General features: G+C 33.8%; 102 protein-coding genes and 2 tRNA genes (1 of these 104 running past the window's edge). 83 read left to right on the top strand and 21 right to left on the bottom strand.

Annotated features, from left to right (window positions below; genetic code table 11):
• The 4 genes from T335_RS0113410 to T335_RS21705 form a co-directional block, all read left to right on the top strand.
• On the top strand, nt 1-890 hold the 3' portion of the coding sequence (locus tag T335_RS0113410; protein ID WP_026478005.1) for an HlyC/CorC family transporter. Its footprint begins 358 nt before the window's first position; 890 of the gene's 1,248 nt are visible here — the last part of the coding sequence; its start codon lies off the left edge, out of view; the stop codon is at nt 888-890.
• 210 nt (nt 891-1,100) lie between these two features.
• A tRNA-Thr gene (locus T335_RS0113405) sits at nt 1,101-1,177 on the top strand.
• A 156-nt stretch (nt 1,178-1,333) separates the two neighbouring features.
• A tRNA-Thr gene (locus T335_RS0113400) sits at nt 1,334-1,410 on the top strand.
• Between the two features lie 182 nt (nt 1,411-1,592).
• Nucleotides 1,593-2,597: a polysaccharide deacetylase family protein gene (locus T335_RS21705; RefSeq protein ID WP_051569315.1), complete on the top strand. Its 1,005-nt coding sequence runs from the start codon at nt 1,593-1,595 to the stop codon at nt 2,595-2,597.
• Here T335_RS21705 and T335_RS0113385 read toward each other — a convergent pair.
• Nucleotides 2,584-2,799 (bottom strand): hypothetical protein, encoded by a 216-nt coding sequence (locus T335_RS0113385; protein WP_026478004.1) that lies wholly within the window; start codon nt 2,797-2,799, stop codon nt 2,584-2,586. The genes T335_RS21705 and T335_RS0113385 overlap by 14 nt on opposite strands.
• Before the next feature lie 113 nt (nt 2,800-2,912).
• A complete protein-coding gene (locus tag T335_RS22515) occupies nt 2,913-3,056 on the bottom strand; it encodes a hypothetical protein (RefSeq protein ID WP_169735936.1) in 144 nt (47 codons plus the stop codon).
• 291 nt (nt 3,057-3,347) lie between these two features.
• Between T335_RS22515 and T335_RS0113375 the strand changes: the two genes are divergently transcribed.
• Nucleotides 3,348-3,554, top strand: a complete 207-nt coding sequence (locus T335_RS0113375) for a DUF1657 domain-containing protein (protein ID WP_026478003.1) — start codon at nt 3,348-3,350, stop codon at nt 3,552-3,554.
• Nucleotides 3,555-3,572: 18 nt separating this feature from the next.
• On the top strand, nt 3,573-4,433 hold the full coding sequence (locus tag T335_RS0113370; RefSeq protein WP_026478002.1) for a DUF421 domain-containing protein: 861 nt from the start codon (nt 3,573-3,575) through the stop codon (nt 4,431-4,433).
• A gap of 159 nt (nt 4,434-4,592) precedes the next feature.
• Here the strand turns inward: T335_RS0113370 and T335_RS0113365 are convergent, their stop codons facing one another.
• From T335_RS0113365 to spoVAC (T335_RS0113350), 4 genes are read right to left on the bottom strand one after another with little or no spacing between them, the layout of a single operon-like run.
• Nucleotides 4,593-4,799 (bottom strand): DUF1657 domain-containing protein, encoded by a 207-nt coding sequence (locus T335_RS0113365; protein WP_026478001.1) that lies wholly within the window; start codon nt 4,797-4,799, stop codon nt 4,593-4,595.
• 47 nt (nt 4,800-4,846) lie between these two features.
• Complete coding sequence (spoVAE, locus tag T335_RS0113360) at nt 4,847-5,200, bottom strand: stage V sporulation protein AE (RefSeq protein ID WP_026478000.1); 354 nt, start codon at nt 5,198-5,200, stop codon at nt 4,847-4,849.
• Nucleotides 5,201-5,212: 12 nt separating this feature from the next.
• Complete coding sequence (gene spoVAD / locus T335_RS0113355) at nt 5,213-6,214, bottom strand: stage V sporulation protein AD (RefSeq protein WP_026477999.1); 1,002 nt, start codon at nt 6,212-6,214, stop codon at nt 5,213-5,215.
• Nucleotides 6,215-6,225: 11 nt separating this feature from the next.
• A complete protein-coding gene (gene spoVAC / locus T335_RS0113350; RefSeq protein WP_026477998.1) occupies nt 6,226-6,693 on the bottom strand; it encodes a stage V sporulation protein AC in 468 nt (155 codons plus the stop codon).
• 161 nt (nt 6,694-6,854) lie between these two features.
• On the opposite strand from spoVAC (T335_RS0113350), the gene T335_RS20750 reads away from it, so the two are divergent.
• A complete protein-coding gene (locus T335_RS20750) occupies nt 6,855-7,667 on the top strand; it encodes an N-acetylmuramoyl-L-alanine amidase (protein WP_051569314.1) in 813 nt (270 codons plus the stop codon).
• 14 nt (nt 7,668-7,681) lie between these two features.
• Here the strand turns inward: T335_RS20750 and T335_RS0113340 are convergent, their stop codons facing one another.
• Nucleotides 7,682-8,182, bottom strand: coding sequence for a MogA/MoaB family molybdenum cofactor biosynthesis protein (locus tag T335_RS0113340; RefSeq protein WP_026477997.1), 501 nt, complete (start codon nt 8,180-8,182; stop codon nt 7,682-7,684).
• A gap of 290 nt (nt 8,183-8,472) precedes the next feature.
• On the opposite strand from T335_RS0113340, the gene T335_RS0113335 reads away from it, so the two are divergent.
• Nucleotides 8,473-8,820, top strand: a complete 348-nt coding sequence (locus T335_RS0113335) for a phage holin family protein (protein ID WP_026477996.1) — start codon at nt 8,473-8,475, stop codon at nt 8,818-8,820.
• Between the two features lie 51 nt (nt 8,821-8,871).
• Here T335_RS0113335 and pflA read toward each other — a convergent pair whose 3' ends face one another.
• The 3 genes from pflA to T335_RS0113320 form a co-directional block, all read right to left on the bottom strand.
• Nucleotides 8,872-9,618, bottom strand: coding sequence for a pyruvate formate-lyase-activating protein (pflA, locus tag T335_RS0113330; RefSeq protein WP_034328495.1), 747 nt, complete (start codon nt 9,616-9,618; stop codon nt 8,872-8,874).
• A 30-nt stretch (nt 9,619-9,648) separates the two neighbouring features.
• Nucleotides 9,649-11,877 carry a formate C-acetyltransferase gene (gene pflB / locus T335_RS0113325; RefSeq protein WP_026477994.1) on the bottom strand — a complete coding sequence of 743 codons (2,229 nt, stop codon included), beginning with the start codon at nt 11,875-11,877 and terminating at the stop codon, nt 9,649-9,651.
• Nucleotides 11,878-12,413: 536 nt separating this feature from the next.
• Complete coding sequence (locus T335_RS0113320) at nt 12,414-13,010, bottom strand: hypothetical protein (RefSeq protein ID WP_026477993.1); 597 nt, start codon at nt 13,008-13,010, stop codon at nt 12,414-12,416.
• Nucleotides 13,011-13,486: 476 nt separating this feature from the next.
• Here T335_RS0113320 and spoIIAA point away from each other — a divergent pair, with 476 nt between their 5' ends.
• The 11 genes from spoIIAA (at nt 13,487) to T335_RS0113260 (ending at nt 18,984) form a co-directional block, all read left to right on the top strand.
• Nucleotides 13,487-13,822 carry an anti-sigma F factor antagonist gene (gene spoIIAA, locus T335_RS0113310; RefSeq protein WP_026477991.1) on the top strand — a complete coding sequence of 112 codons (336 nt, stop codon included), beginning with the start codon at nt 13,487-13,489 and terminating at the stop codon, nt 13,820-13,822.
• A 15-nt stretch (nt 13,823-13,837) separates the two neighbouring features.
• On the top strand, nt 13,838-14,275 hold the full coding sequence (spoIIAB, locus tag T335_RS0113305; RefSeq protein WP_026477990.1) for an anti-sigma F factor: 438 nt from the start codon (nt 13,838-13,840) through the stop codon (nt 14,273-14,275).
• A 12-nt stretch (nt 14,276-14,287) separates the two neighbouring features.
• Nucleotides 14,288-15,058, top strand: coding sequence for an RNA polymerase sporulation sigma factor SigF (gene sigF, locus T335_RS0113300; RefSeq protein WP_026477989.1), 771 nt, complete (start codon nt 14,288-14,290; stop codon nt 15,056-15,058).
• 75 nt (nt 15,059-15,133) lie between these two features.
• Nucleotides 15,134-15,283 (top strand): hypothetical protein, encoded by a 150-nt coding sequence (locus T335_RS22320; RefSeq protein WP_156943691.1) that lies wholly within the window; start codon nt 15,134-15,136, stop codon nt 15,281-15,283.
• A gap of 11 nt (nt 15,284-15,294) precedes the next feature.
• Complete coding sequence (locus T335_RS22850; protein WP_026477988.1) at nt 15,295-15,930, top strand: stage V sporulation protein AA; 636 nt, start codon at nt 15,295-15,297, stop codon at nt 15,928-15,930.
• A complete protein-coding gene (locus T335_RS0113285; protein ID WP_026477987.1) occupies nt 15,927-16,337 on the top strand; it encodes a stage V sporulation protein AB in 411 nt (136 codons plus the stop codon). The genes T335_RS22850 and T335_RS0113285 overlap by 4 nt, the downstream gene beginning before the upstream one ends.
• A gap of 14 nt (nt 16,338-16,351) precedes the next feature.
• Nucleotides 16,352-16,510 carry a hypothetical protein gene (locus T335_RS22315; RefSeq protein WP_156943690.1) on the top strand — a complete coding sequence of 53 codons (159 nt, stop codon included), beginning with the start codon at nt 16,352-16,354 and terminating at the stop codon, nt 16,508-16,510.
• A 12-nt stretch (nt 16,511-16,522) separates the two neighbouring features.
• Entirely contained in the window at nt 16,523-16,978 is a 456-nt protein-coding gene (gene spoVAC / locus T335_RS0113275) for a stage V sporulation protein AC (protein WP_026477986.1), read from the top strand.
• 16 nt (nt 16,979-16,994) lie between these two features.
• Complete coding sequence (gene spoVAD, locus T335_RS0113270) at nt 16,995-18,017, top strand: stage V sporulation protein AD (protein ID WP_026477985.1); 1,023 nt, start codon at nt 16,995-16,997, stop codon at nt 18,015-18,017.
• 11 nt (nt 18,018-18,028) lie between these two features.
• Nucleotides 18,029-18,388: a stage V sporulation protein AE gene (gene spoVAE / locus T335_RS0113265; protein ID WP_026477984.1), complete on the top strand. Its 360-nt coding sequence runs from the start codon at nt 18,029-18,031 to the stop codon at nt 18,386-18,388.
• 17 nt (nt 18,389-18,405) lie between these two features.
• Nucleotides 18,406-18,984: a stage V sporulation protein AE gene (locus T335_RS0113260; protein WP_026477983.1), complete on the top strand. Its 579-nt coding sequence runs from the start codon at nt 18,406-18,408 to the stop codon at nt 18,982-18,984.
• A 221-nt stretch (nt 18,985-19,205) separates the two neighbouring features.
• Here T335_RS0113260 and T335_RS20745 read toward each other — a convergent pair whose 3' ends face one another.
• The gene (locus T335_RS20745; protein WP_051569313.1) at nt 19,206-21,821 is read right to left on the bottom strand and encodes a transglycosylase domain-containing protein; all 2,616 of its coding nucleotides are present in this window, start codon (nt 21,819-21,821) and stop codon (nt 19,206-19,208) included.
• A gap of 291 nt (nt 21,822-22,112) precedes the next feature.
• Between T335_RS20745 and yunB the strand changes: the two genes are divergently transcribed.
• The 4 genes from yunB to T335_RS0113235 all read left to right on the top strand — a co-directional run bounded on the left by yunB (nt 22,113) and on the right by T335_RS0113235 (nt 25,731).
• Complete coding sequence (gene yunB, locus T335_RS0113250) at nt 22,113-22,787, top strand: sporulation protein YunB (protein ID WP_034328491.1); 675 nt, start codon at nt 22,113-22,115, stop codon at nt 22,785-22,787.
• A gap of 488 nt (nt 22,788-23,275) precedes the next feature.
• Nucleotides 23,276-23,560: a helix-turn-helix transcriptional regulator gene (locus T335_RS20740; RefSeq protein ID WP_051569312.1), complete on the top strand. Its 285-nt coding sequence runs from the start codon at nt 23,276-23,278 to the stop codon at nt 23,558-23,560.
• 152 nt (nt 23,561-23,712) lie between these two features.
• On the top strand, nt 23,713-24,993 hold the full coding sequence (hflX, locus tag T335_RS0113240; protein WP_408605166.1) for a GTPase HflX: 1,281 nt from the start codon (nt 23,713-23,715) through the stop codon (nt 24,991-24,993).
• 18 nt (nt 24,994-25,011) lie between these two features.
• Nucleotides 25,012-25,731 (top strand): HEAT repeat domain-containing protein, encoded by a 720-nt coding sequence (locus T335_RS0113235; protein ID WP_026477980.1) that lies wholly within the window; start codon nt 25,012-25,014, stop codon nt 25,729-25,731.
• A 13-nt stretch (nt 25,732-25,744) separates the two neighbouring features.
• On the opposite strand, the gene T335_RS0113230 is transcribed toward T335_RS0113235, so the two are convergent.
• Entirely contained in the window at nt 25,745-26,209 is a 465-nt protein-coding gene (locus tag T335_RS0113230; protein ID WP_026477979.1) for a DUF3189 family protein, read from the bottom strand.
• Between the two features lie 248 nt (nt 26,210-26,457).
• On the opposite strand from T335_RS0113230, the gene T335_RS0113225 reads away from it, so the two are divergent.
• The 3 genes from T335_RS0113225 (at nt 26,458) to T335_RS0113215 (ending at nt 28,093) form a co-directional block, all read left to right on the top strand.
• The gene (locus T335_RS0113225) at nt 26,458-26,889 is read left to right on the top strand and encodes an NUDIX domain-containing protein (RefSeq protein ID WP_026477978.1); all 432 of its coding nucleotides are present in this window, start codon (nt 26,458-26,460) and stop codon (nt 26,887-26,889) included.
• 118 nt (nt 26,890-27,007) lie between these two features.
• Nucleotides 27,008-27,652 carry a YigZ family protein gene (locus T335_RS0113220; RefSeq protein ID WP_278246900.1) on the top strand — a complete coding sequence of 215 codons (645 nt, stop codon included), beginning with the start codon at nt 27,008-27,010 and terminating at the stop codon, nt 27,650-27,652.
• A 42-nt stretch (nt 27,653-27,694) separates the two neighbouring features.
• On the top strand, nt 27,695-28,093 hold the full coding sequence (locus T335_RS0113215) for a CoA-binding protein (RefSeq protein WP_026477976.1): 399 nt from the start codon (nt 27,695-27,697) through the stop codon (nt 28,091-28,093).
• 139 nt (nt 28,094-28,232) lie between these two features.
• On the opposite strand, the gene T335_RS0113210 is transcribed toward T335_RS0113215, so the two are convergent.
• Both T335_RS0113210 and T335_RS0113205 read right to left on the bottom strand, forming a co-directional pair.
• Entirely contained in the window at nt 28,233-28,592 is a 360-nt protein-coding gene (locus T335_RS0113210; RefSeq protein ID WP_026477975.1) for a sulfite exporter TauE/SafE family protein, read from the bottom strand.
• On the bottom strand, nt 28,589-28,954 hold the full coding sequence (locus tag T335_RS0113205) for a sulfite exporter TauE/SafE family protein (RefSeq protein WP_026477974.1): 366 nt from the start codon (nt 28,952-28,954) through the stop codon (nt 28,589-28,591). Before T335_RS0113205 ends, T335_RS0113210 begins: the two co-directional genes overlap by 4 nt.
• A gap of 147 nt (nt 28,955-29,101) precedes the next feature.
• Here T335_RS0113205 and cysK point away from each other — a divergent pair, with 147 nt between their 5' ends.
• From cysK to T335_RS0113170, 6 genes are all read left to right on the top strand, one after another.
• Entirely contained in the window at nt 29,102-30,028 is a 927-nt protein-coding gene (gene cysK / locus T335_RS0113200) for a cysteine synthase A (RefSeq protein ID WP_026477973.1), read from the top strand.
• Nucleotides 30,029-30,390: 362 nt separating this feature from the next.
• Complete coding sequence (locus T335_RS0113190; protein ID WP_026477972.1) at nt 30,391-30,693, top strand: hypothetical protein; 303 nt, start codon at nt 30,391-30,393, stop codon at nt 30,691-30,693.
• A gap of 366 nt (nt 30,694-31,059) precedes the next feature.
• Complete coding sequence (locus tag T335_RS0113185; RefSeq protein ID WP_026477971.1) at nt 31,060-31,533, top strand: hypothetical protein; 474 nt, start codon at nt 31,060-31,062, stop codon at nt 31,531-31,533.
• A 218-nt stretch (nt 31,534-31,751) separates the two neighbouring features.
• Nucleotides 31,752-32,495: an NAD(+) synthase gene (gene nadE, locus T335_RS0113180; RefSeq protein WP_408605165.1), complete on the top strand. Its 744-nt coding sequence runs from the start codon at nt 31,752-31,754 to the stop codon at nt 32,493-32,495.
• Between the two features lie 127 nt (nt 32,496-32,622).
• Nucleotides 32,623-33,342, top strand: coding sequence for a YebC/PmpR family DNA-binding transcriptional regulator (locus tag T335_RS0113175; protein ID WP_026477969.1), 720 nt, complete (start codon nt 32,623-32,625; stop codon nt 33,340-33,342).
• 274 nt (nt 33,343-33,616) lie between these two features.
• On the top strand, nt 33,617-34,363 hold the full coding sequence (locus tag T335_RS0113170; RefSeq protein ID WP_026477968.1) for a stalk domain-containing protein: 747 nt from the start codon (nt 33,617-33,619) through the stop codon (nt 34,361-34,363).
• 257 nt (nt 34,364-34,620) lie between these two features.
• On the opposite strand, the gene T335_RS0113165 is transcribed toward T335_RS0113170, so the two are convergent.
• Entirely contained in the window at nt 34,621-34,875 is a 255-nt protein-coding gene (locus T335_RS0113165) for a hypothetical protein (RefSeq protein WP_156943688.1), read from the bottom strand.
• Between the two features lie 393 nt (nt 34,876-35,268).
• Between T335_RS0113165 and T335_RS20735 the strand changes: the two genes are divergently transcribed.
• The 20 genes from T335_RS20735 to T335_RS0113065 all read left to right on the top strand — a co-directional run bounded on the left by T335_RS20735 (nt 35,269) and on the right by T335_RS0113065 (nt 77,604).
• Complete coding sequence (locus tag T335_RS20735; RefSeq protein WP_034328533.1) at nt 35,269-35,865, top strand: 3'-5' exonuclease; 597 nt, start codon at nt 35,269-35,271, stop codon at nt 35,863-35,865.
• Nucleotides 35,866-35,970: 105 nt separating this feature from the next.
• Entirely contained in the window at nt 35,971-36,264 is a 294-nt protein-coding gene (locus tag T335_RS0113155; RefSeq protein ID WP_026477966.1) for a hypothetical protein, read from the top strand.
• Nucleotides 36,265-36,449: 185 nt separating this feature from the next.
• On the top strand, nt 36,450-37,172 hold the full coding sequence (locus T335_RS21700) for a class I SAM-dependent methyltransferase (RefSeq protein ID WP_051569311.1): 723 nt from the start codon (nt 36,450-36,452) through the stop codon (nt 37,170-37,172).
• Nucleotides 37,173-37,238: 66 nt separating this feature from the next.
• On the top strand, nt 37,239-37,979 hold the full coding sequence (locus tag T335_RS0113145; RefSeq protein WP_026477965.1) for an aminoglycoside phosphotransferase family protein: 741 nt from the start codon (nt 37,239-37,241) through the stop codon (nt 37,977-37,979).
• A 198-nt stretch (nt 37,980-38,177) separates the two neighbouring features.
• Nucleotides 38,178-38,576 carry a hypothetical protein gene (locus T335_RS0113140; RefSeq protein ID WP_034328487.1) on the top strand — a complete coding sequence of 133 codons (399 nt, stop codon included), beginning with the start codon at nt 38,178-38,180 and terminating at the stop codon, nt 38,574-38,576.
• Nucleotides 38,577-38,738: 162 nt separating this feature from the next.
• Nucleotides 38,739-39,383, top strand: a complete 645-nt coding sequence (locus T335_RS0113135; protein ID WP_026477963.1) for a hypothetical protein — start codon at nt 38,739-38,741, stop codon at nt 39,381-39,383.
• Nucleotides 39,384-39,468: 85 nt separating this feature from the next.
• Nucleotides 39,469-40,005: an RNA polymerase sigma factor gene (locus tag T335_RS0113130; RefSeq protein WP_026477962.1), complete on the top strand. Its 537-nt coding sequence runs from the start codon at nt 39,469-39,471 to the stop codon at nt 40,003-40,005.
• Nucleotides 39,992-40,336: a hypothetical protein gene (locus T335_RS0113125; protein WP_026477961.1), complete on the top strand. Its 345-nt coding sequence runs from the start codon at nt 39,992-39,994 to the stop codon at nt 40,334-40,336. Before T335_RS0113130 ends, T335_RS0113125 begins: the two co-directional genes overlap by 14 nt.
• The gene (locus T335_RS0113120; RefSeq protein ID WP_026477960.1) at nt 40,336-41,019 is read left to right on the top strand and encodes a hypothetical protein; all 684 of its coding nucleotides are present in this window, start codon (nt 40,336-40,338) and stop codon (nt 41,017-41,019) included. The genes T335_RS0113125 and T335_RS0113120 overlap by 1 nt, the downstream gene beginning before the upstream one ends.
• 373 nt (nt 41,020-41,392) lie before the next feature.
• A complete protein-coding gene (gene sbnA, locus T335_RS0113115; protein ID WP_026477959.1) occupies nt 41,393-42,367 on the top strand; it encodes a 2,3-diaminopropionate biosynthesis protein SbnA in 975 nt (324 codons plus the stop codon).
• 1 nt (nt 42,368) lies between these two features.
• Complete coding sequence (locus tag T335_RS0113110; protein WP_026477958.1) at nt 42,369-43,343, top strand: ornithine cyclodeaminase; 975 nt, start codon at nt 42,369-42,371, stop codon at nt 43,341-43,343.
• 105 nt (nt 43,344-43,448) lie between these two features.
• Entirely contained in the window at nt 43,449-44,054 is a 606-nt protein-coding gene (locus T335_RS20725) for a GNAT family N-acetyltransferase (RefSeq protein WP_051569310.1), read from the top strand.
• A gap of 186 nt (nt 44,055-44,240) precedes the next feature.
• Nucleotides 44,241-44,927, top strand: coding sequence for a deoxynucleoside kinase (locus T335_RS0113100; RefSeq protein ID WP_051569309.1), 687 nt, complete (start codon nt 44,241-44,243; stop codon nt 44,925-44,927).
• Nucleotides 44,927-45,622, top strand: coding sequence for a deoxynucleoside kinase (locus T335_RS0113095; protein WP_084281323.1), 696 nt, complete (start codon nt 44,927-44,929; stop codon nt 45,620-45,622). The genes T335_RS0113100 and T335_RS0113095 overlap by 1 nt, the downstream gene beginning before the upstream one ends.
• A gap of 185 nt (nt 45,623-45,807) precedes the next feature.
• Nucleotides 45,808-46,512, top strand: coding sequence for a thioesterase II family protein (locus T335_RS0113090; protein WP_242837304.1), 705 nt, complete (start codon nt 45,808-45,810; stop codon nt 46,510-46,512).
• 243 nt (nt 46,513-46,755) lie between these two features.
• Nucleotides 46,756-53,229 carry a non-ribosomal peptide synthetase gene (locus T335_RS0113085; RefSeq protein ID WP_051569308.1) on the top strand — a complete coding sequence of 2,158 codons (6,474 nt, stop codon included), beginning with the start codon at nt 46,756-46,758 and terminating at the stop codon, nt 53,227-53,229.
• Between the two features lie 132 nt (nt 53,230-53,361).
• The gene (locus tag T335_RS0113080) at nt 53,362-54,687 is read left to right on the top strand and encodes an MFS transporter (RefSeq protein WP_026477953.1); all 1,326 of its coding nucleotides are present in this window, start codon (nt 53,362-53,364) and stop codon (nt 54,685-54,687) included.
• Between the two features lie 27 nt (nt 54,688-54,714).
• Complete coding sequence (locus tag T335_RS20720) at nt 54,715-56,220, top strand: serine hydrolase domain-containing protein (protein ID WP_051569307.1); 1,506 nt, start codon at nt 54,715-54,717, stop codon at nt 56,218-56,220.
• A 224-nt stretch (nt 56,221-56,444) separates the two neighbouring features.
• Nucleotides 56,445-57,308 (top strand): SDR family oxidoreductase, encoded by an 864-nt coding sequence (locus T335_RS0113070; RefSeq protein WP_026477952.1) that lies wholly within the window; start codon nt 56,445-56,447, stop codon nt 57,306-57,308.
• Between the two features lie 679 nt (nt 57,309-57,987).
• A complete protein-coding gene (locus tag T335_RS0113065) occupies nt 57,988-77,604 on the top strand; it encodes a non-ribosomal peptide synthase/polyketide synthase (protein WP_034328484.1) in 19,617 nt (6,538 codons plus the stop codon).
• 271 nt (nt 77,605-77,875) lie between these two features.
• Here T335_RS0113065 and speB read toward each other — a convergent pair whose 3' ends face one another.
• From speB to T335_RS0113050, 3 genes are all read right to left on the bottom strand, one after another.
• Nucleotides 77,876-78,724 (bottom strand): agmatinase, encoded by an 849-nt coding sequence (gene speB, locus T335_RS0113060; protein WP_026477950.1) that lies wholly within the window; start codon nt 78,722-78,724, stop codon nt 77,876-77,878.
• The gene (gene speE / locus T335_RS0113055; protein ID WP_026477949.1) at nt 78,711-79,565 is read right to left on the bottom strand and encodes a polyamine aminopropyltransferase; all 855 of its coding nucleotides are present in this window, start codon (nt 79,563-79,565) and stop codon (nt 78,711-78,713) included. The genes speB and speE overlap by 14 nt, the downstream gene beginning before the upstream one ends.
• Before the next feature lie 123 nt (nt 79,566-79,688).
• Complete coding sequence (locus T335_RS0113050) at nt 79,689-80,228, bottom strand: helix-turn-helix domain-containing protein (protein ID WP_026477948.1); 540 nt, start codon at nt 80,226-80,228, stop codon at nt 79,689-79,691.
• A gap of 893 nt (nt 80,229-81,121) precedes the next feature.
• Here T335_RS0113050 and T335_RS0113045 point away from each other — a divergent pair.
• From T335_RS0113045 to T335_RS0112965, 17 genes are all read left to right on the top strand, one after another.
• Complete coding sequence (locus tag T335_RS0113045) at nt 81,122-82,687, top strand: sigma 54-interacting transcriptional regulator (protein WP_026477947.1); 1,566 nt, start codon at nt 81,122-81,124, stop codon at nt 82,685-82,687.
• 218 nt (nt 82,688-82,905) lie between these two features.
• Nucleotides 82,906-84,105: a methionine gamma-lyase gene (gene megL, locus T335_RS0113040; RefSeq protein WP_026477946.1), complete on the top strand. Its 1,200-nt coding sequence runs from the start codon at nt 82,906-82,908 to the stop codon at nt 84,103-84,105.
• 293 nt (nt 84,106-84,398) lie between these two features.
• Nucleotides 84,399-85,040, top strand: a complete 642-nt coding sequence (locus T335_RS0113035; RefSeq protein ID WP_026477945.1) for a DUF2953 domain-containing protein — start codon at nt 84,399-84,401, stop codon at nt 85,038-85,040.
• Nucleotides 85,041-85,044: 4 nt separating this feature from the next.
• Entirely contained in the window at nt 85,045-85,530 is a 486-nt protein-coding gene (gene ytfJ, locus T335_RS0113030) for a GerW family sporulation protein (RefSeq protein ID WP_026477944.1), read from the top strand.
• A gap of 131 nt (nt 85,531-85,661) precedes the next feature.
• Entirely contained in the window at nt 85,662-86,063 is a 402-nt protein-coding gene (locus T335_RS0113025) for a MazG nucleotide pyrophosphohydrolase domain-containing protein (RefSeq protein WP_026477943.1), read from the top strand.
• A 32-nt stretch (nt 86,064-86,095) separates the two neighbouring features.
• Complete coding sequence (locus T335_RS0113020) at nt 86,096-87,067, top strand: sugar-binding transcriptional regulator (protein ID WP_051569306.1); 972 nt, start codon at nt 86,096-86,098, stop codon at nt 87,065-87,067.
• A 377-nt stretch (nt 87,068-87,444) separates the two neighbouring features.
• Complete coding sequence (locus T335_RS0113015) at nt 87,445-88,779, top strand: pyrimidine-nucleoside phosphorylase (RefSeq protein WP_026477941.1); 1,335 nt, start codon at nt 87,445-87,447, stop codon at nt 88,777-88,779.
• Between the two features lie 23 nt (nt 88,780-88,802).
• Complete coding sequence (gene deoC, locus T335_RS0113010) at nt 88,803-89,471, top strand: deoxyribose-phosphate aldolase (protein ID WP_034328481.1); 669 nt, start codon at nt 88,803-88,805, stop codon at nt 89,469-89,471.
• A 121-nt stretch (nt 89,472-89,592) separates the two neighbouring features.
• On the top strand, nt 89,593-90,708 hold the full coding sequence (locus T335_RS0113005; RefSeq protein WP_026477939.1) for a BMP family lipoprotein: 1,116 nt from the start codon (nt 89,593-89,595) through the stop codon (nt 90,706-90,708).
• 70 nt (nt 90,709-90,778) lie between these two features.
• A complete protein-coding gene (locus tag T335_RS0113000; RefSeq protein ID WP_026477938.1) occupies nt 90,779-92,287 on the top strand; it encodes an ABC transporter ATP-binding protein in 1,509 nt (502 codons plus the stop codon).
• Nucleotides 92,288-92,318: 31 nt separating this feature from the next.
• Entirely contained in the window at nt 92,319-93,389 is a 1,071-nt protein-coding gene (locus tag T335_RS0112995) for an ABC transporter permease (RefSeq protein WP_026477937.1), read from the top strand.
• Nucleotides 93,390-94,271, top strand: coding sequence for an ABC transporter permease (locus T335_RS0112990; protein ID WP_026477936.1), 882 nt, complete (start codon nt 93,390-93,392; stop codon nt 94,269-94,271).
• Between the two features lie 334 nt (nt 94,272-94,605).
• Complete coding sequence (locus T335_RS0112985; protein WP_026477935.1) at nt 94,606-95,133, top strand: GrpB family protein; 528 nt, start codon at nt 94,606-94,608, stop codon at nt 95,131-95,133.
• A 42-nt stretch (nt 95,134-95,175) separates the two neighbouring features.
• Nucleotides 95,176-95,835 (top strand): HAD family hydrolase, encoded by a 660-nt coding sequence (locus T335_RS0112980; RefSeq protein ID WP_026477934.1) that lies wholly within the window; start codon nt 95,176-95,178, stop codon nt 95,833-95,835.
• 162 nt (nt 95,836-95,997) lie between these two features.
• A complete protein-coding gene (locus T335_RS0112975) occupies nt 95,998-96,462 on the top strand; it encodes a hypothetical protein (RefSeq protein WP_026477933.1) in 465 nt (154 codons plus the stop codon).
• Between the two features lie 98 nt (nt 96,463-96,560).
• Nucleotides 96,561-97,673 carry a D-alanyl-D-alanine carboxypeptidase family protein gene (locus T335_RS0112970; protein ID WP_026477932.1) on the top strand — a complete coding sequence of 371 codons (1,113 nt, stop codon included), beginning with the start codon at nt 96,561-96,563 and terminating at the stop codon, nt 97,671-97,673.
• Nucleotides 97,674-98,149: 476 nt separating this feature from the next.
• Nucleotides 98,150-99,106 carry a dipeptidase gene (locus T335_RS0112965; RefSeq protein WP_026477931.1) on the top strand — a complete coding sequence of 319 codons (957 nt, stop codon included), beginning with the start codon at nt 98,150-98,152 and terminating at the stop codon, nt 99,104-99,106.
• A 370-nt stretch (nt 99,107-99,476) separates the two neighbouring features.
• On the opposite strand, the gene T335_RS20715 is transcribed toward T335_RS0112965, so the two are convergent.
• Both T335_RS20715 and T335_RS22585 read right to left on the bottom strand, forming a co-directional pair.
• A complete protein-coding gene (locus tag T335_RS20715; RefSeq protein WP_051569305.1) occupies nt 99,477-100,169 on the bottom strand; it encodes a YkgJ family cysteine cluster protein in 693 nt (230 codons plus the stop codon).
• 127 nt (nt 100,170-100,296) lie between these two features.
• Nucleotides 100,297-101,577 (bottom strand): LysM peptidoglycan-binding domain-containing protein, encoded by a 1,281-nt coding sequence (locus T335_RS22585; protein ID WP_207640679.1) that lies wholly within the window; start codon nt 101,575-101,577, stop codon nt 100,297-100,299.
• Nucleotides 101,578-101,891: 314 nt separating this feature from the next.
• Between T335_RS22585 and T335_RS0112945 the strand changes: the two genes are divergently transcribed.
• The gene (locus tag T335_RS0112945) at nt 101,892-102,830 is read left to right on the top strand and encodes a sulfide/dihydroorotate dehydrogenase-like FAD/NAD-binding protein (RefSeq protein WP_026477930.1); all 939 of its coding nucleotides are present in this window, start codon (nt 101,892-101,894) and stop codon (nt 102,828-102,830) included.
• A gap of 13 nt (nt 102,831-102,843) precedes the next feature.
• A complete protein-coding gene (locus T335_RS20700) occupies nt 102,844-103,767 on the top strand; it encodes an FAD-dependent oxidoreductase (protein ID WP_084281310.1) in 924 nt (307 codons plus the stop codon).
• Here the strand turns inward: T335_RS20700 and T335_RS20695 are convergent.
• Nucleotides 103,751-105,334: a recombinase family protein gene (locus tag T335_RS20695; protein ID WP_051569304.1), complete on the bottom strand. Its 1,584-nt coding sequence runs from the start codon at nt 105,332-105,334 to the stop codon at nt 103,751-103,753. The genes T335_RS20700 and T335_RS20695 overlap by 17 nt on opposite strands.
• Nucleotides 105,335-105,470: 136 nt before the next feature.
• Here T335_RS20695 and T335_RS0112930 point away from each other — a divergent pair, with 136 nt between their 5' ends.
• The 12 genes from T335_RS0112930 to T335_RS0112880 form a co-directional block, all read left to right on the top strand.
• The gene (locus tag T335_RS0112930) at nt 105,471-107,417 is read left to right on the top strand and encodes an ABC-F family ATP-binding cassette domain-containing protein (RefSeq protein ID WP_026477929.1); all 1,947 of its coding nucleotides are present in this window, start codon (nt 105,471-105,473) and stop codon (nt 107,415-107,417) included.
• A gap of 246 nt (nt 107,418-107,663) precedes the next feature.
• Nucleotides 107,664-108,917: a dicarboxylate/amino acid:cation symporter gene (locus T335_RS0112925; RefSeq protein WP_026477928.1), complete on the top strand. Its 1,254-nt coding sequence runs from the start codon at nt 107,664-107,666 to the stop codon at nt 108,915-108,917.
• Between the two features lie 220 nt (nt 108,918-109,137).
• The gene (locus T335_RS0112920; protein ID WP_026477927.1) at nt 109,138-109,431 is read left to right on the top strand and encodes a hypothetical protein; all 294 of its coding nucleotides are present in this window, start codon (nt 109,138-109,140) and stop codon (nt 109,429-109,431) included.
• 284 nt (nt 109,432-109,715) lie between these two features.
• On the top strand, nt 109,716-109,940 hold the full coding sequence (locus tag T335_RS0112915) for a DUF6199 family natural product biosynthesis protein (protein WP_026477926.1): 225 nt from the start codon (nt 109,716-109,718) through the stop codon (nt 109,938-109,940).
• A gap of 339 nt (nt 109,941-110,279) precedes the next feature.
• Nucleotides 110,280-110,744 carry a hypothetical protein gene (locus tag T335_RS0112910; protein ID WP_026477925.1) on the top strand — a complete coding sequence of 155 codons (465 nt, stop codon included), beginning with the start codon at nt 110,280-110,282 and terminating at the stop codon, nt 110,742-110,744.
• Between the two features lie 240 nt (nt 110,745-110,984).
• Nucleotides 110,985-111,653 carry a hypothetical protein gene (locus T335_RS20690; RefSeq protein ID WP_051569303.1) on the top strand — a complete coding sequence of 223 codons (669 nt, stop codon included), beginning with the start codon at nt 110,985-110,987 and terminating at the stop codon, nt 111,651-111,653.
• A gap of 119 nt (nt 111,654-111,772) precedes the next feature.
• Nucleotides 111,773-112,156, top strand: a complete 384-nt coding sequence (locus tag T335_RS20685) for a hypothetical protein (RefSeq protein WP_034328477.1) — start codon at nt 111,773-111,775, stop codon at nt 112,154-112,156.
• A gap of 241 nt (nt 112,157-112,397) precedes the next feature.
• Nucleotides 112,398-113,663 (top strand): DNA polymerase Y family protein, encoded by a 1,266-nt coding sequence (locus T335_RS0112895; RefSeq protein ID WP_034328475.1) that lies wholly within the window; start codon nt 112,398-112,400, stop codon nt 113,661-113,663.
• 11 nt (nt 113,664-113,674) lie between these two features.
• A complete protein-coding gene (locus tag T335_RS0112890; protein ID WP_026477923.1) occupies nt 113,675-113,938 on the top strand; it encodes a hypothetical protein in 264 nt (87 codons plus the stop codon).
• A gap of 72 nt (nt 113,939-114,010) precedes the next feature.
• A complete protein-coding gene (locus T335_RS22715; RefSeq protein WP_242837302.1) occupies nt 114,011-114,286 on the top strand; it encodes a nucleoside recognition domain-containing protein in 276 nt (91 codons plus the stop codon).
• A gap of 37 nt (nt 114,287-114,323) precedes the next feature.
• Nucleotides 114,324-114,953, top strand: coding sequence for a hypothetical protein (locus T335_RS20680; RefSeq protein WP_242837301.1), 630 nt, complete (start codon nt 114,324-114,326; stop codon nt 114,951-114,953).
• A 110-nt stretch (nt 114,954-115,063) separates the two neighbouring features.
• The coding region (locus T335_RS0112880; RefSeq protein ID WP_026477922.1) for a helix-turn-helix domain-containing protein at nt 115,064-115,343 on the top strand (280 nt) is incomplete at its 3' end.

Here is a 115,343-nt window from a genome sequence, read left to right as displayed (position 1 = left end):
CTGAAAAAATATCATTATATGTTATTAAACCCATTGCAGTATTTGTAACTATATTAAACCCTATTGTAATCATATTTACATATATCACTAATGCTATCTTAAAGTTATTGGGACTTAAAGCCGATGGAGAAAAGCCTTTTATTACTGAAGATGAGTTAAAAACAATTGTTACCGTAAGTCACGAAGAAGGTGTACTTGAGGTTGAAGAAAAGCAGATGATCTATAATGTTTTCGAATTTGGAGATCTACATATTAGTGATGTTATGGTACAAAGAACAGATATTACTGCTTTTCATGTTGATGCTCCTTTAACAGAGATTCTAGAGACATTAAAGGAAGAGCAGTTTTCTAGATATCCTGTTTATGATGAGAGCATAGATGATATCGTAGGTATTTTGTATGTGAAAGATATGCTTTTAGTAGAAGGGATACAAGAAAATTTTGATATTCGAAAACATATGCGAAAACCCTTTTTTACTTTCGAGTTTAAAAAAATTAGTAGCTTATTTAAAGAAATGAAGAAAAATAGAACCCATATAGCGGTTGTTTTAGATGAGTATGGAGGTACAGCTGGAATTGTGACCATAGAAGATTTAATAGAAGAGATTGTGGGTGAAATACAAGATGAATATGATGAACATGAAATTGAAGAAATAAAAGTCATAAGTGAAAATGAATTTATTGTAGAAGGTAGTGCTAAAATTACTCTAGTAAATGAAATGCTGAACACAAATATTGAATCTGAAAACTTTGATTCAATTGGTGGATTCATTATTGGTGAGTTGGGTAGATTGCCAAAAATAGGAGAAGTGATCGAGTTTAATGGGTCAAAGTTTAAAGTCGAAATTTTAGATAAAAATAGGATAAAAAGTATAAGAGTACTAAAATAAAGGGAATTTCTTATTGGATAAATTCCCTTTAAATCTTTATTAGTCTGGTTATACAATGCCCTCATTATCATAAAAACATAAATACATAAAAACAAAAATACATAAAAAATGGCAGAAATATCTTTACAAATTGATAAAATCATTATATACTACTATAGCGTGTAATTTGCCCTACTATCTGTATAATCCCTATTTACAAATTAAACTCATGCTGATGTAGCTCAGTAGGTAGAGCACTTCCTTGGTAAGGAAGAGGTTCGTGGGTTCAAGTCCCATCATCAGCTCCATTGTTCTTTATCAACGGAGATTAACCTTTAGATCTTTCAAAAGAAGACTTTAATCTAAAAATGATGAAAATCATAAAAAAATGTATTTTTCTCTTTACAAAAGGCAAAAATCATTATATACTATTTAAGTGTTCTAATTAAGGGACATATCAAAGTGCTGATGTAGCTCAGTAGGTAGAGCACTTCCTTGGTAAGGAAGAGGTTCGTGGGTTCAAGTCCCATCATCAGCTCCATTAAAAAAACAGATAAGACTCACTTTTTGCAAGGTAGCAGAGGGTGGGTTTTTTATATGCTCTTCTTTCAACTTAAGTGTAAGAGCAAGGAAAAAATTACATCATTAATACTATAACTTTTATTGTTATTTACCTGTATAATATAATTAGACATTTAAAAAGGGGACAGGAGAGATTACCAGATGAAAAAAATTATGAAAGTATTTTTTGGTTTGTTGATGGTGTTATTGTTGTTGGTAAGTGTATTTTCTTTTAGGGGTATTGCCCAAGGCTTTTTAGAGGATAGAGGAGTTCTACCTATCGTTGTAGAACCTGTAGGGGAAGTGCCGAGGGATAATAGCAACGGAAATAATATAGAAGATAATGAAAACAATAAAGGAGATGGGGGAAATTCTGAAATAGAAGGAGCAGGGGGCAATAATACGTCGGAGGGCCTTACAGATTCAAATAATCAAGAGGAAGAAGATACAATAAATAAAGATAATGGGAAAAAGAAGCCTGATGTAGAAGTTGGAAATAAGAAAGTATATCTTACTTTTGATGATGGACCAACTACGCTAACGCCAAAAGTGTTAGAAGTATTGAAGGAACATCACGTAAAAGCAACTTTTTTTATGATTGGACAGTTAATGGAACGTAGTGCTAGTAAGGTGTTAGAGGTTTATGATGAGGGACATTCCATCTTGCCTCATTCCTATAGTCATAATTATTCAATCTATACAACTTTCGCTACCTTTTATGAAGATTTTTACAAGGCAGAAGAAACATTTAAAGATATTTTAGGTTATGACCCACCGCCATTTTTTAGATTCCCTGGTGGCTCATCTAATCATAGTTCTTTTCAATTTGGAGGAAGACAATTTATGCCAAGGCTTACATTAGATGTGATCAGTAAAGGGTACTATTATGTCGATTGGAATGTTGATTCGGGTGACACTAGTAAGGACGCCAATAATCCCCAGAAACTACTAGATAATGTCATTAATGGATCAAAAGGTAAGGATGTTGTGGTTGTATTATTCCACGATACAGCAAGAAATACTGCAATGTTAGAGATTTTACCAGAGGTGATTAATTATTATATAGAAAACGGGTATGAATTTTTAACTTTTGAAGATATGACTAATGAAGATATTGAAGAATTAATAAACTTAAGATTAATAAACAGGCAAATTATAAGGGATTAATAAAAGAGCCATCCTTAAAGTTTTGAATTTCTTTTTGGATGGCTCTTTTACTTTTCTTACGATTAAATTTTTTATCACCTATCACTCCACAACCACGGGAAACCTCAGGCATACTTTTGTTAAGTTTGTTGGCTGATTTTATGAATGCTTCATTACCATTAAGCTTAATGGTTTCTTTTTTAAATTTCTTACTCTTAGACAATTAAATCCTCTCCTAACTATGATTTTTTTTTAAGACTTTACTTATTTTCAGCTTATAAAGAAAGTCTTCCTTTGAAGGATTAAAGGATGACTTTGACTGAAAATATTAAAAGTTTATTCTTCTTGCTCTTCTGCAATCCTTCTCATACAGTGAACCAATGTGTTAATTTTTCGATGGTGATTTATACAAGCACAGCACTTTCCATGTCTTTCGCAGTTAGTCTTTGGACATGAACAATTATCTTTATTGCAGGTCATTTTAAGCCCCCCTTTTTTCAAACTACTTTAATTTTACCATAAAACTTTATTGTAGAGAATTAGTTTATAAAAAAGTCTTCCTTCGGAAGATTTATCGGATGACTTTCTTGAAACTCATTACGTAAAGTTCTCTTATTTTAATAATAATTAAAGTCGAACTTTCCTATTCGTTATAAAAAAAGTTTATGATTCACTATATATAGGTAATACTTGCATAAGAAAATTGATAAAGGGACTAAAAGCGGGGAATATTAAAAGGGGTATATAAGATTTTTTTAAGGAGGAAAGAGAATGACTGTTATATCTCGAGTAAAACAAACCTATGCAACATTAAAGGGAGCAGATGCAACAATTAAAAATTATGCACTTCACCATCCTGACCCCCACGTGAAGGAAGTTTTTAATGAGAGCCATCGTAAAATGAAGTCAATTGTTATGGAACTAGAAGGAAGAATAGGAGAAATAGAAAAAGAAGAACCACAGTTTAAAGGATTTTAGTTAATAGGAGGTGAATATATGGAGGCTTGGCTAAACATTGCCCTAAGAACTATTGCTTTATTTTTAGCACTGATTTTGATTTCACCAATAATGGGAAGAAAATCGGTTTCTAGCATGACTTACTTTGATGTTGTGGCTGCAATCGTTCTAGGTGTCATGGGGGCCCTTGTGGCATTGGGTGTAATTGAAAGTGTACGTTTAGGCTTTACAGGAATCGCCCTTTGGTTTTTGGCAATAGGAGCCCTACAATTTTTCATTCAAAAATCTAAATGGGCCCACGATCACTTTTATGGAAAAGAGGTTGTTGTAATTAAGGAGGGTAAGGTTCTAGAAGAAAATCTTCATTCTGCTGGTTTAACTGGAGAGGAGTTATTATCTCAACTTCGTAGAAAGAATGTATTTGCTTTAGCTGATGTAGAATTTGCTGTAATGGAGGCCAATAGAGATATCACGGTTATGCCGAAAAGGGAAAAACAACCTTTAACCCCAAAGGATATGAGAATACAGGTAAGCAGCATAAAAGAACCCCAGACGGTTATGTTAGATGGTAAAATACTTGATGAACCCCTTGCATCATTGGGGTTAAATAAAGGTTGGTTAAGGACTGAGTTAAAGAAAATTGGAGTGGCAGAAGAACAAATATTCTTAGCTCAAGTTGATTCAATGGGGGAATTATATGTGGATGTTTTTAGCGATTCCTTGTTGTTACCGCAGCCATCAACGAAAGATCTATTAATGGCTACATTAGAGAAATTAGAAGCGGATTTTATTACTTATTCTACTGATACTGAAAATCCAACTTGGCAAAGGAAGTATGTTCAATTTGCAAAGGATATAAAAGTAATTAAAAAGAAATTAGAGCCCCATTTAAAGACATGATAATAGGAACCTATTGGTTAGGTTCCTATTATCTTTTCCTTATTTTTCTTTAAATTAAGCTAAAATTAATTATCAATCTCCTAACGTAAATCTATGTAGAAGGATTTATAGATAAAGCCTATCATAATTAATAGCATGATAGGCTTTTACGTATTATTGTTATTGCTGTCTAAATTGTGGCTCTTGTTGCATCACATAGTTTTGTCTATTCTTTAATGTTTCTAATGCATTATCAAGATTTTGAGCAATTTGTTGGAATTCTTGCTTTGCAGTTTGATCTTGAGTTTCTAGAGAAAAAGTTTTCATCATAGCAGATGTGCTTTGAAGACCAGCAATTGCTTGTTGTAATTGAGTACCTACTGTCATTTAAATCACCTCCTCCCATATAGGATAAAAATACAATAGAGTATTGTCTAGCCTTTAGGTTTAAATACTAGGGAAGCAATGAAGCCAAATATGATGGCAGCCGAGATACCAGCACTAGTAACCTCGAAAATGCCTGTTAGAACACCTATAATACCATTTTTTTCAGCTTCAGCTAAAGCACCTTTAACTAGGGAATTTCCAAAACTACTAATAGGGACTGTAGCACCTGCACCAGCAAATTTAACCAGGGGTTCATATAAACCAAGGCCCCCTAATATCGCTCCTGTAACAACTAATGTACACATCGTATGGGCAGGTGTAAGTTTAAAGACATCCATAAGAATTTGTCCGATAACACATATACCACCTCCAATGATGAAGGCCCAAATAAACTTTTCCAAAAGAATCCCTCCTTACATTTCCAATGAAACGGCATGGGCGATACAAGGAATACTTTCTTTTTGTTGATAGGACATTGGCGAAAGTAAAGCCCCGGTGGCAATAACAAGTATTCTCTTTAGTTCACCTTTTTTCATACGATTGATTAAATGACCATAAGTAACAGTAGCTGAGCAACCACAACCGCTTCCTCCCGCGAATACTGGTTGATCATCACGGTAAATAAGTAATCCACAATCAGTAAAAATTTTAGGCGGTATTTCAAGATTATGTTCTCTAAGTAGATCAGTAGCGATATGATGTCCTACTCTGCCTAAATCACCAGTAGCGATTAAATCATAGTGGGAAGGTTTTATATTTAATTCATGAAAGTGACGCTGAATTGTATCCACAGCTGCTGGTGCCATTGCGGAACCCATATTAAAGGGGTCAGATAAACCCATATCTATAACCCGACCAATGGTAGCAGATGTAATTCTCGGCCCATCACCTTCCTTTGCAACAAGGCCAGCCCCAGCACCTGTAACTGTCCATTGGGCAGTTGGAGGTTTTTGTGCTCCATATTCTGTTGGATATCGAAATTGTTTTTCTGCTGCTGCATTGTGGCTAGAAGCTGCAGCTAAAGCGTTCTCTGCAAAACCACTATCAACTAGTAAAGAAGCTAGCGCTAACCCTTCCATAGCACTGGAGCAAGCACCGAATAACCCCAAAAATGGTGCTCCCACGGTTCTAGCAGTAAAACTACTTGTAATAATTTGATTCATTAAATCTCCGCTAAGAAAAAATTGAATATCTTCCTTTTTCATTCCAACTTTTCGAATGGCGATCTCGCAGGCCTCTTCCATTAATCTTTTTTCAGCCTTTTCAAAACTATCCTGACCTAACCAGATATCTTCATGGAGTAGGTCGAAATCTTCTGCTAGGGGGCCTTGTCCTTCGAAGGGACCTCCAACAGCTCCAGAAGAAATTAGAACCGGTTTGTTCTCAAACACCCAAGTTTGATGTCCTTTTAACATGGCTGATCACCTTACCCTTTAACAATAATTTTAATTAATGCTACGACAAATGCAGAAAATACACCGTAGGCAATAACCGAACCAGCTAACTTAAACATATTACCTCCAACACCCAAAACATATCCTTCGCTTCGATGTTCGATGGCAGCAGATGCAACACTGTTGGCAAAACCAGTAACAGGTACAGCTGAACCAGCACCGGCCCATTGAGCAAGATGATCGTACATACCAAAACCTGTAAGTAGTACTGAAATGATGATTAGGGTAGCAACAGTAGGGTTTCCAGCTGTAACCTCGTCAAAGTTAAAATAGGTCATATACATCCATTGAAGACCTTGTCCAAATACGCAGATGGTTCCGCCAACAAAAAAGGCTCTGATAGAATTTAAAAAAACAGGGCGTTGAGGTTCCCGAGCCTTTGCAAATGCCTGATACTTTTGTTGGGTAGCAGTAAGATTTTTCTTTTTTTGACTAGACAATATATTCACCTTCTTGGGAAATGTAATTTTGTAGTACTACAATATTATTACCAGCTTCAATCTCGATATGCAGGTTGATGAAATTCTACAGGATGTAAAAAAATTGAAAAATGAACACCAATCTAATTATTAAGAATAGAATATTTTTAGGAGGTGGGAGTATGAAAATAGTTATAGATCCTGGTCATGGAGGACAAGATAGAAGTAATAGAGGACCGACTGGATATATTGAAGCTGATGGCGTTTTAGATATAGGAATAAAGTTGAGGGAGTTGTTAACTAAAGAAGGATATATTGTTAAGATGACAAGGGAAACAGACACAACAGTTAGTTTAAGTGAAAGGTCTAGAATAGCAAATGATTGGCAAGGTAATTTGTTTATAAGTCTTCATACAAATGCTGCTGCCAACCCTTCTGCTAATGGAATAGAAACCTTCCATAGCTATAATGGAATAGATGGAGACCGGTATAGAAAAGAAGCTAAGGGGGTAGCAGAGATTCTTCAAAAAAGGCTAGTTGCAGAAACTGGCTTAAGGGATCGAGGCGTAAAAACTAGATTGGTAACAGCGGCAGGATCATCTTTATATGGCAGGGATTATTATGCAGTTATACGAGCCACCAGGATGCCTTCATTAATTGTTGAGATGGGATTTCATTCAAATCCTGAAGAAGAAGCTTTGTTAAAAACCAATAGCTTTAGACAAAAATTAGCCGAGGGGATTTTAAAAGCCATAAAAGAGGCTTATCCACTTAATAGTAACGGTGGAAATGCTAATAATGATAATGTAGGTAGTGGCAGTGATGGGAAATTGACTTCAACATCAATGAGGGTAACAGTTGATGGAACCGGGGCAGTAGTAGAAGGATTTATGTTAGATGGCAGGTTTTATGTTCCTATAAGATTTTTAGAAGTCTATAATTATAATGTTAACTACAATGGAACAACTAAATCAATCATAATAAATAAAAAATAAGCCTTAAAATAGGCTTATTTTTTATGATGACCACCACATTCACCTTCTAAGCCTTTAAGAATCCCCACACCGTGGGAAAGGGCAGGAAGGATTATTTCTAAGCTTTCTTTAACCCCTTTAGGACTACCTGGAAGATTGATAATAAGGGTTTGTTTTCTGATTCCTGCAACTGCTCTAGAAAGCATAGCCTTTGGTGTAATAGAAAGGCTCTTCATTCGAATAGCCTCTGGAATACCAGGCACTAGTCTTTCAATTATATCTAGCGTAGCTTCGGGGGTAATATCCCTTGGAGAAAAGCCAGTACCGCCTGTGGTAAATACTAAATCTAACTTTAGTTCATCACACATATATCTCATCTTTTCTGAGAGTTGATCTCTTTCATCGGGAACAATTGCGTATTCTTTAACCACAGCTCCCATGTCCTTTAAAATTTCTTCAATTAGTGGCCCGCTGGTGTCAACTCTTTCTCCTCTAGAACCTTTATCACTAGCAGTAATGATACCTATTGTAACCATATAAACCATCCTTTCTAAAAATAATTCCATTAATGGGAAATTTGTCTTTACAGAATCATATAATTAGTATAGCATAGTATTTGGATATTAAATTATAAAATTTTTATAAGGAATTTTAAAGTTCTTCTATAATTATTTTTATATAAAGAACTTTATGTAATGAGTTTCAACATAAGCAGATAGCCAATTTAATTGGATTAAATTGTGTAAGTGCTTTGCTTCTTCATCTAAAGTCATCCTTTAAATCTTTATAAAGAAGACTTTTTTTCTAGGGGAATGGAGGTATGGGAATGAAATTTATCATCCGATGGTTTGTAAGTGCTGTATCAATCTATTCTATTGCCTATTTAATGGAGGGAATTAGTGTCAGTAGCTTCGAAGCAACTTTAATTGCTGCTGTCATTATAGGGTTAGTTAATACTTTTGTAAGACCAATTATTGTTTTTTTTACACTGCCGATTACAATTATGACATTAGGACTCTTTACCTTTGTCATTAATGCTGTTGTTCTAATGGCTACTGCCCATGTAGTGGATGGTTTGGTTGTAAGGGGATTTATTGATGCATTAATAGGTTCTATTTTAATTAGTATTGCTAACGTTATATTAAGCAGTATATTAGGAGTGAAGAAAAAATAAAGAAACCAGTAGGCCTATCACTAATGATAGTAGCCTACTGGTTTCTGTTATTTATGCAACAACGCTACCAATAACTTTAACACCTTTTTGATCCATTAACTTTGCCACCCTTAAAAGATCTTGGTCGGTTGCGTCCTTAATATCTTCTAAAGGATAAAGTTGATGGAGCTTTTTCCATTTAATTTTCCCCATAGAATGATAGGGGAGAAGCTCTACTTTTTTAACACTTTTTAAAGTGTTAATGAAGGCAGCCAATTCTTTGACATCCTCTGGAGAATCGGTTATCGTTGGTACGACAACGTGGCGAATCCACATATCTTTGTTAATTTCTGCTAGATACTTTGCAAATTCTAAGGTCTTTTTATTTTCCACACCTGTAAGCATAAGATGCTTTTCAGAATCAATATGCTTAATGTCTAATAAAACAAGGTCAACATATTCTAACAAGCCTTTTACACCGTCTAAATGAACAAAACCAGATGTATCTAAGCAAGTATGGATCCCTAAATTTTTTAGTTCCTTTAATAGGGCTGTCAGAAATTCTAACTGAAGGGTAGGCTCACCTCCACTTATGGTTACACCACCATTAGAGGACTTCATAAAGGGAATATATTTTTTTATATCATTGATTAATTCATCAACAGTTACTTCTTTACCATCTTTAAGGTTCCATGTATCACGGTTGTGACAATATTGGCACCTTAAAGGGCAACCTTGAAAGAATACAATATATCTGATTCCAGGGCCATCGACGGTACCAAAGGTTTCAACTGAATGAATCATTCCTTTTATTGACATCAGGTTCACCTACCTTTCTATATTTTAATTCTATACTTCTCCGTGGAAGGTTCTATTAATTACGTCTATTTGCTGCTCTTTAGTTAATTTAATAAAGTTAACGGCATATCCTGAAACCCTTACAGTTAATTGTGGGTATTTTTCTGGGTGTTCCATAGCATCTATTAAAGTTTCTTTTTCAAATACATTAATGTTAATGTGATGGCCACCTTGACCAAAATATCCGTCTAATAGAGAAGATAACACTTGAACTCTATTTTCCATTGTTTTTCCTAGGGCTTTAGGAATAATAGAGAAGGTATAGGAAATACCATCTAAAGCATGTTGGTAAGGTAACTTAGCTACGGAAGCAAGGGAAGCTAATGCACCTTTTTCATCTCTACCATGCATCGGGTTAGCACCAGGAGCAAAGGGTTCACCAGCTTTTCTGCCATCTGGTGTACTACCTGTTTTCTTACCATATACAACATTAGAAGTAATCGTAAGAACAGATTGAGTAGGGATCGAATCTCTATAGGTTTTATTTTTCTTAATGGCAGTCATAAAGTCTTCAACTAGCTCTTCAGCAATTCTGTCTACAACATCATCGTTATTACCGTACTTAGGGAAGTCTCCTTCAATCTCGTAGTCTACAGCAAGACCAGCTTCGTTTCTAATTACTTTAACTTTTGCATGTTTGATGGCACTAAAGGCATCAGCGCAAACAGATAAGCCTGCAATCCCGCATGCCATTGTTCTAACAATATCTCGATCATGTAGGGCCATCTGAATTCTTTCATAAGCATACTTGTCATGCATGTAATGAATCACATTCAATGTATTTACATATAGTTTTGCTAACCAATTTACGAAGGTATCGAACTTTTCTTTTACTTCTTCATAATTTAAAACATCAGCTTTGATAGGCTCAAATTTTGGACCAACTTGAATGCCAGTTTGCTCGTCTTTACCACCGTTAATAGCATAAAGTAGGGCTTTAGCTAGGTTGCATCGAGCGCCAAAGAACTGCATTTGCTTTCCAATTTTCATGGCAGATACGCAGCAGGCAATACCGTAATCGTCTCCCCAATACTCCCTCATTAAGTCATCATTTTCATACTGTAGAGAACTGGTATCTATTGAAACCTTAGAGCAGAAGGCTTTAAAGTTTTCAGGAAGACTAGTAGACCATAACACTGTTAAATTTGGCTCTGGGGCTGCCCCTAAATTATATAAAGTATTTAAAATACGGAAGGAAGTCTTTGTAACTAAAGTTCTCCCATCTAAGCCCATACCACCGATACATTCTGTTACCCATGTAGGGTCTCCGCTAAATAGCTCATTATAATCAGGTGTTCTTAAAAATCTTACCATTCTTAGTTTCATAACAAAGTGGTCGATCATTTCTTGAGCATCTACTTCTGATAGTTTTCCTTCAGCGATATCTTTTTCAATATAGATATCAAGGAAGGTAGATATACGCCCAATACTCATGGCAGCACCATTTTGTTCTTTTACAGCTGCTAAATAAGCAAAATATAACCATTGAATTGCTTCAAAAGCATTGGCAGCAGGCTTAGAAATGTCAAATCCATAAGCTAATGCCATTTCTTTTAGTTCATTTAGAGCTTTAATTTGTTCAGCTATTTCTTCTCTTAGTCTAATAATATCTTCCACCATCTGATCTACTTCTAGTGTAGATAATTGTTTTCTTTTATCTTCGATCAGATGGTCCACTCCATAAAGGGCAACTCTTCTGTAATCGCCAATAATTCTTCCTCTACCATAGGCATCAGGTAGTCCTGTAATGATACCAGCTTTTCTTGCAGCATACATTTCAGGCGTATAGGCATCGAATACACCGTCATTGTGGGTTTTACGATACTTGTTAAAGATTTCTGAAATTTGAGGGTTAAGTTGAAACCCGTAAGCCTCGCAAGATTTTTCCACCATACGAATACCTCCGTAGGGTAGAACTGCTCGTTTAAGGGGAGCATCTGTTTGAAGACCATATATTTTTTCAATCTTTTTATCAATATAACCTGGTTTATGGGAGATAATGCTTGAAATCGTATCAGCGTCAACATCTAAAGTGCCATTGTTTTTACGTTCCTCTTCCATTAAATGAGATACTTTTTTCCATAAGTCTTTTGTTTCTTCCGTGGGCCCCATAAGGAAAGAATCATCTCCATTATAGGGAGTATAATTTAGTTGAATAAAGTTTCTAACATCAATTTCTTTGGACCATTTACCTGTTTGAAAAATGTCAAATACCTTCATGAGATCACTCCTTTGTTTATATTAAATAGTTAATGAGTAAGTAGTAGAGAATAATTCTTAATTACTATCTAACCTTATTGTACCATAAAGATCCTGTATAGTGTATACAATATTCAATTTATTAAGGGATTTTAATGAATCTGAAAAATCAAAAAAATGTTATTTAATTAACAATAAGTATTTTAAAGGGATATAGGATAAAAAGAGGGTGAATTTTATTGTGAAAAACTATTGATTGTGATAAGAAAATTATACCCAAAGAGGAAGAAAAGTAATCTTTTGATATAATTCTAACAATTATAAAAGGTGCAATTATGTTATAAAGTATATTGAGAGGCCAGAGGCCAAAGAGCGTTGGATGGCAGACAGCTTTTCTTATGAGGGAAATAAAGATAATAAATTATGGCAAGAAAAAAAGTCACCCTATATCAAAGTGACTATTAAAATGAATTTATAAAGTAGATTAAATTAAATAAGTTAATTAGACTACTGAAATTAAAAAGAATACTGAATATAAAATGATTGTTAGCCCTTATTTAAGATAATGGTTTCACCTTATTTAATAAAAATGTTGTGAAGGCCTTTGCATCATCTTCTGTAAAATAATCACTTAAATGAAAGATTATATTATATCCACCTTGTTCTAGGTCTATTTTAGTATATATTTTATTTTGTTCTGGCGATATAAATACATAAGGGATATCATTATAACCATTAATACTCCAGAAATGATCCCCATCCATTTCACCACCTTTTACAGGTGAATATGTCAATTGGGCAATGATGGCTCCCTCGTAAAGGCCATATAAATTTTTCCCCACTCCCTCTTCATGACTTTTAATAAAATCGGGATCTTCGAAAGTTTCAATTAAATCCCCTTTATTTACGCCATAATAGATCACCATATCCGGTGGAAATGTTAAAAATGATAGGGCGTTGATTAAATGAACACGAAGTATCTCATATTCCGGATGAATAGGAATATTATAATCACCGTCATATTCATCCTTTAGCTCATTTTCAATGGTTTTTATATAGGAAAACCCTTCCTCATGGATAGTACCTTCATTAGACTGAGGGGTACAACCAACTGATAATAGTAGTACTAAAATAACGATACAAATTTTTCTCATATATTTCCCCCTTTCATGGATGAGTAAGTTATCTGCAATAATAAGTTATGTTTCTTTTAATTACTCAATTGAATTAGCTAACCTATAAATAGTTTTTTTATCTATAGATAGAGTCGCTTAATGATTTCCATTAATTATATAATATGACAAAATTAACAATGAAACAATAGTTAATTCAACGTATAAATAAAAAAAGGTTAAAGGTAATTTTGAAAAACAGAGTAACTAAATAATGATGGATATTTTCTTTTGTACCATTGAAAAGTTAGTAAAGAAACCAATTCCTTTTGGGAATACAACCAAACCCCCTTCCCACCCAAAAACAATCTTCCTAACCAGAAGTGTGTTTTTTTCATATTCGCAAAAACCTCCAAAACAAGACAAAACTAGTGTTTTTTCTATGAAGGAGATATTAAAAGAAAAAGAGAACTATATGCAAGTGAATATGAAATTATTACAGAAGAGGAGGGAACAAGTTGTTATTAAATTATGAAGTAATAGACAACAAATTAATTATCAAATTTGACGGTGAACTAGATCATCATGTGGCAGAAAATATCCGAGTAGAATTAGACGAAATGATTGAAAAAAAGAGGACTAAGCACCTTATCTTTAACCTAGCTGACTTAAGGTTTATGGATAGCTCGGGAATAGGGGTAATTATGGGTAGATATAAAAATATCTCTAAAATGGGTGGTAAAGTAGCAATTATAGAAGTACCAGAAAAGATTGATAAGATCTTTTCACTTTCGGGGTTATATCGAATTGTTGAGAAGTATGAAAATCTTACAGAAGCCCTCAATCGCTTGTAAAGGAGTGTTAAAATAATGGAATATAAAAACTATATGAAATTAGAATTTGACAGCAAATCACAGAATGAATCTTTTGCGAGGGTGGTAGTAGCTTCTTTTGCAGCTCAATTAGACCCTACATTAGAAGAAATCTCAGATATTAAGACTGCTGTTTCGGAAGCTGTAACAAATGCCATTATTCATGGTTATGAAGACAAAATGGGTGTAGTAACCCTAACTTGTAAAATACATAACAATGAATTAGAAATACTTGTAGAAGACAACGGTAGAGGAATTAACGATATTCCTCAAGCTATGGAGCCATTATTCACATCGAAACCTGAATTAGAACGTTCTGGGATGGGATTTACAGTGATGGAAACATTTATGGATCAAGTTTATGTATATTCTGAACCTGGAAAGGGAACTAGTATAAGGATGGTAAAAAAATTTAAAAGCCTCGTTGCAGAGTAAGGGGTAGATATTATGAATATTGCAGCGGTATCAGGGGAACAACTGGAAATATTAGAGCATGATGAAACTATGGAATTAGTTCATCGGGCACAACAGGGAGATGTGAAGGCTCAAGAATTGCTAGTGAGTCATAATTTAGGATTAGTAAGAAGTGTAATCAAGCGTTTTGCCAATAGGGGATATGAAAAGGAAGACTTATTTCAACTGGGGTGCATTGGTTTGATTAAAGCCATTAAAAAGTTTGATACAAGTTTTGATGTAAGATTTTCTACATATGCAGTTCCAATGATCGTAGGAGAAATTAAAAGATTTTTAAGGGATGATGGAATCATTAAAGTTTCTCGATCTTTAAAACAAACGGCTTCTAAAATTAAGTACTCTAAAGAGCGTTTAACGAGGGAATTGGGAAGGGAAGTTACATTACAAGAAATTTCTGATGATCTTAATATATCGAAGGAAGAATTGGTTATGGCACTAGATTCAAGTTCTCACCCAGAATATTTATATGATGTCATTCATCATGATGATGGTGCACCGATTCATTTAATGGATAAAATAAGTGAAACAGATTCACCTGATGATTCTGACGTGATTGATAAAATTCTTTTAAAAGACGTTATCGCAAAACTTGAACCTAGGGAAAGGCAGATCATTGTTTTAAGGTATTTTAAAGATAAGACTCAAACAGAAATAGCAGAGGTATTGGGAATATCCCAGGTTCAAGTATCTAGAATTGAAAAGAAAATATTAAAATCTATGAAGGATTTAATGAAGATGGCGTAGTCTATAGCCATCTTTTTTCTTTTAGGAATTAAATTGATAATTTCGCAAATAATACTCTTAAGGAAGGTGAAGAAAATGATTAAATATATTAACAAAAATAAGTGGACAATTCTTATTTTGGTGGCTTTTATTGCAGTTGGATCGTGGTACTTCTTAAATAGCAGAAAGATGTATGAAGAACCTGAAAAGGCAGATCTAGTGCTAATGGAGACCAACATTAGATAAGGAGGGACTCTATGGATAACAAAGGACAAATCTATATTCAGTCTAAAGAAAAAATTGTTATCGAAGCTACGCAAGATCTTCAACTTAAGGATTTAATAGAAATATTTGCTGAGGAAACTGAAAAAAAGAAAATTGAAGAAATAAACTTTGCTATTAATCATAGAAAAAAAGGTAATAGCTATATTGTTCCTATTATTTCATTGGTACAGTTGATCAAAAAAGAGTTTCCTGAACATATCATTCTAACCATTGGTACACCAGAGATTATTATTAATTTAAAGGATGATCAGACAGAAGTAGATAAGTATAAGTATTTTAGGCTGGCTCTAGTCTGCTTCTTATTGTTTATTGGCTCTATAACGGCTATTATCAATTTCCATGCAGATGTCGATATGCCCCAGGCTCATAAAACTATATATCGTATTGTTACAGGAATCGAAACAGAGTCACCTTTAATACTTCAAATACCCTATAGTTTGGGTATAGGGGCCGGAATGTCGGTTTTTTTTAATCACATTTTTAAAAAGAGAATCAATAATGAACCTAGCCCCCTTGAAGTGGAAATGTATTTGTACCAGCAAAATATGGATGCTTATTTAAAGGATCATGATCAAAATATAACACCAGAAGAGAAGGGATCAAAATGAGAAATCTTCTTGTGATTTTTTTAGGCTTTTCTAACGGAATAATTGTAGGGAGTGGGATTGTAGCGTTGTTAACATTGCTGGACATTATTCCAAGATTAGCCCAATTAACAAAAACCTACCACTATATTACCTTATATGAGAATGTGATTATTTTGGGAGCAACCTTAGCTGCTTTTTCTTCCCTTACTGGCGTAAGTATCAACTTTAATGTATACTTCATTATCATTATCGGTTTTTTTATGGGCACTTTTGTAGGGATGCTGGCTTCAGCCCTTGCTGAGGTAATGAATGTTATTCCTGTAATTATCAGAAGATTTAAGTTAGATGGATTTGTTATCTATATTCTATATTCTCTGGTTTTTGGAAAAGTATTAGGATCTTTAATACACTGGGTGATTATTCATTAAAGGAGTTGCTTAACATGAAAAATCTGAATCTATATCAAGACATTCCTAAAATTAAAGCATGCTTACTAGAAAATAGAGAAGAAAGAAAGGTCATACATCAGTTTAATCATCATGGGAGAGAACTTGATTTAGAAAATCTGAAGGGAAAATATACGTTAAACGAGATTCGTTAACGGAGGTGGAAGATGGCAAAGAGAAACCAAACAACTGAAAATAAGAAGTATCAAGAATATGTTGAAAAAAATGCACCTAAACCCAACTATTTAAAAAATTGTATATGGGCTTTCCTTATTGGAGGTCTGATTAGTACTTTTGGGCAATTTGTTCATAATCAGATTGAATCAAGGATGGGATTAAGTCATTTAGATGCCACTAATGCAACAATTCTTGTGATGATTTTCTTAGGAGCCCTCTTAACAGGTTTGGGAGTATATGATTTAATTGGAAAACGGGCTGGTGCTGGTTCAATTGTTCCAATTACAGGGTTCGCAAATTCAATTGTTTCTCCTGCTATGGAATTCAAGCGGGAAGGATTTATTTTTGGGGTTGCTGGCAGAATGTTTAGCCTGGCTGGACCTGTTTTGGTTTATGGAATCACTTCTTCAGTAATTGTAGGGATTATTTATTACTTAATCGGCTAATAGGGGAGGGAGTAAAATGGCGGTAAAAAAAATCGGGAGTCAAACAGTTAAGCTATTAAACCCTCCATCTATCATTGCCACCGCTTCTTTAGTAGGGCCAAAAGAGGGTCAAGGACCTTTGGGGAATTATTTTGACAAAGTATTAGAAGATGATTTGTTCGGGGAAGATAGTTGGGAGAAGGCAGAAAGTAAAATGCTAAGGGAGGCTGTAAGCACTGTAATTAGCAGGGCAGATTTAAAAAATGTTGATATTGATTACCTATTTGGAGGAGATCTACTTAATCAATTGATGTCAACAAGTTTTGCGGCTAGAGATCTTCAAATTCCCCTTTTTGGATTATACGGAGCTTGTTCAACAATGTCAGAAGCCCTAGGTCTTTCTGCGATGGTTATAGATGGTGGTTTTGCTGACCTATGTATTGCCACAACTGCTAGTCATTTTTCCACCGCTGAAAGACAATTTAGATATCCTTTAGAACTAGGGAATCAACGACCCTTAACTTCCCAATGGACTGTGACGGGGGCAGGAGCTGCTCTCTTGGGTAAGCATAAAGAAGGGCCCTATATAACCCACTGTACTACTGGCAAAGTGATTGACTATGGGATTGTTGATGCAAATAATATGGGTGCGGCAATGGCTCCTGCAGCTGCAGATACTATTGGCAGACATTTTGATGATACGAATACATTACCTGAGGAATACGATTTAATAATTACTGGCGATTTAGGTAGATATGGACGGGATATTGCAAGTGATTTACTTAAAACAAAAGGATATCAGGTAATTAAGAACTTTACAGATTGTGGAATAGAAATCTTTGACCCTAAAAAACAAGATACCCATGCTGGAGGAAGTGGATGTGGCTGCTCAGCTGTAGTATTTTCTGGTTACTTATTTAAATTATTAAAGGAAAAGAGTCTTAATAAAATACTACTTGTTTCAACTGGTGCTTTATTTTCTCCTACAAGTGCTCAGCAGGGAGAATCAATCCCCTGTATAGCCCACGCTGTCACAATAGAAAGCAAAAAAATGAATTAGGAGGCAGTTTCATGGCTGGTTATATAAGTGCTTTTTTTATTGGGGGGGTAATTTGTGTTATTGGTCAACTTTTGATGGATGGAACGAAATTAACTCCAGCCCATGTGTTGGTGCTATTTGTAACAGCAGGAGTAGTTTTAACTGCTATAGGAGTGTATGAGCCATTAGTAAAGTTTGGTGGTGCTGGGGCTACTATTCCGTTACCTGGCTTTGGTTATTCATTGGCTAAAGGGGCCATGGAGGGAGTAAAGGAAGATGGGTTACTGGGGGCCTTTATAGGTGGGGTTCGTGCCACCTCGGGAGGAATTACGGCCGCAGTTGTTTTTGGCTATTTAATGGCAGTACTGTTTAATCCTAAAACAAAACCATAAAGTTAGGAGTTAGTATAATGGATACAAATGAGAAAAGAAAAGTAATTATTGTGACTGATGGGGATTCTTGTGCCCAGCGATCAATTGAAAAAGCAGTCTTAAATATAGGCGGCAGATGTATATCCCAGTCAGGAGGGAACCCTACACCACTAACTGGAGCAGAAATAGTAGATTTAATAAAAATAGCAAAATACGATCCAGTAGTAGTTATGACAGATGACGAGGGAAATGTTAATACTGGTATTGGTGAAAGGGCTTTAAAACAAATTATGAATCATCCAGATATAGAGGTATTGGGGGTCATTGCAGTGGCTTCCAACACTAAAGAAGTTGAAGGAGTTCATGTAGACTTCTCGATAGATGCTGATGGAAACATGATTAATAAAGCTGTTGATAAAGATGGGAATCCTGGTTTTAATAAGGTGCTTTATGGTGATACTGTTGATGTCTTAGAGAATGCAGGGAATAGACCCCTTATTATTGGTATTGGTGATGTAGGTAAAATGAATGGTAAAGACGACTTTAGAAGAGGTGCACCGATTATTACTAAAGCACTTAAAGAGATTTTAAATAGGAAGGGAAATCGACTAAATTAATCATAATTTCTTAGATATGAACTTAGTCACCTTTGATATGAACAAAGCCATCTTTGGAAGATTAAAGGATGGGCTTAGTCCCTTTTCCTCAAACCTATTACCTATTAAGTAAAATATTATATACAAAAAATTAATGTAGAATCTTCATATTGGTTTTAAAAAATTCGTTAGAAAAAGGCCTCAGCATAGCTGAAGCCTTTTTTACATAGATAAACAGTTAATTAATTCCCGTTGTCATTGCTATTATTGTTGTTATTATTACCACCGAAAATATTTCTGATAATATTTCGTACATCATTATCACTATCGTCGTCATCATCATCGTTATCGTCAGTAGGTGGATCTGTTATATCGACGTCGATATCATCTTGATCAGAATTATTGTTTCCTGGATATGGGTTAACGTCAATCCAATCAGTTAAAGGATCATAGTATTCTGTTGGTAGATCATAATTATAATCGGCTGGTTTAATTCCCTTGTTCTCTTCTGGATAATAGGGAACTGGTCTTCTTACCAGAAGTCTTGTTTCAACTTCCCATGGTGGTGTTAGATCAGTTGCTAACTTACCTGTTGGAGTATGAATTTCTGCCATAACATGAAGGTCACATTCTGTTGTAGGCTCTGTACCTTTAATAAATAGTTCAGTTCGAATCAAGTTACCACGTGGATCTAAAGCACAATAGGGTCCTGGTAATTTCCCTGAAATTCTACATACCTGAACTCTAATAATATCACTTGGTTCATCAAAATCCTTTGGACTTAAATCTTCATGAATTCTTTTCATGATTTTATTCCATAACTGTGCTGAAGCTCTACTTCCTTGACCTAAATTACTTGGCATATCGTTTCCGATCCAAACTGCTGCTGTATAATAAGGTGTATAGCCAGCAAACCAAGCATCTTCATTAGAAGTTGTTGTACCAGTTTTACCAGCAACAGGTATTCTTGAGTTACCGCCATAAAGGCTAGCGGTAGAACCTGTACCACTTGTAACTGCAGATTTAAGCAGATCAGTCATAATAAAAGAAACTTGAGGTGTTAATACTCTAGTAACTGTTGGTTTATTGTCGATCAATAGGTTTCCGTATCGATCGTAAACCTCTGTAAAAGTAATAGGATCAATTCTAACCCCACTATTTGCCAATGTGGCATAGGCGGTTGTTAGATCTAGTGGTGTTACCCCTTTAGTCATACCCCCTAAAGCTGTAGAATAGGTTTCGTCATGACTTCTACCTCGGCTAGTTACGACTGGGTCCTCACTAGTAACAATTGTAGAAATTCCCATTTTTTCCATATAGTCAAACATTATTTTGAAGGAAGAACGGTCATCGTGACCTAACATGCTGGCAATTTTAACAGGTATAACGTTGTTTGATTCTTGCACAGCTTGTCTAATGGCTGTTAGACCTTTATAACCGCTAGTTCCAAAGTTTTTAGGCCATGGCTCATCTGGTCGATTACGATCTAAATAAATTGGAACATCATCTATAACAGAAGCTGTTGTAAATCCATTATCTATTGCAGCTGTATATACTGCAATAGGCTTAATAGAAGACCCTGGTGGTCTAGGGTTTAAGGCTCTATTAAATATCTGTTGACCAGAAGAGCCCCTTCCTCCAACTAATGCTTTAATTTCACCTGTGTGTTGGTCAATAATAACCATTGCAGATTGTGGTTGAAGAAGGCCATTATCATCTTCTCTACTTGATGGAAAATTAGATGAGTTAGCGTATTCTTCCTCTACGATTCTTTGCATATTTACGTCCATTGTACTAAAGATTTTTAAGCCGCCAGAGTATAATAATGTTTGGGCTTCTTCTCTAGTATAACCCTCATTTTCTAGGGCATTTAGCACGTCTTTTTTCACTAAGTCTCCAAAATATGAAGAGATATCTTCAGCTGCTAATCGATTTGGATCTAAACTTGCAACAATATCTTCCTCTAGGGCAGCATCATATTCTGCATCAGTAATAACTCCATTTCTTCTCATAACACCTAAAACTGTTTTTTGTCTTGTAAGGGTCTCTTCATTAAAGATAATTGTATAGGTTCCATCAGAATCATCTATTACATGGTGATGTTCTTGGATTTGGTCCTTATATAAATATTTTAATGGAGAATACCTATGGGGAGAACGGGTGATTCCAGCAATTAGGGCAGACTCAGCTAGTGTAAGCTCGCCAACATCTTTAGAAAAATATGCTTGTGATGCAGCTTGCACCCCATAGTTTAAGCCTCCCAATGGGATTGTGTTTAAATAGGCTTCTAAGATTTGCTCTTTAGTTAGCTGTCTATTAAGCTGTATACCATAGTAGGCATCTTTAATTTTACGACTATAACTTCGGTCGCTTCTAGAAAGATAAATATTTCCAGCTAATTGTTGATTAATGGTACTGGCGCCCTGTCTAGAACCTGTCGTGAAGTTAGTCCAGAAGGCTCGGATGATTCCCTTAAGGTCGACACCACTGTGGGTCCAGAAACGTTCATCTTCAATGGATACAAAAGCGTCAACTAAATGTTTCGGAATTTCATCATAATCAACAATCATTCTTACATTGTTACTCTGAATCTTTTCTATTACTTGTCCATTTGAATCTAAAATAAAGGAACTAGTTTCAAGTAAATCATAAATATTAGAAGGATCGATAGGCTCGGCATCTTTAATAATACCAAAAACGATTCCTGCTACGGCACCTGCACCGATAAAACCTACAAGAATGGTTAGTACCAAAAAGATTTTTAAAGCCTTAAAGAATTTCTTCTTATTAGAACTCTTTTTATCTTTTGTAGTTCTTCGATTTTCACTGGTTGTTGTTTTTTTATTATTATCTGACATTGTTTTTACCTCCATCTAAGAAAATGCATTTGTAGAATCAGGGAAATGCATGAAATCCAAAACTATTATAACATATTTATGACCATGTGTTAAATTAAATAAATTTTGATAGATCATCATGCTATACGCTTTATTATATTATATCATAAATTCTTCTATCATAGAGTATGAGGGAATCTTTAAGTTTATATACAGAAGGTGGTAAAAGTAAGACAAAATTAGTAAAATACAATAAAAATAAACACATAACTTATCTATAATCATATACATATATATAGGGGGGTGTTGCAGGTGTATATCCATAAACGAAAAAAATATATCAAATACAAAATATTATTTATGCTATTTTTTATATTTGTCACCCTCATTACTGCCTTTATATATATAGATCGGGAAGTTATGCCCACTGTCCAAACAATAGGTGTTCTGAAGGCACAAGAATTATCGACAAGGGCAGTGAATATTGCTGTTAGTGAAGTCTTGGAAAACGGTATAGATTATAGAGATCTTGTTTATATAGAAAAGGACCATGAAGGTGTTATTACCATGATGCAGGCAAATACCATTACCATGAATAAAATTGCCTCTGATATTGGGATTAATATTCAAGACCATTTAAGGGAAATGCGGACATCATCTGAGGGAATTCCCCTTGGTAATGTTTTGGGAACCCAGTTATTTGCCCAATATGGGCCTCGAATTAAAGTGCAGATTACCCCGATGGGAATGGTGGATGTTAATTTCGGAACAGCGTTTGAGCAGTCGGGTATTAATCAAACAAGGCATAGGATATTTCTGATTGTTACATTAAATGTCAATGTAATTGTCCCTTTTAATTCCGAAGCATTAACAGTAACGACAACAGTACCATTAGCTGAAACTGTAATTGTAGGGCGAGTACCGCAAACGATGTTTCAAATGCCTAATGATAATTTCCTTAATATTTCTCCTTTATATGTCGATTAATATTATTAGCAGGTTTAGCCTGCTTTTTTTCTGTCTATAATCTAATAGGAACAGGTTAATTAAGTCATTTATAGAGGGTTAGGAAAGTAAAATAAAGTATAAAAAACAATAAATATGGCGAAAGAAGAATTTTATGAAAGAATACAGTTGGAAATTATGAAATAAAATGCATAGGAAAGTTAACATCTAAGGATTGTTAATTTTTAAACAATTGTAGCATTTTTTTGAATAATAGGTTATAATAAGGACTATAAGGATTCAGAAAATTAACATATAAAATGTTATTACATATTACATACATACATGTAAAGATTAATTTAATATTTATGCTATTTTAATGTATAAATATACGTTTTAAAGAAGCAATTTTTATAATTTATTAGATTAATAGGCATCAAAAAATGCTTCATAACACGAATATATTTTTTATACTGTACTTCATATAACAATGAAAATAAATTAAAGTAAAAAAAGAAAGGTGATTTCAAATGGAAACTGCATCAGAAAGAGCAAGAAGAGTATTAGGAAAAGGAATAAGAAAAAAGAGATTTAGAAGGCTTAAGAATTGGGAGGTTAAGAATCGATATATGTTAGGGCTTATGTTTGCAGATGATATTAAAGTAAGTGACCTGGCAGAAAGAATTGGCGTATCTCCAAGAACAGTTCAAGCGTGGATTTATGAAGGAAGGATTCCAAAGGATGAAAATATTGAAAAGGTTTGTAAGGTTTTAAAATGTCCAGAGGAAATTCTTTTTAGAGAACTTAGAAACTAATTTAAGTACTTACTTGATAACACCAATAAATCTTTTATTGGTGTTATTTTTATGGGTATGTGGTAAATGTTAGTTGTTTCTTACGACAAAAACGGGTATGATATGTTTGTAAGGACACATATAAGAGGTATGGGAGGGATATATATATGGAAATGCAAACACAAGAAGTAATACATAATCGTGCAATACTAGTAGGAATGAATCATACTGGTAGACATGAAGAAATAGACATCGAGGCTTCAATGATAGAACTTGATGAGCTGGCACAAGCAGCAGGGGTAGAAGTATTAGCTACAACAATCCAGAATCGTTCTGCTGTTAATGTGGCCCTATATATTGGTAAAGGTAAGGTTGAAGAAGTTAGAAATCTATGTGAAACTTTAGAGGCAAACCTAATCATTTTTAATGATGAACTATCTGGGTCTCAAATCAGAAATTTAGAAGAGGCTATAGGGGTAGATGTAATCGATCGAACAACTTTAATTTTAGACATATTTGCCCAAAGGGCAACTAGTAAAGAAGCTAAATTACAGGTTGAATTAGCTCAATTAAAATATCGGTTACCTCGATTAACTGGTCTCGGAAAAAAGTTATCAAGGCTTGGGGCTGGAATCGGCACGAGGGGGCCTGGTGAAACAAAGTTAGAGACAGACCGAAGACATATCTTAAGAAAAATAGACTATATTAAGGAAGAATTACAGGAAGTTAAAAAAGTAAGGGAAGTTCAGCGTTCGCAAAGAATGAAGTCAGAACTACCTATTGTAGCATTAGTGGGATATACAAATGCAGGGAAATCTACTTTAATGAATGTATTACTAAGAAATAGCCAAGAGTATGAAGTCGATAGGGAAGTTTATGCTGAAAACATGCTTTTTGCTACTTTAGAAGTTTCATTAAGAAAGATGAACTACCCAGACAACTTGAATTTTCTATTAACAGATACAGTTGGTTTTGTAAGTAAGTTGCCCCATAACTTGGTAGATGCTTTTAAAGCAACTTTAGAAGAGGTTACATATGCAGATTTACTTTTACATGTCATTGATGCATCTAATGAAAACTATCACTTACAAAAAGAGACGACCCTTAAGGTTCTTAAGGAGTTAAAGGTAGATTCAAAAAAAATAATCGATGTATATAACAAAGTTGACGCTATTGAAGACATTAGTAGTATACCTAAAGATGAGAATACTCTGGCGATTTCTGCTCTTGAAGGAATTCACCTTGATCAATTGATAGAAGTCATTCGAAGAGAAGTTGGTACCAGTATGATTGAAGCTGAGTTATTAATTCCTTATAATAAGGGAAGTGTTGCATCACAGCTTCATGAAGATGCAATTGTATTGTCCTCTGAATATCAAGAAGAAGGTATTTTTATGCAGGTTAAAGTACCAGCTACTGATTACGCTAAAATCAAAGAATATGAAAAGAAATAAATGAGTGTGGTGGAGATGATGGATGTCGTTTATTCCTCAAAAGAATATACTTGGGAGGATCTGAATAACTTCAATAATGAAGAAGCAGATTATTTAATCACCTATCTTTTATATCGTGAAGGAAAGAACATTGACTTGATTAGCAGAATTCGGAACCTACCAAAAGATATTGTTCAAGAACACATATTAAAGTTGAAGATGAATCAAAAAAAGAATGATAAGAAGTCTGATAAAAAAAATGATAAAAAGACAGATAAAATAAGTTATCACCCTAGCTTTATTAATCTCTTAGCTGCTGACAAAAATAAGAGAATCAAGATTTTAGCAGAACTAAAGCCAAAGGAAAAAGAAGGACTTGCTTTATATTTAAATAAGATTTTACCTGCCATCGATAATGCAGAGGATAAAATGATTGCCCTTTGGATTGCTGGTCAATTAAAGGACGAAAGACTGTTATCCGTAATAAGAAGTGAAATAGAACATAAACATGGTGGGGTAAGAAGAATGGTTTGTTCTGCTTTGGGACGTATTCCCCATGTTGATAATATGGAAGTCCTTCATAGGGGATTACAAGATGGAAAGCCTCAAGTACGTCAATATGCAGCTAAAGCGCTACTTGAAATTGGTGATGAAAAGACATTAAAACGTCTGAAGAATTTATTGAATAATCCTAAAGAGCTTGAGTATGTCAAAAGATCATATATCCAAACGATGGAGATTATCCAAAAAAAATTATAAAAAAAGAAGTAGGCTAATGGGGTTCCCTTAGCCTCTTTTTTGTAGCCTTCACAATTTCAACCAAATCGAAATAGGCATGTAATGATCCTCTAGCAACAATTGGTCTTCCAAATTTAACCCAATTCCATCTTCGAGAGGCCATGCCACCGATCCTCATTAAGGTATTTACGGAAGAGAGGGTAGAGACGATTAATAGGTTATCGCAGTTACCATTTAACAACTTCCACGTGTCTTCAATAACAGGGATAACTAAGTGGGGAACAAATTGCCTGCTTAAGTTGTATATACGATTACCCATTTCATCTGTTCCTCTATAGATTATTTTTCCCCGATCTCTAACTGTCATAGTATCAAAGTAGGGGATATGAAGAATATCCTCAATGCTAGGTTTATGATCCATAGGAAGTTTATTTAAATGGATGGCTGTCGCTAAAACAGAAGAATGGGCTCCACCCACACAATGGTAAATGACATGCAAAAAAATCACCTACTTTATCTTTGTTCTATAACTTAGTATGTCTTATATTGGCTAAAAAAAATTGTGAAAAGATTGCATGCTTTATAAATAAATGGTAATTATATGTTATAGGTAGGAATAGTATAAAGTAATAGAAATAGCAAGTAAAGTTACGTAAATTTTAAAAGAATTTTCAGAAAAATACGTTGTAATATTCCTAATTTTGGTGTATCTTAATAATAAGTACAATGGAAGGAGGAGGACTGTCGATGCTGTTAAGAAATTGTGCAGGCGGTGTTGTGTTCTATGCAAATCAAGTTTTTATCATGAAAAATGAAAAAAATGAGTGGGTTTTACCAAAAGGGGTAATTCGTAATGATGATCTTTCCTGGGAGGTAGCATTAAAACGCGTTAAGGTAGAAACGGGTATTGATGCTGAAATTTTAGCCAGTGCAGGAGGAACAAGTTACGAATTTTTTTCTATCTCTAGGAAACAACCAGTATGCAACGAAATAACGTGGTATATCATGTCTACAACTTCCAAACATTATAAAGTAAACCATGAGCTAGGATTCAAAGAAGGTGGTTTTTATCCAGTAGATAAAGCCATTTCAATGATCACCCATAGTCAAGACAGATCATTAGTAAGTTTATCATATAAGAAGTATAAGGAAATTAAACGTGAAAAGGTAGTTGTTTAAAAAAGTTAATGAAAAATAAAGGAAGCGGCGAGGGTTGGGCTGCTTCTTTTATTTGTATTGTAATATTGGCTTGTGTTATAATGGTGGCAAAATAGCAGTAAAGGAACGTGATATGATGATCGAAGAATATAGAACACTATTAGAATCTGGAGAAGATGAGATCATAATAGAAAGATCTAAATTTATTGGCTATGCTGCCCCCATTACTACCGAAGAAGAAGCTTTAGCTTTTATAAAGAACCTTAAAGCTAAACATTGGGATGCTAACCATAATGTCCACGCTTATGTAGTTGGCTATAACAATGAAGTACAACGATATAGTGATGATGGGGAGCCGTCGGGTACAGCGGGCATTCCTGTTTTAGAAGTGATTAAAAAGGAAAACTTAAGAAATATTGTTGTTGTGGTGACCAGGTACTTTGGTGGAATAAAATTAGGCGCAGGGGGTTTAGTTAGAGCCTATACTAAGGGTGCTAAAATAGGGCTAGAAGCAGGTAAAATGATTAGTAAAAGAATGTATAGACTAATTGAAGTAAAAGTAGATTATACCCTCTTAGGAAAGCTACAAAATGAAATTCTGCAAAAAGGATATTTTATAAAAGAAATTGTTTACGAAGACTTAGTTAATTTTAGAGTGTTAATCAAAGTAAATGAAGTAGATGGATTTAAGGAAGCTATTATAGATTGGTCAAACAACCGTTGTGAAATTATTGATGGAGTAGAAGAATATTTAACTGAACTAGATGGAAAACTTGTAGTGTAACTAGGAATAAGTTGGGTATATTGTATTTGAGGAGGGGATGACATGGATCAAATCGAACTTAATAAGAAGGAAATGATGTCTAAAAAAGTATGGGCTGTAGTTGGCGCTACCCCAGACCAACAAAAATTTGGTTATAAAATATATAAAAAACTAAAGGATCATGGTTATAAGGTATATGGGGTTAATCCTAAATATACTGAAATTGAAGGGGATTTATTATACAAGAGTATAGCAGAATTACCTGAGAAACCCCAGTGCGTTGATATGGTAGTTAACCCTACCGTTACAATGGCCACCTTAGAAGATATACATAAGTCGGGAATCGAGTATGTATGGTTTCAACCGGGTACCTTTGATGAAGAAGTGATTGACAAGGCAGAAGCCTTGGGATTAAAAATTGTTTATTATGATTGTGTTCTTGTTGAACTAGATAAAGTGTAAATGCTTATCAAAGTTTATAAAATGAGTATAAGGATATTAAGGGTAAAAAAGGCATAAAAGATAAAAAAGACGTAAAAGATAACAAAGATATAGAAAGATATAAAAAGGATAGATGAAGGGATAGACAAAATTATCATGTCTATTCCTTTTTTCTACCCTTGTAAAAAAACTCGTAGATGCCCATAGCCAATAGAAAAAAGCCGAATAGTTTTCTTAATGTATCAGATGGAATGTTTAAGGCAAGTTTTGAGCCTGCCCAGGCTCCAATTAAGCCGAATAAAACAATTGGAGCTGCCAATTTAAAAATAATATTTTTATTTTTAATATGAACATATAAAGCTACAATTGCAACGGGAATGAAGGAGATTAAATTAATGCTTTGAATGGTTTGTTGTTTGAGGCCTGTTAAAATAATTAATCCAGGTATTAAAATTGTTCCACCACCAATACCCATACCGCCTATAATTCCTGTAATTAACCCTAAAATAAAAATAATCATGTCATAATCATCCTTATAGCTGCAATAATCATTACGATACCAAAAATTTGCCTTAACCTGCTGGCAGAGAAACGAGTTAAAGACTTAGAGCCAATATAGCTACCAATTACCCCACCAAGGGCAACATTAAAGGTTATACCTAAATTTGAAAATCCATTTCTATAGTAGATAAAGCTACTGATTAATGCAAAGGGGAGGATAATCGATATAGCTGTGGCATGGGCCTTGTGTTGAGAAACGCCAAAAACAAAATATAAAGCAGGGACGATAATTGTTCCCCCACCTGCACCAAATAGTCCATTTATCACACCAGCAATAAACCCAACACTAATAATTTTAATCCATTGATATTTTATTTTCATTAGTCCACCTCAAAATTTTTAGCATTAAATTTAATTTAACCAGCTATAATAAAAGTATTCACTACAAAAAACTTGACACTACTGGTAGATAATACATATAATGTATATAAAACATATCGAAATAGTAGGAAATGGAGGGTTTTAAAAATGAAAAAAGTAAATTATATCTATGAATTAATTGGAAATACACCTTTAGTAAAGCTTAATAGGCTAGTAGAAGAGGATATGGCTGATATCTATTTAAAGTTAGAATTCTATAATCCTGGTTCTAGTGTTAAGGATCGTATCGCTTTAAATATGATAGAGCAAGCAGAAAAAGAAGGTAAATTAAAAGAGGGATCTACCATTATAGAGCCCACAAGTGGAAATACAGGCATCGGGCTTGCAATGATCGGAGCTGCTAAAGGATATCCCGTTATTTTAGTTATGCCTGAGACTATGAGTATGGAAAGAAGAAGATTACTTAAGGCATATGGGGCTCAATTAGTGTTGACTCCAGGAGAAAAGGGGATGAAGGGGGCAATTGAAAAGGCAAAAGAATTAGCTGTAGAGAATCCTGATTACTTTATGCCTCAACAATTTGAAAACTTAGCGAATCCTGAAATCCATAGAGTAACAACAGCAGAAGAAGTATGGGATATGATGGAGGGAAATATTGACGCCTTTGTTGCAGGAGTAGGTACAGGTGGTACAGTAACTGGTGTAGGTGAAATACTGAAAAAGAAAAATCCTAACATTAAAATTGTTGCAGTAGAACCAGAAAAGTCACCTGTTATTTCTGGAGGGCAACCAGGTCCCCATAAAATTCAAGGGATTGGGGCAGGATTTATTCCTGAAATTTTAAATGTTGATGTGATTGACGAAATCATTAAAATAGATGATGATGTTGCTATGGAGACTGCAAGAAAGTCTGCAGCATTAGAAGGAGTTTTAGTTGGGATTTCATCGGGTGCAGCCATAGAAGCAGCATTGCAAGTAGCTAAAAAACTTGGAAAAGGGAAGCAAGTTGTTGTGGTAATTCCTTCATCAGGTGAAAGATATTTAACAACTGCATTGTTTAATTTTGAAGACTAGGTATAAGTTATTTAGATAAAATAATATTAATATAAGAAGGGTAATGGTTGGCTAACATCTAACTATTACCCTTCTTATTTATGTTAAATACCCCTTATTGATATGAAAAATATTTAAATTATGGTATAATCTTCCTGTAGATTTTTGTAGATAATTTATATAAATTATAGATTCAGAGTAGTTTAGGTTTGTAGGAGGAATTGATAATGCCCAAAATAGTGATTAAAGTTCTCCTAATCTCAATAATAATATTGACATTAGTATTTGTAGCTATAAGAGTAGTTAGGTTTAAAATATAACAATCTGTATCATGGTTAGAGGACCAAAACATAGGCTTAATTGAATTACCAAATCATTATGCTGTGGAAAAAATTAGTGTCAACAACCGTATTATTACACATAGTGATAAAGGTATCGTTATAAAAAGGGATGTCATAGAGATTGGTTGGAATGATCGGTATCTACTATATAAAAGAGTTTTTATTGACTCTAATATTGAAGAAGTAGAAATCGGGATAATAGATACAGAGAGTGGGGAAATTCTGTATTTAGATGAAGATGAGATAAGAAGAAAATTATTAGAATTAAATGTTACTGATGAAATTAGTCTCAAAAATGTAGCAATGTTTTTTTCAGAAACAAGAGGTTTTTACAATAACAATTAAGGTATTTTTCAAAAGGTCTCTACAGGATTTTATCTTTGGAGACCTTTTTGAGTACTGGTTACAATCTGAACCCAATCAAATCCCAGCAAATGGTAGTTAAAATAACTTATAATAATACTTAAGTAAATGATTGGTGATGATGTTTTGTTAGTAGTATAAAAAGAGCGGGACAATGTTGTACAACGGTTAAGAGGGCAGATTCATAAAATTGAAAGTTGATACAACTAGGTGTGTAATGGTAAACTGTTAATATGTAGAAATGAACATGTTAAATTGAAAGGAAATGATAGCAAGTCACAAAGACTTCTATATATAAATAATAAAATAGAAACTCAATTAAATATTTGTTAGAAGGAGGAGTGTATCTTGAAGAAAAAGATTGTATACACAATATGTATTATTGTAATGACTATCCTTGCTCTAAAATTAGTTACCAACTATTGCATAGATCATGTTTATATAGGTAGTAGTGTACTGATGGAAGAAGCAACCTATCCTGAGTATGCTAACAAATATATGGGTTTTGGAGGGTATATCTATAACAATACTATTTTCCCAATAAAAGTTAAACGAATTGAACCCATTGGATATAGAGGGATGGAATACTTTACTACTGCAATCACAACATGGGGACTTTCTGAAGCAAAACGGGAGGATATCTTCGAATTGGAAAATTTAGAAAATAAAACAATCTTACCCAAGAAAAAGCATGAGATTGGCATATTCTACGAGTTTACGGGTGAATATGCTGTCAATACGTCAGCATATATACTAGACTATACCATCTTTGGAATCAAATTTAGTAAAGTAAGCCTGGTTCAAGGATTAAATGATATATAATTGAGATTTATGATTTAAGATTAATTTAATTACCTAAAGTCATCCTTTAATTCTTCCAAAGGAAAACTTCTTTTTCATTGAATAGACAAAATAAACACTTAGTAGCATAGGGTATATAAGGAATATTTTTTCATGAATATTAGTATACACTAAACAAATATTAGTTAAATATGATATAATATTTCTTAAAAAAATGATAGGAGTTGATGGACTTGTCAATAGAAATAGAAAATAAAATCCAGCAAGTGGTGGAATGGTTACGGGAAAAAGTAAAAGAGTCGGGGGCAAAGGGGCTTTTAGTGGGTATTTCTGGTGGAATCGATTCTGCAGTTGTAGCTAACTTAATTAAACGTGCTTTTCCAGACAACTCATTAGGCGTCATTTTACCTATTAATAGCAACCCAAAGGATGTGGAAGATGGCATTGCTGTAGCTGAGAAGGCTGAAATAAAGTATATGGAGATTGAATTAAGTGATGAGAAAAAGAGTATTTTAAACCATGTAACAAATGCTTTAAAAGAACAAGGTGCTTTTGATGAGGAGCGAGCTAGAATTACCGATGCTAACTTAAGGGCAAGGCTGAGAATGAGCACCCTATATGCAGTAGCTAATAACTTAAATTATTTAGTTGTAGGGACGGACAATGAAGCAGAGGTTTACACTGGCTACTTTACTAAGTATGGTGATGGTGGAGTCGATTTACTACCCATAGCTAGGCTTAAAAAATACGAAGTTTTCCAATGGGCAGAGGTATTAGGTGTTCCCAAGTCTGTATTAGAGCGAAAACCATCAGCTGGCTTATGGGAAGGACAAACCGATGAAGCGGAAATGGGTACCACCTATGCCTTTATAGATGCCTTTCTTGAAGGAAAAGAAATTCCTGAAAAGGATCGAGGAATTATTGAAAGACTTCACAGAATTTCCGAGCATAAGCGAGTAATGCCTCCTTATCCAGAGATTTAAGGAATAAATTGATACTCACTTGAAATTATGCTAAAATATATTTGTTATGGAGTAAAAGTACTAGTTTATCAAGCTAGTATCTTAAATACATATAATTGGTAGCAGATATAGACAAGGAGAGATAGAAATGGGACGGATTGGAAATATTATTGATCGTAAAAGCAAACAGGATTCTAAAAGAGCAAAAATCTATACAAAAATGGCAAGATTAATAACGGTTGCAGCTCGCCAAGGTGGCGGGGATCCAGAATATAATGCTGCGTTAAAAAACGCTATTGATAAAGCAAAGGCTGCTAATATGCCAAATGATAATATCGACAGAGCTGTTAAAAAAGGTTCTGGGGAATTGGGTGGAGATAGCTTCGAGCACATTACTTATGAAGGTTATGGTCCAAGTGGTGTTGCAGTTATTGTAGAAGTATTAACAGATAATAGAAACCGTACAGCAGGTGATGTTAGACACTATTTTGATAAAAATGGTGGGAACTTAGGAACAACAGGTTGTGTATCCTTTATGTTTGATAGAAAAGGCCAACTACTAATAGAAAAGGAAGATTCTATTGATGAAGAAACCTTAATGATGGCAGCTTTAGAAGCAGGAGCAGAAGACTTTACTGTTGAAGAGGAAGTTTATCAAGTGGTTACAACACCTGAAGATTTTGCCACAGTAAAGGATGCTTTATTAAAAGATGGCTACAGCTTCCTAAGTGCTGATGTAGTTTTCATCCCTCAAACTGAAGCAACTCTGCAGGGGGAAGATATTAAGAAAATGAGAAAACTAATTGATATGCTTGAAGATAATGATGATGTACAGGAAGTTCATCATAATTGGAATGAGGTTGAGTAGGTAGTTATTTTAACCTTTACAGGTACATCATAAATAGAGCACCTTTTTATGTGGATGTTTATTTTTAATAAATATTCGTATAGGAGGGTGTTTTTGTTAGTAGTCAATATACTCTTCTAAATTCAACTTAGAAAAAATGGAACATAAAATTAGATATATTATTATAAATTTATCCATTTGTCGAAAGTTGCGATGAATAAACAAAGGATTTTAGAAATATATATAGAATTGTTAATTTGGGGTATAAAACAATAAAAAAGAAGGAGATGATGTGATGAGAAACAAAATGAAGGGTTTTATAGCTGGTGTCCTTATTACACTAATCATTATGGCAAACCCTCTTGCATTAGCCCAAGGTTTTAACCAAACTATTAGTGTTTTATTCAACAGCTTAACAATCAAAGTTAATGGGTCAACAGTGAATGCCGATAATATTTTATATAATGGTACTACTTATGTTCCATTGAGGGCAGTTTCTGAAGCATTAGGGAGAGAGGTTTCTTTTGATGGAGCAACATCAACTGTAAATATTAATGACCCAAAAACTCCTGCTCAACAAGCATCGAGTAATAATTCTAGAACTAATCCTGCTAAGGTTGGAGAAACACTAGAACTTGATCGAGACGATTGGTTATATGGAAAGTCAAAAATTCAGGTTACATTAACAGAAGTTATTTCTGGAGATCAAGCGTGGCAAATCGTAAAAGAAGCAAATATGTTTAATAAAGAATTAGATAGTGACGAAGAATACATATTAGCAAAGTTTAAAGTTAAGGTTTTAGAAAATCAAGATAACAAGCCCTTAAGTATTAACAGAACTTTGTTTGATGTAATCAGTAAAGATGGTATACTGTATTCAAGACATGAGACGGTAGCTGGTCTAACACCAGATTTTAGAACGGATATCTACCCTGGAGGGGAACATGAAGGGTTTGTGGCATTTACGGTTAAAAAGAATGATACTCCAGTTGTTGCCATCGATCGTGGGAAAGCTAGTGAGACTTGGTTTAATTTAAGATAGGTTATACTATACTGACTATAGAGAATAAAAAAATAACAAAATCAAAATATATAAAATGAAAGTAGGAAGCATTTAATATGCTTCCTACTTTATTTTAAAACGAATGGGAATGTTCTGCATTAATTATTTTTATACAAAAGAACTTAAGTGATGAGTTTAGCGGATAACTAATTAATTTTGATTAAACTGTGTTAGTACCTTAGTTTCCTTACCTAAAATCATTCTTTTAAATCTTAAAAAGGAAGATTTGATCCAAACTATTCTTGAACAAACTCGAATTTACCTCCTGCAGATTGTATTGCTTGAGCTAAGGTGTTAAAAAGTGGTTTAGAAGAACCTGTAGTACCTAAAAAAGGAAGTCTAATAATTAAGCAAATTCCACTTGGAGAAGTTAATTCAATTATATTAAGAAGATTAATCACAGCACCTGCTGGGATAAAAATTCTGATTAAAGTCCCTGGCAATTGAGGGCAAGGACTACATGGTTTTGGTGTAGGTCTAACTTGAGACATATACATACCTCCTTTCTTTTCACTTCATAATATGTAATACTTTAGTATTTGTGTTAGCTTTGTAAAATTGTTATGCCTTGATTTACCAAAATAAAAAAGGTATACTAAATTGAGATAAGCTAAAGTGTAGATATGTGATTAATTCCTAACAAGGTCATCCCTTGGGCGGTTTTGTATATAATTATTTCTAAATTTAGGTAGGCTTAATAAGTCAGAGTATCATAATTATGTACCTTCTTTTTAGAAATAGAGAATATTTAAGCAGTATAAGGATTAAGATAATATATAGGGGAAATATGAATAATGTTTAATGTAAAATAGAATACTATTTCCTTTAGCTGTATTTATGTATATTATTTAAAGAAGTTGAAAATAAATTATAGTAGGTGACATATGAAATACATTATATTTGATCTAGAGTTTAATTCAGCCTTTAGAATTGATCGAAAAACAAAGCGACTTATGAAGGGTAACAGTAACCCTCTATGTCCACAAGAAATCATTGAAATTGGTGCAGTTAAGGTCAATCAGGACTATGAGATAGAATCTACCTTTGAAATGTATGTAAGACCTCAATTATATGAAAAATTACATCCAAAGGTTAAGCAAAAAACTAATATAAGTCCAGAAGATTTAATAACAGGAAAAACCTTAGCAGAAGCCATTGAAGCTTTTCAATTATGGATCAATGAAGAAGAGTTTACCCTATGCTCATGGGGAAGAGACGACATTAATGAATTAAAGAGAAACTGTAATTATTTTAAGATAGATACAGGTTGGATTCAGAAATACGTTGACATTCAAAAACTATGTATGGTCTTTTTAGAAGCTCCAAAAGGGAACCAGATTGGTTTAAAAAATGCTGTAGAAACTTTTAATATTGAGATAGAATACAAATTTCATAAGGCGTTAAATGATTCCATCTATACTGCTAAAATACTTAAAGTAATTAAAGAGTCTCCAAGTACAAGTATGATTAAAATAGATTAAATGTAGGCTTAAATCCTAGTATTTTGGAATTTATTTAGTCTTATATTTTTATCATGACTGGTAAAATTATATATATAGTGGAATATGATAAAGGAGCTAATGATTATGAGGATAAAGAACATCGTCGAACTAACTGAGCTTGAAGAACAAGAGGGCCTAATGGATATTGTTTTAGATGTCGATTTAGATCAAGAAGTAGCCAGTAGATGGGAATTAGTGAATCCTAAGGTATGGGCTGTATACAGAAAATATGGAGATTATCGATTAGATTATTTAGAGTTAGTCGATAATGGAATGAATGTACACGGATTTGAATTTACAGATAGAGAGAAAAAAGAAATTTTAAGCTTTATAGAAGCAGAAATATTGAGACAGAGTGGAGAAGGACATTTGAATTAGTTTAATAAATGTTAAGAAACCTTGAGGAAACATCTATCATTTGGATAGATGTTTTTTTTGCATAGATGTCGTATAAAGTCGAAGGATAGCTTTTGAAGATTAATGAAAGAAAATATATAATGATAGTATGATTGTTAATTTAAGGTTTCTCTATAAGGGATGTTAAGATAAAAAGGAGGCAGATTATGAACAATATTAGAGAATATTACTTAAGTTATGATGAAGAAAGTAGGCTTATAAAGGATAATGCCCACAAAGTTGAATTCGATACGTCTATTCACCTACTAAATAAATATATAGATGCTAACTCAAAAGTACTTGATATTGGTGCAGGAACAGGCCGTTATACATTTTATTTTGCAAAGAAGGGAGCTTCTGTACTGGCTATAGATTTTGTAGAGAGACATGTAGAAATTATAGAAAATAAGCTAACAAAAATGGAAAACTTAAAAATAAGAGTAGAGCAGGGTGATGCTTTAGATTTATCCAGATTTACAGATGAGGAATTTAACACAATATTATGTATGGGACCATTATATCATCTACCTGAGACAGAACAACAAATTAAGTGTCTAAATGAATGTAGAAGGGTATTGCAAACAGGTGGGATTCTAGCAATAGCTTATATAAATAAAAGTGTACATATGGAATATGGAGGTAATCCTTATTTTGTTGGTTTAGAACCAGACTATATGGAATCAACACTAGACCAATTAGGTTTTAAGGTTAGAGAACATATTGCTACTGATGGGGTCTCCCCCAAAATAGGTAGGTTAATAAATAAACTAAATGAAAAGCAATATAGACAATGGCTAGATTTTAATATAGAAATATGTAAATGTAAAGCTTCAATTGAAAATACATTGCATGCTTTAATCATAGCAGAAAAGATAGAGCAGCCCTGCTAGGGGATGGGTTGCTTATACTTAAGTAAATAAAATAGATTAATTAGAAATAGCTTAAGGAGACATTATATGAAATATGGAAAGATAATTGGTATTGGTAATACAGCTACTGTTTATGATCTAAAAGATGGTAAAGTACTAAAACTTTTTAATAAAGATTATCCTAGTGAAGCTGTAGTAACAGAATTCAAAAATGCGAAGGCAATAAACAATATGAACTTTCCAAAACCTAAGGTATACGAAATGATAAACTGTGAAAATGCCAAAGGCATTATATATGACAAAATTGAAGGCGAATCACTGCTAGATTGGGTTTTGAAAACAGGTGATAGTAGAAGATGTGCTCTTTATATGGCTGAACTTCATAAATTAATTCTTCATAATAAAATTAATAATGTACGAAATTACAAAGGATTTTTGGAAGAAAACATAGTAAAGGGATTAACTGATAATTCAGCTAAACAAAAAGAAATAATGTTAATATTAGATAAATTAGAGAATGGTGATGCTCTTTGTCATGGTGATTATCATCCAGGTAATATATTTATATCTAAAGGACAAGCAGTAGTCATCGATTTTATGAATGTTTGTCATGGACACTTTCTTTATGATGTTGCAAGGACTGTATATTTAATAGAATATACGCCTACACCCTTAAAAATGGAAAATAGAGAGCAGATTTTAGAGTTAAAGAAAACTCTAGCAGATCAATACCTAGAACAAATGGATGTAACCAGAGAAATGATTAAAGATTACCTATTGGTTATCGGGGCTGCTAGATTAGGGGAGTGTCCAAACGAAAACCGTTAATATACTATATTATTTAATTTAGTAAAGATAATAGGTTGAATATTAGGCTGGACTCTAGTTATGTTAGATAATAACAAGGATATTAGGACATCCGTAAGTAAAAATACAATATAAATTCCACCAGTTGTTCATATAATTAAAATAAAGTTATATAACTTCAGAGCTTGTATTAATTGTGAATTTAAAGGGGGAATTAAATTGTATTTTAAACTTTTTAGTATTATTTGGGGTGCCTTAATGATTGGAATAACATTAATCATGCATATCATACCGAAGCAATGGAATGATTTTGAATTGAATAAGATTTATACAGAAGAACGACCAAAATGGGTGTTAGCGGCTGGAGCCATAGCTATTCTAATCGTAGCTACAACGTGGTATAAAGAAATGACAACTGACATTAGCTTTTCTATCTTTTTAACCCTTTTAGTAACCATAACACTAATAAAGATTGCTCATATTATGTTTAATTATGTGAATTTTATAAATTTTGTCATTAAAGCTCTAGTGGAGGACCGAAGCATCATCAACAAAATTAATGTGACTACCACAGTATTAGGATTATTTCTGATTTTATTTGGTTTTTTTATATATTAACAGGGTTCTAGCCATACTCAAAACAATAGGTAATAGTCAATAATTAGATGCTATTAATTCGTAGTATTTGAGAGGTATCGCAGGGTAGATCTTTTTCTTGCTTTTTTATTATTAGTAAGAACATTACTTTATTAGACTTAAAAAGTAGAGGAGGAAGTGGAGATGATAAAAATTGAAGAAATTAAAGTGATGGGATACAAGCAAGAATTACATAATCAATTTATAAGAAATAAAGAAACAGCCTTAGCAATATTAATACCAGGAATCGCATATAGCAATGACATGCCTTTACTTTATTATGTGTCAGAACTTTTAATAGATAAGGGTTATGACATATTAAAAATTAATCCCCATTGGAAGGAAATAGACAGTTTTTTGACTGCAGATTCTGAAGAAAAAAGGAAATGGATCTCTACAGATGTAGTTAATTCTGTAGAAGAAATTTTAAATAAAAAAAAGTACAGTGATATTTTTTTAGTCACTAAGTCAATTGGTATGTTGGGGGCACTTGAAGTCCTAAACAAGAAAGTATTATTTAGAAACGCAAAAGTTCTATGGCTTACCCCTTTATGTCATGTTGATAACCTTGTTAGAGAGTTAATTGACATAGCAAATCAATCACTAATTATGATTGGAACAGCAGATCGATGTTATTCAATTGAAAATATCAAGGCATTAAAGAAACGAAGGAACTATAGAGTAAAAACATTTAGTGGCACAGACCATAGTTTAGAAATTATGGGAGATGTTAAAGGCTCTTTAAAGGTTTTAGAAAAGGTTTTAGAAGAAGTTGAACATTTTATATGAAAAGCCTATATAGAATTGCCACGAGGTTCATAAAAAAATGAACCTTTTTTCATTTTATAAAGATAACTATGTAGGAGGTGATATTTTGAGGGTAGATGAGATTAGTAAATTAGTTGATAGATATGGTCCTCAGATTTATGGGTTTTGCAGAAGGCTTGCTAGAACTAAAGAAAATGCCGATGACCTTTATCAGCAAACCTTTTTGCGGGCGATAGAGGTTTGTGAGAAAATTGATGAAAGAAAAAATCCAAAAGGATATTTAATGGCTATAGTCATCCGACAATGGCAAAATCAAATGAGTAAGTTAGGGCGTAGGGAAAGGATTATATCAAGCCAGGATAATCATGACGATCATATTGATAAAATAAATAATATATCCAATAATTTCAATATTGAAGAAGAGGTAGAAAAAATACTGCTTTATCAAGAAATTGAAAGCCTAATACATCGATTACCTGAAAAATTAAAAGTGATAGTAATTATGCATTACACATCAAGTATGAGCATTAAGGAAATTGCAGAAGTTTTGAGTATACCTGAAGGGACGGTCAAGAGTCGCATTTTTAAGGCTAGAAAGTTACTAAGGGAAAGATTAGAGGAGGGCGGATATGAAAAAGTTTAGCGATGAAGAATTAGAAGAGCTTTTGTTTCGAACGTTAGAATGGAAAGGGCAACCAGATGAAGCCTTAAATATTGCCCTGAAGAAACAATTATTAGAGAGGGAAAAAGGCGCTAATAGAGCTAATAAAAAAGAAAAATCAATTTGGTGGTTACCAGCTTTATCCAGTATAATGATGACATCAACAACGATTTTATGCTTAATAATACTTGCCATCAATCCGATATTAACAAGTCTTATATCATTCTTTCTAATTACTACCAATGCTAGTACAATACTTTTAACTTTAATAGGGGTAAGGAAATTTAGTTTGAAAAAGGAGGCTGTTCTATAATGGATGTTAAATTAGGCTTAATTTTTTCAATTTTAGGTTTGATGCTATTAGCATTGATTTTTCTTGGTTTATGGACATATCGAGATGCAAAATCACGGGGACTAAATGCAGGTCTTTGGGTGGTAATTGTATTGTTGGTACCAAACCTATTAGGGCTCCTTTTATATTTCTTAATAGGGAGAAAAGAGTCTCCGAGAGAATGCCCAGAATGTGGTTCTAAAATGTCCGATACTCAATATGTAAAACCCGTTGGTCATAAGTCGAATAAAGGTCTGTTGGTGGGGTTTGTAACTTGTTTATTAATTATGATTATCCTTGCACTACTATTTTTTGGTTCAATGCTAATGTCAGACTTTAGAACTTCAAGTAGTAGAAGTGTCGGTATCGGTTTGGTGCAGAATAATATAGGTAGTCAATGGAAGGTTTCCTTTAGGAGCTTATCTGGTGGACTCAACAGTAAGCTTACAATTAGAGACGGCTCACCAGAGAAGTTGAATATAAAGACTGAATTGGAAAGTGGCTCATTGACTTTAACTTTACGTCAAGGAGATAAAAGTATTACAATTCCCTTAGATCATAGTACCGAAATCCAACAAGACTTAAAGGAGTTTAAAAATGGCACCCTGCAATTAAAGATAGAAGCAAGTAATGCAAAGGGTGGGAAAGTTAATATATGGTGGTAAGTCCTTTAATGACCTTTACCTCTATATGACAAAAGTCACTTGATTAATTTCTAGTGGCTTTATATTTTGGGACTACATCACTATTGTATGGGTGTGTATGGTGACCTTAAGAAAGGGTGCAATGACTAGAAATCAGTTAAATATTATCTGAATAATAATTACTTATTAAAGAATAATTTTTTGTAAATTTCGGATAAGAAGAGTTAATAGTACCAAGATGGGTAATATGACCTAGAGTATTAGAAAAAATAAAAAAATTCTAAAGAACATACCTAAAAAAAGGATTTACATCATTTAAGTCGAAGATGTAGATATGTAAATATTTAATAAATTTGCAAAATTTAAAATTTTAAATATAGAAAGGAGGGAGTAGATGGTTTACGAGCATGTACTAAATATGGTTGGAAACACCCCAATAATTAAATTGTATCTTAAAGATGCTCAAAATGTTTCGTTATATGTAAAATTAGAGTATTTTAATCCTACTGGTAGTGTGAAAGATAGAGCTGCAAGATATGTTATTGATAGGCTTTTAGAAGAAAAAATGATAGATAAAAACACAACAATAATTGAGTCATCATCTGGAAATTTCGGAATAGCACTATCTAACTACTGTAGAAGTAAAGAATTAAAATTTATTTGTGTAATAGATCCACTAATTTCTTATACAAATGAAACAATTATAAGGAAAATGAGCACAGAAGTTGTCAAGGTAGTAGAGCCAGATATAAATGGTGGATATTTGTTAAATCGAATTAAAAAAATCAATAAACTTTTAGAAGAGATACCAAATTCATATTGGATAAATCAGTATGGAAATAAATACAATGCAGAGGCATATAACAAAACATTAGCGTTTGAAATGTGCAATGAAGTAACCAATATAGACTATGTATTTATCGGCGTTAGCTCTGGAGGAACAATAACAGGGGTTTCCTCAAAGGTAAAAAAAGTATACCCAAATGCTAAGATAATAGCTGTTGACATTGTTGGATCAGTTGTTTTTGGAGGTAAACCACAAAAAAGATTCATTCCAGGCATTGGTTCCAGTAAAGTGCCAGAAATATTAGAGTTTGCTCAAATTGATGACGTAGTTTTTGTAAGGGAGTATGATGTCATCCTTAGTTGTAATGAACTGCTAAAGACCTATAATATTTTCGCAGGTGGGTCCTCTGGTGCTGTTTTTACAGCAATTAAACAATACTTTAAAACTCAAAATATTGATAAGCAAGTTAATGTAGTAACACTGTTTGCAGATCGAGGAGATCGATATAGTGAAACAGTCTATAATGAAGAGTGGTGCATGGAACATTTTTGTGCACCTGATCAATTAAGGAGAGTGGAGTAAAATGTTATATCTTAATGAATCAGACATAAATAATTTAGGTATTACTTGGAATGAACTTGTTACAGTAATTGAAAAATCAGTAGCCTGTATGGCAGTTAATGACTTTGCCCAGCCAATTAAGCCTTATCTTAGATATAGAGACTTAAAGAACCGTATTATTGCAATGCCAGCATTTATAGGTGGAGAAATTGAAATGTCTGGAATTAAGTGGATCGCTAGTTTTCCAGATAATATTAAAAATAACTTACCAAGGGCCCATAGTGTTGTTATACTAAACAACGCAAGTACTGGTGAACCACTATCCATCATAAATACTGCCTTATTGAGTATTTTACGAACTTCTGCTGTAAGTGGTGCTTTAATCAAGGCCTATGATAATACAAGGACATTAAAGGGTATTAAAATTGGAATTGTAGGCTGGGGGCCTATTGGACAATATCATTTCAAAATGGTTAACGACTTGTTAGGGGACAAAATTGAAAAGGTATATATTTATGACATAAAACCTTTAGGAGAAAACGTCATAGATAGTAGTTTAAAAGATAAGATCGAAATTGTAGATTCATGGGAGAAAACATATATAGATGCTGATATTTTTATGACCTGTACTGTATCAAAAGAACCTTATATAGATCTTCCCCCAAAGAAGGGATCTTTACAGCTGAATGTTTCTTTAAGGGACTATAAGACCGATATACTAGATTATGTGAAAAATGCCCTTATTGTAGATGATTGGGATGAAGTTTGTAGAGAGAAGACAGACATAGAGCATATGCATATAGAGAAGGGGTTAAAGCAAGAGGATTCAAAATCCATTATTGACGTTGTTTGTAACGATTTTTTAACTACTTTAAAAGAAGAAGATGTTATTATGTTTAATCCAATGGGTATGGCAACCTTTGATATAGCGCTAGGTGGTTTTTTCTATAATAAAGCTAAGGAAATGAACATAGGAAAAGCCCTAGAGACTTTGTAAGCTAAGGGGGGATATAGTGATAGATTGTTCCTAAATATGGTATAGGGTAGAGTTTGAGCTGATGAAAAGTAATTGTTCTATTATTTATTTTGGAGGATAGCTAAAATGAATGAAAATTGTTTCGATAAAATAGAGGTATTAGAAACAGAAAGACTGATATTAAGACCTATAACTGAATTGGATGCAAAGTATATCTTTAACATTTTCAGTGATCCAGAGGTAGCTAAGTTTGACTGGTTTTATCCTATTGAGGATACTGAAATAGCACTAAAAATGATTAGAAACTATCATACCTCATTTACATCTAAAGAAGAGATTACTTGGGGCATTCAACCTAAAGGAAGCGATGAATTAATAGGTATTTGCTGCCTTGGTGATTTCGAGGTGAGATCAAGGAGAGCAGTAATCGGTTATGATCTAGCCAAAAAGGAATGGAATAAGGGATATGCTACAGAAGCAGTGAAAGTCTTAGTTGATTATGGTATTAATCGAATGGAATTAAATCGAATAGAAGCTTTTATTACTCCAGGTAACGATGCATCAGTAAGAGTATTAGAAAAACTAAATTTTACTAGAGAAGGGTTAGTAAGAGAACGAGATTTAATTAAAGGGCAACTTGTGGATGGGATTGTAATGGCTATATTAAAAAAAGACCTCCTTAGAGAAGAGAAAACTGATAATAAAAGAAAGCTTAGTAAAGAACTTCTCTAGGACTTAAAAACTAAATCAACCAATTATCTAAGAATAAGATAAAAGTAAGAAATTAAAAGTAAATTGAAGATAGAAGTCGACTTATGGCAATTTTAGAACTATATTACTTCCTATTCAATTTGTTTTCTACCATATAAAGGAGTATTATATTCTTTGCATACAAAATATAGTATGGAGGGAATTTAAATGTCTGATGCAATTCGTAGCATAACAAATAAGCTATTTATTTCTGTTGAAGGACCCATCGGTGTAGGAAAAACTACCTTGACAAAGATCCTATCAAAACAACTTAATGCCTTCTCGTTAAAGGAAATTGTAGAAGAGAACCCATATTTAAAGAACTTCTATGAAAATATAGAAGAATATGCTTTTCAAACAGAAATGTTTTTTCTATGTAATAGAATCAAACAATTAGAAGATGTTCAAACAAAGAAACTAGATCAAGGAGTATCTGTTGTTGCAGACTATAATATTATCAAAAATCTTGTATTTGCGGGTTTAACTTTAAATTTAAATCATTTTCAAAAATATAAGCAGGTTTATTCAATATTAGTTGAAAACCTAGTGCAACCTGATATTATTATTTATCTTCATGGGGATGTAGATTTCTTAATGAAACGAATTGAGATGAGAGACAGACCTTTTGAAAGAAATATGGATAGACATTACATAGAAAAATTAAGTAATGAATACCAACATTATTTTGATCCCTGTTCACTAAAACATTACTTTACTAATAAAATTCCAAAGGTGATTTCCATCAATGTAAATAATAGAGATTTTGTGAATAATCAAGAGGATGTAAACTATGTCCTTCACGAGATCAAGAAAGTTACAGAAAATGATTTAGGCTTATTGAGGGAGGTTAAGTAATGTTAACAAAATTGATTGTACATGATGAGTACACACCTAAGGAAAGAAAACCTGGGGATGGATATTTTATTACTATATCAGGAAACGTTGGAGCTGGTAAATCTACCTTTACAGAAATCATTGGTACTGCATTAGACTTTAATACAAGCTATGAAAAGGTAATTGGGAATCCATACTTAGAAGATTTTTATGCTGATCAAGAAAGATGGAGTTTCCATCTGCAGTTATATTTCTTAAGCCAAAGGTTTCAAGATCAAAAGCGAATTGGTGAAATAAACCAGAACCATATACAAGATCGAAGCATTTATGAAGATGTTGAGATTTTTGCAAAATCATTACATGATAATAAAAAAATGACAGATCGGGACTATGATACTTATTCAGAACTATTCTATTGCATGATGACCCCTTACTTAATTAAGCCAGATTTAATGATTTTCCTTGATGGAAGTATAGATACAATTTTAAATCGAATTGACAAAAGAGGTAGGGAAATGGAGAAGAAAATCTCCAAACAATATTGGATAGATCTCCATAATCGATATAAGAACTGGATTAAGGATTATAAACAATCTCCAGTATTAGTTGTAGATATCGACCAAGTTGACTTGTTAGAGAAGCCCCAACAAATAGAAATATTGACAAAGGAAATCAAAAATATCTTATATAATCATAAACAGGCAATTGTAGGTTAATAGAATTAGTTGTAAAAGAGATCAGCCACTAGACAGTTTCTAGTGGTTTTATTATTTCTATGCACATCGGAAAATTCATAAAAGTAAAAAAATAAAAGAAAATTTGAAGGGAAAGAGATGTTAAATGTGGAATATCATAAAATAAATGCATATAACAGTTACTAATTTATGTAGGAGGTTTTAACATGAGTAAATTGAAGCTATTTTGTTTTCCCTATGCTGGCGGTTCCTCAGCTATTTATGCCAAATGGAAAAAACACTTTAATGATTCGATAGAATTATGTCCTGTAGAATTAGCCGGTAGAGGAAAACGCTATAACGATAAATTTTATGATGATATTAATGAAGTAGTAGAAGATGTTTTTAAATTAATAAAAGAAGATATAGAAAAGGGAGAGTATAGCCTTTATGGCCATAGTTATGGAAGTTTAATTTCTTATGAATTAGCCCACAAAATTAATGAATTACAATTAAGAAAACCTAAACACATTTTCTATTCAGGTAACGGCTCACCCCATCTAAAGGAGTCAAAGATGTATCATACCCTACCAGATGAGGAATTCCTTAAAAAAATAATCGAGTTGGGGGGAACACCTGAAGAATTAATTAAGGAAAAAGAACTATTAGAGTTATTTCTTCCCCTCTTAAGGGCTGACTTTAAAGTGAATGAAACCTACCAATATAAAGAGAGGGAAAGTAAACTTGACTGTGATTTTACTGTGATTAATGGGAAGGAAGATCAACTAACTCTTAATCAAATTACTGGGTGGAGTAGTCATACAACTGGCAAGTGCAGGTTCTATATGATGGATGGAGGGCACTTCTTCATTAATGAAAAAATGGAGGACGTTATAACGATTATTAAACATACTTTAGATAGTGGGCAGTAGTTATTATTATCCCAAAACTTTTTTAAAAACGAATCTCAAGGCGGATTATTAATTTGAAATGATATTTTGATAATTAGTAAGGAACAATAAAATTAATGGGAATAAAATATACAATATTCAAACTATTATGAAAAAAAGTGTAGCTAAAGACAGGAAATAACTATATTGTGTTGAATAAGTTAGATATATAAATTTACATATAATAGGGTAAGGTGTGTAACCTTTTAGAGGGGATGGGGGTATATGGAGAAAATGAGTTTATATCAAAATTACAAGAATTTAATTCAGTTACTAGAAATGAACATGCACCAAGACCGAGGGATAACATTTTTTTTCAATAGTGAAGACCATTTTATGTCTTATCATAATCTGTATGAAGAAGGAAAAAAACTACTTTGGCACTTGCAAAATAAGGGGCTAAAAGCAGGTAACGAATTGATTTTTCAATTGGAGGATGAAAAGGAGTTTGTTTTAACCTTTTGGGCTTGTATTATGGGGGGGATTATTCCAGTCCCAATTACAATTGGTAATAGAGAAGCCCATCGTGAAAAACTTCTGGAAATTTGGAAAGTGTTGAAGAATCCCTATATGGTCACCAATAATGTTACTTTTGAAAAATTAGAAAAGTATACTTTTGATAAATTAAGAAAAGAAGTTTTAGAAGAAGAAATTCTATCTAAAACCCTTATTGTCGATGGGATGATGGAGGGGAATCAGGAAGGAACCCTACATTCTTCTAATCCTGATGATATCGCCTTTATTCAGTTTTCATCTGGCTCAACAGGTACACCTAAGGGGGTTGTCTTAACCCACCGAAACCTATTGGTTAATATAGCAGATATCATTACTGCTTCAGGGGCTACTCAGCAGGACTCAACCCTAAGTTGGATGCCTTTAACCCACGATATGGGGTTAATAGGATTTCATCTATGTCCCTTAGCAATAGGGATAAATCAATATATTATGCCTACCACAACCTTCATCACAAGTCCATTGAAATGGATGGAAAAGACCTCTGCTTATAAAGCCAGCCTCTTAGCATCGCCTAACTTTGGTTATAAGCACTTTTTGTCCTTCCTAAGAAATAAAACCTTTGATCACTGGGACCTATCTTGTGTACGGTTAATTTTAAACGGAGCAGAGCCAATATCGGCAGAACTAAGTGATCTTTTTTATGAAACCATGGCAAAATGGAAATTAAGAAAAGAAGCAGCTTTTCCAGTTTATGGTCTTGCAGAAGCAAGTCTTGCTGTATCCTTTCCAAAGGTGGGAGAGCCTTTTAGAAAAATCAGACTAGATCGAAATAAAATTCTAGTGGGAGAAAAAGTTGTAGAAATTAAAGGTGAAGACCAGTTGGATATTAGCTTTGTTGATCTTGGCTATCCTGTGGAAAACTGCGCTATTAGAATTTGTAATGAGAAAAATCTCGAATTACAAGAGGGCTTCATTGGTCATGTCTATATTAAAGGGGACAATGTAACCACTGGCTATTATAACAATCAAGAGGCTACAGAAAGGGCTATAACCCAAGATGGTTGGTTAAATACAGGAGACTTAGGGTTTATGCAAGAGGGGCGGCTTGTAATTACTGGTAGAGCCAAGGATATTATCTTTGTTAATGGTCAGAATTATTATCCCCATGACCTAGAAAGGGTAGTTGGAGAAATAGAAGGGGCAGAGCTTGGTCGGGTTGTGACCTGTGGTTGCTTTAATAAGGAACTTCAAAAAGAAGAAATAGTGATGTTTGTTTTGTTTAAGAAAAAAGTAGCAGACTTCATTGATTTAGCCCTCTGCCTAAAAAAACAGGTAAATCTAACCACGGGACTGGATGTGGCATATGTTTTACCAGTAAAGACCATCCCTAAAACCACAAGTGGGAAGATACAACGTTTTAAACTTGTGGAAGACTATGAAAAGGGAGTATTTAAAAAAACAATTACAGAAATGGACCAACTAATTAAAGAAGTCATGAATCAGAGGGAAATAGATGTTCCAACAACCCAGTTAGAAGAACAGTTGGCAAACATTTGGGCAGAGGTATTAGGGATCGAAAAAATAGGAATAAACGATAGCTTTTTCGAACTTGGGGGAGATTCTATCAAAGCAACCTATATTGCCTCTAAGGTCTATAAAGAGTTGGGCTTCGAAGTACCTTTAAAGGATATTTTTGAAACGCCCACCATCAAAGCCTTGGCTGAGATTGCTTCAACAGTTGAGAAAGGGGAATATAGCTCTATTCCTAAAGTGGATATGGCGGAACATTACCCTTTATCCTTCCCGCAAAAAAGAATGTACATCTTAAATAATATGGATGAATCTACAACTTATAACATTACCCAGGCCATTTATATTGAAGGAGATTTTTCTAAGGAAAGATTAGAAGAGACATATCAAAAACTGGTAGAAAGACATGAAACTTTAAGAACGACATTTGAATTTGTGGAGGGGGAAGTCGTACAAAAAGTAAATCCTCCAAGGAAAATTAAGGTTAATTATAAAGAATGCAAAGAAGAGGAGATTAAAGAATTATTAGAATCTCTTAGCCGACCTTTTGATTTAAAAATGGGTCCTCTTTTTAGAGTACATTTAATCAAAACTGATGAAAGGAAGTATTACCTGCTTTTGGAAGCTCATCATATCATTTTTGATGGAACTTCTATGGGAATTTTGCTCAAAGAGTTGATTGAACTGTATAAAGGTAAAACTCTGGAAAAACCAAGTTTACAATATAAAGATTATGTATACTGGCAGCTAGCTCAAACCATTAAACAAGAGGATCAAGAAATCTTTTGGCTAGAAAAGTTCAAAGGGGAACTACCTGTATTAGATTTACCTGCTGACTATGCAAGACCTGTCCTTCAAAACTTCGAGGGGGCAGAGGTAATTATTGAAATTGATGAAAACATAACCTCTAAGCTATATGCCTTTGCCCGTCGAGAAGGGGTAAGTCTGCAGATGGTTCTGTTGGCCGCCTACTATGTTCTACTGGCTAAATATAGTGGTCAAGAGGATATTGTTGTGGGAATCCCTACAGCAGGAAGGATGCATCCAGATCTAGAGAGTATTTTGGGTATGTTTGTTAACACCCTAGCTTTAAGGGATTATCCAAAGGGAGAGTTGAACTTTAACGAGTTTTTAAGACAGTTAAAGCATGGCATTTTGAATGCCTATAAAAACCAAGATTATCCATTAGAAAACCTATTAACTAAATTAGGTGTCAAAAGGGACATGAGCAGAAATCCTTTATTTGATACCATGTTTGTTATGCAGAATATGCTGATTCCCACCATTGACGAAGAAGATTTTAAAATGAAACCCTATCATCTTGAGGGAAAAAACGCTAAATTTGATTTGACTCTTTTCTGTCTGGAAGAAGAGGGAAAAATTAAATCTACTTTTGAATTTTCTTCAAAGCTGTTTAATAGAAATACAATCGAAAAGATGGCACATCATTATATTAACATCATTAATAGTATTATAGATTTCCCCCGTAAGAAGATATCTGATATTGAAATAATGTCTGTTGCAGAAAAAGACGATCTGTTGGAACACTGCAATGACACTAAAGCCACATACCCAAAGGAGAGTACCTTAAGTCAGTTATTTGAACTACAGGTGGAAAAAACACCTAAAAAGATTGCCATAGTTCACGAAAATGAAAAAATTACCTACAGCGAATTAAACCGTAGAGCAAATCAATTGGCAAGGCATTTGATTAAGAAGGGAGTAGCTGCTGATGGCACTGTTGCCATCTTAGTAGATCGTTCTATTCCACTGGTGACTTCCATCATGGCAGTCCTAAAGGCTGGTGGGGCTTATATTCCTATAGACCCTGAATATCCGAAAGAGCGGATTGAATACATTCTAAAGGATAGCGGTGCTAAAATTTTACTTAAGGGAAGAAAAGAGCTGCCAGAAATTCAATTTGATGGTCTAATAATGGATATAGAAAAGGAAGAGCAGTATACAGGGAATGAAGAAAACCTTGAGATAACCTATAATGCCAATAATTTGGCCTATATTATATATACCTCGGGAAGTACTGGTAAGCCAAAGGGGGTAATGGTGGAAAATAGGGGAGTTGTAAATTATATTAGCTGGGCAGCTAAGTCCTACCTAAAGGGCGAAGACTTAGATTTCCCCCTATATACAACCATATCTTTTGACCTAACGGTGACCTCCATCTTTACCCCTCTATTAACAGGCAATTGTATTATCGTCTACGGGGAAGATGATAAGGAGCTATTGATCAACAAAATAGTAAAGGACAATCGTGTCGGTGTGGTAAAGCTAACTCCTTCCCATTTAAAGTTAATTAAAGATCAAGATAACAGTCAGTCGAAGATAAAAAGATTTATAGTAGGTGGAGAGCAGCTAGAAACCTCCCTTGCTGAAGAAGCCTATAGAAGCTTTAATGGAAATATAGAAATCTATAACGAATATGGTCCAACGGAGGCTTCGGTAGGTTGTATGATCCATCAATACAACCCAGAAAGAGATCGTCATCAAGTGATACCAATTGGGATACCTGCCGATAATGTTCAAATATTTATACTAGACAAATACTTAAAGCCAGTACCTATTGGCGTTGTTGGAGAGATTTATATTGCAGGTGATGGTCTAGCTCGAGGTTATGTTAATAAGCAGGAAACGACAGAAGAAAAATTTGTAACTAATCCTTTTAAAGATAATGAAAAAATGTATCGAACTGGGGACCTTGCGAAACGTTTATTCGATGGTAATATCGAATACATCGGTAGAATTGACCATCAAATAAAGATTAGGGGCTATCGTATCGAAATAGAAGAAATTGAAAGTCAACTACTTAAACATAAAGAGATCCATGAAGCAATAGTTATTCCATTAGAGGATGAATTTGGTGATAAAAATCTTTGTGGATATATTGTAGGCGGAAGGGAATTTACAGCATCTGAACTAAGAGACTATCTATTAAAGAAATTACCTAGTTATATGGTACCTACATATTTTCTTCAGCTGGAGAAAATCCCATTAAATATAAATGGGAAAGTTGATCGAGATGCACTGCCTGGTCCGAAGGAAAGATTAACTGGTAAAAATGAGTATATAGCACCAAAAGATGAAAGACAAGCATTAATAGCTGATGTTTTTGCTCAAGTATTAGCTGTAGAAAAAGTAGGAATAAACGATAACTATTTTGTACTTGGAGGAGACTCTATTAAGGCCCTTCAAATTGTTTCTAGGTTAAATCAATTTGGATTAGAGCTTAATGTAAAGGATATTTTAACCCATCAAACTATTTCTGCCCTATGTATAAATGTTGATATGGAGCCGAAAGTAAGAAAATATCAGCAGGGAACTATGGCGGGGGAAATTTCATTTTTCCCAATTCACAGCTGGTTTTTTAATCAAAATTTTGCTAATGCCAACTATTATAATCAATCAATACTTTTAAAACTTAGAAAAGCTATTAACATGAGAACCTTAGAAGAAGGCATTAATTATTTGATTAAACATCATGATGGTTTGCGACTAAACTATAGTCGTGAAAGGAATTCATTATTTTACAATAGTGAACACCTTAAGCATCCCTTTATAATAGAGCAGTATGATATTAGTAACTTAGAAGAACAAGAAAAGGAAGATTGCTTAAAAGAAATAGGTGAGCAGATGAAGGCATCCTTTAATTTAGAGAAAGACCTTTTAATAAAAGCTGCACTGATTAAGAATACACCAGCGGAAGACTACCTTATGGTCACTGCCCACCATATTGTTGTAGATGGTGTTTCCTGGAGAATCATTTTAGAGGATTTATATCATATCATTGGTACATTGATGAAAGATCAAGAACCTCAGTTACCTCATAAAACAGCTTCACTTATAGATTGGAGGGAAGCATTAGATGATTATGTTGCAGAGAATTTAGCGGAAAAGGGAACTACCTATTGGGAGGAACTTGAAACAGAAACATTTAAACTCCCAATGGATTTCACTACAGAGGATTGGTCAACTGCTAACAGTGCTATCGTAACAATTAATTTAACAAAGGAAGAAACTCAACAACTTATAAAGGAGGCAAATCGTAGCTACAATACTCAAGGGCAAGAATTACTTCTAGTGGCATTGACAAGGGCAATGACAAATTGGACCTGTGGAACTAGTGTCACGCTAGAACTTGAAGATCATGGAAGGAGACTTGAAGCCGTTGATGTGTCAAGAACAATAGGATGGTTTACTGCAATGTATCCAATTAAGCTTAATGTGTCAAAAGAAGATATTGGAGGACAAATTAAAGAGATTAAAGAACAACTCAGGTCTTTATCAGAAGACATGATAGAATTTGGTCTTTTAAAGTATATAAAAAATACATTAAAAGAATCAAATAACAGCATGTCGGAGGTTAGATTCAATTATTTAGGTAGGTTTGATAGTGAATTAGAGAATGACTTGTTTCAATATACTTTTGCAGATACTGGCGCTGAAACATCTCCATTAAATCAATTAACGACTAAACTAGATATTAATTCAATGATTGTTAATGGAAGTATGAGGGTGGAGATTACCTATAATCAAAATGCCCATAGAAGAGAGTCAATTGAATCTTTTGCAATAAGTTATGTTGAAGAGATTAGACAAGTACTTGAACATACCTTAGGAAAGGATGAAGTAGAGTTTACCCCTTCTGACTTTGATACGCTAGATATTGGACAGGATGATTTAGATAGTCTTTTCAGCTAATGTATCCTGATCATTTACATTTAATTACTTTTGAGTCGTTGAAATTAATTTATCGAGAGTTGAAAGAAGGTGGTGTTAATTTTTTATATGATGTATAGGTTATAGGCTATTAAAATTTTGGAGGTTGTGTATATGACATCACTATCAAATAAAGATAACACAAAGCAAATTAATTTTAATCTAAATTTAATACTACTTTCGTTAGGGAGATTGGTTTCTAACTTTGGATCATCAATTTTTAACTTTACATTGAGTCTTTATGTATTAGATTTAACCGGTTCAGCGGCAGCTTTCTCTACTGTGTTAGCCTTCGGATTTTTACCAGGAGTTTTCGTTAATGTATTTGCAGGTGTATTTGTAGACAAGCACGATAAGAAAAAAATAATCGTGTTTTGTGATTTATTTAGTGGTGGCGTTATTTTATTAATGGCGGCCCTATTTGGAGCTTTATCATCTAGTCTTATGTTCATTATTATATTTAATGCCGTTTTAGGGTTGTCAAATTCTTTCTTTACCTTAGCTGCAAATGCTGCAATACCTAATATTGTTAGTGAAGAAAGGGTGCCCCAAGCAAACTCAGCCCTCCAATCAGCGGGGGCAATCATTAATATTGTAGGGCCAATAACTGGCGCCCTAATGTATCAAAATTTAAATGTTGATACAATCTTTATCATTACTGCTATTTCATTTATCCTTTCAGGGATCTCTGAAATGTTTATTGTCTTTATTAAAAGCAATGTAGACAAAGGTGAGTTAGAAAATAAAAGCTATTTAAGCAATGTAATCACTGTTTTTCAATATCTAAATACACAAAAAATAATGAAGTTTCTTCTAATATTTGCAGTAATAATCAATTTTATTTATAATCCCTTAATGGTGGTTGCAGTAAGATTCGTTACTTTTACGGTCTTGGGGATTTCTAGCTTACAATTGTCTTTAATACAGGCTTCATCAGCTATAGGGATGATTGGTGGTGCAATTTTTGTTTCTATTCAAAAATCCAATAATAAGTTATTAAAGAGATTCTTTGTCCTATTATTATTCCAGTCAATTTTCATTATCATGTGGGTATTTCCTGTACTACCTGCCTTTAGTAATTTGTCTCATGGGGGGATTACTGGAATTTTCATGCTACTCTTATTTTTATATGGAGCCTTTAATACAATTCAAAATATACCAATGATCTCTCATTTTCAAACTAAAATTCCAGAAGAGTTAAGGGGAAGGGTATTTGGAGTATTCATGACAGCCCTAACGGCTACGACACCGTTGGGAATTTGGTTATTTGGTGTCCTGCTGGAGCTATTCTCTTGGCAAATTGTTATAGCAGCATCGGGGATCTCTATGATGCTATTATGTCTTTATGCTTCGCAAAATCAATTGTTTAAAAGTTTTATAAAAGAGTTAAATCAAGAAGAAATTATGATAGCTACTAAAGAAATTAAAGTAGGAGAATAGACTTAAATGGATAGGAGGGGGTCAAAGTTGAGTAGAAAAATTATATTAATAATAATTATTGGGCTATTATTTAACATGACGAACATAAGCTTTTCAATAGCAACGCCAGCTAATGAGCAAATGGAGTTTAAAGATTTTATTAATAAGATAGAAGATGAAGTTCCAAAAAAGTTGCAAGAATATGGAATACCAGGTGCAGCAATTGCCATCATTCATAATGGTGAGGTAAGTTGGATAGAAGGCTTTGGTGTCATGGATAAAGGAACTAATGAAGCTGTAACATCAAAAACCGTCTTTCAAGTGGCTTCAATATCAAAGACTGTGTCTGCTTGGGGTATTATGAAGCTGGTGGATGAAGGGGTGATCAACTTAGATGATCCAGTTGAAAAATATCTTACTAGGTGGCAATTACCGACTTCAGAATATAGTGAAGAAGTTACAGTAAGAAGTTTGTTAAGCCATACTGGAGGATTATCAGTTGGTGGATATGCAGGAAATAAAGAGCTTAAAGAAATATTAATAGAAGATTCATTACATGGAAATTTAGGTTCAAGATATCAAGTAAATCTCCTTTATGAACCTGGAACAAAGTATCAGTACTCGGGGGGCGGTTATTCTGTACTCCAATTGCTAATTGAAGAAGTTACTGGAGAAAGTTTTGAAGAATATATGGAAAAAGAAGTTTTACTCCCCTTAGGCATGGAAAATAGTTCATTTATTTGGAATTCAAGAATAGATAACAATCTTACAAATGCCTATGGTGTGTTGGGAGAAACCCTTCCAAACTATTTATTTGTTGAAAGAGCTGCTGCAGGCCTATATACAACAGTTGAAGACTTAGCCACCTTTCTATTAGCTAGTATAGAACCAAGTACTCAAAATCTTTTACCATCAAATAGAATAGCATTAATGACTGAAAAAACAGTCTTGAAAAATGGAACAAATATAAGCTATGGACTGGGTTATTCAATTGGAACACTCTCTAATGGTGTTAAAAAACTTGGGCATGATGGCAATAATAGGGGGTGGTGTGCCAGTATACTTGGGTCTCCTGTAGATGGATCGGGTATCGTAATTTTAACAAATAGCTATAAGGGAAATCATCTAATCAATGATTTAATAGCAGATTGGGAAGAGTTACTAACGGGGGAAAGGCCAACCTATCATATTAATTTAGTAAAACAAAGAAACCTCATTAGAGGCATTTCCATTGTCTTTCTACTAATTTTATCATTATATCTTTTAAAAATATCTAAGCAGATACAAGATGGGCGTAGAAAGTTTGTGACTAATTCCTGTTTTAATAGAAAGCGGAAAGTTTTAAAATGGCTTCAGATTGGAGTAAATACGTTCCTATTAATTGGGGTGTCGGTAGGGCTCTATGCCCCAATAGTATCAGGGGGCTGGACAGCAGCAGCCTTTTTACCATTAGGCTCTGGATGGCTGGTCATTACAATACTTTTATGGTCCTTAACTTTTACTATAGCAGGGTTATTCCCGAAAACTCAAAGTAATCATAAAATTAGCTTATAATAATAAACTCTCTGTTGGGGTGATGCTCTTGCATGATCAACAATAGGGAGTTTTATTTTAAGAATACACTATATGAATGATGTTGACATCCTTCAAAAGATAAGATACAATATAGTTAGTTAAATTAACTAACTATTATCCTATAACTTATATATGCATTATGAAAGAAAATAAAAAGAAGTTATAGTATCAATATTATAGCTTTTTAGAAGGGGAGAAATAATGTGAAAATATTGGTAACAGGTGCTTCTGGAAATGTAGGAACTTATGTTATTGAGGAACTTTTGAAGATGGGGGAAAGTGTTATTGCTGCTGGAACCAATGTAGAAAAGTTAAAGCAAAAGTTTGGAGAAGGGGTAGAAGCTATATATTTTGATTTTACAGATGAAACTACTTATAATAATGCCTTAAAAGGAGTAGACCGAGTATTTCTTATGCGTCCTCCTCATTTAGGTAAGCCAGAAGACCTTTATCCCTTTATTAATGCTATGAAAAAGGCAAGTATCAAATTAGTATGCTTTTTATCTTTAATGGGAGTTGAGTCTAATCCTATACCACCTCACCATAAAATTGAGAAATACATAGAAAAATGTGATGTTCCTTTTGCTCATCTTCGACCAGGCTTTTTTATGCAAAATCTCTCAGGAATTCATGCTCAAGAAATTATTGAAAAAAATGAAATATTTGTTCCTGCCGGAAAAAGTAAAACTAGCTTTATAGATGCAGCAGACATTGGGTTAGCCATTGCTACTCTTTTACATAAACATTTAGAGTACAAAAATACTGCCCATACAATTACAGGAAAAGAAGCTTTAAATTATTATCAAGTGGCAGATATACTTTCTAAAGTTACTGGGAGAAAAATTACTTATATTAAACCTGGATATATAAAATATCGAAACGATTACATTAAAAAAAGAGGATTAGAAAAGGATTATGTAAATGTAACTGTTGCCCTCTACTTTATGACGAGAATGGGTACTGCTAAAAAAGTAACTAACGAATTTTACAGATTAACAGGTAAACAACCTAGAAGCTTCGAAGAATTTGCAAAAGCTAACATCAAGTGCTTTATACCCCATGAATAAAACTGAAGGATTTAAAATATATTACAATTTAGCTGATATACTACCCCATTAAAAGATTGATTAGAATCCTTTAATGGGTTTTTTATAACGAATAGGAAAGTTCGACTTTAATTATTATTAAAATAAGAGAACTTTACGTAATGAGTTTCAAGATAAGCAGATAACCAATTTAATGGATTAAATTGTGTAAGTCGCTTAGTTTTTTCACCTAAAGTCATCCTATAAATCTTCCGAAGGAAGACTTTGTTCATTTAGTTATAAATTCACTCAAAAAATTTGAAATTATAAAAAAATTCCAATAAGAAGAAGGAGTATGAAAAAGAATGTAGAATCATTTCATTAATTGTTGTAAACATGTTCTCCAAGAGCATGTGTTAAATTATAAAAATACCTAGAAACTGTATTCCCATAATATATTAAAAAATCCCGTATTTGCCCTAGTTTTATATAGGTTTGAAGAGTCTTAACAAGGAGGTGTGATAAAACGTAAAAAATAATACGGATTGTGAGTAATGCTTTTCTCACTAAGTAATATACATTTGTATTACATATTAATGATGGAACACTTAATGGATTGATGAACTTAAAATTAACTAATAATTTTAAAAAGACTTGATATATTTTTATTTTTTTATTAGAGGGATGGACCATCAATTTTAATAAAGGGGTGAAGTTAATTATGGTACAAAGGATTAGTAAAGAAAATGTTGAGGATCTCCTCTCCTTAAGCCCAATGCAAGAAGGATTATTATTTCACTATTTAAAGGATCCAGATAATCTGCAGTACATCGAACAATTAAGCTTAAAATTAGAAGGCCCTATTCAAGGGAAAATAGTGTCAGCTTCATGGAACATAGTTGCAGAGAGTAACGAGATGTTAAGGACAGTTTATAGATGGAAGGGTATTGATAAACCATTACAAATAATATTAAGAGAGAAGACAATTCCAATTATAGAGATAGATATATCAACACTCAATGGTGATGAATTAGAAAATAAGCTTAAGCATTTAAAAGAAAAAGATCGGGAAGAAGGCATTGATCTAGAGAAGGAACCCTTTAGGGTAACGTTAATAAAACTTAAGGAAAACTTGTTTGAAATGATCATGACAAATCATCACATTATTTTAGATGGATGGAGTACGGGAATTATATTAAAAGAGTTTTTAATAGCATACGATTCCTTATCAATTGGACATCAACCTAATGTCGTGAGAAAAAACAAATATAAAGAATTTATCAAGTGGTGTAATTACCAAAACCCTCAACTACAAAAGGCCTACTGGGAAAATTATCTAAAGGGTTTTGAAACCATAACTAGTTTTCCAGTGGGGATGAAACAAGGAAGAAAAGTTACTGACTCAACTAAAGAAGCATCTAAAGGAGAAGAATCCAAGGAAGATTTATGGCAACATCAATATTGTGTTTCAGATGTTATGACTGAAAAAATTCAAAGATTTACTCAAGAAAATCGGATATCAATGGCAACTGTGCTTTACGTCAGTTGGGGAATTCTGCTACAGAATTATTCTAATAGTGATGATGTTATTTTTGGAACGACCCTTTCTGGAAGACCACCAAAAATAAATGGGATCGAAGAAATGGTGGGGTTATTTATTAACACCCTCCCTACAAGGGTTAAGACAGAGGAAAAGGAAAGAATTATAGACTTACTTAAAAAATTAGATGGACAGATGAAAGAACGTGAAGCCTATGAAAATACACCTCTAATAGATATAAAAAACTATAGCCAGCTTGAAAGAAAAGAAGAACTTTTTGACAATATTTTAGTGGTTGAGAACTATCCCCTAGATCAACAAATTAAGGGAATATCGGGAAATGTTAGCATCATTGAATTTTCTATGTTTGAAGTTACTAATTTTGATTTAGCACTGACAATCTCTGTGTTCGACGGTATCCAGCTTAACTTAGTTAAAAGAGGAAGGGCTAATATAGAGATGTTAGAAGGATTACTAAAACATTATGTTGCTATCTTAGATAACATTGTGACAAATCCTTCTTTAGAAGTAGCACAAATAGACATGTTAAGTGAAGAAGAAAAAAAACTAATATTAAAGACATTTAATGATACCAAAACTCCTTACCCTCAAGATAAAAACCTTCATCAACTGATAGAAGAACAAGTGAAAAAAACACCTAACAATGTCGCTGTCCTTTATGAAAATGAGACGCTTACCTATAGAGAGCTAAATGAAAAGTCCAACCAGTTAGCAAGGCTGTTGATAGATAAAGGGGTTAAAAGAAATACCATTGTTGGGATTATGGTAGAGCGTTCTCTCGAAATGATGGTGGGGCTTTTGGCCATCCTTAAGGCCGGTGGAGCTTATTTGCCTATTGATCCAGAATATCCTGAAGATAGAATTAATTTCATGTTATCGGATAGTAGTACAAACATATTACTTACCCAATCTTGGATTAAAAAAGAACTATCCTTTGCAGGAGAAATACTTTCGCTTAACAAAAATAACTTGTATACAGGAGATGTGTCCAATTTATCTTTAGAAGTTCCTCCAAATTCCCTTGCTTATGTAATTTATACATCTGGTTCCACAGGAAAGCCAAAGGGAGTAATGATTCGTCATGGTTCATTAATTAATCGATTAAACTGGATGCAAAAAAATTATCCCCTCGATGAAACTGATACGATACTTCAGAAAACCCCCTTTACATTTGATGTATCCCTTTGGGAACTATTTTGGTGGGGCCTTGTAGGTGCAAAAGTCTATATGCTTCAACAGAGAGGAGAGAAAAACCCTCAATTAATGATGCAGGTTATTGAAGAGAATAAGATTACAACTATGCACTTTGTTCCCTCAATGCTCAGTGTTTTTTTAGATGTTTTAAAAGATAACAAAGAAAAATATAACTTATCTAATCTAAAACAAGTTTTTGCCAGTGGAGAAGCCCTTACAAAGTATCAAGTGGAACTATTTCAAGAATTAATTGAAAATAGATTTGGTACTAAGCTAACAAACTTGTATGGACCTACAGAAGCGACTGTGGATGTTTCCTATTATGATTGTTTCAACCTTAAGCTTGAAAAACTGGATAGTATCCCAATCGGTAAGCCTATAGATAATATTAGCTTATATATTACGAATAAGGCCCTTAAGCTTCAACCTGTGGGAGTACCGGGAGAACTTTGTATTTCTGGTGTAGGCTTAGCTGAAGGATATTTAAATAGGCTAGATTTAACAACAGAGAAATTTGTAGACAATCCCTACTGTAAGGGAGAAAAAATTTATAAAACAGGAGATTTAGCAAGGTGGCTTCCCGATGGAAACATTGAGTATTTAGGAAGAATAGATCATCAAGTTAAAATAAGAGGCTTTAGAATCGAATTAGGAGAAATTGAAGGTCAGTTATTAAAACATAAGAAAATTAAAGAAGCTGTAGTCATCGCAATAGAAGAAAAAAATAATAACGATAAGTATCTTTGTGGGTATTATGTAGCAGATGGAGAAGTATCCCTAAAAGAGGTTAGAGAACATATCGCCAATGATTTACCTGAATATATGATCCCTTCTTACATCATGGAATTAAATGAACTGCCCCTAAGTAGTAATGGAAAGATTGATCGAAAAGCATTACCCTACCCAACAGAAAATATGATTAAGGGAACCGATTATATACCACCATCAAATAAAACGGAAGAGACTTTGGTAGAGATTTGGAAGGACATTCTTTCCATCGCTAATATAGGAACTAAAGATAATTTCTTTGAACTAGGTGGACATTCTTTAAAGGCAACAACAATGGTTGGAAGAATTCATAAAGTTTTAGGGGTTGAAGTACCATTAAAGGAAGTCTTTAATCGACCTACAATTAAAGGTTTAGCAGCGTATATTCAAAGGGGGGAAAGTAGTATCTACGCCTCTATTAAGGCAGTAAAGGAAGAGGCATACTATCCAATGTCTTCTGGGCAAAAAAGAATATATACCCTACAACAATTTGATGAAGAAGGTATCAGCTACAATATTTCTGGTGCTGTAATTCTTAAGGGGAGGATTATTGGGGAAAGATTGGAGGAAGCCTGTCAAAAGTTAATAAATAGACATGAATCCTTAAGAACATCCTTTGAAGTCATTAATGATGAACCAGTGCAAATAATCCATCAACAAGTACCATTTGAATTACAGTATTTAGAGGGGAAAGAAGAAGAGATAGAAGAAATACTACATAACTTTGTTAAATCCTTTGATTTAAGGAGACCACCATTATTTAGAGGTGCATTAGTTACTATTGAACCAGAAAAACATTATTTTCTTTTCGATATGCATCATATCATATCCGATGGAACCTCGATAGAAGTATTTATTAAAGAATTTGCAGAGGTTTATCAAGATCGGCCCCTTGACGACCTAAAGCTTCAGTATAAAGATTTTAGCCTTTGGCAGAATCAACTCTTTAAAGGAAAGGAAATTGAGGCCCAAAAGAATTTCTGGTTAAAACAGTTTGAGGGTGAAATTCCAGTACTCAATTTAATGGGGGATTACCCCAGACCACCTATCTTAAGTTTTACAGGGGACAGTAAAGGAACGCTTCTAAGTAAAGAACTATCAAATAAACTAAGAGAACTTACTAAAGAAACTGAAGCTACCCTTTATATGATCATGTTAGCAGCTTTTAATGTTCTTTTATCTAAGTATACTTCACAGGAAGAAATTATTATTGGTAGTCCAATTGCAGGAAGACATCATAGTGATTTGGAAGGCATAATCGGAATGTTTGTTAATACCCTAGCTATGAGGAACTTCCCAAAGAAAGATAAGTCTTTTAAAGGTTTCTTAGAAGAGGTAAAAGAAAATGCGTTAAAGGCTTACGAGAATCAAGATTATCAATTTGAAGAACTAGTAGAATCCTTAAATCTAACAAGGGAAATGAGTAGAAATCCACTTTTTGACGTTGTCTTAGCGATGGAAAATATGGAAATGTCAGAAATCCAACTAGATGGACAAACTATTCAGTTTTGCGATTTCAATAAAAAAATATCTAAGTTTGATATGACCATGTTTGTAAAGGAGACAAAAGATGGAATCAAGTTGGACCTTGAATATTCAACCAAATTATTTAAGGATGAAACTATAGTTCGGATTTTGGAGCACTATGAAAATATTTTAAATCAAATTATCGAAAATCCAGAAATTCTATTGGCAAATATAGAACTCATTACGATTAATGAAAAGTTAAAAATCATTAATGATTTCAATAATACAAAAACCTACTACCCAAAGGAAAAAACAATTCATCAACTACTGGAAGAAAGGGCATCCTTAAGTCCAAATTATAGAGCATTAACCTTTGAAGGCAGAAGTATGACCTACGGTGAATTGAATGCACGAGCCAATCAAGTTGCAAGAATCCTTGTTGAAAAGGGGGTTAAGCCCGATACAATTGTGGCTATAATGGCGGATCGCTCTTTTGAGATGGTGATAGCTATCTTTGGTATTCTAAAGGCAGGTGCTGCCTATATGCCTATTGACCCAGATTATCCAGAAGAGAGAAAACAGTATATGCTAGAGGATAGTGGAGTTAAGCTTCTTTTAACACAACCTTGGTTATTAAAAGAAATAAAATTTGATGGAGAAATTCTTTTGTTAACGGAAGGTCTATATCAAGGGGAGACTAGTAATCTAAACTACTACAATAGCAATCATTTAGCATATGTTCTTTATACATCTGGAAGTACTGGAAGACCAAAAGGGGTAATGATCCAACATAATAGCAGCATGAACATATTAGAAACCCTACAAAAACAATTTCCCATCATAGAGGGAGATGCCTATTTGTTAAAGACAAATTATTGTTTTGATGTCTCTGTAATAGAATTATTTGCTTGGTTTATGGGGGCAGCAGGAAGATTAGTGATTCTTAACAAAGGGGAAGAAAAAAATCCACTAAAAATGATAGAAGTCATTAAAAAGGAGAGAATCACCCATATTAATTTTGTTCCTTCTATGATGCAAGTATTCTTAGATTTTGTTACTCCAGAGATGGGAAAAGATCTTGAGAGCTTAAAACATGTCATTTTAGGAGGAGAAGCAGTAACTAAAGATTTAGCATCAAGATTCTACAGAAATACGAAGGGCATTCAACTAGAAAATATTTATGGACCTACAGAAAATACCATATACGCTACGAAATATACTGTTGTTGAAAAGGAAAGCCATAGTAGTGTGCCAATTGGCAAGCCAATTCAAAATAATGAAATTTATATACTTAATCAAGAAGGTCAATTACTTCCTATTGGTGTTCCTGGCGAACTATGCATAGGTGGTGAGAGTTTAGGCAGGGGCTACTTAAATAAACCAGAGCTTACAGCTGAAAGGTATACATCTAACCCCTTTAGAAAAGGTGAGAGAATGTATAAAACGGGAGACCTTGCTAGATGGCTTCCTGATGGGAATATTGAGTTTTTAGGGAGAATTGATCATCAGGTTAAGATTAGGGGTTACAGAATTGAATTAGGAGAAATAGAAAATATACTTTTAAATCATGAACTCATTAAAGAGGCAATTGTTGTACCTTTAAAAGATGGGAATGATCAATACTATCTATGCGGTTATATTACCACTATTGGGAAGGTAGCGGTTTCGGAAGTTAGAGAATTTATTTCTAACGATTTACCTGACTATATGATCCCCTCCTTCATTATTAAACTGGAAGAATTCCCTTTAACGGCTAATGGTAAAGTAAATAGAAAGGCTTTGCCACAGCCAGATAAAGGTCTGTTGGAAGAAGAATTTATTCCTCCAAGGGATCACATCGAAGAAGCATTAGCTCATGTTTGGCAAGAGGTTCTTGAAGTTAAAAGAATTGGTATTAATCACAACTTTTTTGACTTAGGCGGCCATTCCCTAAAGGCCACCAGTATGACTGCAAAAATTCATAAGCTTCTTAATGTAGAGGTTCCTTTAAAAGAAGTATTTAAGAACCCCACAATAAAGGGGATTGCCCACTTTATTAAATCTTCTGAGAAAAGCCGTCACCAATCTATAGAAGTTGTTGAAGAAAAGGACTATTATGAAACTTCTCCTGCCCAAAGACGGTTATTTGCTCTTCAACAATTAGAAGGTGATAATACAGGGTATAATATGCCCTCGGCTGTAATATTAGAAGGAAACCTTGAAGTTAACAAGTTGGAGGAGACTTTTCATAAACTAATAAAAAGGCACGATGCCCTTAGAACTTCCTTCCATTTAGTAGAAGGAGAGGTAGTGCAGTTTATTGATCAAGAAGTAAATTTCAATATCCAATACCTAGAAGGATCTGAGGAAGATATAGAAGGAATTATTAGTAGCTTTATTAAGCCCTTCGACCTTGCTATGAGTCCCCTACTACGGATAGCACTTATAAGAATTAATAGTAATAAACATATATTGGCACTTGATATGCATCATATTATTTCTGATGGGGAAACAATGGGGATTTTAATAAAGGAATTTGCCGCCCTATATAACAAAGAAGAGCTAGAAGGATTAAGAATTCAGTACAAGGATTATAGTCATTGGCAAAATAAGTTAATGACATCTGAAAAAATTGTTAAGCAGAGGGATTACTGGCTTAAGCAGTTGGAGGGAGAACTACCTGTACTTGATATAATGGGTGATTATCCACGACCTGCTGTTAAAAGCTTTGAAGGTGATCGTATTCGGTATAATTTAAACAAAGAGCTTACCGCTGCATTAAGGAGTTTATGTAGTGAATCGGGTGCAACGATGTACATGGTTTTATTATCAGCCTTTACAGTACTACTATCAAAATATAGTAGGCAAGAAGATATTATTGTAGGAAGTCCTATAGCTGGTAGATCCCACGGAGATTTAAGTAATATTATGGGAGTTTTCATTAATACCCTTGCGATGCGGAATTATCCAACAGCTGATAAGACCCTAAAGGAGTTTCTTGAAGAGGTAAAAGAAAACGCATTAAAGGCATATGAAAACCAAGACTATCAATTTGAAGAACTTGTAGAGAAACTTCAGGTTAATCGAGATATTAGCCGTAACCCAGTGTTTGATGTGATGTTTTTTATGGAAAATGCAGATGTTTCTCAAATTACAATCGATGGATTAGTCATAAAGCCATATTTTCTAGAAAATAAAATCTCTAAATTTGACATGAACCTTTCGGCAGTAGAGGGAAAAGAAAGCATTACCATTGGAATTGAATATAGCACAAAACTATTTAAAAATGAAACCATCCAACAATTCTATCAGCATTTTGAAAAAATATTAGCAGAAATGACATCTAATTTGGATGTGAAATTATCAGCGATAGATATTGTTACAGATGAAGAAAAGCAGTTAATTGAAAAGTATAATGCCAGTGAAGTAGAATATCCAACCCACCAAACATTGCAACAATTGTTTGAAGAACAGGTTGAAAAAACACCATATCATGATGCAGTTGTCATAGGAGATCAAAAATTAAGTTATCTTCTACTTAATCAAAAAGCGAATCAATTGGCCCATACTTTAAGGGACAAAGGGGTTAAACCTAATGATATAGTCGGAATCATGTTGGAGCCTTCTTTAGATCTTATTGTAGGAATAATGGCTATATTAAAGGCAGGAGGAGCCTATCTTCCAATTGAACCAGGTTATCCAGAAGACAGAATACTTTATATGTTAGAAAACAGTAAAGGGAACCATTTATTGACTAATTCTGAAGAAGGTAGCAAAAGGTTTATAAGTGAAGGTCAGTATCAAGGCCAGATTATATACCTAGATCATGATATAAACTATAGTAGTAATAGCGATAATTTAAACCAAGTTAACAAGGTTGATGACTTGGCCTATATCATCTACACCTCTGGTAGTACTGGACGCCCTAAGGGAGTAGTTATTAAACATAGGGCTGTGGTAAATACCTTACTTGATATCAATACCAAATTTAGTGTTACAGATCAAGATAGAATCCTTTCAATATCGTCTATCTGTTTTGATCTATCAGTTTACGATGTCTTTGGAGGGTTAGCCACTGGTGCAGCTGTTGTACTTGTAAAGGATCAAAAAGATGTCAGAGGGATAATTAAAATTCTTGATGATGAGAAGATTACTTTCTGGAACTCTGTACCAGCCTTTATGGAGATGATTATTGAAGCTGTAGATGATAGTTATGTTAATGAAAACTTAAAAAATGTTTTAATGAGTGGGGACTGGATTCCATTAAGTCTACCTAATAAAATATTTAGAGTCTTCCCAAAGGCAGATGTATATAGTGGTGGTGGGGCAACAGAGGCTTCAATTTGGTCTATCTATTACCCGATTAAGGAGGTTAAGCCCCACTGGAAATCAATTCCTTATGGAATTCCTTTAGGTAATCAAAAAATGTATGTCATGGATCAACACTTAAATCTTGCCCCAATTGGTGTACCGGGTGAAGTTGTAATTGGGGGAGTAGGGGTTGCAGAGGGCTATTGTAATGACCCTGAAAGAACAGCAAAAAGCTTTGTAATTCACCCTAACTTTGGTAAGGTTTATCGCACAGGAGATTTAGCAGTATTTAGACCTGAAGGACATATCGAATTTTTAGGAAGAATAGATAATCAGGTTAAGATTAGAGGCTTTAGAATAGAACTTGGAGAAATTGAAAGCAATTTAATGAATCTTGAAGGCGTTAAAGAGGCAATTGTAACAGTAAGAAGCAAAGATACAGGTAAATACATTTGTGCCTATTATACTGGCAATTGCCAATTAACAACTGAAGAAATTAGAAATGCCTTAAAGAAAAACCTTCCAGATTATATGCTTCCAAGCTTCTATATCAAGTTAGATAAATTACCCTTAAGTGCTAATGGAAAGATAGACCGAAAAGCGTTGCCAGAACCAACATTAGAGGCAGAGGGTGGAAATAATTATGTAGCCCCTCGAAATCGGGTTGAAGAAGTTCTGGTAAATATTTGGCAGGAGATTCTTGGGATAGAGGGAATAGGGATCTATGATAATTTCTTTGAATTAGGGGGGCATTCCTTAAAGGCCACTTCTATGATTAGTAAGATAAGCCGAAGTTTAAGTGTTGATGTTCCTTTAAGAGAAATTTTTAAAGCTCCAACAATTAGGGAGATCGGGGAATATATTCAAACATTAGAAAAAAAGATAGATGATTCTATCATAGCCGTTGAAGAAAAGGAGCATTATCCAACATCCTCAGCCCAAAGAAGGCTATTTACCCTTTATCAATTGGATCAAACTTCAACAGCCTATAATATGCCTGTAGCTTTAGAAATAGATGGTGAAGTATCAATTAGTAGAGTAGAAGACACCCTTCATAAGCTTATTAAAAGACATGAAGCCCTAAGAACCTCCTTTAGCTTAGTAGATGGAGTACCGGTTCAAAGAGTTCATCCCGAAGTAAAGTTTACAATACAAGAAATTGTTGTTGACTCATCAAACAATGTTGAAAAGATGGTGGATAATTTTATTAGACCCTTTGAACTAGATAAAGCACCTTTATTAAGGGCTGGCATAGCTAGGCTAAAGGAAAATAAATTTTTGTTGGTATTAGACCTTCATCATATTATTTCCGATGGTATATCAATGGGGATATTAGTAAAGGACTTCATTGCCCTTTATAAAGGAGAAGAACTAAAAGAATTAAAAATACAGTATAAGGATTACAGCCAGTGGCAACATAATCTTCTTGAAAAAGGTGTAATAGATCTACAAGAAGAATATTGGCTACAACAGCTGGCAGGAGAAATACCCGTTTTAAATCTTAAAGGAGATTACCCAAGACCATCAATTCAAAGTTTTGAAGGTAACTACCTTACATTTTCTTTAAATGAAGAGATCACAAAGGACTTAAGAAGATTAGCTCATAAGTCAGGTGCTACTTTGTATATGGTTTTACTTTCTGTCTTTAACGTGCTACTTTCTAAGTATAGTGGTCAAGAGGAGATTATCGTAGGAAGCCCAGTGGCAGGAAGAAGGAAGGAAGAGTTAAGTTCAATTATGGGGATGTTTGTCAATACCCTTGCTATGAGAAACTTTCCAGAGTCCCATAAAACCTATCGTCAATTCCTATATGAGGTAAAGGAGCAAGCCCTTAAAGCCTATGAAAATCAAGACTATCAATTTGAAGAATTGGTGGAACATTTACAGGTAAAACGGGACTTTAGCCGTAATCCGTTATTTGATGTAATGTTTACAATGCAAAACACAGATGAAATTGTTTTAGAACTTGAAGCCTTAACAATTAAAACCTATGATTTCGCTAATAAGGTATCAAAATTTGATATGACCTTAATGGCGATGGAGGTAGAAGACCATATTCAACTAGGAATTACCTATTCAACTAAAATCTTTAAGGAGGAAACCATTGGCAGGCTGTTTAATCACTTAGAGATCATTATAAAACAAGTATTAGAGAATACAGAAGTAAAGCTTTCTGATATTCCTTTGATTTCTGAAAGTGAAAAACAATTATTAGAGACTTTTAATGGGACAGCAGTAGCCTATAATAGAAGTCAATCGACAATTCATCAATTATTTGTTGAGCAGGTAAAAATGACACCAGATAATATTGCCATAGTTTTTTCAGATCAGCAACTTACCTATGGAGAATTAAACCATAGGGCAGGGGAGTTAGCAATTAGGTTAAAAGAAAAAGGAGTAGGGCCTAATCGTATTGTAGGTATTTTAGCAGAAACGTCGATAGAAATGATTGTTGCCATCATAGCAGTATTAAAGGTTGGGGCAGGATATGTGCCAATAGATCGAGAATTTCCCGAGGCTAAAATTAGGTATATTCTTCAGGATAGTAATGCCAAATTATTATTGACCCAAAGGCATCTTCTAGAAAGTACTCATAACGTCTATGAGATTGATGTACTGGAAGTAGATAATGGTTTTAAGGAGAATCTTTATCTTGTGGACACTGTTGGGAAACCAGAGGATATTGTCTACACCATCTACACATCTGGCACAACAGGAAAGAGTAAAGGGGTTGCAGTTTGTAACCAAAACTTAGTAAATTATACCAACTGGTTTATCAATGCTACAAATATGGGGCAGAAGGATAAAGGGATATTGTTATCTTCTTTTGCTTTTGATTTAGGATATACCATGATTTATTCTACCCTATTATCAGGAGGTCAACTACACTTACTATCTAAAGAAACCTATCTTCAACCAGAGGAAGTACTAGATTATATCGCTTCAAATAAAATTACAATGATGAAATTAACACCTTCCCACTATAGAACTTTGGTTGAAAGGGACCTTTTCCATAACAATACAATGGAGAGTCTACGCTACTTAATACTTGGTGGTGAGGAAATAAAACCACAGGATGTAGAAAAGACCTATAGTAGGTATCAAGATATTAAAATTATGAATCATTATGGACCAACGGAAACGACAATTGGTACCATAGCTGAAATTATTAACCCAGAAGAATTGAAGGATTATCAAATGAATCCAACTATTGGTAGACCCATTTCCAATGCACAAGTATTCATTATGGATCAATGGAATCAGCTAAAACCCATAGGTGTACCAGGGGAATTATGTATAGCAGGATATGGAGTTGCGTTAGGTTATCTTAATAAAAAAGAATTAACTGAGGAAAAGTTTGTTGAGAACCCCTTTGTTAAAGGTCAAAAGATTTACAAAACTGGGGACTTAGCCCGCTGGTTATCCAATGGAAAAATTCAATTTTTAGGAAGAATAGATCATCAAGTAAAAGTTAGAGGTTATCGCATTGAACTAGGGGAGGTTGAGCATCAACTCTTATGTCATCCTGCCATCAAAGAGGCAGTTGTTTTAGCCCATGAAGATGAAGATGGGAACAAATATCTGTGTGCTTATATTGTCTCTGACGAGGTGCTTGATATAACAGATATAAGAGGATATCTAATAGAAGAATTACCCGAATATATGGTGCCTTCCTATTATCATCAATTAGATAGGCTTCCCCTCACACCAAACGGCAAATTAGACAGAAGGGCATTGCCTAAAATTGATTCTTTAACAATTCTTACTGAAGAATATGTTGCGCCTACCAATGAAAGAGAAGAAATCTTAGTTTCCATCTGGCAGGATATTTTGAAGGTTGAAAGGATAGGAATCAATCATAACTTCTTCGAGGTTGGGGGACATTCTTTAAAGGCTATGACGATGGTGGCAAAGGTACACGAAGCTACAGGCATAGAAATTCCTTTAAGACAAGTGTTTACTACCCCTACAATAAAGGGATTGGCTGAATTTATTGAAGGGGCAGAGGTAGACAAGTTTGTTCCAATAGAATTGGCAGAAAATCAACCCCATTATCAATTATCACCTGCTCAAAAAAGACTATATAGTCTGCAACAGTTTGAAATAGATGGAGTTAGCTATAACATGCCAAGGGCGGTTATCTTGGAAGGGACCCTTCAAAAAGATAAGCTGGAGGAAGGATTTATTACTTTAATAGAGCGACATGAATCCTTAAGAACTTCCTTTAGGTTGATTGACGATGAGCCAGTACAGGTACTCCATAAAACTGTTGACTTTCAAGTGGATTATAGTCATGGATCTTTAGAAACTGTAGATTATCTGGCAAAGGATTTTGTAAGACCCTTTGACCTTAGTCAAGCTCCTTTATTAAGGGTGAAGCTTATTAAAATTAGTGACGAAAAGCACTTACTATTGATCGACCTCCACCACATTATATCTGATGGCGTCTCTATGGGTATTTTAATAAAGGAATTTATGGAGGTGTACAACGGGAAGAAGCTAAATCCATTAAAACGCCAATATAAAGACTTTAGCCAATGGCAAAATCGGTTAATTAAATTAGGTAAACTAGAGAGGGAAAAGCAATTCTGGTTAAAAGAACTAGATGGAGAAATTCCTGTACTTAATTTAATGGGTGATTTCCAAAGACCACCCCTTCAGAGCTTTAGGGGTTCTACTTTAAGAGATCAGATCGATAAATCCATAACAGAGACTTTGAAGGAACGTTGTAAAGAAACAGGGACTACCCTCTATATGGTTTTACTTTCTGCCTTTAATGTACTATTAAGTAAATATAGTGGACAAGAGGATATTATTGTTGGAACACCGATTGCAGGTAGATCCCATGGAGATTTAACTAATATAATGGGGATGTTTGTTAATACCCTGGCCATGAGAAATTACCCGAAAAGAGATCTAACGGTTAGAGACTTCTTATTAGCGGTTAAAGAAAGATCTTTAAAGGCATATGAAAACCAAAATTATCAGTTTGAAGATTTAGTAGAGCAGCTGAACTTAAGGCGTGATATTAGTCGTAATCCATTATTTGATGTGATGTTTGCAATGGAAAATTTAAAGGAAACAGCACTAGAGATGGAGGGTCTAACTTTACAAAATTATGATTTAGAAAATGATATTTCTAAATTTGATATCACCTTAACGGCAATAGAGGTTAATGATCATTTAGAGTTTGCTTGGGAATACGCTACTGACATCTTTAAAAAGGTTACAATTGAAAGGATGTTAGAACATTTTAAGAATATTCTAGCCCAGATGGTAGAAAATCTTGATATAAAAATTGAAGACATCAATCTTTTATCAGAAGAGGCTAAAGAAGAAGTCTTAGTAGCTTTTAATCAGACATCGGTGGATTATCCAAGAAATTCAACTATTAAGGACATTTTTGAAGAGGTGGTTAAAAAAGTTCCTAATAAGATTGCCGCAGTCTTTAAAGAGGAAAGTTTAACCTATAAACAGTTGAACGAAAGGGCTAATCAACTAGCAAACATTCTTTTAGAAAAAGGAGTGGGGGCTAATACTGTAGTTGGTGTTATTATGGAGCGTTCTCTTGAGATGATGGTGGGTATTATGGCAGTATTAAAGGCTGGTGGAGCATATTTACCAATAGATCCTCAATATCCAACTGAAAGGATTAAATTCATTATACAGGATTGCCAATCAGAAATATTACTAACCCAATCTAAGATTAAGGAAACTTTACCGAAGGACGTTGATCTAATTTGTCTAGATGAAGAAGGTATATTAGAAGGGAATAAAACCAAAGGGAATAAAAACAATATCAATATCAAAACCAATAATCAATCTTCAGATTTAGCTTATATTCTCTATACATCTGGTTCAACAGGAAAACCCAAAGGAGTTATGATTGAACAAAAGAGTGTAGTCAACCTATGTCAATGGTTAAACGAAGAATATGCTATTGAAAATAAAAGAGTTTTACAAATGACTACTTTTACTTTTGATGTATTTGCTGAAGAAGTTTTAGGAACCTTCCTTAATGGCGGAATTCTCTTCATCCCAACTAAAGAAGAAATTTTAGATGATCAACTATATTTCAACTTTTTAGAGAAGCATCAAATTCAACTTGCCCAATTTGTACCTTCAACCCTTCAACGACTTGCTAATGTTGAAAAAATTGAAAGTCTAGAGGTGGTCATTTCTGGTGGAGATGAATTAAAAGATTCTTTGGCAGAAGCAATTATGAAGAAGGGCTATACCCTATACAATAACTACGGCCCAACAGAGGCAACCACCGACACCCTCGTATCGAGGTGTAAAGTTGGAGCAGGGATTTCAATAGGTAAGCCAATAAATAACGTAAGGGTATATGTGGTAGATGAAAAGGATAGGTTGCTACCAGTAGGAATACCAGGAGAATTATGGATTGCTGGAGAAGGACTGGCTAAAGGGTATTTAAATAGACCAGATTTAACAGCAGAGAAGTTTACTGCAAATCCCTTTGTTAAAGGGGAACGGGTCTATAGAACAGGGGATTTAGTGCGATGGTTACCTGAAGGGGATATTCAATTCTTAGGGCGAATAGATAGTCAAGTAAAAATAAGGGGTTATCGGATAGAAATCGGTGAAATTGAAAACAGATTATTAAGTCATCCTGCCATAGATGAAGCGATAGTCCTTACAAAGAAGGAGGAGAATGGAAGTAAATATCTATGTGGGTATTATACAATCATAGGAACAGAAGAACCCTCCATAGGTGAATTAAGAACCTATCTCGAAGGTGATCTTCCCGAATACATGATTCCTTCCTACTTAGTTAGACTTGAAAATATGCCCTACAACACTAATGGTAAGATAGATCGAAGGTTACTACTGGAAGAAAAGATTACTGTTAGTTCTGGTGTAGAATATGAAGCTCCAAGGGATTATGTAGAGGAAATTTTAGTTAACCTATGGCGAGAAGTACTTTCTGTTGATGAAATTGGAATTAATGATGATTTTTTCCAACTGGGAGGACATTCTTTGAAGGCTACTGCCTTAGTGGCAAAAATTCATAGATATCTGAATGTAGCCCTTCCCCTGAAGGAAGTTTTTAGGTGTACAACAATAAAGGCCATGGCTCAGTCCATTAGATCAACCGAAGCAGGTAACTACGTAGCAATTAAACCAGTAGGTGAAAAAGAATATTATGCTATTTCTCCTGCTCAAAGAAGGCTGTATGCTTTGCAACAGCTTAATAGGGAGACTACTGGCTATAATATACCTGGGGCTATTATGTTGGAAGGAAAATTAGACATCACTAGGTTAGAAGAAACCTTTAATCAATTAATTAATAGGCATGAATCCTTCCGAACCTCCTTTAAATTAGTAGAAGGTGAGCCTGTTCAGGTAATTCATAAGAAGATAGACTTTAAACTAGACTACAAGGACGTCGAATTAGATGAAATAGAGGAGGTTGTTAATAACTTCGTTAAACCCTTTGACCTCAGCAAAGCCCCACTACTAAGGGTTGGTTTATTAAAACTTAAAGACGAGGAACATTTATTAGTGTTTGACCTTCATCATATTATTTCTGATGGAAAGTCTATGGAGCTTCTAGTAAAAGAATTTGCTTTAGTTTATGAGGGTAGCCAACTACAACCCTTAAGACTCCAATACAAAGATTACAGCCAATGGCAGAGGGAACTAATTGATAAGGGAAGAATTGAAGAACAGAAAAGATATTGGTTGCAATATCTTTCTGGAGACCTTCCAATTTTAAACTTAATGGGTGACTATCCTAGACCAGCTATCCAGAGTTTTGAAGGTGATGGGTTAATGTATCAATTATCTAAAGGGACAACCGATCAGCTTAAGGACCTTGCCAAAAGGACAGGAACAACCCTATATATGGTTATATTAGCTGCCTTTAATGTTTGTCTATCTAAGTATAGTGGGCAGGCGGATATTATTGTAGGAAGTCCGATAGAAGGTAGAAGACATGATGATTTAAGCAATATTATTGGGATGTTTGTCAACACATTAGCCATGAGAAACTATCCAGAAGGTGAAAAGACCTTTGAAGCTTTCTTAGATGAAGTTAAAATAAACGCCCTTAAGGCTTATGAAAATCAAGACTACCAATTTGAAGAACTGGTCTCTAATCTTAACTTAAGTAGAGATTTAAGCCGTAACCCGATATTTGATGTTATGTTCAACATGCAAACGAGGGTGGAAACTACCTTTAATATTAACCAAGTAAAGATTAATCCTTACCAATTGAATAGAAACATTTCTAAGGTTGATCTGACTTTAGTAGCAGTAGATACAGAAGAAGGGTTAGATTTTGCAATCGAGTTTTCTACAAGAATCTTTAAAAGAGAGACCATAGAGAGCTTCTACCATCACTTTATTAATGTTTTATCGTCAATTATTGAAAATCCGAGAGCGAAATTGGCGGAAATCAATATGATGGGAGAAGATGAAAGGGAACTGGTAGTTGATACCTTTAATCAAACAGAGGTAGATCTTCCACATGAGAAAACCATTAGTGAAATGTTTGAAGAACAGGTCAAAAGAAGGCCCCAAGCAATTGCCTTAAAGATGGGGAATAAATCCCTTACCTATCAGCAGCTTAATGAGGAATCTAACCGTTTAGCTAGGCAGTTAATTGATAAAGGGGTATCAAGAAATAGTATTGTAGCTGTGTTGGTGGAACGATCTTTTGAAATGATTATAGGCATCATGGCAATTTTAAAGTCTGGAGCAGCCTATCTACCTATTGATCCCCAGTATCCTGAAGAACGAATTAAATTTATGCTGACGGATAGTAGAGCAAAGCATCTAATAACAACAAAGTATCTCAAAACAGAAAAGAGTCTACAGGTGATTGATGATTTTAGTGGATCAGTACTTTATCTAGGTGATTTAGATAATAACGAAGGAAATACTAGTAATTTTCAAATATCAAAGGACCTAAAGTCCCTTATCTATATGATATATACCTCTGGTTCAACTGGGAGACCTAAGGGAGTCATGATTCAGCACCATTCTATTATTAACTTTATCAAGGGAATGGTGGATATCATAGATTTTGGGGAGAATAAGTCCATATTAGCTTTGACTACCGTTTCTTTTGACATCTTTTTCTTAGAGACCCTGCTACCATTAACGCAGGGAATGAAGGTAGTGATTGCCAATGAAGAGGAACAATTAAACCCTCATTTATTGGGTCAATTAATAAAAGATGAAAAATTGAATATGCTACAGTTAACTCCTTCAAGACTAAAAATGCTATTAGAAGAAGTAGGAGATGGGTCCCACCTTCGTCAACTACAGGATATCATGATTGGTGGCGAAACCTTAAACCCTTCTTTGTTGATGGAACTAAGGCAATATACCAAGGCAAGAATCTATAATATGTATGGACCTACAGAAACGACAATTTGGTCTACAGTAAAGGATGTAACAGAGGTAGATCAAGTCACCATAGGAAAACCAATTGCCAACACTAAGGTTTTCATTATTAACAATGATTTTGGACTTCAGCCAATCGGGATAGCAGGAGAGTTGTGCATAGGTGGCAAGGGACTAGCAAAGGATTATCTAAATCGACCAGAACTAAGTAAAGAAAAGTTTATAGACAATCCAGTTAAGAAAGAAGAAAAAATCTATAGAACTGGCGACTTAGCTAGATGGTTACCTGATGGTAACATAGAATTTTTAGGAAGAATAGATAATCAAGTAAAGTTCAGGGGATATCGTATCGAGCTAGGAGAAATAGAAGGTCAGCTTATCGGTCATCATTTAATTGATGAAGCTGTTGTACTGATGAGGGAGAATCAAGAAGGTGTTAAATTCCTTTGTGGATATGTAGTAAGTAATGGACAGCTTAGTACAAAGGAAATTAAAACATATCTTGGACAAAGTTTACCCGAATATATGATTCCCGCCATCATCCTTCAAGTGGATACAATGCCCCTAACTCCAAATGGGAAAATTGATCGGAAGGCATTACCAGAACCTAGAGATTTTGTGAAGGCTTCCTCCGCATATGAAGCTCCCAGTAGCAAAATAGAAGAAGCTTTAGTAGATATTTGGAAAGAGGTCCTTAGTCTAGATCAGGTTAGCATTAATGACGATTTCTTTGAGATTGGCGGTAACTCTATTAAGATTATCAAACTGGCCAATGAAATAGAAGAAAAGTTAGCAGTTAAGTGTCCTGTAACAAAATTATTCTTAAACAGCTCCATTAAAACCTTAGCAGAAAATTTATCTGAGGACTTGATAGAAGAAGAACTAGAATGTGTTGTTAGGCTTAATGATAGTCCTAGTGATAAGTATTTATTTTTGGTTCATGGTGTAGATGGGGATGTATATTACTATCGAGAACTGGCAAAAGAACTAGAAAATGACTATCGAGTCTATGGAATTCAAAGTAAAGGAATGGTAAGGGACAGCAAATTACCAGATTCGCCTAAAGAAATGATGGATACTTATTTGAAGGAAATCAAGATAATTCAAAAGGAAGGACCTTATCTATTAGGTGGTTTTTGCGCTGGTGTCATGATCAGTTATGAGTTAACAAGGATGTTAGAAGATGAAGGAAAAAAAGTTGAAAAATTAATTATTTTAGATGGAGAAGCCTTTATGGATGAAAGCCTTTCTAAAACGATAGATTTAAAGGAAAGGATATCAAAATCAAAAAGCTATGGAAAACTGGGTAGTAAGTTTATTGATCAAGGGATTAATATTGTTACTAGCATTAAGCAGTTGAAGACCTATAAAGCAGAAGTAGCAGCAACAAATGAAGTAGATAGAGATCAACCGCAACCCACCAAACAAAAGATTAAGGAAAATGTGGGGAATAACATCTTTAGAAAATATCTTCCAACGAAGAAGATAGAATCTCCTACGGTGGTAATTAAGGCTACTGAAACCACCCACCCAGGGGTAACCTTCGAAAAATGGAAAAATATTATTAATCATTCCCTCGAATTTTATGAAAGCCCTGGTGACCATGAATCTATGCTTATGAAACCCCATGTTACAGTCCTTGCTCAAGTGATTAAAAACAGTCTTAGTCAAAAAAAAAAATAAAAGATAAAAGCCACTCTAGGGTGGCTTTTATTCTTTTATTCCTATAAAACTTATTGAAGGTAGAAATTGCATAATCCATAACTAAGAAAAGTAGATGGCCGAAATCTTAGATTACTAGACAGTCGATTGATATAACGTTAATAATATTAAACTGTTAGTATGAAAGTTTCTAACATCATTTATATTACTCATTGAATACTAAGCAGCGCAGTTTTTATTTTTCTTTAATATTAATTTAGTATTAATTATGCAATTCCCTCGATTAAAATAATTATAAAATAAGCATAACTTCACGAATTATTTTAGACGCAACTGCAGTAGATACGCCTGTTGGATCATAGTCAGGAGCTAATTCTACAACGTCAGCACCAACAATATTTAAAGCTGTAAGCTTGTTTAATATTTTCATCATATCAGCAAAACCAATTCCACCTGGTTCTGGCGTTCCGGTTCCTGGGAAGATAGAAGGGTCTAATATATCTAGATCAATTGTAAGATACACAGGCTTGTCCTTAATCTTTTCAATCGCTTCATCAAGCTTATCATAGCCAAATTTGTTCATAAAGGTATGGCCTTCATCTGCCCATTGAAACTCTTCTTTAAGTCCAGATCTAATACCAAACTGATAGATTCTACCATCACCTAAGAAGTCCCAAATATTTTTTATTACAGTAGCGTGGGAGAACTTTTCTCCCATATAATCATTTCTTAAGTCAGTATGAGCATCGAAGTGAAGTACCACTAGTTCAGGATATTTTTCATAAACAGCCTCAACAACTGGAAGGGTAACTAAATGCTCCCCACCGATCATCACTGGTTTTTTACCTTGAGTCATTATTTCTTTACTAAAGCTTCTTATGTTATCTAAAACAAGGTCTCGGTTACCGAAGGCGAAGCTTAAATCACCTGCATCGTGGACCTTTCGATCTTCTAAGTCCCTGTCTAAATAAGGGCTATAGGTTTCTAAGCCATAAGAATCTATTCTTATACGGCTGGCAGCAAACCTCGAGCCTGGTCTAAATGAGCTTGTTCCATCATAGGGGGCACCAAATAAAACAATATCAGACTCTTCTAAGGAAGCTTCACATCCAATAAATGAATATTGATTAAACAGTTCCATTGGCAATATACTCCTTTACATAAGTAGGTAGAGCAAAGGCTCCTTTATGTAGATCTGTATTATAATACTTTGTCTTAATTCCGAAGTTGTTCCATGCTTCAGCCTTAAGATCAATAACTGGGTGATACTTCTTAGATGCAAAACCAAATAACCAGAAGCCAGATGGATAAGTTGGAATTGCAGCAGAATATACTTCTACAATAGGGAAGATTTTTCTTAACTTAGCATTTGCTCGAATAGCTTCTTTTGCAAACTGCTCATAAACAGGACTTTCATTTTGATTTACTAATATCCCATTTTCTGTAAGGGCGTTAAAGCAATCTGTATAAAATTCTGTTGTAAATAATCCTTCACCAGGACCTACAGGGTCAGTAGAGTCGATAATAATTAGATCATATACGTTTTCTTTGCCCTTCATGAAGGCAACGCCATCTTCATAGGTTAGATTAACTCTAGGGTTGTCTAAGTCACCTGAAATTGTTGGGAAGAAATCTCTAGCAACATCACATACCATTTTATCGATTTCTACCATATCTGCTTTTTCGATGTGGTTATATCTCATTAATTCTCTAACTGTACCACCGTCGCCACCACCAATTACTAAAACATTTTTAATTTCAGGATTAACCGCCATTGCTACGTGTACAATCATATCGTGGTAGATAAATTCATCCTTCTCAGTAACCATTACTAAACCGTCTAAAGTCATTAATTTTCCATATTCAAAAGTTTCAAAAACGTCAACCTTTTGGAAGTCACTTTGTCCAGTAAATAAATGATTTTTAACCTTTAAAGATAATCTTACGTTTTCAGTTTGTTCTTCAGTATACCAAAGTTCCATAATAAAAAAACCTCCTATAATAATATTAATAGTGTATATATAATAGTAATTCCATAAAAAATAGGAATTTAAACAGGAACAAGTGCATTTTTCAAGAATGATTACTAAACTATGTAAAAACCATTAAAAGGATGGAGGGCTAGAAACCCAAAGAACAACAGCATCCTTATTGCTGGGATTCTCGATATAATGAATCTCGCTTGACTTAAAATAAAAACTTTCCCCTTTTTTTATTTTAAGTTTTTTCTTACCTACATATAAGGTGATGGCTCCTTTAAGAACATATCCAAATTCTTCACCTTTGTGAGGTTCTTCAACACTACTTGCCCCATGGGGTCCAAGCTCAATTAAAATTGGTTCCATAGTGTTTTTTTGTGCGTTGGGAATTAACCATGAAACAATGTGAGCTAGCTCGTGGTTTTCAGATTGGTAAATATCATCTTTTGTAAATACAATCTTACTTTGAACATCTTCATTGAAGAATTTTTTAATATCAGTCCCTAAAGCTTCTAAAATATCGATTAAGGTAGCGATAGAGGGAGAAGTGATATTTCTCTCAATCTTAGAAATAAATCCTTTAGTTAGGTCACATCTTTGAGCTAATTCTTCTTGAGTAAGTTCATTGAGGACTCTAAGTCGTTTAATTTTTTCACCTATTTCCAAGTTTTCAACTCCCTTGAATTACTGGAATTAACAGAATTTTTAAATTTAATTCGAATGATTAAATTTCCTAGTAGTAAACTTTGTGTTTACCTATATTAAATATAATGGTTTTTAAAAAAATGTCAATAGATTTTTACTAAAATTTTCAAAGGTTAAATAGACTCAAGAATGAGCTTATTTAGATAAAGGTCCCCACATAATATTTACTTCATTTGTTAGGCACATTTTGTGATTGAAATCATCCTTAACCTATCTTTAAATTGACCGCAAAAGGAGAATTTTATTATAACGAAATAGGAAAGTTCTACTTTAATTATTTTAAAGTAAAAATAGCATTACGTAATGGGTTTCATCATAAGAAGATAACCAATTTAATAGTTTAAATTGTGTAAGTCCCTTAGTTTATTCACCTAAAGTCATCCTACATATCTTCCGAAGGAAGACTTTATTCTTTTTAGAATGAAAAAAGTATTTAAAATCCTGCTTAATTTGACTTATAAAATTGTCTAATAAATTTTTATTGTGATATAATTTATTAAGATAAACATTTAATTAAATAGACCTTAATTTAAGAAAATACAAATGAAAAGCTATACTTAATGAAGAAGCATCGTTTAGTAGATTTTTTTTGGAACCCATAAAAATGATTATGATGAAATACTTACTAGAAACAAGTTTAACTAACATTAAAGTCGATTGTTTTTTATGTAAAAAAAACCACTAGATACACATCTAATGGTTTTTTTCACATCCTACTTAACAAATCATTTTTTAAAGAACTAAGGAAATTCTATCATATTATAACTCAGAAACTACATTTCGTTTTATTTATGCAAAATAATAATATTATTATGGAATTCCTCAACTAACTAAAAGATTAAGGAATGGTGATTATGAAGGAAATACTTAGATTAGAAATTGTAACCGAAGATCGTATGGGAATTACTTTTCAAGTATTAGAGAAATTATATTTGGAAAAAATCAACTTAATATCTGTGGAGGTTTTTCCTGGAAAAATTAATATGAAAATTGAGAATATATTAGAAGAAAGAAGAAATAGCCTTATAACGATGCTATTTAAAATAAAAGGAGTTGCTGCCATTAATGAAATAGAACTACTGAACTTTGAAAAAGATAAAAGAAAACTCTATACAATTATTGATTCAGTAGACGATGGCATTATGGCCATTAATAAAAATGGAAAAGTAGAAATGATTAACACAAGTGGAGAGAAGATTTTTGGATTTAATAAAGAAGACCTAAAGGACCGAAATATTTTTGATTTTATTAGTGAAAAGAATGGAATGATGGAGTTAATCAGTAGGGGAGAAGGCTTTACTAACCTTGAGCTATCTGTATGCGATGGCGATGAAATTAATCATTATCTTGCTACAGGTCGACCTATCAAAAATGATGATTACAAAACGATTGGAATGGTAATATCCTTTAGTAATTTTCAGAAGGCAGTTGAAATCGCAAATATTGTTTCTAATACAATGGAGGGGGCTTTTTCAGAAATAATTGGAAATAGCCTTCAAATAGAGAAAATAAAAAAGATTGTAAAAACCGTATCTAAAAATCCTTCAACTGTCCTGTTGCGAGGTGAAAGTGGTACAGGTAAAGATTTGTTTGCAAAGGCTATTCATAACCTTAGTGAACGAAAAGATAATAAATTTGTCCCAGTAAATTGTGCCGCTCTACCACCAAGCTTAATCGAAAGTGAGCTATTTGGTTATAACAAAGGGAGTTTTACTGGAGCAATTACTAATGGTAAAGAGGGTTTATTTCATGAAGCTAATGGTGGAACTTTATTTCTAGATGAAATTGCAGAACTTCCCCTTGTACTACAGGCGAAACTTTTAAGGGTTATTCAAGAGGGAGTAGTAAGAAGAATTGGAAGCAGTAAAGAAGAAAATGTTGATGTACGGATTATCGTAGCTACAAATAGAAATCTTGAAGACATGATTAGGGCAGGGACCTTTAGAGAAGATCTATATTATAGACTGAATGTCATTCCTATTTTTCTACCCCCATTAAGGGAGAGGCTAGAAGATATCCCTCTGTTACTTAAACATATTTGTGACAAGCTCAATAGACGTTTTGGTAAAAATATAACTGGGGCTGATACTGGTTTTATAAATGCATTGATGGATTATCAATGGCCAGGTAATGTTAGAGAATTACAAAATGTGATAGAACGGGCAATGATCCTATGTAACGGTGATATTTTAACAACGAAAGAGTTATATTTTGATACAAATAATGGACAAATAAAATTGGATGCTGTAGATATTAATAGAAATACCAATCTGAAGGAAATTGTTGAAGACTATGAAAAAGATATAATAATTAAAGAAATATCTAAACATAAGAGCCTCAGAAAGGCAGCTTTAGCATTGGGAATCTCCCATACGACATTAATAAATAAAGTAAGAAAGCACCAAATAAATTGGCAATAAATATTTACAAATGGAAATAATTTTAACCACTTATCTGGTAATTATGGTAATAAATATTTACAAAATACCGCAAGATAAAAAAGATTCCAATAAATCTTTTTCTTTAAAATTTTATAAACCTTGAATTTTCTATATTAGAGTATTAATTTTTGTGTGTTAAAACTTTGGCACAAAGATTGCTATAATACTTTACAAATGGAATTAGGAGGTATTATTAAATGAAAAAAGAGAAGCTATTAAATAAAGGGTTTGGAACAATTGCAATACATGGTGGTCATGAGAAGGATCAGTTCGGTGCACTGGCTACTCCTATTCATCAAACGGCTACTTTTATATTTGATTCTGCTGAACAAGGTGGAAATAGATTTGCTCTAGAAGAGGGGGGATACATCTATTCTCGTCTAGGTAACCCAACGAATACGCAATTAGAAGAAAAAATAGCAATGTTAGAAGGTGGCGAAGCCGCTATGACAACTGCTTCAGGTATGGGAGCGGTTTCTTCCGCCCTTTGGACAGCTCTGAAATCTGGGGATCATATTGTAGCTGCTAAAACTTTATATGGATGTACCTTTGCATACTTAAGTCATGGATTAACAAGATTTGGTGTTGAAGTAACCTTTGTAGATGCAAGTAACCCAGAAAATGTAAGAAGTGCCATGAGAGAAAATACTAGAGTTGTATTTTTAGAATCACCTGCAAATCCAACCTTAGTCTTAACCGACATAGAAGCAATAGCAAAAATTGCCCATGAGAAGGAAGATTGTCTTGTTATAGTGGATAACACCTTCTGTACTCCATTTTTACAGAAACCTTTAGCACTAGGTGCCGACGTAGTAATTCATTCTGCCACAAAGTTTTTAAATGGCCATGGAGATGTTATTGCAGGGATAGTGGTAGGAAATCAAGAGTTTATTAATCAAGTAAGATTGTTTGGTGTTAAGGATATGACAGGTGCGTCTTTAAGTCCTTTTGATGCATTTTTAATTATAAGAGGAATGAAAACCCTAGAAATTAGAATGGAAAGACATTGTAAAAATGCAATGGAAGTAGCAAAATTTTTAGAGACTCATCCTGCTGTAGATCGAGTCTATTATCCTGGGTTAGAAAGTTTTCCACAATATGAATTAGCTCAAAAACAAATGAAATTACCAGGTGCAGTAGTAGCCTTCGAGTTAAAGGGTGGAGTTGAAGAAGGTAAAAAAGTGATGAATAGCGTAGAGATCTGTAAGCTAGCTGTTAGTTTAGGTGACGCAGAAACTTTAATTCAACACCCAGCTTCCATGACCCACTCTCCTTATGAACCAGAGGAAAGAAGAGAAGCAGGAATTGAAGATGGTTTAGTAAGACTTGCAGTAGGCTTAGAAAATGTTGAAGATATTATTTCAGATTTAAAGCAGGCTTTAGATCAAATACTATAGTATTAAAAGAACAAAGTCTTTCTTCGGAAGATTTATAGGATGACTTTAGATGAGAAAATTAAGCGACTTACACAATTTAATCCAATTAAATTGGCTATCTGCTTATGCTGAAACTCATTACGTAATGTTCTTTTATTTTATTAATAATTAAACTCGAATTTTCCTATTCGTTATAAATAAAGTGGTTAGCTCAATACTTAATTGAAGAGCTAATCACTTTTTTATGTCTATTATAATAAAATTTGGAAAAAATACAAATGTTAGTATGCTATAGAAAAGCAGGGTGATCAATTTTGTTATATACCATTATTTATATAATTCTTACTTTAGGCTTTATTTTTATCATTGTTTTTGCATTTTCAGAACTAAATGTAGCTATACTTGTTTTAAAAAATAGTAGCAGAGAGGAAATTGTAATTGATATAAAACTTTTATATGGACTATTAAAATATCGAATTGAGTTACCTTTTGTAGAGGCTTTAAAAAAAGGAAACATTATTAATGATTTCAATTTAAATTCTGATATTGAAATAGGAAAGCAAGAGATCATAAAAGATAATAAAGAAAGAGATTTTAGCCTTCACGAAATAAAACGGATATATCATCAATTTAGACTTACATATATTAAGTATAAAAAAATTTTAAACTATATTAATAGTAGAATCATTTTTGAAGAAGTATGCTGGGATACTGAAGTAGGTACTGGTGACGCAGCTGTAACAGCCATTGCTACAGGATCATTTTGGGTTATTAAAACTAATCTGGCATCTTTTGCAAAAAAGAAACTAAAGTTAAAAGAAATGTGGGTTAATGTTAGGCCATATTATGAAGGCGAAAAATTCACTACCAGCTTTAATTGTATATTTACCCTTAAAATAGGCTATATTATTATTGCGGCAATTAAAACGATATATAGGAAAATAAGAGGATGGTGATAGTGTGAGCGAGCATCCAATAGAATCACTTATGAAAACAACAATGGAAAGTATTAAAGAGATGGTAGATGTAAATACAATAGTTGGTGACCCAGTAGAAACCCCAGATGGAACTGTGATAATTCCTATTTCTCGAGTATCCTTTGGATTTGCCTCAGGTGGAGGCGACTATATACCAGAAAAAGAAGAAGAGAGTAAGGGCGATAAGGATAACGGAAATGGTGAAAGCAAAAAAAATGCAAATAGTAAATTCCCATTTGCAGGAGGAGCGGGAGCAGGAGTATCTGTTCAACCAGTAGCATTTATGATTGTTGGAAATGGACAGATGAAGTTAATGCCAGTCGATCAAAAGGCAAACACCCTTGATAATCTCTTAAGTATGGCTCCAGAAGTTTTGCATAGTATTCAATCCATGGTTAAAAAGAATAAGCCTAATGGTAAAAAAAATAATTCTCATCATAGAATTGAATATGATGATGATGAAGAGTAATTAGAGGACGAAAGTGGTCCTCTTTTTTATTTCCATATAAAATAATCGTCAATCTTGATTGTAATTGAATATGTAGAAAGAGTATAATAATGTTATATAAGAAAACTATACATAACCATGGAGGTTTAACTATGGATTTAAGAAAAGCGATTGAGATGATATGGGACAATAGAAAATATACAACAAATGATCCAAAAACCGCCATTAGTCATTTAAATGAAGAGGTGGCTGAATCTTTAAAAGCATTATTAAAGGGAGATAATGATAAAGCAAAAAAAGAGTTGCAGGATGCAATGTCTTGCTTATTTATAGCGATGAAGGTAATGGAAGTTGATCCAGAAGAGGCTGTTAATGCCCAGATTGAACAAATGAAAAAGAAAAATCACAAAGTAATGATGATAAAAAATGGAAAAGCTGAAATTCTTGTAGATGGTAACATTAAAGGAAGTTGGTCAGTATGGAGTGAAGAGGACATTAAAGAGGCGATGGATTTAGCCAAGGAGTTTGGTTGTGAGTTAATACAGGAAGATTAGAATTGATATTTTGATGTTAAAGGATGGGAAATATGGCTATAAAATCAAAAAATGATAAGTTGTTGCTTGCTGTAAAAGTTGCAAGACTTTATTATGAATGTAATGAGACCCAAGAGCAAATTTCCAAAAAGCTTAAAATTTCAAGGCCACAAGTTTCAAGACTCTTACAAACTGCAAGGGAAGAAGGTATAGTAGAAATTAGAATTAATAGTGCCTATAATCTACATTCTAATTTAGAAAGATTACTTTGCGAAAATTTCGGGCTTAAAAAAGCTATTGTAGTGCCTATGTCTACTAATAACTTAGTTGAAATTAAAGAAAACCTATCAAAAGTAACCGCAAATTATCTAGATGAAATAATTGCCGATGGTGTAACTATCGGGATTCCATGGGGTTCTACCTTAGGATATGTTGCAGATCATTTAAAAGAAAGAAAATTAAAAAATGTAAAGGTCGTGCAGTTAAAGGGAGGCGTGGGTAAAGTGTCTAGCAAAGTTAATACCTACAATCCTGTTATTAATTTTGCAATAAAGTTAAATGCGACACCATATTTCCTTCCTGTACCAAGCATTGTTGAAAAAATGGAGATTAAAGAAATCTTATTGTCGGACGGTAAAATTAAAGAAATATTAGATTTGGCTGAAGAATCAGATATAGCTATTTATCCTATAGGTAGACCAAATCCTAATTCTGTATTAGTAGAAGCGGGATATTTTTCCCAAGAAGATATGAATAGATTAAAGGATGAAGGTGCTGTAGGTGATATTTGCTCTCGGTATTTTAATTATATGGGAGAAATATTTGATGATGATTTAAATGGAAGAACTATTGGCATTGACTTGGATAAACTTAAGAATAAAAAATATGCAATTGCTGTTGCTGGCGGGAAGGAATATGCCGAGAGTATTTTAGGGGCCTTAAGGGGACAGTACCTTAATGTTTTAATTACTGATGAATCTGCAGCTAAAAGGGTTTTAAAACAAGCTAAAATCGGATATAGATAACTTGTAACATTTATAGTAGAGCATAGATATAGATATCAACAAAATACCTAATAAAATAGTATCAAACATAATAATCTTACCCGAGGGTAAGGTTTTTTTATCATAAATTAAGCCCATTAGTATAGAATAGAATTAGAGTAGACCTATCATTAGTTAGACATTGGAACATAGTATTAAAGTTTTTAATTATACTAGTAATATTTCAATTAAAAAAATGATGCTATCTCCATCGATAAGAAGGATTTTATCAATTCATATAGAATAATATATTTACTGAACAAAATTTAATAGGTATGAACAAAATTTCAGGACTCGAATTAATTATCTGAAAAAGCACAATAGAGCTTTTCAACAATAATAGGATTGTAGGTGAAAAAATGAGGGCGTATGATCTAATTTTAAAGAAACGAAATGGTAATCAGCTTAGTAAAGAAGAAATAAATTTTTTAGTCATTAACTATGTTAATGGGAACATTCCTGATTATCAAATGGCAGCCATGAATATGGCAATCTTTTTCAAAGGGCTAGATAAAGATGAAACCCTAAACCTTACATTAGCAATGATGGAATCTGGTGATACAGTATCGTTGAAAGAGATTCCTGGGATTAAGGTTGATAAACATTCAACAGGCGGTGTTGGAGATACTACTACTTTGGTTCTAGCTCCTTTAGTTGCTGCTGCGGGAGTACCCGTTGCAAAAATGTCAGGGAGGGGTCTTGGTCACACTGGTGGGACATTAGACAAATTCGAATCAATTCCTGGTTTTTCTACTGATTTAACTATTGAAGAAATGGTTGAAGCTGTAACAAATTCAGGAGTCGCTGTTGTTGGACAGACAGGAAACTTAGTTCCTGCCGATAAAAAATTATATGCCTTAAGGGATGTGACAGCCACAGTAGATAGTCTTCCTCTAATTGCCAGTAGTATTATGAGTAAAAAACTTGCATCTGGTGCAGATGCCCTTGTACTAGATGTCAAAACAGGTGATGGTGCATTTTTAAAAGACTTAGATGCCGCAGTAGAGTTGGCTAAGACAATGGTAGAGATTGGCCAGGGGGCAGGCAGGGAGACCGTAGCGGTGATTACTGATATGGATCAACCATTAGGAAAGGCAATTGGTAATGCCCTAGAAATCGAAGAAGCCATCCTTACCCTTAAAGGGGAAGGTCCTAAGGATTTAGAAGAACTTTGCTTGTTTTTAGGGAGTCATATGCTATATCTTGCAAAAGCTGTAAATTCCCAAGAAGAAGGACAAAAAGTTTTAATGGAGCTACTTAATGATGGTAGTGGGCTGAAAAAACTCAAAGAACTAATTGAAGTTCAGAAGGGAAATAGTAAAGTAGTAGACGACTTATCTCTGCTACCAAGGGCGATCAATCAAGTATCTGTTAAGTCAACTTTAAGGGGTTACATTCATAAGATTAAAGCAGAATCTATTGGCGTCGGAGCTATGAAACTTGGTGCTGGTAGAGAAACCAAAGAATCTGTAATAGACTTAGCCGTAGGTATAATATTAGAGAAGAAGGTAGGAGACTTTGTAGAAATTGGTGAAGAAATTGCTATTATACATACCAATGATGATGAAGGATCTCTTAAAGTCAAGGAAGCTTATGATTTAATTCTAGAGTCTTATATCATTGAAGAGGCTCCTTTAGGTAAACCTAAGTTAATTAAAGGGTTTGTAAACAAAAATGGGTTTCGACCTTATTAAAACGTATAGTTAGGAGAGATAAAATGAATAATTTAGCAAAATACATTGATCATACCTTGTTAAAGCCAGAGGCATCACAAGAGCAGATCCTTAGCCTTTGCCAAGAAGCGAAAGAGTTCAACTTCGCATCAGTATGCGTAAATCCTGCCCATGTAAAGATAGCTTTTGAGGCTTTAAAAGGTAGTAATGTAAAGGTGTGTACAGTAATTGGTTTTCCTTTAGGGGCCTCCACCATGGAAGTAAAGGCATTTGAAACAAAAAATGCCATAGAAAACGGTGCAGGTGAAATAGATATGGTCATCAACATCGGAGCACTTAAGGATGGAAATCAGGATCTTGTCTATCAAGATATTTTAGCTGTCGTGAAGGCCGCAAATGGAACCTTAGTTAAGGTGATTTTAGAAACTGGATTCCTTAGTGACGAAGAAAAGGTTTTAGCTTGTCAACTTGTTAAAAAAGCTGGTGCAGACTTTGTTAAGACTTCAACAGGTTTTGGACCTGGTGGTGCAACTATTGCAGATATAGAACTGATGAGAAAAACTGTAGGGCCAGAAATGGGTGTAAAGGCCTCTGGTGGCGTAAGGGATTATCAGACTACAATGAATATGATTAACGCAGGTGCAACAAGGATTGGAACCAGTTCTGGCGTTTTAATTATGAAGGGGTTAAAAGATACAAGTAGTACCTATTAACTAAATTTTTATTGTAGTTTATTATTTTATATTATACAATATAATGCATAATATAAAGTTTTTTGTATAAGAACTTTATATTATGGGGAAGAAAAAACTATAAAGATGGAGGATGGTAGAAATGTTTAAGGGTTCAAAAAAATTAGTACTAGCATTATGTCTAATGCTTGTAGCAAGTCTTTTCTTAACTGCTTGTGGAGGGGGAACAGCACAAGATCCAGATGTAGAAGAGCCGGGTGAAAATGTTGAAGCAGGCGCTTTACAAGTAGGTATTGTATTGTCTACAGGTGGTAAGGGAGATAAGTCTTTTAATGATGCAGCTATTGAAGGTTTAGAAAGAGCAAAAAGAGAATTAGGAATTCAATATCGTGATATTGAGCCAAGAGAAATGGCACAAGATGAAGAGTCTTTAAGATTCCTAGCTGAACAAGGAATGGATTTAGTAATTGGAGTAGGTTTCTTAATGGAAGAATCATTAAGAACTGTAGCCCTTGAGTATCCAGATGTTAAATTTGCTTTAATCGATGCTGTTGTTGATGAGCCAAATGTTGCTTCCTTAGTGTTTAAAGAGCATGAAGGTTCTTTCTTAGCAGGTGCATTAGCAGCATTGATGACTGAATCTGACAATGTTGGTTTCATTGGCGGAATGAGAATTCCTCTAATTGAAAAATTCGAAATTGGTTACATACATGGGGTTGAATACATCAATGAGACAGAAGGTAAAAATGTAAACGTTCTTTCTGCATATGTTGGAACAACCGGAGATGCATTTAACGATCCAACTACTGCAAAAGAATTAACCCTTTCTCAAATCTCTAGAGGAGCAGATATTATTTATCATGCTTCTGGTGGTAGTGGACAAGGAGTATTCGAAGCTGCTTATGAAAATGGAAAGTACGCTATCGGCGTTGACTCTAACCAAAACTGGATGTATCCAGGTACTATTATGGCTAGTATGTTAAAAAGAGTAGATGTTGCAGTATTTGATACAGTTAAAGCTGTTCAAGATGGTACTTATGAAGCTGGTTTAACAGTGTTCGGAGTAGAAGACAGAGGGATCAGTTTAACTGACTTAGAAAAAGTTGATGAATTAGAAAAATTTGGTGTTGAAGATGACGCAGATGATATCGCCCGTATGCAAGAACTTAAGGATAGTATTCCTACAGATGTAAAGAATAAGATTGAAGAGATTACTAATAAGATTATCAGTGGAGAAATTGTAGTTAGAGAAGAGTAATGATAGGCTGCTGTAGCGTTAGTTGCAGCAGCTTTATTAAATATATTCTAAACCTTTTAGGAGGATTAAAATGCAACCAATATTAACTATGGAGAATATTACGAAACGATTTCCAGGAGTAATTGCAAATGATGGAGTTAATTTTGATTTGCAGGCTGGTGAAATCCATGCCCTTGTAGGAGAAAATGGTGCTGGAAAATCTACACTAATGAATGTACTATTTGGACTATATCAACCTGAGGAAGGTAAGATAGCTTATAAGGGAGAAGAACTAATCATTAATGAACCAACCCAAGCCATTAAACTTGGTATTGGAATGGTTCATCAACACTTTAAATTAGTTCAACCATTGACTGTTACAGAAAATATTATATTAGGAAGCGAACCCACTTTAGGAATCAAAATTAATAAAGAGAAAGCTTTAAAGGATGTGGATGAGCTTTCTAAGAAGTATGGGTTAATTATTGATCCTAAGGCAAAAATAGAAAATATAACAGTTGGTATGCAACAGAGGGTAGAGATTTTAAAGACCCTTTATAGAGGTGCAGATATCATCATATTAGACGAACCAACTGCGGTGTTAACACCTCAGGAGGTTAAAGAACTATTTGCTATTCTTAAGGGACTAACTGATCAAGGTAAATCAATTATTTTCATTACCCATAAACTGAATGAGGTAATGGAGATTGCTGATAGAGCAACAGTTATGCGTAGAGGGAAAACAATTGGAACAGTTAGTACAAAAGAAACTTCTCCCACACAATTAGCTGAAATGATGGTTGGTAGACAAGTACTATTGAGAGTTGAGAAGCAAGAAGCTAAACTAGGCAAGGAAGTACTAAAGGTAGAGGGTGTATCGGGTAACGATGATCGAAACTTACAAGTTGTAGATAATGTATCTCTTTCTATCCGTGCAGGTGAGATTTTAGGGATTGCAGGAGTAGAAGGAAATGGACAAAGTGAGTTGATTGAAATATTAACTGGACTGCGAAAGCCAACTTCTGGGGATATTTATTTGAATGATAAGAAGATAACAGGTTTAACAGCTAGGGAAATTAAAAATAGTCATGTCGGTTACATTCCAGAAGATCGTCATAAAAGAGGATTGATACTAGATTTTTCCATTAGTGAAAATGCTATTTTAGGAATACATCAAAGAAAACCCTTTGCAAAAGGAATGCAATTAAATTTAAGTGAAATTAAAAAGCATGCTGATAATTTAATTGAAAAATATGATATTAGAACACCTAATAGAGAAGTGCATGCAAGAAACTTGTCTGGGGGTAATCAGCAAAAGATAATCATTGCTAGGGAACTAGAAATAGATCCGGTTTTAATTATAGCCTCTCAACCAACTAGAGGGGTTGACATTGGAGCCATTGAGTTTATTCATAAGCAAATTATAGAAGCTAGAGATGAGGGCAAGGCTGTCTTATTAGTTTCTGCCGAACTTCAAGAGATTCTTAGTTTGAGTGATAGGATTGCAGTAATTTATGAAGGCGAAATTGTCGATATAATTGATGCTAAGGAAGCAACTGAAGAAAAACTAGGACTTTTAATGGCTGGTGTTAGAAACTAAAGAAAGGTTTGATTCTTGAAGGAGGAATTATATGAAGCGACAGAAGTTATATGATAATTTAAGGGAGCTGATGATCCCTCTAGGGGCTATCACTTTAGGTCTTTTGGTAGGAGCTGTTATTATTTTGATGACAGGTGCCAATCCTATAGAGGCCTATAAAGCATTGTTTATAGGAGCCTTTGGTGATGTCAATAAATTTGCAAATACATTGGCACGATCAACACCATTAATTTTTACTGGACTAGCTGTTGCCTTTGCTTTTAGATGCGGATTATTCAACATTGGTGTTGAAGGACAGATGTTTGTGGGAGCTTTAGCGGCAGCTTATGTCGGTGCTAATTTTGAAGGACTTCCAAAGATAATTCATTTACCAATGGCGATATTAGCAGCAATGATTGCAGGAGGTTTCTGGGCGGCAATACCTGGAATACTTAAAGCTAAAAGAGGTGTTCATGAAGTTATTAATACAATTATGATGAACTTTATTGCCTATGCCTTTATTGGTTACATGGTATCTGATGTTTTACGCGCACCTGGTCAAACACCTAGAACAGTTGGAGTATTACCATCTGCTCAATTAGTTAGACTAGGTGAATTAGTAGGCTGGAGTACTTCAAGACTAAGTATTGGATTTTTAATTGGACTACTAGTATGTGGTATTATCTATTACTTGTTATGGAAGACAACGATTGGTTACGAAGTTAGATCTGTTGGATTAAGCCCGATGGCGGCAGAATATGGCGGTGTTAATTCTAGCCAGAAAATAATATTAGCTATGATCATAAGTGGTGCTTTAGGTGGCTTAGCTGGTGCTGAAAGAGTCCTTGGATTTGACCGAGCTTTAATACTTGGCTTTTCACCAGGATTTGGCTTTGAAGGAATAGCAGTAGCATTGCTAGGTAAAAACCATCCATTAGGTATTATATTTGGTGCCTTATTATTCGGAGCACTTTCAAATGGAGGAGCTTGGATGAATTTTACAACAAATGTTCCTGTAGATTTAATTGTTGTATTACAGGCAGTTATTATTTTCTTTGTAGCTGCAGATCAAATCATTAGAAGAATCTTTTCTAAGAATAAAAAGGAATGGGGTGCGGTCTAAATGTGGCAAGATTTATTTAATATGTCAATGCTTTATGCTACCCTTAGAGCGGCAACTCCCTTAATCATTACAGCCATCGGTGGTCTAATTGCTGAACGGTCGGGAATCATCAATATCGCCCTTGAAGGAAAAATGTTGATGGGGGCTTTTACAGCTGTAGTTGTGTCATACTATACAGGAAACCCATGGTTAGGAGTGTTGGGAGCAATTATCGCTGGCGGCATCATGGCATTAATTCATGGGGTAGTAAGTATCAAGTATAAGGCTAATCAAGTAGTAAGCGGTACAGCGATTAATATTCTGGCTGGAGGACTAACTATTTTCCTTTTACAGATTATTTTTGGCGTAGCAGGAACTAGTCCTCAAGTTAAAAAATTACCTGCGTGGGGACCCTTCCATCCAATTGTATATTTCGGAATACTTTTAGTATTCGTAACCCATTATGTAATTTACTACACTTCATGGGGTCTAAGGGTAAGAGCCATTGGGGAGCACCCAAGTGCAGCAGATACAGTTGGTATTAATGTTATAAAAATGAGATATATTTGTGTTATAATTAGTGGAATGCTGGCAGGGCTAGCAGGAGCAGCTCTATCTTTGGGGGATCTTAATGTCTTTGTAAAGGGGATGACCTCAGGTAGAGGATATATTGCTTTAGCTGCCATGATTTTCGGTAAATGGACCCCGATAGGTGCCTTAGGTGCATCATTATTATTTGGGTACTCTACAGCCCTACAAATGGGGCTACAAGGTCGTGGAATACCGAGTCAAATTGTGCAAATGATACCATATATCTTTACAATGATTGCTTTAGCGGGATTTGTTGGGAAATCAACGCCACCTGCAGCCCTTGGTGAGCCCTATGATAAAGCAAAAAGATAACTTGAAATAACATATTTTACTAATTGATTAAGGACTAAAGCATAATTTAAGTGTTTTAGTCCTTATCTTATGTCCATAATTAAGGAACTAGAGACAAAGTTTTAGAGTATAAAATTAAATAAATTTCTAAAATTTCACTTTTCGATGAAGGGATTAATTAATAAATGATGAATACTAATTTGTAGAAAATATTTGGATGGATTATATTATGAAATAGATAAACATGACTGCAATTTCTATATTTTAGAAAGACAATTGCAGAAAATAATTATCTATTGTATAGTTATAAAATTATATAAATTAATAGCTTTTAATTTTATTAGGGGGTGTATTGATGAATACAAAAAGAAAAGTCGAAATCTTACCATATAATAAAGAGTGGCCGGTACTATATAGGCAAGAGGTGGATAATTTGAAGACAATTATAGAAAATCTAGCAATCGACTTCCATCATATTGGTAGCACAGCAATAGTTGGAATACAAGCCAAACCCATTATAGATATAATGGTGGAAGTTAGTAATATAGATGCTATCGATATGTTGAAGGATAAATTCATCAATCTTGGCTATGTAATGATGGGGGAATACGGAATCCCTAATCGTAGATTTATCATAAAAGGAGATCTATTAAATAGAAGTCACCACATACATATCTTTCTACAGGGAGATAAGGAAGTCGGTCGACATCTAAATTTTAGAGATTATTTAAATGCTCACCCTCATGTGGCACAAGAATATTCTAATTTAAAACTTAAGTTAGTGGATGAGTTCCCTGACAACATGGAAGGATACATAGCTGGTAAGAACGCTTTGATTAAAGAAATTGATAAACGTGCTGAGGTTTGGGTTATGACTAAATAATATATATTACATCAACTATAATTTTATAAGGGGGGGAGAAAGATTAAAAAACTAAGAGCTGTTTGCTTTGATATGGATGGTACATTAATTTTAAACACCAATTCTGTTAAATACCTTTGTCAACTTAATCATAAGCTTCAAGAAGTAGAGGAAGTAGAAAAAGAAGAAGAAGAAGGAAAATATTCGTGGATTGAAGCAGATTACAAGAAGGTCAAGTTGATAAAAGGTCTTAATGTTGAAAAAGTGGCAGAAGGTTTTAGTTCGAATATTAAGTTGATAGATGGAATAGCCGAATTAATCAACACCCTTAAAAAATTGGGAGTTATAACCCTTTTAATTACGGCAGGACCAATAGAAGTGGCTGAAGTGATTGCAAAAGGTTATCAATTTGATCATTATTATGGAAGTGAATATGAAGTAAAAAATCGAAGTTATACAGGTAAAATAAAATATCATTTAGGCGCTGATGGTAAAAAGAAATGTTTTCAAGATTTCTGTGATAACTCAAACATTTCACCATTAGATACAATAGCTATTGGTGACAGTTCCTCCGATATTGAGATTTTTAAAATTTGTGGTAAGTCAATTGCAATTAATTATTCTAGTTCATTAGTTGGTTATGCAACAGAGTATATTAAAACAAAGGACATAAGAGATGTTGCAGAATTTTTAGAGATAGAAAATTTAGTGATTGCAACCTAGTTATGACATAGGTTTAATTTTAAATTAAAATAAATGGAACAGAAATTAAACTACTTTTTAGCTATAAAGTAGATCAAGTTAACCATTCTTTTCTGCGTTTAAAAAAACATGAACTGGAAGTACTTAAAAGCATCATAGAACATAAAACTAGGGGTTTTTAGCATGAGAAAAGGTTTAGTCTATTTATTTTTAACGATAATGCTAGTATTAGTAGCACTAAATATCGATGTCTTTTATACGCCTCTTCATAATCAAAGGTATTATCCATATAAAATATTAAAAAATAATCAGATAGTTATTTATGCCGATGGAAATGCAGAAAATTTAGAAAGATTAGAAACGTTTATAAAAAACCTTGATGAAATGAATGAAGATTACCTTCTAATTATGTTTGTTGATGCCTCCAAAAGTAAAATTAATAAATACAGACCTTTAAGAACTACTGAAGTACAAGCTTTAAGATTTACAGATGGTCTATTTTATCATGCTTCTGGAAACTATGACTACTTAGGAGGTAGTTATTATTTGGGAATTAATAAGGTAGAGGAAGACGAAAGTATATACTACTATCTCTTATCTGACTGTGAAAATGATAATAATTATCTTTTTCTAACAATAAAAAAATAGAACAAATTTAACTAGTCTACCTTGGAATGATTAGTATCATATTTGAGAATAATAAACTAGAATTTCAAATATGAGAAGATCATACGAGAGGTGAAGAAATGAAAAAAATAAGTTGGTTATTAATCGTAATAATGATACTTTCAATAACTCCATCCTATGGAAATGAAATTCCATATACATCCGCCAATGGTCAAGCCGCAATTGTGATGGAAACAGAGACTGGTAGAGTATTGTTTGAAAAAAATAGTCGTGAAAGAATGCCAATGGCTAGTACGACAAAAATTATGACAGCCCTTTTGGCAATAGAAAATGTTGATTCCGAAAAGTTTGTGAAAGTAGCGCCTGAAGCCCAGGGAATTGAAGGTTCATCCATCTATTTGAGGGCAAATGAAAGAGTAAAAATGGTAGACTTACTTTACGGATTGATGTTAAGGTCTGGAAATGATTCAGCAACAGCAATTGCAATAGAAGTAGCGGGTTCTGTAGAGAAGTTTGCAGAACTTATGACTCTGAGAGCTAAGGAATTAGGAGCCAATGATACTAGTTTCATGAATCCTCATGGTCTCCACCACGATGACCATTATACTACTGCCTATGATCTTGCCTTAATTACTAAAGAGGCTCTGAAAAAGCCCCTTTTTAAAAAAATTGTAAGTACAAAATTTTATGTAGCAGAAAGTAGAGACGCAGAGTTTAAATATTTTTCTAATAAGAATAAAATCTTAAACACAGTGGAAGGTGGAGATGGAGTAAAAACAGGGTTTACTAAAAAGTCTGGGAGATGTTTGGTGGCATCAGCTACTAGGGGTGATATGCAATTAATTGCTATTACACTGAATGATGGCGATTGGTTTAATACCACCCATAAGCTTTTAGATGATAGCTTTGAATTATTTATGCCCCATACTGTTTTCGAAAAGGGTGAAGTAATAGGAGTAGCGAAACTAAATGAAGGTAAAAGAGATGAAGTAAATGCTTTAGTTGATAGTAAAATCGTTCTGCCCGTTAGAGAAGAAGAAAAGGATAGAATACAAACTGTCATCGATATGCCTGAAAATATGGAAGCTCCAATATTAAAAGGCCAGAAGCTAGGTAAAGTTTCCGTTTATTTAGAAGATCAGTTATTAGCCACATCAGACTTGATTGCTGAAGAAGGGATAGAAAGGCTTACCATGAAGGATAAGCTATTAAGATTCCTACGTATCCAGTAAATGAAGAAAGTCTTGTTTTAGATGATTAGATGATTAAAAGGGATTTCATTTTAATCTTTTTCATAAAGTTTCTTTATATTAAAATAATTAAAATAGAACTCTCCTTCGTTAGAACAAAGTCCTCCATCGGAAGATTTATAGGATGACTTTAGGTGAAAAAACTAAGTGACTTACACAATTTAATCCATTAAATTGGTTATCTGATTATCTTGAAACTCATTACGTAAAGTTTTCTTATTTTAATAATAATTAAAGTCAAACGTTCCTATTCGTTATAAAAAAACTGATTTCTTAGAGGAAAATCAGTTTTTTTATATAAATATATAATATAGTAAATAAGGAAATTTATAATAGATCGCTAGACACACTAAGTAGTAGTAGTGGCTTATTGATACTAAAACAAAGTATATTTTGTATTAATTTTCCTTAAGCTTAGAAAAGGTGATCCAATAGATTCTATCAAAGGAGGGGATTTAATGAAATACATAGATTTACATTGTGATACAATCTTTAGAATGTTCTTTAGTGAAGAAAAAACTACTTTAAAGAAGAATGACTATCAGGTGGATCTCGAAAAACTAAAAAAGTCAAATGCTATAGGTCAATTTTTTGCCCTTTTTTTTGACTTAAGTGAGGCCAAAAAGAGAAATTATAGTCCCTATGAAGTTGGCATGAAAATGTTAGACCTATTTGATTCAGAAATCGCCATCAATAAAGAAGAAATTGCATTAGCAACCAATTATGTAGACTTAGAAAAAAATCAACAAGAAGGTAAAATCTCGGCTTTTTTAGCAGTTGAAGAAGGTGGCGTTTTAGAAGGAAAGATAGATTATTTACAGAAGTACTATGATCGAGGTGCAAGATTAATTACATTAACATGGAATCATCCTAACGAAGTTGGTTTTCCTAATATTAATAAAGAATATAGTCAACAAGGACTAACAAGTTTTGGAAGGGTAGTTGTTGAAGCAATGAATGAACTTGGGATGATTATAGACGTATCCCATCTATCAGATGCAGGTTTCTATGATGTAGCACAATTATCATCAAAGCCTTTTATAGCATCCCATTCTAACGCAAGGGCCGTTCGAGACCACTCAAGAAATTTAACCGATGACATGGTAAAAATCCTTGCTGATAAAGGTGGAGTTACAGGAATCAACTTTGCTGCTTATTTCTTAGGAGAAGATAAAACCTACAGTAAAGTAGAAGATATGATTACCCATATTAAACACTTAAGGAATGTTGGTGGAATAGAAATAATTGCTCTTGGAACAGACTTCGATGGTATTGGGGGAGAATTAGAAATAAAGGATTTCTCTCAAATGTATAAATTGGTTGATGCATTAGAAAAACATAAATTCACCTCTGAAGAAATAGAAAAGATTTGTTATAAAAATACGATAAGAGTTATTAAAGATGTAATGAAATAGAAGATAATTACTTTCCTATTCGTTAGAACAAAGTCTTCCTTCGGAAGATTTATAGGATGACTTTAGGTGAAAAAACTAAGCGACTTACACAATTTAATCCATTAAATTGGTTATCTGCTTATCTTGAAACTCATTACGTAAAGTTCTCTTATTTTAATAATAATTAAAATCGAACTTTCCTATTCGTTATAAAAAGACCAAGGAATTTAGAATATACTAATTCCTTGGTTTTTGATTTTTGATTATGATAAGTAGATTAATCAATGTATCTTTATAAACTATATATGGGACCTATGTGTCCTTAGTCTTTAGTTCTTAGCTATTCCTAACTAAAAAATCTTTAAAAAAGACTTTTTACCCAAGTACTTGTTTAAGCACTACGACTATAGTTGGTCCCCCTTGGCTTAGGAGGAGTGTTATCAAAATTATCATCGTCATTATTATTATTCGGGTTTATTAATCCTAATAAACTCATTCTAAAACCAACCATTTCTAAGGCCAAGCTTAAGGCTTTATTTATTGGATATCTTTTTTGTCCTAAGGTAGGGTTAATTAGACTAATTTTATGGGCAAATTGAGAATTAATTGGCACAATTAATCCTTTATTAATTTCTTCTTGTATTTCTTTTTCTAAATAGGGATTTATTTCTTTCATATATTTACACATGGAAACCGTTGGACTTTGATTTTTATCTAAAATTGCCGAAAAACCAAAGAGTCTACATAATAGTGGTCTCCATTGGTAACAACTACATCCTCCCAATGTATTAGACGAAGGATTAAACATAATACAAGAAGCTGTTGAGTCAATACAATTCAATTTTTCCATTGTTTCTTCTGCAGATCTATTTTGCCAGAGAAAGATACTTAAGGGGATCATTTCAAATATTGTTACTTCAATATTTTCTGCTGATTTATTACAGCACTTACTACATTGGGAAATACAAGCAAGGTTTGTGGTATCTTTATAGCTACAAATTGTTTCTTCAAGCTCTTGATAAACAAGAAATAATTGATCTAAACCATTAAAAGATGATGTAAGCTCATTATTCAATTCGATCATCGATTGCTTCCCCCTTAATCAAATATAATATATTATACATCCAAAATTAAAAGTTGGGAAGATGGAAAAAACCCTAAAGCTCTCATAGGAACTTTAGGGTTTTAATATTAATCTAAACTAGTGTAAACTAGTCATCTCCTCTTTCAGCTGGAACACAAATTACCTGACCAACACGTAAGTTATCTGGGTCAACACCAGGGTTTAATCTTCTAATTGCATCTACAGTTGTGTTATATCTTCTAGCAATATTAAAGAAGGTGTCGCCAGCAACAATTGTATATGCAGCAGAACCTACCGGACATCTTGGCGTAGGTGGAGTTGTTACAGGAATACAAATTACCTGACCAATTTGAAGTCTGTCTGGATCAACAGTGGGGTTAGCTCTTCTAATGGCATCTACAGTTGTGTTGAATCTTTGAGCTAAAGCAAAGAAAGTGTCTCCAGCTCTAATCGTATAAGGTGTTGTACCAGTAGGGCAAGTAGTTGGTGGCGGTGGTGGTGTTGGGCCTACAGGAATACAAATTACCTGACCAATTTGAAGTCTATCTGGATCAACAGTAGGGTTAGCTCTTCTAATGGCATCTACAGTTGTGTTGAATCTTTGAGCTAAAGCAAAGAAAGTGTCTCCAGCTCTAATCGTATAAGGTGTTGTACCAGTAGGGCAAGTAGTTGGTGGCGGCGGTGGTGTTGGGCCTACAGGAATACAAATTACCTGACCAATTTGAAGTCTGTCTGGATCAACAGTAGGATTAGCTCTTCTAATAGCATCTACAGTTGTGTTAAATCTTTGGGCTAAAGCAAAGAAAGTGTCTCCAGCTCTAATAGTATAAGGTGTTGTACCAGTAGGACAAGTAGTTGGTGGTGGTGGCGGAGGAGGAGGGCCTACAGGAATACAAATTACCTGACCAATTAATAAAGCCTCTGGTGGGATACCAGGGTTAGCTCTTCTGATGGCTTCTACAGTAGTATTAAACCTTTGTGCTAAATTAAAGAAAGTATCTCCCCTTTGTACCGTATAAGCTCTTGTTCCTGTTGGACAAGTAACAGGTGGAGTTGCCAATGGAATACAAATAATTTGACCTGGGAATAATCGCATTGGATCTACAGAGGGGTTAGCCATTCTTAAATCATCCACAGAAACTCTAAAGAAAGCAGCAATACTAAAGAACGTATCACCCGCACGGACTGTATAGTAATTTCCTTCTGGACAAGGTGGATAAGCTGGCTGTCTAGGTACACATATTTGTTGACCTACCATTAGCATATTTGGATTAACACCAGGATTAGCTGCAACTAAGGCAGCCACTGTTGTGCCAAATTGGACAGCTATGCGATAAAAAGTATCGCCAGGGCGAATCATATAGGGAACTGTACCCGATGGGCAAGTTCTTAAATGTTGAGAATACATTTATATATCACCTCTCTAATATAGTCTACTTTATCATATTAATTTAACTTAAAGATGGTGCTTAGATCTTTAGGAAATTATTTAATTTTATAAATAATTGTAAAGCGTAAATCTATGATATTTCTTTTGTATTATATAAATTTAAAATTAATGTCACTATTATCATCTATAAAATTTTTGATATATACCTTTCAATGTAATATTACAGTAAATTTTATTAGAAAGTAATGTACCTTCAAAATCTTAGTAACAATATTAACGTAAAAAAATATTCTAATATTAAGGCAATTTATTGATTAGGAAGGAGTGATCCCATGACAATTGAAAGAGACCAGTGTATAGATGCTGGCAGTGAGTACTGTCCATGTTATTTGGCAGAAATGAATTGTTGTATCACTTGCACACGGTTGAAAAATAAAGATTATTGTGACTGTAACTGGAGAGGTGTATGCATTTACCAAGAATATCATTATTTAAATTATAAGAAAAAAGATCCTAGGCAATATCAAGAAGTAAACATCCTTCAGCGAGAAGAAGTTGGAAATAATTTATTAATATTCACACTAAAAACTCCCCATACCTTGGCTAGACAACTAAAACAGCCAGGTTCTTATATTTTTATTAGAAATAGAAATCTAGAACATTATTTTGATATACCTATTTCTATCATGGAAGTTGATGAATCTAATGATTATATTAAAATTGCTGTAGAAATTCACGGAGTCAAGACCCAATCGATTAAAGATATTAACGACACCCTATTGATCAGAGGACCCTACTGGAATGGTTTATTTGGCTTAGAGCATTTAAAAAAGGCAAAAAATCTTAAATGCCTTTTTATTACAAGGGGAGTAGCTCAGGCTCCAGCTATATTGGCTATTAACTATTTAATGAGGAATAACAATGAAGTAGATGTCGTAATTGATCCCGGAAAGGCATATATTAAGTTAATCGAAGAATATACAAAAGCAAACGTAATTGAAGATGGATATGACTTATATAGTCAAGAAGGTAAGGGAATGCTTCGGAAACACTTAACTGACGGAAAATATCAATTGGTTTTTGTTGGTGGCTCAGACTATCTACAGGAAAATCTACTCAAGATTTTTGAAGACTACAATGACCTAAACTTGGTATTAACCAACAATAAAGAAATTTGTTGTGGTGAGGGAATTTGCGGAGCTTGTGTAGTCTATGATGCCGATGGAATACCGATACGTTCCTGTAAAACTCAGATAGTGCACAAAAAATAAAAGGAGGTAAACTATGGCTAAGATTGTAATTATTGGAGGGGGCTGGGCAGGTTGTGCAGCAGCAATTACAGCAAAAAAAGCAGGGGGAGACGTCCATCTTTATGAACGGACAGATATGCTTTTAGGATTAGGAAATGTTGGAGGTATTATGAGAAATAATGGAAGATATACTGCGGCAGAAGAATGCGAACTATTAGGCGCAGGAGAGTTAATTAAAATTACTGATGAATGTGCAAGACATAAAGATTTAGCTTTTCCAGGACACAAACATGCTAGTTTATATGATGTAACAATAATAGAGCCTAAAGTTAGAAAACTATTATTAGATATGGGAATAAATTTGTATCTGCAACATCGAGTGACTGACGTAGAGAAAAAGGGGCAGAGAATAACAGCAATTAAAATTCATCCAGATCAGGTAGTAGAAGGAGATGTCTTCATTGAAACAACCGGATCTACTGGGCCGATGGGAAATTGCTTGAAATATGGTAATGGTTGCGCAATGTGTATTTTAAGATGCCCCTCCTTTGGACCAAGGGTAAGTTTGAGTCATAGGGCAGGGGTAGAAGATATTTTAGGGCAAAGAGCTAGTGGTTCCTACGGAGCTTTTAGTGGCTCTTGTAAATTAAGTAAAGAATCTCTTTCTAAAGAAATAGTCAAGGAATTAAATGAAAAAGGGCTATATATTATTCCTGTTCCAAAAGAAGAGATTAATAATGATAAGCTGGATATGAAGGTGTGCCAACAATATGCCCTAAAGGACTACGCAGAAAATTTAATCTTATTAGATACTGGGCATGCTAAATTGATGGCTCCCTTCTATCCATTAGATAAATTGAGAAAGTTTCCTGGCTTAGAGAATGCTAAGTATGAAGATCCATACGCAGGTGGGTATGCTACAAAAAGACTAACGATAATAACTACTCTTCCTTCTTAAAATTGATAATAAGTTTACCACTATCCCAAAAGACTTTATCAGTATATTTTCTAATTAAATTTTGTTGTTGCTGCTGGGTAAGATTTTCAAGGAAATGATTATTTTTTACCTCATTCCGAAACTCATCCATATTAAACTCTTCTAAATGGTAAGTAAATATATCAACATCTATCTCTTCTAATTTTCTCATGAGGTAATTTATTTTGTTTTTGTATTCTTCTGTTTTTTGATGAATGATACTAATAGGGAAATTCTCATAGATAGATTCTTCTAACAACCTGCTGAGATTTTTTTCTAAAAGTATAATTTCCTGTTTTATTTTTTGTCTTTTACTCTCAAGCTCTGCTGTTTTTGAAGGACCGTATTTTATAAAGTCTCTTATAGAATCATCGTAACTATATTCCCCTTGAATTAAATTCGAGAAAAGATCAAGAATTCTATTGTCTAAGACATCAGTTTTGATATTCTGATTATGACACTGGCAACGATTATTTTTTTTGTTCATACAACGATAGTAGGTAGACTTTTCACCAGTCTGTAGTATTTTAGGTCCATCACCGATCCCCATATAACCACCACAATCGCCACAATAGAGGAGGCCCGTTAATATCCCCCTTCTAGAACGCCGTTTTGGCACGTTTCTTCTTTCTGATAGGGTCTCTTGAACTTTTACAAAAATATTACCTTTTATTAGACCTTGATGTACTTTAGATACGCTAATAATCCATTCTTCAGGAGGATTTTCTTTATTACTATTGGCACTTTTATGATGATAACGAATAATACCAAAACTACCGTCAAACTCTTCAGGGTTAGCATCAATACTACATCCTAGTGATTCGAAGTATTGGTAAGCATCGGTATCAGCTATGGCATAAATGGGGTTATTTAATATTCGTTTAATTTGGCTAAGGGAAAAACTACGATTATTCTTAGTTTTAATACCCTGGCTGTCTAAAATTTTTTTTACTTGATTAATACTGGCATTTTTCTTTAAATATAATTGATATATTTCTTGAACATGACTAGATTCTATTGAATGGTGATTTAATAGGGTAATTTTTTTATTATAGGTATTTACCTTCTCACTACTATAACCATAGGGGACTGTGCCCCCTAACCAATAGCCTTTTTTAGCCAAATCATGCATATTATCTTTAACCCTCTCAGCAATAGTCTCCCGTTCTAGCTGGGCAAAAACAGCTGTAATTAATAGCATAGCTCGACCAATTGGCGTAGTTGTATCAAAATTTTCCTTTACAGAAACAAATCCTATTCCTTTTTCATTTAGCTCTTCTATAAAAGTACAGATATCGATTACGTTTCTAGAGACTCGGTCTAATTTATAAAATATTATATTTTGAAACTTTCCTTGATCTATTTCTTGTAACATCCGCTGAAAGGCTGGACGATTGGTATTACCTCCAGAATAGTCTTCATCGTAGTACTCAATAACCTCCCAGCCTTTCATAAAAGCATAGGCTCTACATCTTTCCAGTTGGTTTTGGATGGACTCCCCTGTATCGGTGGCTTTTGATTTGCGGGCATAGATAGCTGCAACTGTCATATAAAACATCTCCTTACCTATAAGTTACCTTTAACTTATATATATCTAAAAAAACAATTTAACATGTCTATTTTAATATTTTACTTTTTTCGATATAATGATATAAACAAAGATTAAAGATAGGCGGGTAATAGACATGAATTTAGTTACTGTTGAAAATATAAAAAAATCCTATGGAGATAAGATTCTATTTAAAGATGTTACTTTTGGTGTACAAGATCATGATAGAATTGGATTAATTGGTGTTAATGGTACTGGAAAATCTACACTCTTAAAGATTATAGCAGGAATAGTGGAACCTGATGAAGGTAGAAGAATTGCAAATAACCAAGCTAGAATTGAATATTTATCTCAAAATCCTGAATTTGATCAAGAGGCTACTGTGATTCAGCAGGTATTTAAAAGTGATAATCCTACACTACAATTGGTATATCAGTTTCATCAAATAAGTGAAGAATTATCTAAAAATAACGCTGATACGATTCTACAGAAGAAGTTAGCTGAACTCTCTCATCAGATGGAGCTGCAAGGAGGTTGGGAAATAGAGGCAAATGCTAAAGGAGTATTAACAAAACTGGGAATTACTAATTTTAGTACGCCAGTAGGGCAACTTTCAGGTGGACAACGGAAAAGAGTAGCGATGGCAAGGGCTTTAATTCAACCAGTTGATTTATTAATATTAGATGAGCCAACTAACCATATAGACAATGAAACAATAGAATGGTTAGAAGAGTATTTAAAAAAATACAAGGGTGCATTGTTACTGATTACCCATGATCGATATTTTCTTAATCGTGTAGCAAGTCGTATCATTGAATTAGATGGAGGTAGCCTTTATAATTATGAGGGCAATTATGAAGTTTTCTTAGAAAAGAAAGCCGAGCGGGAAGAGGCTGAGTTATCACAGCAAAGAAAGCATTCGGTTCTTTTGAAAAATGAACTAGCATGGCTTCGAAAAGGGGCTAAGGCTAGGACGACAAAGCAGAAGTTTCGGGTACAAAGGGCAGAAGAATTAAAAGAGGTTAAGTTTGGACAGGATGAAGAGAAACTTGATATTGCTATTGGTTCTCAAAGGTTAGGAAAAAAAGTAATGGAGGTTAAGAAAATCAATAAAGTCTTTGGAGACGTAACCATTATTAAAGATTTTGATTATACCTTTACCCCAGGTGATCGAATTGGAATAGTTGGGAAAAATGGTTTTGGTAAGTCTACTTTGCTAAATTTATTGGCAGGTAAGCTTATGCCAGATAGTGGTGAAATAGTGATGGGGCAGACAGTTAAACTTTCCTATTACGACCAAGAAAGTGAAGAAATGGACCTTAGCCAGAGGGTAATTGATTACATTAAAGATGTAGCAGAGTACGTCAAAACACAAGATGGTGGACATATTACAGCTTCACAAATGTTAGAGAGATTTTTGTTTCCATCTAATGTACAGTGGACCCCTATTGCCTCTCTTTCTGGTGGGGAAAAACGTAGATTGTATCTACTAAGAAAATTGATGGAAGAACCGAATATGCTTTTATTAGACGAGCCAACTAATGATCTAGATATCCATACTTTGACTATATTAGAAGACTATTTAGAATATTTTCCAGGTGCTGTAGTTATTGTATCCCATGATCGTTATTTTTTAGATCGAACAGTTGAACATTTATTTGTTTTTGAAGGTGAAGGAAAAATTATAGACTACTATGGAAACTATTCAGACTATGCTGTTTGGAGGCAAGAAAATTTAGTAATTTCACAAAAGCAAGAATCAATTGCTAAGAAATCAATGGAAGAAAGCAATAAGTCAAGTTATAAGACAAATAATAACACAAATAATAACACAAAGCTTAAAAAGCTCTCTTATAAAGATCAAAGAGAATTTGACGAGATCGACAATGTGATAGCTCAACTAGAGGAAAAATTAGATCAAGTTCAAAAGGAAATTGATCTGGGGGGCAGTAACTTTGAGTATCTACAAGAAAAACTTAATGAGCAGGAAGTACTACAATCAAAACTTGATAAAACGATGGAAAGATGGATGGAACTTCAAGAAATGGTGGAAGAAATTGAGAGAAATAAAAAAGAAAGCTAATGCTTTCTATATTAATTCCATTCATAGTTTCTATTTATTTACGCTATAGCAGATAAGTAACAGAGGGGGAATCTCCTCTGTTTTTTAGTATTTGGTTTAACGATATAATTATATTTATTTGTGAATTATGTCTATTTTTTAATAAAATTTAATATTTTATTTGCGTTTTATTAATAACCTGTTATAATATATACAAAGATGTCGAAATAGGACACAATAGATGATAACAATAAAGGGGGACAAAAAATGAAGAAAATGGGATTAACTACCAAGATTTTTATTGGACTTGTCTGTGGTTTGATTACAGGTATTATTCTTAATAAAATTGGACCTAACTATGTAAGTGACACTTTATTAGTTGGAGGGATTTTTGAGTTAGTGGGACAACTATTCTTAAGAGGAATTAACATGCTAGTAGTTCCTTTAGTATTTATTTCTCTTGTTAATGGTGCTGCTTCAATGTCTGATATTAAAAAGCTAGGTAGAGTTGGTTCTAAGGCATTGCTATTTTATTTATTTACTACTGCACTAGCCATAACAATTGCCATCGGTATCGCTAATGTAATTAATCCTGGTATTGGGCTAGATATGTCAAAGTTAGTTACAAGTGAACCTAATATTCAAGCAGCGAAACCTTTTGTACAAGTTGTATATGAAATGGTTCCAACCAACATTATTGCTGCAATGAGTCAAGGAACAATGCTTCAAATTATTGTCTTCGCTCTTTTACTGGGTACTAGCTTAACTGTATTAGGGGATAAAGTCAAAACAATAACTGATATCTTTAATCAATTAAATGATATCGTCATGAAATTAGTTGATTTTATTATGCTACTAGCACCCTATGGTGTATTTGCTCTTATCGCTAGAACCTTTGCAACTTTAGGCTTTGATGCAATGGCTCCACTAGCAAAATATATGTTTGCTGTATTATTAGCGCTGCTACTTCACACCGCCATAACCTATTCTGGGTTACTGATGATCTTTGCTAAACTTAATCCAATTAGATTCTTTAAGAAATTTGCACCAGCAATGGGGGTTGCTTTTTCAACATCTAGTTCCAATGCTACAATCCCAGTTACACTAGAGACTGTTGAAGAAAAAATTGGAGCATCTAAAAATATTGCATCCTTTACCGTCCCATTAGGAGCAACAATTAACATGGATGGAACATCCATTATGCAGGGGGTTGCCACTGTATTTATAGCTCAGTTATACGGAATACCTTTATCAATGAATGCCATATTAACGGTTATTTTAACGGCTACTTTAGCCTCTGTAGGTACTGCAGGTGTACCAGGAGTTGGACTAATTATGTTGTCTATGGTATTAACTGCAGTTGGTCTACCAGTTGAAGGAATCGCTTTAATTATTGGAATTGATAGAATTTTAGATATGACAAGAACAGCTGTAAATATAACTGGAGATGCCATTTGTACGACTATTATTTCAAAGTTAGAGGGAGAATTTGACGAATCAATTTTTAATTCTGATAACTAGATAGTTTTTTAGAATATAAAGAACTTTAGTAGTAAATTATAAGACAGAGGTAAAAGCCTCTGTCTTATTTTGCAATGATAGCTTTATAGATCACTTACCCAAGACTTTAACAATATAAAATTCTATTCCTTTTCCAGTTGTTTCTGTAAAGGAGAAGTGATACAATATTGTAGAGGATAAACTTAGAATCTCACTAAAATTAATAAGGATGGGGGATCCTATGGAAAAAGTTTTGGAGCAAATATTGATGGAATTAAAGGACATAAAAAATGGACAAATAACCATGCAGAACGAAATTAATGAAATCAAGACTGAAATTAAACAAATCAAGACTGAAATTAATGAAATCAAGTTAGATGGGAAGGCAACCAGAGAACAAACCGCCGAATTAATTGAGTTTAGAACTGAAATTAAACAAGATATGTCTGACGTAAAGGATACACTAAGATTTTTAATGTATAAAGAAATTCAAACCGAGAAAGAAATTTTCACTTTAAAGCAAGTACAAAAATGATATTTAATTTAACTTTAGTTATTAACAGTCCATTAGGGCTTTTTTTTTACCTTTAAACAACTTATATATTAATCATAATTTTTTTGATAGATTAAACTTGCTTGTATACTAATCAAAGGTGTTCCTTAATAAATTATTAATCCGTATTTTTTATATAAAGGATATTTATGGTAAAGGTCGAATTAAAATGGTGGTATCTTAGAAAATGAAGTGATTTCTGATAAAACAGGTAAACTGGTGTCCCGTTATTGGATTGAGTTATACTAAATAAAGGAGTGAATGATATGCCAAAAGGAGTAATATTATTTGGAGTAGTAATGATCATGGTTATATTAATCCGAGGATTATTAGATGCTATAAATCCTAAATTTCTATGGAAGATTTCAAAAGGGTGGAAAGCAACGAAAGAACCACCTAACTCATATTTTATTTCAATAAGGATATTTGGTATTGGTTCAGTAATATTAGCTTCTCTTCTTTTTTTACTACCCTATATTATTAAAAGATGACAAATTATAGTTCAATAGATCATTTCAAAAACAGCTAGACTCTTTCTATCTGTTTTCTTATAACAAATAGGGAAGTTCTACTTAAAAATTATATAAAAAAGAACTTTACGTAATGAGTTTCAACATAAACAGATAGCCAATTTAATTGCATTAAATTGTGTAAGTCGCTTAGTTTCTTCATCTAAAGTTATCCTTTGAATCTTCCGAAGGAAGACTTTATTCTTAAAGCAGCATGTCTAAGTTAGGGTCTACTATAATCATCCCACGCATACAATAACAATAATAATACGGATTAAACTGGATTGTTATTACAGTTCTGTGAATTAGGGGGATGAATAGATGCAGGAAATAAAGTTCGGGGATGTCTTTAAAATAAGAACCAAGGCAGGAAAAGGTTACTTTCAGTATGTTAAGGATTTACCAAGTACTCGATGTCAAATAATACGAATACTTCCTGGTGTTTATAGGCTAGGGAAGAGACCAGCGCTAGACTTACTGGTACAAGAAAAGGAACTTTATTTTGTGCATTTTCATATTTTTGACGCCGTTAGAAAAAGACAGGTTAAGTTAGTTGACAACTTTTTAATTCCTGAAGATCTGATTATTCCAAGATATTATCGTACTAAACATATCCTGCAAGAAGAATTAATCTGTTGGCAAATTTTAAATATCGAGAACCAAAAGTCTCGTCCTGTAATGAAATTATCAAATAAAGAAAAAAAGTTATCACCTGCAGATATCTGGAGCAGTCAAATCCTCTCAGAAAGGATTGCTGAAGGCTGGTTGCCTGAAAATTGGCATTAAATTATATGACAAAAGACAGCGATTTATATTTATTGTGTTATTAGCTAATTTTTCGGACAAAATATATATTATCCGCTCCTTTTCCTATTCTCTATGGAACTTCTATGGAGAAAATTATGTTTTAAATATCCTATAAGCCAAAATAATATATACTTCATTGGCTTCCTCTTTCATATGATCCGGTATGATATAATAACTTACGCTAGCCATTACTTAAAAAACGAGAAAGGGAGGTTTAGAATGGAAGAAAGGGTTACTTCCTTAGTTAATAGGGGGCTATTTCTCGAAAAGCAGTTTGCTCAAAATCGGTGTTTTGGAAATCCAAAGGCTGGGCTTTTTCAATATAAAGAAGGTAGTATCCCTGTGGTGGTATCAGCACCTCATACAGTTAGGCAAATTAGAAATGGCACTCATAAAAAGGCCGATATGTTTACTGGCAGTCTTGCAATTCTTCTTCATGAGCTAACTAACTGTCATGTTATTTATAGAACCTATACTGGAAGGGGAGATGCTAATCGAGACATCGATTGCCCCTATAAAGCTCATTTAATAAAAAGAATTGAAGAAAATGAAATCTCCTATTTAATTGACCTTCATGGGATGAGGGAGGATCGAAATTTTGATATAGATGTAGGAACTTTAAATGGAAAATCGACAAACTGGAATTTAGAAAGGATTATTTTAGATAGCTTTAATAATTTTGGAATAACAGATGTGAGATTTGACTATTTGTTTGATGCCGACAAGAAGGGAACTGTTACCAATACCATTTGGAATGAAATTGCTATTCCTTCTTTTCAAATAGAAATTAACGGAATCTATCGCAATATAAAACTAAAAAAAAATTATTATAACTTTTATAGGTTGGTTTCTAGCCTGGAATATTTAATATTAAGCCTAAGGGGTTAAATCCAAATACAAGTTTAACTAAAGTTCAACTACATTTCATAACCTTTAGCTGGCTATTTTAATACTATATGGAGATACTAATGTAGAATTTAAAATACCGTTAGTTATGGAGGGATAAGATGAAGGTAGAGGGATTTTTTAGAACCTTAAAAGGTGCTAATGACGCAATTTCAGCCCTTAAATCTAAAGGAATTGATAAAGCTTTTTTAGATTTAAAGGATGACTATATGGTAGAGCAGAACATTCATAGAAATATAGCAGGAACAGAAGAAGCAACCAGTTTATCGGACTTAGTAATGCATTCAGGCAATATTGTATATGAGGATGTTACCAAGGCTCCCATCGGTGCCGCAAACCCTATGGTGAGTGGGATTGCAGGTTTTGAAGAAATTACTGACTATAATTTTAAAATTGTAGCAGAAGTAGAAGAACAAAATCAACACGCTGCTAAACATATTATTAGCCAAATGGGTGGAGAAACAGAAGATCCTAATATTCATTAGATGCTAAAGATGCTAAAAGTTGAGTTTAATAATATAACACCTTTTACAGATTGATATATTCCCTTTTATGGTAGCCCGTTTAAATAATAAAAACGGTTTACTATGAGGCGGAGCATATACGTTAGAAGGTGTTTTTTTATTTCCTTTTTTTGTTTTTAGAACATATGTTCTAATTTTTATAAAATGGTGGTATAATAGATAAAGAACATACGTTCTAAAATTAGATAGGGTAGGGATGACAATGGAAGATCAACAAAGACAAAGAACCATTATGCATATAGATGTTAACTCTGCCTATTTATCATGGCAAGCAGTTTACGAACTTCAGCAAGGAAGTAATCGAGACTTAAGAAATATACCATCGGTAATTGGAGGGTCTATATCAGAAAGACGAGGAATTGTATTGGCTAAAAGTATTCCTGCTAAAAGTTTTGGAATTGCAACAGGAGAGGTGTTATTCGAAACTAGGAGAAAATGTCCCGATATCGTGGTGGTACCTCCAAACTATAGCTTATACATGAAATGCAGTAATGCACTATTTCAATTACTAAAGGAACATTTCCCATCGATCCAACGCTTTTCCATCGATGAATTTTTTCTTGACTATACGGGAATGGAGCCCCATTACGGAGATCCAATAGAAACAGCCCATAAGGTAAAGGAAAGAGTAAAAAAAGAGCTTGGTTTTACAGTAAATATAGGCATTGGATTTAATAAGCTAACGGCCAAAATGGCAGGAGAGCTAAAAAAACCTGACCTCGTTCATACCTTGTGGAAGCATGAAATAAAAGATAAAATGTGGCCCTTACCAGTAGGCGAACTATTTATGGTAGGAAGAAAAACGAAGAAGAAGCTACAAGATTTAAACATTTATACAATAGGGGACTTAGCTACAGCTGATTTAAAACTACTACAAGGAAAATTAAAGTCCTTCGGTTATCTAATATGGTGCTACGCCAATGGAATAGAAGATTCATTAATACAAAATGAAAATGATATAGCTATGAAGGGATTGGGAAACAGTAGCACCATTAGATTTGATGTGGAAGATAGACAAACAGCCTATAAAATTCTTCTTTCTTTAACAGAAACGGTAGCTCTAAGATTACGGGATGCAAACTATAGTTGTAGTTTAGTTTCAGTTTCTATTAGAAATGCAGAACTACTTTCATATTCCCATCAACGGAAGCTTTTTTCTCCCACTAATGTAACTAATGAAATTTACAAAACAGTAAAGGAACTATTTGATGAATGTTGGAAGGGAGAAAAAATCCGACATCTTGGAGTACGAGTCGGCGAACTAACTAATGGAGAAGTAATCCAACTTTCATTTTTTGATGAAAAAAACAAAACAAAGTACCAAGCCTTAGACCAAGTGATCGATCACCTAAGGAATAAATATGGGAAGCCTTCCGTCATAAGGGGAATCTTTACTGATGGTGAAATTGTTCCCCTTTTGGGGGGCGTTGGAGAAGAAGAATATCCTATGATGAGTAGTATACTTTAAGGAGTGAGGACATGAAACTTTTAAGAAAACCAATAGAAATGGTGGCATGGTTTGACTATGAAGGGAATACCACACCGGTAAAATTTAGGTTATTAAATGAATTGGAAGAAAATACTGTAATTAAAATAAATCGAATTATAAAGAAAGAACTAGATAAGTTTGCAGGTAATAAAATGATAAAATATACCTGTGAAAGCTGTATTAATGGGGATGTAAAACTACTAGAACTTAGATACGAGCTTGATACATGTCGTTGGTATCTTTACAAAATGTAATGCAGCTGCCTACCTATTGTGCTATAATATGAAAATGTATGTAACATCAAGTACAATTAAAGGAGGCCATAAATGACTACAATAATAGATTTAATTATAAAATCAGGAGAGTCTGGGGTAAATTTAACTATATATCTACTACTACCAGTGATGGTGGTAATGATGGCTTTAATGAGAACCCTAGAAGAAAAGGGTGTGCTGGCTAAAATTGCCCTATTAATGGCACCTTTATTATCCCCCTTCGGATTGCCTGGACTAGGGGTATTTGCAATGATCCAAATACTGCTAGTAAGCTTTGCAGCACCGATCTCAACCTTTAAAATTATTGAACAAGACCAAAATATCTGATGCTATGAGGGCAGCTACACTGGCGACAATATTAGTAATGTCTCAAGCAAATGCCACTTTTCCATTGGCAGTAGTAGGGTTAAATCTACCCATAACAATACTAACTTCTATTTTAGGAGGTTTATTATCTGGTTTTATTGCTTTTAAATTGATGTCTAATGAAGATACAACTGCTGCAACAGCAGAGGAAGAAGAATTGAAAGAGGAAGCTCAACCTAAAACAAAACGAAGCTTTATTCAATCCCTTTTTGCAGGGGGAGAGGAAGGTCTGCAAATAGCTTTAAAATCTATTCCTCCATTGATCTTATCAATATTTATGGTAAATGTTTTAAGAGAAACAGGAGTAATTCTTTTAGTAGAAAGATTGATGTCTCCTATATTAGTAAGAGTCGGGATTCCTGGGGTAGCTGTACTACCAATTGTAACGAAGTATTTGGCAGGTGGAACAGCAATGATGGCGATAACAATGGAATTAATTAGTGAAGGAGCCCTTTCCGTAGTAGAACTTAATCGAATAGCAGGTTTTGCCACCAACCCCTTTGATCCTGTTGGGATAGCCCTTCTAGTCTCTGTAGGCCCACGAATGGGAAAAGTAGTAAGACCAGCTATTATCGCTGCCTTAGTAGGAATTGTATTTAGAGGAATACTTCATATAATTATATTTTAAACCCAAATTTTTATTAATTAAAATGCACCTAGTTAGTGGTTAAATGATATGCTCCCTATTAGGTAGACAGATTAAAAAATAAAATCTGTTTATCTAAGGGGAGTATATTTATGTCCAAAACAAAAAGTTATTCAGCTGATGAGAAATACGAAATTCTAAAATCATACGATGATGGATTGATGACTGGAAATGAGATTCTTTCAAAATTTGGAGTCCACAACAGGACCATTCAAGATTGGCGATATATGTTTAATACTTATGGAATAGAAGGGTTAAAAGCATCAAAAACATGGAATAGGTATTCGCAAGAATTAAAGGAAAGCGCTGTTAAAGATTATTTATCTGGAAAATATTCTTTAAGGGAAATAACTAGAAAATATGAAATACCTA

Origin of the sequence: Alkaliphilus transvaalensis ATCC 700919, assembly GCF_000621485.1 — a bacterium.
Classification (GTDB): Bacteria; Bacillota; Clostridia; order Peptostreptococcales; family Natronincolaceae; genus Alkaliphilus; species Alkaliphilus transvaalensis.
The sequence above is the reverse complement of the archived record's forward strand: the minus strand, read 5'-3'. Positions and strand labels throughout refer to the sequence as shown.

Coding starts and splice junctions, on each gene's coding strand:
- T335_RS0112915 (WP_026477926.1), top strand. CDS start 109,716: ATGCCAAAAGGAGTAATATTATTTGGAGTAGTAATGATCATGGTTATA.
- T335_RS0113135 (WP_026477963.1), top strand. CDS start 38,739: ATGATAAAAATTGAAGAAATTAAAGTGATGGGATACAAGCAAGAATTA.
- T335_RS0113375 (WP_026478003.1), top strand. CDS start 3,348: ATGACTGTTATATCTCGAGTAAAACAAACCTATGCAACATTAAAGGGA.
- T335_RS0113335 (WP_026477996.1), top strand. CDS start 8,473: ATGAAATTTATCATCCGATGGTTTGTAAGTGCTGTATCAATCTATTCT.
- spoVAD (WP_026477985.1), top strand. CDS start 16,995: ATGGCGGTAAAAAAAATCGGGAGTCAAACAGTTAAGCTATTAAACCCT.
- speE (WP_026477949.1), bottom strand. CDS start 79,565: ATGGAACTTTGGTATACTGAAGAACAAACTGAAAACGTAAGATTATCT.
- T335_RS21705 (WP_051569315.1), top strand. CDS start 1,593: ATGAAAAAAATTATGAAAGTATTTTTTGGTTTGTTGATGGTGTTATTG.
- T335_RS20695 (WP_051569304.1), bottom strand. CDS start 105,334: ATGACAGTTGCAGCTATCTATGCCCGCAAATCAAAAGCCACCGATACA.
- T335_RS0113340 (WP_026477997.1), bottom strand. CDS start 8,182: ATGGTTACAATAGGTATCATTACTGCTAGTGATAAAGGTTCTAGAGGA.
- spoVAC (WP_026477986.1), top strand. CDS start 16,523: ATGGCAAAGAGAAACCAAACAACTGAAAATAAGAAGTATCAAGAATAT.
- T335_RS22515 (WP_169735936.1), bottom strand. CDS start 3,056: ATGACCTGCAATAAAGATAATTGTTCATGTCCAAAGACTAACTGCGAA.
- T335_RS0113005 (WP_026477939.1), top strand. CDS start 89,593: ATGTTTAAGGGTTCAAAAAAATTAGTACTAGCATTATGTCTAATGCTT.
- T335_RS0113120 (WP_026477960.1), top strand. CDS start 40,336: ATGGATGTTAAATTAGGCTTAATTTTTTCAATTTTAGGTTTGATGCTA.
- T335_RS20700 (WP_084281310.1), top strand. CDS start 102,844: ATGGCTAAGATTGTAATTATTGGAGGGGGCTGGGCAGGTTGTGCAGCA.
- pflA (WP_034328495.1), bottom strand. CDS start 9,618: ATGTCAATAAAAGGAATGATTCATTCAGTTGAAACCTTTGGTACCGTC.
- T335_RS0112975 (WP_026477933.1), top strand. CDS start 95,998: ATGAGAAAAGGTTTAGTCTATTTATTTTTAACGATAATGCTAGTATTA.
- T335_RS22315 (WP_156943690.1), top strand. CDS start 16,352: ATGAAAAATCTGAATCTATATCAAGACATTCCTAAAATTAAAGCATGC.
- T335_RS0113080 (WP_026477953.1), top strand. CDS start 53,362: ATGACATCACTATCAAATAAAGATAACACAAAGCAAATTAATTTTAAT.
- sigF (WP_026477989.1), top strand. CDS start 14,288: ATGAATATTGCAGCGGTATCAGGGGAACAACTGGAAATATTAGAGCAT.
- T335_RS0112965 (WP_026477931.1), top strand. CDS start 98,150: ATGAAATACATAGATTTACATTGTGATACAATCTTTAGAATGTTCTTT.
- T335_RS0113125 (WP_026477961.1), top strand. CDS start 39,992: ATGAAAAAGTTTAGCGATGAAGAATTAGAAGAGCTTTTGTTTCGAACG.
- T335_RS0113170 (WP_026477968.1), top strand. CDS start 33,617: ATGAGAAACAAAATGAAGGGTTTTATAGCTGGTGTCCTTATTACACTA.
- T335_RS0113145 (WP_026477965.1), top strand. CDS start 37,239: ATGAAATATGGAAAGATAATTGGTATTGGTAATACAGCTACTGTTTAT.
- T335_RS0112990 (WP_026477936.1), top strand. CDS start 93,390: ATGTGGCAAGATTTATTTAATATGTCAATGCTTTATGCTACCCTTAGA.
- cysK (WP_026477973.1), top strand. CDS start 29,102: ATGAAAAAAGTAAATTATATCTATGAATTAATTGGAAATACACCTTTA.
- T335_RS0112970 (WP_026477932.1), top strand. CDS start 96,561: ATGAAAAAAATAAGTTGGTTATTAATCGTAATAATGATACTTTCAATA.
- T335_RS0113285 (WP_026477987.1), top strand. CDS start 15,927: ATGAGAAATCTTCTTGTGATTTTTTTAGGCTTTTCTAACGGAATAATT.
- T335_RS0113320 (WP_026477993.1), bottom strand. CDS start 13,010: ATGAGAAAAATTTGTATCGTTATTTTAGTACTACTATTATCAGTTGGT.
- T335_RS0112895 (WP_034328475.1), top strand. CDS start 112,398: ATGGAAGATCAACAAAGACAAAGAACCATTATGCATATAGATGTTAAC.
- T335_RS0113260 (WP_026477983.1), top strand. CDS start 18,406: ATGGATACAAATGAGAAAAGAAAAGTAATTATTGTGACTGATGGGGAT.
- T335_RS0113210 (WP_026477975.1), bottom strand. CDS start 28,592: ATGATTATTTTTATTTTAGGGTTAATTACAGGAATTATAGGCGGTATG.
- T335_RS0112925 (WP_026477928.1), top strand. CDS start 107,664: ATGAAGAAAATGGGATTAACTACCAAGATTTTTATTGGACTTGTCTGT.
- T335_RS0112995 (WP_026477937.1), top strand. CDS start 92,319: ATGAAGCGACAGAAGTTATATGATAATTTAAGGGAGCTGATGATCCCT.
- T335_RS0112930 (WP_026477929.1), top strand. CDS start 105,471: ATGAATTTAGTTACTGTTGAAAATATAAAAAAATCCTATGGAGATAAG.
- T335_RS0113365 (WP_026478001.1), bottom strand. CDS start 4,799: ATGACAGTAGGTACTCAATTACAACAAGCAATTGCTGGTCTTCAAAGC.
- T335_RS0113065 (WP_034328484.1), top strand. CDS start 57,988: ATGGTACAAAGGATTAGTAAAGAAAATGTTGAGGATCTCCTCTCCTTA.
- T335_RS0113045 (WP_026477947.1), top strand. CDS start 81,122: ATGAAGGAAATACTTAGATTAGAAATTGTAACCGAAGATCGTATGGGA.
- T335_RS0113165 (WP_156943688.1), bottom strand. CDS start 34,875: ATGTCTCAAGTTAGACCTACACCAAAACCATGTAGTCCTTGCCCTCAA.
- T335_RS0112945 (WP_026477930.1), top strand. CDS start 101,892: ATGACAATTGAAAGAGACCAGTGTATAGATGCTGGCAGTGAGTACTGT.
- spoVAD (WP_026477999.1), bottom strand. CDS start 6,214: ATGTTAAAAGGACATCAAACTTGGGTGTTTGAGAACAAACCGGTTCTA.
- T335_RS0112890 (WP_026477923.1), top strand. CDS start 113,675: ATGAAACTTTTAAGAAAACCAATAGAAATGGTGGCATGGTTTGACTAT.
- T335_RS20750 (WP_051569314.1), top strand. CDS start 6,855: ATGAAAATAGTTATAGATCCTGGTCATGGAGGACAAGATAGAAGTAAT.
- T335_RS20745 (WP_051569313.1), bottom strand. CDS start 21,821: ATGTCAGATAATAATAAAAAAACAACAACCAGTGAAAATCGAAGAACT.
- deoC (WP_034328481.1), top strand. CDS start 88,803: ATGAATAATTTAGCAAAATACATTGATCATACCTTGTTAAAGCCAGAG.
- T335_RS0113370 (WP_026478002.1), top strand. CDS start 3,573: ATGGAGGCTTGGCTAAACATTGCCCTAAGAACTATTGCTTTATTTTTA.
- T335_RS20740 (WP_051569312.1), top strand. CDS start 23,276: ATGGAAACTGCATCAGAAAGAGCAAGAAGAGTATTAGGAAAAGGAATA.
- T335_RS0113155 (WP_026477966.1), top strand. CDS start 35,971: ATGAGGATAAAGAACATCGTCGAACTAACTGAGCTTGAAGAACAAGAG.
- T335_RS0113205 (WP_026477974.1), bottom strand. CDS start 28,954: ATGAAAATAAAATATCAATGGATTAAAATTATTAGTGTTGGGTTTATT.
- sbnA (WP_026477959.1), top strand. CDS start 41,393: ATGGTTTACGAGCATGTACTAAATATGGTTGGAAACACCCCAATAATT.
- T335_RS22850 (WP_026477988.1), top strand. CDS start 15,295: ATGGATAACAAAGGACAAATCTATATTCAGTCTAAAGAAAAAATTGTT.
- T335_RS0113175 (WP_026477969.1), top strand. CDS start 32,623: ATGGGACGGATTGGAAATATTATTGATCGTAAAAGCAAACAGGATTCT.
- T335_RS20735 (WP_034328533.1), top strand. CDS start 35,269: ATGAAATACATTATATTTGATCTAGAGTTTAATTCAGCCTTTAGAATT.
- T335_RS20680 (WP_242837301.1), top strand. CDS start 114,324: ATGTCTCAAGCAAATGCCACTTTTCCATTGGCAGTAGTAGGGTTAAAT.
- T335_RS22320 (WP_156943691.1), top strand. CDS start 15,134: ATGATTAAATATATTAACAAAAATAAGTGGACAATTCTTATTTTGGTG.
- T335_RS0112985 (WP_026477935.1), top strand. CDS start 94,606: ATGAATACAAAAAGAAAAGTCGAAATCTTACCATATAATAAAGAGTGG.
- T335_RS0112920 (WP_026477927.1), top strand. CDS start 109,138: ATGGAAAAAGTTTTGGAGCAAATATTGATGGAATTAAAGGACATAAAA.
- T335_RS20685 (WP_034328477.1), top strand. CDS start 111,773: ATGAAGGTAGAGGGATTTTTTAGAACCTTAAAAGGTGCTAATGACGCA.
- T335_RS0113100 (WP_051569309.1), top strand. CDS start 44,241: ATGTCTGATGCAATTCGTAGCATAACAAATAAGCTATTTATTTCTGTT.
- T335_RS20690 (WP_051569303.1), top strand. CDS start 110,985: ATGGAAGAAAGGGTTACTTCCTTAGTTAATAGGGGGCTATTTCTCGAA.
- T335_RS0113095 (WP_084281323.1), top strand. CDS start 44,927: ATGTTAACAAAATTGATTGTACATGATGAGTACACACCTAAGGAAAGA.
- T335_RS0113235 (WP_026477980.1), top strand. CDS start 25,012: ATGGATGTCGTTTATTCCTCAAAAGAATATACTTGGGAGGATCTGAAT.
- hflX (WP_408605166.1), top strand. CDS start 23,713: ATGCAAACACAAGAAGTAATACATAATCGTGCAATACTAGTAGGAATG.
- spoIIAB (WP_026477990.1), top strand. CDS start 13,838: ATGGAATATAAAAACTATATGAAATTAGAATTTGACAGCAAATCACAG.
- T335_RS0113225 (WP_026477978.1), top strand. CDS start 26,458: ATGCTGTTAAGAAATTGTGCAGGCGGTGTTGTGTTCTATGCAAATCAA.
- megL (WP_026477946.1), top strand. CDS start 82,906: ATGAAAAAAGAGAAGCTATTAAATAAAGGGTTTGGAACAATTGCAATA.
- T335_RS0113020 (WP_051569306.1), top strand. CDS start 86,096: ATGGCTATAAAATCAAAAAATGATAAGTTGTTGCTTGCTGTAAAAGTT.
- spoVAE (WP_026477984.1), top strand. CDS start 18,029: ATGGCTGGTTATATAAGTGCTTTTTTTATTGGGGGGGTAATTTGTGTT.
- T335_RS0113090 (WP_242837304.1), top strand. CDS start 45,808: ATGAGTAAATTGAAGCTATTTTGTTTTCCCTATGCTGGCGGTTCCTCA.
- T335_RS0113000 (WP_026477938.1), top strand. CDS start 90,779: ATGCAACCAATATTAACTATGGAGAATATTACGAAACGATTTCCAGGA.
- T335_RS0113110 (WP_026477958.1), top strand. CDS start 42,369: ATGTTATATCTTAATGAATCAGACATAAATAATTTAGGTATTACTTGG.
- T335_RS0113025 (WP_026477943.1), top strand. CDS start 85,662: ATGGATTTAAGAAAAGCGATTGAGATGATATGGGACAATAGAAAATAT.
- T335_RS22715 (WP_242837302.1), top strand. CDS start 114,011: ATGACTACAATAATAGATTTAATTATAAAATCAGGAGAGTCTGGGGTA.
- T335_RS0113015 (WP_026477941.1), top strand. CDS start 87,445: ATGAGGGCGTATGATCTAATTTTAAAGAAACGAAATGGTAATCAGCTT.
- T335_RS20725 (WP_051569310.1), top strand. CDS start 43,449: ATGAATGAAAATTGTTTCGATAAAATAGAGGTATTAGAAACAGAAAGA.
- speB (WP_026477950.1), bottom strand. CDS start 78,724: ATGGAACTGTTTAATCAATATTCATTTATTGGATGTGAAGCTTCCTTA.
- T335_RS0113085 (WP_051569308.1), top strand. CDS start 46,756: ATGGAGAAAATGAGTTTATATCAAAATTACAAGAATTTAATTCAGTTA.
- T335_RS0112910 (WP_026477925.1), top strand. CDS start 110,280: ATGCAGGAAATAAAGTTCGGGGATGTCTTTAAAATAAGAACCAAGGCA.
- pflB (WP_026477994.1), bottom strand. CDS start 11,877: ATGAAGGTATTTGACATTTTTCAAACAGGTAAATGGTCCAAAGAAATT.
- T335_RS22585 (WP_207640679.1), bottom strand. CDS start 101,577: ATGTATTCTCAACATTTAAGAACTTGCCCATCGGGTACAGTTCCCTAT.
- T335_RS0113215 (WP_026477976.1), top strand. CDS start 27,695: ATGGATCAAATCGAACTTAATAAGAAGGAAATGATGTCTAAAAAAGTA.
- T335_RS20715 (WP_051569305.1), bottom strand. CDS start 100,169: ATGATCGAATTGAATAATGAGCTTACATCATCTTTTAATGGTTTAGAT.
- T335_RS21700 (WP_051569311.1), top strand. CDS start 36,450: ATGAACAATATTAGAGAATATTACTTAAGTTATGATGAAGAAAGTAGG.